At 72.8% G+C, this 111,242-nt stretch carries 113 protein-coding genes and 1 tRNA gene (1 of these 114 cut by a window edge); 65 read left to right on the top strand and 49 right to left on the bottom strand.

The features are described 5' to 3' along the window. Window positions 1-431 carry the start of a 2-oxoacid:ferredoxin oxidoreductase subunit beta gene (locus tag ACILRH_RS10850; RefSeq protein WP_395693169.1) on the bottom strand. Its footprint begins 661 nt before the window's first position, so only the first 431 of its 1,092 coding nucleotides appear in the window; the start codon lies at window positions 429-431; its stop codon lies beyond the left edge, outside the window. Then, window positions 428-2,344 carry a 2-oxoacid:acceptor oxidoreductase subunit alpha gene (locus ACILRH_RS10845; protein ID WP_395693168.1) on the bottom strand — a complete coding sequence of 639 codons (1,917 nt, stop codon included), beginning with the start codon at window positions 2,342-2,344 and terminating at the stop codon, window positions 428-430. The genes ACILRH_RS10850 and ACILRH_RS10845 overlap by 4 nt, the downstream gene beginning before the upstream one ends. 288 nt (window positions 2,345-2,632) lie before the next feature. Here ACILRH_RS10845 and ACILRH_RS10840 point away from each other — a divergent pair, with 288 nt between their 5' ends. From ACILRH_RS10840 to ACILRH_RS10825, 4 genes are read left to right on the top strand one after another with little or no spacing between them, the layout of a single operon-like run. Beyond that, the gene (locus ACILRH_RS10840) at window positions 2,633-3,658 is read left to right on the top strand and encodes a sulfate ABC transporter substrate-binding protein (protein ID WP_395693167.1); all 1,026 of its coding nucleotides are present in this window, start codon (window positions 2,633-2,635) and stop codon (window positions 3,656-3,658) included. A 3-nt stretch (window positions 3,659-3,661) separates the two neighbouring features. Further along, entirely contained in the window at window positions 3,662-4,525 is an 864-nt protein-coding gene (gene cysT, locus ACILRH_RS10835; protein WP_395693165.1) for a sulfate ABC transporter permease subunit CysT, read from the top strand. Continuing rightward, window positions 4,518-5,354: a sulfate ABC transporter permease gene (locus tag ACILRH_RS10830; protein WP_395693163.1), complete on the top strand. Its 837-nt coding sequence runs from the start codon at window positions 4,518-4,520 to the stop codon at window positions 5,352-5,354. The genes cysT and ACILRH_RS10830 overlap by 8 nt, the downstream gene beginning before the upstream one ends. Beyond that, window positions 5,351-6,331: a sulfate/molybdate ABC transporter ATP-binding protein gene (locus tag ACILRH_RS10825; protein ID WP_395693162.1), complete on the top strand. Its 981-nt coding sequence runs from the start codon at window positions 5,351-5,353 to the stop codon at window positions 6,329-6,331. Before ACILRH_RS10830 ends, ACILRH_RS10825 begins: the two co-directional genes overlap by 4 nt. Window positions 6,332-6,355: 24 nt before the next feature. On the opposite strand, the gene ACILRH_RS10820 is transcribed toward ACILRH_RS10825, so the two are convergent. Then, window positions 6,356-7,033 (bottom strand): NADPH-dependent F420 reductase, encoded by a 678-nt coding sequence (locus ACILRH_RS10820; RefSeq protein WP_395693160.1) that lies wholly within the window; start codon window positions 7,031-7,033, stop codon window positions 6,356-6,358. 85 nt (window positions 7,034-7,118) lie between these two features. Between ACILRH_RS10820 and ACILRH_RS10815 the strand changes: the two genes are divergently transcribed. Next, complete coding sequence (locus ACILRH_RS10815) at window positions 7,119-7,691, top strand: TetR/AcrR family transcriptional regulator (RefSeq protein WP_395693158.1); 573 nt, start codon at window positions 7,119-7,121, stop codon at window positions 7,689-7,691. A 466-nt stretch (window positions 7,692-8,157) separates the two neighbouring features. Beyond that, window positions 8,158-9,429 (top strand): DUF222 domain-containing protein, encoded by a 1,272-nt coding sequence (locus tag ACILRH_RS10810; protein ID WP_395693156.1) that lies wholly within the window; start codon window positions 8,158-8,160, stop codon window positions 9,427-9,429. 31 nt (window positions 9,430-9,460) lie between these two features. Here the strand turns inward: ACILRH_RS10810 and ACILRH_RS10805 are convergent, their stop codons facing one another. Further along, window positions 9,461-9,952, bottom strand: a complete 492-nt coding sequence (locus tag ACILRH_RS10805; protein WP_395693155.1) for a YajQ family cyclic di-GMP-binding protein — start codon at window positions 9,950-9,952, stop codon at window positions 9,461-9,463. Between the two features lie 117 nt (window positions 9,953-10,069). Between ACILRH_RS10805 and ACILRH_RS10800 the strand changes: the two genes are divergently transcribed. The 3 genes from ACILRH_RS10800 (at window position 10,070) to ACILRH_RS10790 (ending at window position 10,957) form a co-directional block, all read left to right on the top strand. Then, window positions 10,070-10,151, top strand: a tRNA-Tyr gene (locus tag ACILRH_RS10800). A 135-nt stretch (window positions 10,152-10,286) separates the two neighbouring features. Further along, window positions 10,287-10,571 (top strand): ArsR/SmtB family transcription factor, encoded by a 285-nt coding sequence (locus ACILRH_RS10795; protein ID WP_395693153.1) that lies wholly within the window; start codon window positions 10,287-10,289, stop codon window positions 10,569-10,571. After that, the gene (locus ACILRH_RS10790; protein ID WP_395693151.1) at window positions 10,568-10,957 is read left to right on the top strand and encodes a VOC family protein; all 390 of its coding nucleotides are present in this window, start codon (window positions 10,568-10,570) and stop codon (window positions 10,955-10,957) included. The genes ACILRH_RS10795 and ACILRH_RS10790 overlap by 4 nt, the downstream gene beginning before the upstream one ends. A gap of 54 nt (window positions 10,958-11,011) precedes the next feature. On the opposite strand, the gene ACILRH_RS10785 is transcribed toward ACILRH_RS10790, so the two are convergent. Then, window positions 11,012-11,701, bottom strand: a complete 690-nt coding sequence (locus ACILRH_RS10785; RefSeq protein WP_395693149.1) for a type 1 glutamine amidotransferase domain-containing protein — start codon at window positions 11,699-11,701, stop codon at window positions 11,012-11,014. A gap of 174 nt (window positions 11,702-11,875) precedes the next feature. Between ACILRH_RS10785 and ACILRH_RS10780 the strand changes: the two genes are divergently transcribed. Together ACILRH_RS10780 and ACILRH_RS10775 are read left to right on the top strand one after the other, a co-directional pair. After that, the gene (locus ACILRH_RS10780) at window positions 11,876-13,018 is read left to right on the top strand and encodes a hypothetical protein (RefSeq protein ID WP_395693147.1); all 1,143 of its coding nucleotides are present in this window, start codon (window positions 11,876-11,878) and stop codon (window positions 13,016-13,018) included. Between the two features lie 110 nt (window positions 13,019-13,128). Continuing rightward, window positions 13,129-13,680, top strand: a complete 552-nt coding sequence (locus ACILRH_RS10775; protein WP_395693145.1) for a DUF1269 domain-containing protein — start codon at window positions 13,129-13,131, stop codon at window positions 13,678-13,680. A gap of 30 nt (window positions 13,681-13,710) precedes the next feature. Here ACILRH_RS10775 and ACILRH_RS10770 read toward each other — a convergent pair whose 3' ends face one another. From ACILRH_RS10770 to ACILRH_RS10760, 3 genes are read right to left on the bottom strand one after another with little or no spacing between them, the layout of a single operon-like run. Beyond that, window positions 13,711-14,163, bottom strand: a complete 453-nt coding sequence (locus ACILRH_RS10770; protein ID WP_395693144.1) for a hypothetical protein — start codon at window positions 14,161-14,163, stop codon at window positions 13,711-13,713. 9 nt (window positions 14,164-14,172) lie between these two features. Next, on the bottom strand, window positions 14,173-15,198 hold the full coding sequence (gene cydB / locus ACILRH_RS10765; protein WP_395693143.1) for a cytochrome d ubiquinol oxidase subunit II: 1,026 nt from the start codon (window positions 15,196-15,198) through the stop codon (window positions 14,173-14,175). 18 nt (window positions 15,199-15,216) lie between these two features. After that, a complete protein-coding gene (locus tag ACILRH_RS10760; RefSeq protein WP_395693141.1) occupies window positions 15,217-16,638 on the bottom strand; it encodes a cytochrome ubiquinol oxidase subunit I in 1,422 nt (473 codons plus the stop codon). 126 nt (window positions 16,639-16,764) lie between these two features. Between ACILRH_RS10760 and ACILRH_RS10755 the strand changes: the two genes are divergently transcribed. Next, window positions 16,765-19,215, top strand: a complete 2,451-nt coding sequence (locus ACILRH_RS10755; RefSeq protein ID WP_395693139.1) for a TIM-barrel domain-containing protein — start codon at window positions 16,765-16,767, stop codon at window positions 19,213-19,215. A 25-nt stretch (window positions 19,216-19,240) separates the two neighbouring features. On the opposite strand, the gene ACILRH_RS10750 is transcribed toward ACILRH_RS10755, so the two are convergent. Then, the gene (locus ACILRH_RS10750) at window positions 19,241-20,545 is read right to left on the bottom strand and encodes a wax ester/triacylglycerol synthase family O-acyltransferase (RefSeq protein ID WP_395693137.1); all 1,305 of its coding nucleotides are present in this window, start codon (window positions 20,543-20,545) and stop codon (window positions 19,241-19,243) included. A gap of 121 nt (window positions 20,546-20,666) precedes the next feature. Between ACILRH_RS10750 and ACILRH_RS10745 the strand changes: the two genes are divergently transcribed. Both ACILRH_RS10745 and ACILRH_RS10740 read left to right on the top strand, forming a co-directional pair. Further along, window positions 20,667-21,986, top strand: coding sequence for a wax ester/triacylglycerol synthase family O-acyltransferase (locus ACILRH_RS10745; protein WP_395693135.1), 1,320 nt, complete (start codon window positions 20,667-20,669; stop codon window positions 21,984-21,986). Between the two features lie 72 nt (window positions 21,987-22,058). Then, complete coding sequence (locus ACILRH_RS10740) at window positions 22,059-22,754, top strand: acyltransferase (RefSeq protein WP_395693133.1); 696 nt, start codon at window positions 22,059-22,061, stop codon at window positions 22,752-22,754. Window positions 22,755-22,758: 4 nt separating this feature from the next. Here ACILRH_RS10740 and ACILRH_RS10735 read toward each other — a convergent pair whose 3' ends face one another. Genes ACILRH_RS10735 through ACILRH_RS10725 form a run of 3 tightly spaced genes read right to left on the bottom strand, consistent with a single transcriptional unit; the run spans window position 22,759 to window position 24,892 of the window. Further along, window positions 22,759-23,442, bottom strand: coding sequence for a ZIP family metal transporter (locus ACILRH_RS10735; protein ID WP_395693132.1), 684 nt, complete (start codon window positions 23,440-23,442; stop codon window positions 22,759-22,761). Further along, on the bottom strand, window positions 23,439-24,386 hold the full coding sequence (locus tag ACILRH_RS10730; RefSeq protein WP_395693130.1) for a phosphodiesterase: 948 nt from the start codon (window positions 24,384-24,386) through the stop codon (window positions 23,439-23,441). Before ACILRH_RS10730 ends, ACILRH_RS10735 begins: the two co-directional genes overlap by 4 nt. A gap of 20 nt (window positions 24,387-24,406) precedes the next feature. After that, the gene (locus ACILRH_RS10725) at window positions 24,407-24,892 is read right to left on the bottom strand and encodes a MarR family winged helix-turn-helix transcriptional regulator (RefSeq protein ID WP_395693128.1); all 486 of its coding nucleotides are present in this window, start codon (window positions 24,890-24,892) and stop codon (window positions 24,407-24,409) included. Window positions 24,893-24,932: 40 nt separating this feature from the next. Between ACILRH_RS10725 and ACILRH_RS10720 the strand changes: the two genes are divergently transcribed. Continuing rightward, window positions 24,933-26,627: a chloride channel protein gene (locus ACILRH_RS10720; protein WP_395693126.1), complete on the top strand. Its 1,695-nt coding sequence runs from the start codon at window positions 24,933-24,935 to the stop codon at window positions 26,625-26,627. On the opposite strand, the gene ACILRH_RS10715 is transcribed toward ACILRH_RS10720, so the two are convergent. Then, a complete protein-coding gene (locus ACILRH_RS10715) occupies window positions 26,611-27,081 on the bottom strand; it encodes a nitroreductase family deazaflavin-dependent oxidoreductase (protein ID WP_395693125.1) in 471 nt (156 codons plus the stop codon). The genes ACILRH_RS10720 and ACILRH_RS10715 overlap by 17 nt on opposite strands. Before the next feature lie 155 nt (window positions 27,082-27,236). On the opposite strand from ACILRH_RS10715, the gene ACILRH_RS10710 reads away from it, so the two are divergent. Continuing rightward, window positions 27,237-27,632 (top strand): PGPGW domain-containing protein, encoded by a 396-nt coding sequence (locus ACILRH_RS10710; protein WP_395693123.1) that lies wholly within the window; start codon window positions 27,237-27,239, stop codon window positions 27,630-27,632. A gap of 22 nt (window positions 27,633-27,654) precedes the next feature. Here ACILRH_RS10710 and fahA read toward each other — a convergent pair whose 3' ends face one another. Further along, window positions 27,655-28,854, bottom strand: coding sequence for a fumarylacetoacetase (gene fahA / locus ACILRH_RS10705; protein WP_395693122.1), 1,200 nt, complete (start codon window positions 28,852-28,854; stop codon window positions 27,655-27,657). Further along, on the bottom strand, window positions 28,851-29,714 hold the full coding sequence (locus ACILRH_RS10700; protein WP_395693120.1) for a hypothetical protein: 864 nt from the start codon (window positions 29,712-29,714) through the stop codon (window positions 28,851-28,853). The genes fahA and ACILRH_RS10700 overlap by 4 nt, the downstream gene beginning before the upstream one ends. A gap of 64 nt (window positions 29,715-29,778) precedes the next feature. Here ACILRH_RS10700 and ACILRH_RS10695 point away from each other — a divergent pair, with 64 nt between their 5' ends. Further along, window positions 29,779-30,960, top strand: a complete 1,182-nt coding sequence (locus ACILRH_RS10695; RefSeq protein WP_395693118.1) for a homogentisate 1,2-dioxygenase — start codon at window positions 29,779-29,781, stop codon at window positions 30,958-30,960. Between the two features lie 17 nt (window positions 30,961-30,977). Further along, on the top strand, window positions 30,978-31,274 hold the full coding sequence (locus ACILRH_RS10690; RefSeq protein WP_395693116.1) for a DUF1905 domain-containing protein: 297 nt from the start codon (window positions 30,978-30,980) through the stop codon (window positions 31,272-31,274). A gap of 4 nt (window positions 31,275-31,278) precedes the next feature. Here ACILRH_RS10690 and ACILRH_RS10685 read toward each other — a convergent pair whose 3' ends face one another. Beyond that, window positions 31,279-32,169, bottom strand: a complete 891-nt coding sequence (locus ACILRH_RS10685; protein ID WP_395693114.1) for a hypothetical protein — start codon at window positions 32,167-32,169, stop codon at window positions 31,279-31,281. Between the two features lie 145 nt (window positions 32,170-32,314). On the opposite strand from ACILRH_RS10685, the gene ACILRH_RS10680 reads away from it, so the two are divergent. After that, on the top strand, window positions 32,315-33,286 hold the full coding sequence (locus ACILRH_RS10680; protein WP_395693112.1) for a pirin family protein: 972 nt from the start codon (window positions 32,315-32,317) through the stop codon (window positions 33,284-33,286). Window positions 33,287-33,319: 33 nt separating this feature from the next. After that, entirely contained in the window at window positions 33,320-33,892 is a 573-nt protein-coding gene (locus ACILRH_RS10675) for a DNA-3-methyladenine glycosylase I (protein ID WP_395693110.1), read from the top strand. Here the strand turns inward: ACILRH_RS10675 and ACILRH_RS10670 are convergent. Genes ACILRH_RS10670 through zwf form a run of 4 tightly spaced genes read right to left on the bottom strand, consistent with a single transcriptional unit; the run spans window position 33,876 to window position 38,736 of the window. Next, on the bottom strand, window positions 33,876-34,706 hold the full coding sequence (locus ACILRH_RS10670; protein ID WP_395693108.1) for an alpha/beta fold hydrolase: 831 nt from the start codon (window positions 34,704-34,706) through the stop codon (window positions 33,876-33,878). The two genes, ACILRH_RS10675 and ACILRH_RS10670, sit on opposite strands and share 17 nt — an antisense overlap. 4 nt (window positions 34,707-34,710) lie before the next feature. Continuing rightward, window positions 34,711-35,337, bottom strand: a complete 627-nt coding sequence (eda, locus tag ACILRH_RS10665; protein WP_395693106.1) for a bifunctional 4-hydroxy-2-oxoglutarate aldolase/2-dehydro-3-deoxy-phosphogluconate aldolase — start codon at window positions 35,335-35,337, stop codon at window positions 34,711-34,713. After that, window positions 35,321-37,216 carry a phosphogluconate dehydratase gene (gene edd, locus ACILRH_RS10660; RefSeq protein WP_395693104.1) on the bottom strand — a complete coding sequence of 632 codons (1,896 nt, stop codon included), beginning with the start codon at window positions 37,214-37,216 and terminating at the stop codon, window positions 35,321-35,323. The genes eda and edd overlap by 17 nt, the downstream gene beginning before the upstream one ends. Further along, window positions 37,213-38,736, bottom strand: coding sequence for a glucose-6-phosphate dehydrogenase (gene zwf / locus ACILRH_RS10655; RefSeq protein WP_395693103.1), 1,524 nt, complete (start codon window positions 38,734-38,736; stop codon window positions 37,213-37,215). Before zwf ends, edd begins: the two co-directional genes overlap by 4 nt. A gap of 89 nt (window positions 38,737-38,825) precedes the next feature. Here zwf and ACILRH_RS10650 point away from each other — a divergent pair, with 89 nt between their 5' ends. Beyond that, window positions 38,826-40,049 (top strand): ROK family protein, encoded by a 1,224-nt coding sequence (locus ACILRH_RS10650; RefSeq protein ID WP_395693101.1) that lies wholly within the window; start codon window positions 38,826-38,828, stop codon window positions 40,047-40,049. Window positions 40,050-40,216: 167 nt separating this feature from the next. Here ACILRH_RS10650 and ACILRH_RS10645 read toward each other — a convergent pair whose 3' ends face one another. Continuing rightward, complete coding sequence (locus ACILRH_RS10645; RefSeq protein ID WP_395693099.1) at window positions 40,217-40,750, bottom strand: LURP-one-related/scramblase family protein; 534 nt, start codon at window positions 40,748-40,750, stop codon at window positions 40,217-40,219. A gap of 166 nt (window positions 40,751-40,916) precedes the next feature. Here ACILRH_RS10645 and ACILRH_RS10640 point away from each other — a divergent pair, with 166 nt between their 5' ends. Both ACILRH_RS10640 and ACILRH_RS10635 read left to right on the top strand, forming a co-directional pair. Beyond that, window positions 40,917-41,297: a DoxX family protein gene (locus ACILRH_RS10640; protein WP_395693097.1), complete on the top strand. Its 381-nt coding sequence runs from the start codon at window positions 40,917-40,919 to the stop codon at window positions 41,295-41,297. A 43-nt stretch (window positions 41,298-41,340) separates the two neighbouring features. Further along, a complete protein-coding gene (locus tag ACILRH_RS10635) occupies window positions 41,341-42,756 on the top strand; it encodes an amidase (protein WP_395693095.1) in 1,416 nt (471 codons plus the stop codon). 58 nt (window positions 42,757-42,814) lie between these two features. Here ACILRH_RS10635 and ACILRH_RS10630 read toward each other — a convergent pair whose 3' ends face one another. The 3 genes from ACILRH_RS10630 to ACILRH_RS10620 form a co-directional block, all read right to left on the bottom strand. Next, a complete protein-coding gene (locus ACILRH_RS10630) occupies window positions 42,815-44,704 on the bottom strand; it encodes a glycosyltransferase (RefSeq protein WP_395693093.1) in 1,890 nt (629 codons plus the stop codon). Beyond that, a complete protein-coding gene (locus ACILRH_RS10625; protein ID WP_395693091.1) occupies window positions 44,701-46,278 on the bottom strand; it encodes a hypothetical protein in 1,578 nt (525 codons plus the stop codon). Before ACILRH_RS10625 ends, ACILRH_RS10630 begins: the two co-directional genes overlap by 4 nt. A gap of 142 nt (window positions 46,279-46,420) precedes the next feature. Beyond that, window positions 46,421-48,940 carry a response regulator gene (locus ACILRH_RS10620; protein ID WP_395693090.1) on the bottom strand — a complete coding sequence of 840 codons (2,520 nt, stop codon included), beginning with the start codon at window positions 48,938-48,940 and terminating at the stop codon, window positions 46,421-46,423. 102 nt (window positions 48,941-49,042) lie between these two features. Between ACILRH_RS10620 and ACILRH_RS10615 the strand changes: the two genes are divergently transcribed. From ACILRH_RS10615 to ACILRH_RS10605, 3 genes are all read left to right on the top strand, one after another. Beyond that, a complete protein-coding gene (locus ACILRH_RS10615) occupies window positions 49,043-50,050 on the top strand; it encodes an alpha/beta hydrolase (RefSeq protein ID WP_395693088.1) in 1,008 nt (335 codons plus the stop codon). Window positions 50,051-50,169: 119 nt separating this feature from the next. Continuing rightward, window positions 50,170-50,631 (top strand): hypothetical protein, encoded by a 462-nt coding sequence (locus tag ACILRH_RS10610; RefSeq protein WP_395693087.1) that lies wholly within the window; start codon window positions 50,170-50,172, stop codon window positions 50,629-50,631. A 62-nt stretch (window positions 50,632-50,693) separates the two neighbouring features. Next, window positions 50,694-52,337 carry an FAD-binding dehydrogenase gene (locus ACILRH_RS10605; protein ID WP_395693085.1) on the top strand — a complete coding sequence of 548 codons (1,644 nt, stop codon included), beginning with the start codon at window positions 50,694-50,696 and terminating at the stop codon, window positions 52,335-52,337. Between the two features lie 15 nt (window positions 52,338-52,352). On the opposite strand, the gene ACILRH_RS10600 is transcribed toward ACILRH_RS10605, so the two are convergent. Next, on the bottom strand, window positions 52,353-52,679 hold the full coding sequence (locus ACILRH_RS10600) for a DMT family transporter (RefSeq protein ID WP_395693083.1): 327 nt from the start codon (window positions 52,677-52,679) through the stop codon (window positions 52,353-52,355). A 55-nt stretch (window positions 52,680-52,734) separates the two neighbouring features. Here ACILRH_RS10600 and ACILRH_RS10595 point away from each other — a divergent pair, with 55 nt between their 5' ends. Continuing rightward, window positions 52,735-53,292 carry a TetR/AcrR family transcriptional regulator gene (locus ACILRH_RS10595; protein WP_395693082.1) on the top strand — a complete coding sequence of 186 codons (558 nt, stop codon included), beginning with the start codon at window positions 52,735-52,737 and terminating at the stop codon, window positions 53,290-53,292. Window positions 53,293-53,332: 40 nt separating this feature from the next. On the opposite strand, the gene ACILRH_RS10590 is transcribed toward ACILRH_RS10595, so the two are convergent. After that, complete coding sequence (locus tag ACILRH_RS10590) at window positions 53,333-53,686, bottom strand: YidH family protein (protein WP_395693080.1); 354 nt, start codon at window positions 53,684-53,686, stop codon at window positions 53,333-53,335. A 23-nt stretch (window positions 53,687-53,709) separates the two neighbouring features. Here ACILRH_RS10590 and ACILRH_RS10585 point away from each other — a divergent pair, with 23 nt between their 5' ends. Further along, the gene (locus ACILRH_RS10585) at window positions 53,710-54,531 is read left to right on the top strand and encodes a thioesterase family protein (RefSeq protein ID WP_395693078.1); all 822 of its coding nucleotides are present in this window, start codon (window positions 53,710-53,712) and stop codon (window positions 54,529-54,531) included. 10 nt (window positions 54,532-54,541) lie between these two features. On the opposite strand, the gene ACILRH_RS10580 is transcribed toward ACILRH_RS10585, so the two are convergent. Continuing rightward, complete coding sequence (locus tag ACILRH_RS10580) at window positions 54,542-55,405, bottom strand: hypothetical protein (protein WP_395693077.1); 864 nt, start codon at window positions 55,403-55,405, stop codon at window positions 54,542-54,544. 63 nt (window positions 55,406-55,468) lie between these two features. Here ACILRH_RS10580 and ACILRH_RS10575 point away from each other — a divergent pair, with 63 nt between their 5' ends. The 6 genes from ACILRH_RS10575 to ACILRH_RS10550 all read left to right on the top strand — a co-directional run bounded on the left by ACILRH_RS10575 (window position 55,469) and on the right by ACILRH_RS10550 (window position 60,089). Further along, window positions 55,469-55,843, top strand: a complete 375-nt coding sequence (locus ACILRH_RS10575) for a (deoxy)nucleoside triphosphate pyrophosphohydrolase (RefSeq protein ID WP_395693076.1) — start codon at window positions 55,469-55,471, stop codon at window positions 55,841-55,843. Between the two features lie 20 nt (window positions 55,844-55,863). Next, a complete protein-coding gene (locus ACILRH_RS10570) occupies window positions 55,864-56,136 on the top strand; it encodes a hypothetical protein (RefSeq protein ID WP_395693075.1) in 273 nt (90 codons plus the stop codon). Between the two features lie 73 nt (window positions 56,137-56,209). After that, window positions 56,210-57,118 (top strand): N-acetyl-1-D-myo-inositol-2-amino-2-deoxy-alpha-D-glucopyranoside deacetylase, encoded by a 909-nt coding sequence (mshB, locus tag ACILRH_RS10565; RefSeq protein ID WP_395693073.1) that lies wholly within the window; start codon window positions 56,210-56,212, stop codon window positions 57,116-57,118. Between the two features lie 11 nt (window positions 57,119-57,129). Further along, window positions 57,130-57,468 carry a DUF6113 family protein gene (locus tag ACILRH_RS10560; RefSeq protein ID WP_395693072.1) on the top strand — a complete coding sequence of 113 codons (339 nt, stop codon included), beginning with the start codon at window positions 57,130-57,132 and terminating at the stop codon, window positions 57,466-57,468. Between the two features lie 19 nt (window positions 57,469-57,487). Further along, a complete protein-coding gene (locus ACILRH_RS10555) occupies window positions 57,488-59,188 on the top strand; it encodes a VanW family protein (protein ID WP_395693070.1) in 1,701 nt (566 codons plus the stop codon). A 55-nt stretch (window positions 59,189-59,243) separates the two neighbouring features. Then, on the top strand, window positions 59,244-60,089 hold the full coding sequence (locus ACILRH_RS10550) for an esterase/lipase family protein (protein WP_395693068.1): 846 nt from the start codon (window positions 59,244-59,246) through the stop codon (window positions 60,087-60,089). A 37-nt stretch (window positions 60,090-60,126) separates the two neighbouring features. Here the strand turns inward: ACILRH_RS10550 and ACILRH_RS10545 are convergent, their stop codons facing one another. Further along, window positions 60,127-61,311: an AGE family epimerase/isomerase gene (locus tag ACILRH_RS10545; protein ID WP_395693066.1), complete on the bottom strand. Its 1,185-nt coding sequence runs from the start codon at window positions 61,309-61,311 to the stop codon at window positions 60,127-60,129. Continuing rightward, window positions 61,308-62,615 carry an aspartate--tRNA(Asn) ligase gene (gene aspS, locus ACILRH_RS10540; RefSeq protein WP_395693064.1) on the bottom strand — a complete coding sequence of 436 codons (1,308 nt, stop codon included), beginning with the start codon at window positions 62,613-62,615 and terminating at the stop codon, window positions 61,308-61,310. The genes ACILRH_RS10545 and aspS overlap by 4 nt, the downstream gene beginning before the upstream one ends. Before the next feature lie 204 nt (window positions 62,616-62,819). Here aspS and ACILRH_RS10535 point away from each other — a divergent pair, with 204 nt between their 5' ends. Beyond that, window positions 62,820-63,809 (top strand): DUF389 domain-containing protein, encoded by a 990-nt coding sequence (locus ACILRH_RS10535; RefSeq protein WP_395693062.1) that lies wholly within the window; start codon window positions 62,820-62,822, stop codon window positions 63,807-63,809. Here the strand turns inward: ACILRH_RS10535 and ACILRH_RS10530 are convergent. Further along, a complete protein-coding gene (locus tag ACILRH_RS10530; RefSeq protein WP_395693060.1) occupies window positions 63,785-64,720 on the bottom strand; it encodes a GNAT family N-acetyltransferase in 936 nt (311 codons plus the stop codon). The two genes, ACILRH_RS10535 and ACILRH_RS10530, sit on opposite strands and share 25 nt — an antisense overlap. Before the next feature lie 56 nt (window positions 64,721-64,776). On the opposite strand from ACILRH_RS10530, the gene fdxA reads away from it, so the two are divergent. Together fdxA and dapC are read left to right on the top strand one after the other, a co-directional pair. Further along, complete coding sequence (gene fdxA, locus ACILRH_RS10525; RefSeq protein ID WP_296602013.1) at window positions 64,777-65,103, top strand: ferredoxin; 327 nt, start codon at window positions 64,777-64,779, stop codon at window positions 65,101-65,103. Beyond that, a complete protein-coding gene (gene dapC, locus ACILRH_RS10520; protein WP_395693579.1) occupies window positions 65,103-66,209 on the top strand; it encodes a succinyldiaminopimelate transaminase in 1,107 nt (368 codons plus the stop codon). Before fdxA ends, dapC begins: the two co-directional genes overlap by 1 nt. A gap of 3 nt (window positions 66,210-66,212) precedes the next feature. On the opposite strand, the gene ACILRH_RS10515 is transcribed toward dapC, so the two are convergent. The 8 genes from ACILRH_RS10515 to ACILRH_RS10480 form a co-directional block, all read right to left on the bottom strand. Continuing rightward, the gene (locus ACILRH_RS10515) at window positions 66,213-66,395 is read right to left on the bottom strand and encodes a DUF5999 family protein (protein ID WP_395693057.1); all 183 of its coding nucleotides are present in this window, start codon (window positions 66,393-66,395) and stop codon (window positions 66,213-66,215) included. Between the two features lie 99 nt (window positions 66,396-66,494). Further along, window positions 66,495-66,677: a DUF5999 family protein gene (locus ACILRH_RS10510; RefSeq protein ID WP_395693055.1), complete on the bottom strand. Its 183-nt coding sequence runs from the start codon at window positions 66,675-66,677 to the stop codon at window positions 66,495-66,497. 161 nt (window positions 66,678-66,838) lie between these two features. Beyond that, entirely contained in the window at window positions 66,839-67,810 is a 972-nt protein-coding gene (locus ACILRH_RS10505; RefSeq protein WP_395693054.1) for a hypothetical protein, read from the bottom strand. 11 nt (window positions 67,811-67,821) lie between these two features. Next, window positions 67,822-68,781 (bottom strand): 2,3,4,5-tetrahydropyridine-2,6-dicarboxylate N-succinyltransferase, encoded by a 960-nt coding sequence (gene dapD / locus ACILRH_RS10500; RefSeq protein ID WP_395693053.1) that lies wholly within the window; start codon window positions 68,779-68,781, stop codon window positions 67,822-67,824. 108 nt (window positions 68,782-68,889) lie between these two features. Beyond that, window positions 68,890-69,639, bottom strand: a complete 750-nt coding sequence (locus ACILRH_RS10495; RefSeq protein ID WP_395693052.1) for a hypothetical protein — start codon at window positions 69,637-69,639, stop codon at window positions 68,890-68,892. A gap of 102 nt (window positions 69,640-69,741) precedes the next feature. Next, window positions 69,742-70,455, bottom strand: a complete 714-nt coding sequence (locus tag ACILRH_RS10490) for a hypothetical protein (RefSeq protein WP_395693051.1) — start codon at window positions 70,453-70,455, stop codon at window positions 69,742-69,744. Window positions 70,456-70,593: 138 nt separating this feature from the next. Then, window positions 70,594-71,094 (bottom strand): DinB family protein, encoded by a 501-nt coding sequence (locus ACILRH_RS10485; RefSeq protein WP_395693049.1) that lies wholly within the window; start codon window positions 71,092-71,094, stop codon window positions 70,594-70,596. Then, window positions 71,091-71,624 carry a DinB family protein gene (locus tag ACILRH_RS10480; RefSeq protein WP_395693048.1) on the bottom strand — a complete coding sequence of 178 codons (534 nt, stop codon included), beginning with the start codon at window positions 71,622-71,624 and terminating at the stop codon, window positions 71,091-71,093. The genes ACILRH_RS10485 and ACILRH_RS10480 overlap by 4 nt, the downstream gene beginning before the upstream one ends. Window positions 71,625-71,920: 296 nt before the next feature. Here ACILRH_RS10480 and ileS point away from each other — a divergent pair, with 296 nt between their 5' ends. Continuing rightward, window positions 71,921-75,139: an isoleucine--tRNA ligase gene (ileS, locus tag ACILRH_RS10475; protein ID WP_395693577.1), complete on the top strand. Its 3,219-nt coding sequence runs from the start codon at window positions 71,921-71,923 to the stop codon at window positions 75,137-75,139. Between the two features lie 12 nt (window positions 75,140-75,151). Here ileS and ACILRH_RS10470 read toward each other — a convergent pair whose 3' ends face one another. Further along, the gene (locus tag ACILRH_RS10470) at window positions 75,152-75,997 is read right to left on the bottom strand and encodes an LLM class F420-dependent oxidoreductase (protein ID WP_395693047.1); all 846 of its coding nucleotides are present in this window, start codon (window positions 75,995-75,997) and stop codon (window positions 75,152-75,154) included. Between the two features lie 54 nt (window positions 75,998-76,051). Here ACILRH_RS10470 and ACILRH_RS10465 point away from each other — a divergent pair, with 54 nt between their 5' ends. From ACILRH_RS10465 to ACILRH_RS10435, 7 genes are read left to right on the top strand one after another with little or no spacing between them, the layout of a single operon-like run. Beyond that, on the top strand, window positions 76,052-76,504 hold the full coding sequence (locus ACILRH_RS10465) for an SRPBCC domain-containing protein (protein WP_395693045.1): 453 nt from the start codon (window positions 76,052-76,054) through the stop codon (window positions 76,502-76,504). A 4-nt stretch (window positions 76,505-76,508) separates the two neighbouring features. Next, window positions 76,509-77,588, top strand: coding sequence for a succinyl-diaminopimelate desuccinylase (dapE, locus tag ACILRH_RS10460; protein ID WP_395693042.1), 1,080 nt, complete (start codon window positions 76,509-76,511; stop codon window positions 77,586-77,588). Between the two features lie 10 nt (window positions 77,589-77,598). Next, window positions 77,599-78,330, top strand: a complete 732-nt coding sequence (locus ACILRH_RS10455) for a TIGR00730 family Rossman fold protein (protein ID WP_395693040.1) — start codon at window positions 77,599-77,601, stop codon at window positions 78,328-78,330. Next, window positions 78,330-78,605, top strand: a complete 276-nt coding sequence (locus ACILRH_RS10450; protein WP_395693575.1) for a DivIVA domain-containing protein — start codon at window positions 78,330-78,332, stop codon at window positions 78,603-78,605. Before ACILRH_RS10455 ends, ACILRH_RS10450 begins: the two co-directional genes overlap by 1 nt. Window positions 78,606-78,620: 15 nt before the next feature. Beyond that, a complete protein-coding gene (locus tag ACILRH_RS10445; protein ID WP_395693038.1) occupies window positions 78,621-79,040 on the top strand; it encodes a hypothetical protein in 420 nt (139 codons plus the stop codon). A gap of 17 nt (window positions 79,041-79,057) precedes the next feature. Further along, window positions 79,058-79,816: a M14 family zinc carboxypeptidase gene (locus ACILRH_RS10440; RefSeq protein WP_395693036.1), complete on the top strand. Its 759-nt coding sequence runs from the start codon at window positions 79,058-79,060 to the stop codon at window positions 79,814-79,816. Beyond that, window positions 79,813-80,262 (top strand): VOC family protein, encoded by a 450-nt coding sequence (locus ACILRH_RS10435; protein WP_395693034.1) that lies wholly within the window; start codon window positions 79,813-79,815, stop codon window positions 80,260-80,262. Before ACILRH_RS10440 ends, ACILRH_RS10435 begins: the two co-directional genes overlap by 4 nt. Window positions 80,263-80,359: 97 nt before the next feature. Here ACILRH_RS10435 and ACILRH_RS10430 read toward each other — a convergent pair whose 3' ends face one another. Together ACILRH_RS10430 and ACILRH_RS10425 are read right to left on the bottom strand one after the other, a co-directional pair. Continuing rightward, the gene (locus ACILRH_RS10430) at window positions 80,360-81,154 is read right to left on the bottom strand and encodes an enoyl-CoA hydratase/isomerase family protein (RefSeq protein WP_395693032.1); all 795 of its coding nucleotides are present in this window, start codon (window positions 81,152-81,154) and stop codon (window positions 80,360-80,362) included. Window positions 81,155-81,200: 46 nt separating this feature from the next. Beyond that, entirely contained in the window at window positions 81,201-81,977 is a 777-nt protein-coding gene (locus ACILRH_RS10425) for a PaaX family transcriptional regulator C-terminal domain-containing protein (RefSeq protein WP_395693031.1), read from the bottom strand. A gap of 162 nt (window positions 81,978-82,139) precedes the next feature. Between ACILRH_RS10425 and ACILRH_RS10420 the strand changes: the two genes are divergently transcribed. The 3 genes from ACILRH_RS10420 to ACILRH_RS10410 are packed head-to-tail and all read left to right on the top strand — an operon-like array spanning window position 82,140 to window position 84,206. Continuing rightward, window positions 82,140-82,307, top strand: coding sequence for a DUF3117 domain-containing protein (locus ACILRH_RS10420; protein ID WP_082574674.1), 168 nt, complete (start codon window positions 82,140-82,142; stop codon window positions 82,305-82,307). Between the two features lies 1 nt (window position 82,308). Continuing rightward, on the top strand, window positions 82,309-83,868 hold the full coding sequence (locus ACILRH_RS10415) for a leucyl aminopeptidase family protein (RefSeq protein WP_395693029.1): 1,560 nt from the start codon (window positions 82,309-82,311) through the stop codon (window positions 83,866-83,868). Further along, window positions 83,868-84,206 carry a hypothetical protein gene (locus ACILRH_RS10410; protein ID WP_395693027.1) on the top strand — a complete coding sequence of 113 codons (339 nt, stop codon included), beginning with the start codon at window positions 83,868-83,870 and terminating at the stop codon, window positions 84,204-84,206. The genes ACILRH_RS10415 and ACILRH_RS10410 overlap by 1 nt, the downstream gene beginning before the upstream one ends. A 125-nt stretch (window positions 84,207-84,331) precedes the next feature. Here the strand turns inward: ACILRH_RS10410 and ACILRH_RS10405 are convergent, their stop codons facing one another. Beyond that, complete coding sequence (locus ACILRH_RS10405; RefSeq protein ID WP_395693025.1) at window positions 84,332-84,973, bottom strand: O-methyltransferase; 642 nt, start codon at window positions 84,971-84,973, stop codon at window positions 84,332-84,334. Between the two features lie 205 nt (window positions 84,974-85,178). On the opposite strand from ACILRH_RS10405, the gene sigE reads away from it, so the two are divergent. From sigE to ACILRH_RS10390, 3 genes are read left to right on the top strand one after another with little or no spacing between them, the layout of a single operon-like run. After that, window positions 85,179-85,775 (top strand): RNA polymerase sigma factor SigE, encoded by a 597-nt coding sequence (sigE, locus tag ACILRH_RS10400; RefSeq protein ID WP_395693023.1) that lies wholly within the window; start codon window positions 85,179-85,181, stop codon window positions 85,773-85,775. Further along, a complete protein-coding gene (locus tag ACILRH_RS10395; RefSeq protein WP_395693021.1) occupies window positions 85,772-86,248 on the top strand; it encodes a zf-HC2 domain-containing protein in 477 nt (158 codons plus the stop codon). Before sigE ends, ACILRH_RS10395 begins: the two co-directional genes overlap by 4 nt. A gap of 4 nt (window positions 86,249-86,252) precedes the next feature. After that, window positions 86,253-87,572, top strand: coding sequence for a S1C family serine protease (locus ACILRH_RS10390; protein WP_395693019.1), 1,320 nt, complete (start codon window positions 86,253-86,255; stop codon window positions 87,570-87,572). A 325-nt stretch (window positions 87,573-87,897) separates the two neighbouring features. Here ACILRH_RS10390 and ACILRH_RS10385 read toward each other — a convergent pair whose 3' ends face one another. After that, window positions 87,898-88,140 carry a helix-turn-helix transcriptional regulator gene (locus ACILRH_RS10385; protein WP_395693017.1) on the bottom strand — a complete coding sequence of 81 codons (243 nt, stop codon included), beginning with the start codon at window positions 88,138-88,140 and terminating at the stop codon, window positions 87,898-87,900. A gap of 101 nt (window positions 88,141-88,241) precedes the next feature. Between ACILRH_RS10385 and ACILRH_RS10380 the strand changes: the two genes are divergently transcribed. The 3 genes from ACILRH_RS10380 to ACILRH_RS10370 are packed head-to-tail and all read left to right on the top strand — an operon-like array spanning window position 88,242 to window position 91,410. Continuing rightward, window positions 88,242-88,925 carry a hypothetical protein gene (locus ACILRH_RS10380; protein ID WP_395693015.1) on the top strand — a complete coding sequence of 228 codons (684 nt, stop codon included), beginning with the start codon at window positions 88,242-88,244 and terminating at the stop codon, window positions 88,923-88,925. Beyond that, complete coding sequence (locus ACILRH_RS10375; RefSeq protein ID WP_395693014.1) at window positions 88,918-90,129, top strand: CpaE family protein; 1,212 nt, start codon at window positions 88,918-88,920, stop codon at window positions 90,127-90,129. Before ACILRH_RS10380 ends, ACILRH_RS10375 begins: the two co-directional genes overlap by 8 nt. A 45-nt stretch (window positions 90,130-90,174) precedes the next feature. Continuing rightward, window positions 90,175-91,410, top strand: a complete 1,236-nt coding sequence (locus tag ACILRH_RS10370; RefSeq protein ID WP_395693012.1) for a YibE/F family protein — start codon at window positions 90,175-90,177, stop codon at window positions 91,408-91,410. Here ACILRH_RS10370 and ACILRH_RS10365 read toward each other — a convergent pair. Together ACILRH_RS10365 and ACILRH_RS10360 are read right to left on the bottom strand one after the other, a co-directional pair. Beyond that, on the bottom strand, window positions 91,389-92,717 hold the full coding sequence (locus tag ACILRH_RS10365) for a hypothetical protein (RefSeq protein WP_395693010.1): 1,329 nt from the start codon (window positions 92,715-92,717) through the stop codon (window positions 91,389-91,391). The genes ACILRH_RS10370 and ACILRH_RS10365 overlap by 22 nt on opposite strands. Before the next feature lie 11 nt (window positions 92,718-92,728). Then, on the bottom strand, window positions 92,729-93,100 hold the full coding sequence (locus ACILRH_RS10360) for a hypothetical protein (RefSeq protein ID WP_395693009.1): 372 nt from the start codon (window positions 93,098-93,100) through the stop codon (window positions 92,729-92,731). A 117-nt stretch (window positions 93,101-93,217) separates the two neighbouring features. Here ACILRH_RS10360 and ACILRH_RS10355 point away from each other — a divergent pair, with 117 nt between their 5' ends. Both ACILRH_RS10355 and ACILRH_RS10350 read left to right on the top strand, forming a co-directional pair. Then, entirely contained in the window at window positions 93,218-94,687 is a 1,470-nt protein-coding gene (locus ACILRH_RS10355; protein WP_395693007.1) for a wax ester/triacylglycerol synthase family O-acyltransferase, read from the top strand. Then, window positions 94,684-95,025 carry a DUF6912 family protein gene (locus ACILRH_RS10350; RefSeq protein WP_395693005.1) on the top strand — a complete coding sequence of 114 codons (342 nt, stop codon included), beginning with the start codon at window positions 94,684-94,686 and terminating at the stop codon, window positions 95,023-95,025. The genes ACILRH_RS10355 and ACILRH_RS10350 overlap by 4 nt, the downstream gene beginning before the upstream one ends. Window positions 95,026-95,042: 17 nt before the next feature. Here the strand turns inward: ACILRH_RS10350 and ACILRH_RS10345 are convergent, their stop codons facing one another. Next, the gene (locus tag ACILRH_RS10345) at window positions 95,043-96,125 is read right to left on the bottom strand and encodes a universal stress protein (protein ID WP_395693003.1); all 1,083 of its coding nucleotides are present in this window, start codon (window positions 96,123-96,125) and stop codon (window positions 95,043-95,045) included. 220 nt (window positions 96,126-96,345) lie between these two features. Here ACILRH_RS10345 and pruA point away from each other — a divergent pair, with 220 nt between their 5' ends. Continuing rightward, on the top strand, window positions 96,346-97,974 hold the full coding sequence (gene pruA / locus ACILRH_RS10340; protein WP_395693001.1) for an L-glutamate gamma-semialdehyde dehydrogenase: 1,629 nt from the start codon (window positions 96,346-96,348) through the stop codon (window positions 97,972-97,974). Beyond that, window positions 97,971-98,132, top strand: a complete 162-nt coding sequence (locus ACILRH_RS10335) for a hypothetical protein (RefSeq protein ID WP_395693000.1) — start codon at window positions 97,971-97,973, stop codon at window positions 98,130-98,132. The genes pruA and ACILRH_RS10335 overlap by 4 nt, the downstream gene beginning before the upstream one ends. Here the strand turns inward: ACILRH_RS10335 and ACILRH_RS10330 are convergent. After that, entirely contained in the window at window positions 98,117-98,599 is a 483-nt protein-coding gene (locus ACILRH_RS10330; RefSeq protein WP_395692999.1) for a DUF2505 domain-containing protein, read from the bottom strand. The two genes, ACILRH_RS10335 and ACILRH_RS10330, sit on opposite strands and share 16 nt — an antisense overlap. Beyond that, window positions 98,599-99,081 (bottom strand): DUF2505 domain-containing protein, encoded by a 483-nt coding sequence (locus tag ACILRH_RS10325; RefSeq protein WP_395692997.1) that lies wholly within the window; start codon window positions 99,079-99,081, stop codon window positions 98,599-98,601. The genes ACILRH_RS10330 and ACILRH_RS10325 overlap by 1 nt, the downstream gene beginning before the upstream one ends. Window positions 99,082-99,101: 20 nt before the next feature. On the opposite strand from ACILRH_RS10325, the gene ACILRH_RS10320 reads away from it, so the two are divergent. The 7 genes from ACILRH_RS10320 (at window position 99,102) to ACILRH_RS10290 (ending at window position 110,177) form a co-directional block, all read left to right on the top strand. Then, on the top strand, window positions 99,102-99,920 hold the full coding sequence (locus ACILRH_RS10320) for a tryptophan 2,3-dioxygenase family protein (RefSeq protein ID WP_395692995.1): 819 nt from the start codon (window positions 99,102-99,104) through the stop codon (window positions 99,918-99,920). A gap of 218 nt (window positions 99,921-100,138) precedes the next feature. After that, window positions 100,139-105,001 (top strand): NAD-glutamate dehydrogenase, encoded by a 4,863-nt coding sequence (locus ACILRH_RS10315; RefSeq protein ID WP_395692994.1) that lies wholly within the window; start codon window positions 100,139-100,141, stop codon window positions 104,999-105,001. 65 nt (window positions 105,002-105,066) lie between these two features. Continuing rightward, entirely contained in the window at window positions 105,067-105,597 is a 531-nt protein-coding gene (locus tag ACILRH_RS10310) for a SigE family RNA polymerase sigma factor (protein WP_395692992.1), read from the top strand. Next, on the top strand, window positions 105,594-106,640 hold the full coding sequence (locus ACILRH_RS10305) for a hypothetical protein (protein ID WP_395692991.1): 1,047 nt from the start codon (window positions 105,594-105,596) through the stop codon (window positions 106,638-106,640). The genes ACILRH_RS10310 and ACILRH_RS10305 overlap by 4 nt, the downstream gene beginning before the upstream one ends. Window positions 106,641-106,661: 21 nt before the next feature. Further along, entirely contained in the window at window positions 106,662-108,059 is a 1,398-nt protein-coding gene (locus ACILRH_RS10300) for an amidase (RefSeq protein ID WP_395692989.1), read from the top strand. Next, a complete protein-coding gene (locus tag ACILRH_RS10295; protein WP_395692988.1) occupies window positions 108,032-108,847 on the top strand; it encodes an SDR family NAD(P)-dependent oxidoreductase in 816 nt (271 codons plus the stop codon). The genes ACILRH_RS10300 and ACILRH_RS10295 overlap by 28 nt, the downstream gene beginning before the upstream one ends. A 253-nt stretch (window positions 108,848-109,100) precedes the next feature. Then, entirely contained in the window at window positions 109,101-110,177 is a 1,077-nt protein-coding gene (locus ACILRH_RS10290) for an IS30 family transposase (RefSeq protein WP_407077014.1), read from the top strand. A 110-nt stretch (window positions 110,178-110,287) separates the two neighbouring features. On the opposite strand, the gene ACILRH_RS10285 is transcribed toward ACILRH_RS10290, so the two are convergent. Next, window positions 110,288-111,226, bottom strand: coding sequence for a Ku protein (locus ACILRH_RS10285; RefSeq protein WP_395692986.1), 939 nt, complete (start codon window positions 111,224-111,226; stop codon window positions 110,288-110,290). Between the last annotated feature and the right edge of the window lie 16 nt (window positions 111,227-111,242).

Genomic DNA, 111,242 nt, shown 5'->3' with positions numbered 1-111,242 from the left:
ATCCGGTTGTTGAACAGCAGGATGGTCATGTTCACGTTGCGGCGCAGCGCGTGGATCAGGTGGTTGCCGCCGATCGAGAGCGCGTCCCCGTCGCCGGTGACGACCCAGACCGACAGGTCCTCACGCGCGGTGGCCAGGCCGGTCGCGATCGACGGCGCGCGGCCGTGGATCGAGTGCATGCCGTAGGTGTCGAGGTAGTAGGGGAACCGGCTCGAGCAGCCGATGCCGGACACGAAGACGATGTTCTCCCGGCGCAGTCCGAGGTCGGGCAGGAAGCCCTGCACGGCCTTGAGCACGGCGTAGTCGCCGCAGCCGGGGCACCAGCGCACCTCCTGGTCGGAGGTGAAGTCCTTGCCGGTCTGGGTCTCGTCGGTCGTCGGGACCAGCTCGACGCCCGACCGCAGCCCCGGGATCCCGAGGTCGGTGCTCATGACTGGATCGCCTCCTCGGCGGTGGTCAGGTTGACCTCGATGCCCTCGGCGTCCGCGACCAGGCCGCCGATCGCCTCGGCGAGGGCGGCGGCCTTCAGGGGCATGCCGTTGACCTGGTTGTAGCCGACGGCGTCGACCAGGTACTTCGCGCGCAGCAGCAGGGAGAGCTGGCCGAGGTTCATCTCGGGGACCAGCACCTTGTCGTAGCGGCGCAGGATGTCGCCGAGGTCGGTGGGGAAGGGGTTGAGGTGGCGCAGGTGGACCTGGGCGACCTGGTAGCCGGCCTTGCGGACCCGGCGCACACCGGCGCCGATGGGGCCGTACGTCGACCCCCAACCGAGCACGAGCACGCGGGCCTGTCCCGACGGGTCGTCGACCTCCAGCGGCGGCAGCGACTCCGCGATCCGGTCCACCTTGGCCTGGCGGGTGCGGACCATGAAGTCGTGGTTGGCCGGGTCGTAGGAGATGTTGCCGGTGATGTCGGCCTTCTCCAGCCCCCCGATGCGGTGCTCGAGCCCGGCCACGCCCGGCGGCGCCCACGGACGCGCGAGCGTCTCCGGGTCGCGCGCGTAGGGGTGGAACGTGTCCTCGTCGGTCAGGTCCTCGACCGTGGCGAAGTCCGGGTCGATCGCGGGCAGGTCGTCCACGTCCGGGATCCGCCAGGGCTCCGAGCCGTTGGCGAGGTAGCCGTCGGAGAGCAGCATGACCGGGGTGCGGTAGGTGACGGCGATGCGGGCGGCCTCGATGGCGGCATCGAAGCAGTCGCCGGGCGACTGTGGGGCGACGATCGGGACCGGAGCCTCGCCGTTGCGCCCGAACATCGCCTGCAGCAGGTCTGCCTGCTCGGTCTTGGTGGGCAGGCCGGTGGAGGGGCCGCCGCGCTGGACGTCGACGACGACCAGGGGGAGCTCGGTCATCACCGCGAGCCCGATCGCCTCGGACTTCAGCGCCACCCCCGGACCCGACGTCGTGGTGACGCCCAGGGAGCCGCCGAACGACGCGCCGATCGCCGCACCGATGCCGGCGATCTCGTCCTCGGCCTGGAACGTGGTGACCCCGAACGCCTTGTGCTTGGACAGCTCGTGGAGGATGTCCGAGGCCGGGGTGATCGGGTAGGACCCCAGGAAGAGCGGGAGACCGGAGCGGACGCCCGCGGCGACCAGCCCGTACGCCAGCGCCAGGTTGCCGGTGATGTTGCGGTAGGTGCCGGCCGCCATCGGGGCCGGCTTGATCTCGTAGGAGACCGCGAACGCCTCGGTGGTCTCACCGAAGTTCCAGCCCGCCTTGAACGCCGCCACGTTGGCGTCACGGATCGCCTCGACCTTGGCGAACCGCTTCTCCAGGAACGCCACCGTCGGCTCGGTCGGCCGGCCGTACATCCACGACAGCAGGCCGAGCGCGAACATGTTCTTGGCCCGCGCCGCGTCCTTGCGCGACAGCCCGAACTCCTTGACCGCCTCCACCGTCATCCCGGTCAGGTCCACCGGCTGCACCTGGAACGCCCCGAGCGGGTCGTTCGCATCGCCCAGCAGCTCCAACGGGTTGATCTCGTAGCCGGCCTTGGCCAGGTTCCGCGCGGTGAAGTCGTGGGTGTCGACGATGATCGTCGCGCCCTGCGGCAGGTCCCCGATGTTCGCCTTCAGCGCGGCCGGGTTCATCGCCACCAGCACGTCGGGCGCGTCACCGGGAGTGAGCACGTCGTGATCGGCCAGGTGCACCTGGAACGACGACACGCCCGGCAGGGTGCCCTGCGGCGCCCGGATCTCGGCGGGGAAGTTCGGCAGCGTCACCAGGTCGTTGCCGAAGACCGCGGACTGCTGGGTGAACCGGTCCCCGGTCAGCTGCATGCCGTCGCCGGAGTCGCCCGCGAACCGGATGATCACCCGGTCGAGCTGCTTGACCTGCTTGGACACTGCGCGTGCTCTCCCTCGTCGACTGCCCCCGCCCCGGATCGTACTCGCGGTACGACCAGAACTGGAACACGTTCCAGTTCTGCTGCGGTGCAGCCCGGCACAGCGTCCAACGATAGTCCGGCCGTCGCCGGGACCGGAGTCGTCTCTGCCTGCGGTCCTGTGAGTCACGACACGCGTCCACCGCCCCGGTTCAATTCGAACCAAGTGGGCTATGTCGAGTAGTCTGCTCGGCATAACGCGGAAACACGCCTTCCATCCGGGAGGGCGCGAAGACAGAAGAGGAAGACGATGAACAGGACGTTCAAGGTTGCGGCAGCCCTCTCGGCTGCCGGGGTGCTGGCCTTGACGGGGTGCTCCGGCGACTCGTCCGGCAGCAGCGAGGACACGATCAACGTCGTGGGCTACTCGGTGCTCGAGCAGGCAAACGAAGGCGTCATCAAGGCCTTCAACGACACCGACGCCGGCAAGGGCGTCACCATCAAGGGCTCCTACGGCGCCTCCGGCGACCAGAGCCGTGCGGTCGTCGCCGGCCAGAAGGCCGACGAGGTCCACCTCTCGCTCGAGCCCGACGTCACCCGGCTGGTCGACGAGGGCATCGTGGCGAAGGACTGGAAGGACAACGACACCGACGGCATCTGCACGCAGTCCGTCGTCGTGATGGTCGTCCCGAAGGGCAACCCCAAGGGCATCGACAGCTGGGACGACCTGGTGAAGCCGGGCGTCGGCATCGTCACCCCCAACCCCGCCTCCTCCGGCTCCGCGAAGTGGAACCTGCTGGCGGCGTACGGCTCGGTCATCGCCGACGGCGGCACCGACGCCGACGCGAAGGCCTACATGACGAAGTTCTTCGAGAACGTCGCCGCGCTGCCCGACAGCGGCCGCGACGCCACGACCGCCTTCACCAGCGGCACCGGCGACGTGCTGCTCTCCTACGAGAACGAGGCGATCCTCGCCCGTCAGAGCGGCCAGGACTTCGACTACGTCGTCCCGGACACCACCCTGCGCATCGACAACCCCTGCGCGCTGACCGAGGGCGCCTCGGACAAGGCGCAGGCGTTCATGGACTTCCAGAAGAGCGCGGAGGGCCAGAAGCTCTACGCCGAGACCGGCTACCGTCCGCTCGTCGACGAGGGCGACCTCACCGTCGACGGTGCGAACGACCCGAGCAACCCCTACCCGGCGCCGACGACGCTGCTCACCATCGACAAGGACTTCGGTGGGTGGGGCACCGCCAACGACAAGTACTTCGGTGACGGCAGCGACGGCGCGCCGATGGGCATCCTGACCCAGATCCAGGCCGACGCGGGGCAGTAACCCATGTCCACCGCATCCGTTGCGGTCGAGAGCCGGCCGGCGCGCAAGCGTCGGTCGGCTTCGTCCCGCCAGAAGTCTGGTGCTGCACTGACACGCGGGCCGGCCCTCGGGCTCGGCATCGCCATGATCTGGTTCAGCCTGCTGGTCCTGATCCCGCTGTCGGCGATCATCGTCAAGGCCGCCGGTGGCGGCCTCGGCACGTTCGTCGACGTCCTCAGCAACGAGCAGACCCGGTCGGCCCTGCAGCTGACCGTGCTCTCCTCGCTCGGCATCACGCTGCTCAACATGGTGATGGGCACGATCATCGCCTGGGTGCTGGTCCGTGACCGGTTCCCCGGCATGGCCATCCTCGACCTGCTGATCGACATCCCGTTCGCGCTGCCGACGATCGTCGCCGGCCTGGTGCTGCTCTCGCTCTACGGGCCCGACAGCCCGATCGGGATCCAGGTCCAGAACACTCGGTGGGCCGTCTTCCTCGCGATGGCGTTCGTGACGCTGCCCTTCGTCGTGCGCACGGTCCAGCCGGTGCTCGAGGAGCTCGACACCGACGTCGAGGACGCCGCCGCGTCGCTGGGCGCCAGCCGCTTCACCACGTTCCGTCGGGTGATCCTGCCGGCGCTCGTGCCCGCCATCTGCGCGGGGGCGGCCCTGTCGTTCGCCCGGGGCATCAGCGAGTACGGCGCGCTCGTGCTCATCAGCGGCAACCTGGCCAACCGCACCGAGGTCGTCTCGGTCCGCCTCTTCTCGTTCCTCGAGGGTGGCAACACCGAGGCGGCCGCAGCGGTGGCGACGTTGATGCTCCTGGTCGCGCTGCTCGCGATCATCGTGCTCGACGTCATCCAGCGACGGGTGGCGCGTCGTGGCTAGCGCGAGCAGGGCGGTCAGCAGCGGCTCGCCCGTCGTGAAGTGGCTGCTGCGGGTGCTCGTCGTCGGCTACCTGTTCATGCTGATCGTGTGGCCCACGGCGTACGTCGTGAAGCACACCTTCGCCGACGGGCTCACCGGGCTGAAGGACGCGCTGTCCGACCCCGACGTCGTCCACGCGCTTCGGTTGACCGCTGAGGTGGCGGTGACGTCCGTGGTGATCACCTCGGTGTTCGGCCTGGGCATCTCGATCCTGCTGGTCCGCTACACCTTCATCGGCAAGCGGGCGCTCTCGGTGCTCATCGACCTCCCGCTGTCGGTGTCGCCGGTCGTGGTGGGTCTCGCGCTGGTGCTCGTCTACAACGGCCGGTTCGGCTGGTTCGGCCCCTGGCTGGAGGCGCACGGCGTGCAGATCGTCTTCGCCCGGCCCGGCATGGTGATGGCGACCTGCTTCGTCATCCTGCCGCTGGTCGTGCGGGAGGTCGTGCCGGTGCTCGAGGAGCTCGGGGACGACATGGAGCAGGCCGCGCGCAGCCTCGGGGCGAACGCGTGGCAGACCTTCTGGCGGATCACCCTGCCGAGCATCAAGTGGGCGTTCGTGTACGGCGTGGTGCTGAGCCTCGCCCGCGCCCTCGGTGAGTTCGGCGCGATCAAGGTCGTCGCCGGCAACGTGGGCGGCGAGACCCAGGTCGCGACCGTCCTCGTCCAGCAGAAGTACCAGAACTTCGAGCAGCAGACGGCGTACTCCGTGTCGTTCCTGCTGGTCTTCGCGGCCGTGCTGTGCCTGGTCGTCGTCGCGCTGCTCCGCCCGAAGGAGGGCCAGGAAAGATGAGTATCGAGGTCAAGGGGCTCAACAAGTCGTTCGGCGACTTCGTCGCCCTCCAGGACGTCAACGTGTCGCTGCCGACTGGTCAGCTGACCGCGCTGCTGGGTCCGTCGGGTGGTGGCAAGTCCACGCTCCTGCGGATCATCGCGGGGCTGGACTCGGCCGACTCGGGGTCCGTCACCATCGAGGGCACCGAGGCCACCCACCTGCCGCCGCAGAAGCGCAACGTGGGGTTCGTGTTCCAGCACTACGCGGTCTTCAAGCACATGACCGTGGCCAAGAACGTCGCGTTCGGCCTGGAGATCCGCAAGCGCCCCAAGGACGAGGTCGCGGCGAAGGTCGACGAGCTGCTCCGGCTGGTGCACCTGTCGCAGTTCGCCCACCGGCTGCCCTCGCAGCTCTCCGGCGGCCAGCGGCAGCGCATGGCGCTGGCCCGGGCGCTCGCGGTCGAGCCGTCGGTGCTGCTGCTCGACGAGCCGTTCGGTGCGCTGGACGCCAAGGTCCGCAAGGAGCTGCGCGAGTGGCTGCGCCGGCTGCACGACGAGGTGCACGTGACGACGGTCTTCGTGACCCACGACCAGGAGGAGGCCATGGAGGTCGCCGACGAGATCGTGGTCATCAACGAGGGCCGGGTCGAGCAGGTCGGCACCCCCGACCAGCTCTACGACGAGCCGGCGAACCCCTTCGTCATGGGCTTCCTCGGGGAGACCACCACGCTCAACGGCGTCACGGTCCGCCCGCACGACGTACACATCTCCCGTGAGGCCCAGCTGGCGGGCGCCGCCGAGGGCACGGTCTCACGGGTGCTGCGCGTCGGCTTCGAGGTGCGGGTGGTCGTGCTGACCGACGACGGCGAGGAGGTGCACGTGACCCTCACCCGGACCCACGCGCGCCAGCTCCACCTCGAGGAGGGTGTGCGCGTCTTCGTCACGCCGGTCGCCGGGGCCACGGCGGTCCCGGTCATGACGGCCACCGCGGGCTGACCGCGACGGCGCTGGCCGGTCAGGTCAGCGGACGACCTTGACGTTGAACTGGGCGGTGCCCAGGGCGCACATCAGGCGCAGCCAGACGGGAAGCAGCATCTCGGTGCCGCGAGCGGTCTCGAGCGGCCCGAGGTCGATCACGTCGTCGTGGCCGAAGCTCTCCAACAGCGCCACCACGGTCGCCTTGGCGTCGGCGTCGTCACCGGAGACGAACACCGTGCTGCTCTCGCCGAGCGACCTCGGGTCGACCATCAGGTTCGCGGTCAGGGTGTTCAACGCCTTGACGACCTTCGCATCCGGGAAGGAGCGCTGGATCTGCTCACCCAGGGAGTCGGTGTCCTTGACGAACAGGGTGGGCGGGAAGCCCTCCGAGAAGTCGAGCGGGTTGGCGATGTCGAGCAGGGGTTTGCCGGCCAGGTTCTCCGCGCCGGCCGAGCGCAGCAGCTCCAGGGTGGCGCCGCCCGAGGCGGCGTTGACCACCAGCTCGGCGCCCGACGCGGCCTCGGCGAAGGACGCCAGGGCGACGTCGGGGTGGGCGGAGTGCCAGTCGGCGAACGGCGGGTTGCCCATCCCGTCCGGCTCGGTGCGCGCCAGGGTCGACTGCGGGTCACGGGTGCCGACGACGACGTCGTGGCCGAGCTCGTGCAGGCGGCCCGCGATCGCCTGGCCGACCACGCCGGTGCCGAGGACTGCGATGTTCATGGATCCTCCGAGAGCGGTAGGGGCAGACAGGTCTGTCTGTAGGGTGCGGTGGACGCTAGCAGACAGGTCTGTCTACTATCAAGGGGTGCCCTCACCCTCCGCACGTCAGCGCATCCTCGACACGGCGTTCCGGCTCTTCTACGCCCACGGGATCCGTGCCGTCGGGGTGGACCGGATCATCGCCGAGTCCGGCGTGGCCAAGGCCACCCTCTACAAGCACTTCCTGGCCAAGGACGATCTCGTCCTCGCCTACCTCGACCGCGTCGACGACGTGTGGAGTGGCCAGCTGCACGCCGCGGCCGAGGCTGCCGGGTCCGATCCGGCCGACCGTATGGTCGGGCTCTTCGACGCTCTGGGATCCGCCTGTCGGCGAGACGGCTACCGGGGGTGCGCCTTCATCAACGCCGCTGCTGAGGCGGCGCCGGGCACACCCGTGCACGACCGGACAGTCGCCCACAAGCGAGACGTGCTCGGCTGGGTGCGGGGCCTGGCCACGGAGGCCGGCGTCGACGACCCGGACGGGCTGGCGCGCTCGCTGACCCTGCTGCTCGACGGCGGCCTCGCCAGCGGCGCGCTCGACGCCGACCCGGACGCGGCGGTGCGAGCCAAGCAGTCGGCGGCAGCCCTGGTCGCACTGGCCGCAGGGCGCGCGAGCTGACATCTCGCGGAGGCCCTGAAGACATCGGCGCACCGGATGCGCTGTCGGCGCCGGAACTCGGGTGTCAGCGGCCTTGGCGGCGACCCGGAAGTCGGTCGACCGACCATCGCAGTGCCCGCTACGATCCGTCGTCTCGCCTCACCCCTGGGGCGGACGGGCTACGGCAGGTTCTGACCCTGTGTGGCGACCGTGATCCGTAAACAGTGGTACGACCACATCGGCAGGGGTTGCCGACGGACCCGACCCAGCGGAGTCGGGTCGGTCAGGTCGCGCACCGAGGAACATCGGCCGCGTCGGGTTGACAGGGATGCGAACATGTGTTCTAATAGTTACAGATGCAGTAGTCCTTCGGTTCGCCGCTCCGCGGTGGGTCCGTTGCTCGTCTGGTGACGCGCTGGCATCGACGTGGTGTGCAGTCCCGTGTGGTTGGAGTCCCCGGGCGTCCGTCGATCTTCAGGTGTCTGTCGTGTCTGCTGCTCCCGATGTCTCCTCGCACCCGGTGCTGGCCGCTGCCGCGGCGGTGTCGGCGGCGGTGTCGTCGGTCGGTGAGGTGGACCCGGTGTTCATGACTGTCGAGGACAAGGCGGTGGCGCTGCTGGAGCTCAGCCGCGGGATCGACCGGTTGGAGGAGCTGCGGATGCGGGTCCTGGCCGCGTCCGGCGACGTGGCGGACCGGGACGGGGCGCGGGACGCCGCGGCGTGGCTGGCCCACCGCGGCCGCCGGGACCGGGGCGAGTGCCGCCGCCGGCTCCGGCTGGCCCGGGCGCTGGCCGACCATCCCCAGGTGAGTGCTGGGCTGCGGTCCGGTGTGGTGAACCTGGCCCAGGCCGAGGTCGTGACCGCCGCGGTCGAGGCCCTGCCCGACCGGGTCGACGCCGACGTCCGGGCGGCCGCCGAGGACCGGCTGGTCGACGAGGCGGCCCGGTTCGGGCCCCGCCAGCTGCGGGTCCTGGGCCGCCGGGTGCTGGAGGTGGTCGCGCCCGAGGTCGCCGAGGACCACGAGGGCCGGCTGCTGGCCGACGAGGAGACCCGCGCCCGCCGCGGCACCTTCCTGCGCCGCCGCCGGGTCGGCCCCGGGATCAGCGAGCTGGTCTTCCGCGGCCCCGACCACGTCTGCGACCGGCTGATGACCTACCTCGAAGCCCTCACCAACCCCCGCCGCCCTGACCGCCAACCAGACCAACCGGACCAGCCCGCCGACCACCAGCAGCAGCCACCAGACCGGCGACCCTACGACCAGCGGATGGGCGCCGCGTTCGCGGCGTTCCTCGAGGCCGTCGACCCGGCCCGGCTGCCGCTGCACGGCGGCGACGCCACCACCGTGATCGTCACCGTCACCCTCGCCGAGCTCGGCCAGGTCCTGGGGGTCGCCCACACCGGTGACGAACCCCTCTCCGCAGGCGAGGCCCGGCGCCTGGCGTGCACCGCCGGGATCATCCCGGTGGTCCTCGGCGGTGCGGGTGTGGTGCTCGACGCCGGCCGCACCCGCCGCCTCTACTCACCCACCCAGCGCCGCGCCCTGGCCGTGACCCAACCCACCTGCCGCGCCGAGGGCTGCGACATCCCCGCCGCCTGGTGCGAGGCCCACCACGCCGGTGACCCCTGGGCCGCCGGCGGCCGCACCGACCTCACCGACGCCGCCCTGCTCTGCTCCCACCACCACCACCGCGCCCACGACCACCGCTACCGCACCCAACGCCACGCCGACGGACGCCTCACCTTCCACCGACGGACGTGAGGAGCCGGTCGGCCGGGACCCTCGGTGAGGGTCAGCGGTAGTTGGTGAACTGCACCGCGAAGTCGTAGTCCTGCGCCTTCACTAGGGCGATGACCGCCTGCAGGTCGTCGCGCTTCTTCGACGACACCCGCAGCTCGTCGCCCTGGATCTGCGCCTTGACGCCCTTGGGGCCCTCGTCGCGGATCAGCTTGGAGATCTTCTTCGCGTCCTCCGACGAGATGCCCTCCTTGAGGGCGACCGAGATCTTGCTCTGCTGGCCCGACTGGCGGGGCTCGGAGGCGTCGAGGACCTTCAGGCTGACGTCGCGCTTGACCAGCTTGGTCTTGAAGACATCGAGCACCGCCGTCGCCCGGTCGTCGGCCGACGCTGAGATCTCGATGGCGTGCTCGCCCTGCCACTCGATCGACGCCCCGGTGCCCTTGAAGTCGAACCGCGTCGCGATCTCGCGGGCGGTCTGCCCGAGCGCGTTGTCGACCTCCTGGCGGTCGATCTTGCTGACGATGTCGAACGACGAGTCGGCCATGGGGGAGCGCTCCTTCGGGTGTGCCGGCGGGCCGCCGGCGGTTTCTCGTTGCTGATGTGCCTGCGCTATTGTTTCGCCTTGCTGCCGGCGGACCAAACGGCCCACCGGAGAGCGCCCGGCAGGTTGCCCGAGCGGCCAATGGGAGCGGACTGTAAATCCGTCGGCTTTGCCTTCGAAGGTTCGAATCCTTCACCTGCCACACGGGAGAAGGGCCTCCGACCTGCGGGTCGGGGGCCCTTCGTGCGTCGTCCGGCGGTGACCTCCGCCCGGCGCCGACTCACGCAGTCGTGGCGCGCGGTGGAAATGCAAGGATTGACTTGCCTATGCTCGCGTCGTGAGTGACGTCTACCGGGCTCTCGACGACTCGACCCGACGGTTGATCCTCGACGAGCTCGCGGCCCGCGACGGCAGGACGCTGTTCGACCTGTGCTCGTTGCTCACGACCCGACACGGCCTCGGGCTCACCCGGCAAGCGATCTCCCAGCACCTGGCAGTGCTCGAGGAGGCCGGGCTCGTCGTCACCGAGAAGCGAGGCCGCTCGAAGTTCCACTACTTCGATCCCACCCCGCTGAGCGAGATCACTCGGCGATGGCCCACGACCGGAAGGACGACCCCATGAGGATCAACCTGACCAGCATCTATGTCGACGACCAGCGAGCAGCCCTCGACTTCTACGTCGACGTCCTCGGCTTCGTCAAGCACCGCGACGTGCCGCTCGGCGAGGACGCGTGGCTCACCGTCGTGTCACCCGACGCCCCCGACGGCCCCGAGCTCCTGCTCGAGCCGGCCGGTCACCCGGCCGTCAAGCCCTACCGCGACGCCCTGGCCGAGGACGGCATCCCGGCAGCGCAGTTCGCCGTCGACGACGTCGAGGCCGAGCACGCCCGTCTCGCCGCCCGGGGCGTGGAGTTCACCCAGCCTCCCACCGACATCGGTTCCCATGTCATCGCGGTCCTCGACGACACGTGTGGCAACCTCGTCCAGATCATCTCGGAGAAGGCCTGAGCGACCTGACGAGCGCAGAGCAGCCCAGGCGGTCGGCGCTCGTGCGGACCGCCGCTACCGGGTGGCCAGCAGCTCGAGCAGCCGGTCGGCGAGCTCGCCGGAGGAGCCGGGGTTCTGGCCGGTGACGAGGGTGCCGTCGACGACGACGTGCGGAGCCCACGGCTCGCCGACCGTCACGTCGGCGCCGAGCTCGCGGAGCCGGTCCTCGAGCAGCCAGCGGGCCCGGTCGGCGAGCCCGCCCTGGCGCTCCTCCTCGTTGGAGAAGCCGGTGACGCGACGCCCGGCGAACGCGGGGGAGCCGTCCTCCCGCACCGCGGCGAGCATGGCCGCCGGCGCGTGGCAGACGATCCCGAGCGGAGTCTGGGCGTCGAGTGCCTCGGTGAGCAGACGGCCGGAGCCCTCGTGGACCGCGAGGTCCTCCATCGGGCCGTGCCCGCCGGGGTAGAAGACCGCGTCGTAGTCGGCCAGCCGCACGTCCTCGAGCCTCCGGGGTGCCCGCAGGCCCTCGATGGCCTCGATCTCGGGGCGCACGTCGACCCCGTCGTTGACGTCCGGCGCGAGGCTCGCCTCGTCGGCGACCGGCCTGACGCCACCCGGGGTCGCGAACTCCACCTGGTGCCCGGCCCCGGTGATCGTGCGGTACGGCGTCAGGAGCTCCTCGGCCCAGTAGCCGGTCGGGTGCCGGCTGCCGTCCTGGAGGGTCCAGGCGGTCGCGCCGGTGACGACGAACAGGATCTTCGACATGGTGCTCCTTCGAAGGTGCGGGGGAGAGGGGACGGATCGCGTCCCTCGCCCGTCGTACCCGGGAGCGGGTGGCTCGACGCGTGAGAACGCGTCCTGGTCTGGACGTCGGACCACGACGCAGCCGCCGGCCCCGCCTACGCTGCGTCAGGTCCACGGTCGGCGAGAGGGGGCGAGGTGCGCGGACGGTACGGTGCGCCGCTGACGCTCGCGCTCGTGGCGGCGGCACTCCAGACGGCGACCGCGTGTGAAGGCGCCCGCACGCCGGATCCCGACCCGGTCCGGCCCGCCTGGACGGCCGTCGAGCTGCCCGAGGGGTTCCGGCCCGCGCTGCTGGCCGCCACGGACGACGGCTCGGTGGTCGTGGCGAGCAACGGTGCGGGCGACGGCCGGCCGGGGCCGCGGCTGGTCGAGCTCCGCGACGGTGGGGTGACGCCGGTGCCCGTGCGGCCGGCGAGCTACTACGGCCGGCGGGCAGTGTGGACCGCGATCGCGACCGACGGCCGACGGCTGTACGCGGTCGGCCGACGGTCGGGCGGGGCGCACGGCATCCCTCGGTGGACCGCGTGGGCCGGCACGCTCGGGTCCTCGGCCGGGCTGACCGAGGAGGTGCAGCCGTTCACCACCTTCGGGGGTGCGCAGGCCGGTGGCCTCTCCGGCGTGGTGGCCCCGGTGGACGGCCCGGCGCTCCTGGTCGGGTCCTGGGTGACCGCGGCCGGCACCGGCCTGGACGTCGCCCTCTGGGAGCACCACGGCCGGCGCTGGATGCGGCGCGCCCCCACCGATGTCGCGCTGGCCGCCACCGACCGGCAGCAGCCGGCGGCTCACGGGATCGTGCGCCGCGGGGCCGGGCTCCTCGTCGTCGGGGCGGTCACGGCCTTCCGCCCGGAGGTGCGCACGGGGCCGGCGATCTGGACGTCGCCCGGTGCGGCCGGGCCCTGGACCGAGGTGGCGCTGCCGGGCGCCGCCGAACTGGTGGGAGAGGCGCAGTCGGCTTCCTGCGCCGCCGACGGCGGGTGCGTGGTGGGCGGCCAGGAGGGTGGCCACCTGGCCGTGTGGACCGTCTCCCCGGCCGGCGCGGTCGCCGATGCCTCGGTCCCCGACATCGACGTGCCGGAGGGCGCGGCCGTGGTCGTGGCCGGGGACGGGAGCCTGCTCGTCACCGGGGCGCACCCCCGCCTGCTCCTGCGCCGGGGCGACTCGTGGACCGAGGCCGAGCTGCCGGCAGGTCCGGCCACCGGGCTGTCGGTCAGCGAGTCCACCCTGTGGGTGCTCGGCGGCGCCGGGGACGACCTCGGGCTGTGGCGCGCCCCGGCGTGACGCCCGAGGTGACGCCCGAGGTGACCAAGCGCCTGCGGGGGCAGGTCCGCTGCTGGTAGGAAGGGGGGCGGTCTCGAGACAGCGGGACCACACCTGGAGAGGGAGCGCCCATGACCGACCAGCCCGACGCCGTGATCGGTGCCGTCAGCGACGGCATCTACACCCTGATCATCGCCGACTTCGCCGACCCGGACTCGGCCAAGGAGGCCTACGACGCGCTGAAGTCCATCGAGGACGGCCGCACCGTCGACGTCGAGGGTGCCATCGTGGTGACCAAGTCGACCGAGGGTGAGCTGACGGTCCAGAAGGTGACCGACCACAGCACCGGCCGTGGGGCGACCTGGGGAGCGATCGGCGGTGTCGCGCTCGGCATCATCTTCCCGCCGTCGATCCTCGGCAGCGCCGTCGTCGCCGGCCTGGCCGGCGCGGCGATCGGCAAGGGGCGCAACGTCCGCCACAAGCACCAGCTCGCGGAGGACCTGCAGGAGGCGATCGACCCCGGCCACTCCGGCCTGGTCGCCCTGGTCTCCGACCCTGGCGCGGTGAAGATCGCGAAGGCCATCGAGAAGGCCGACCACGTCGTGCAGAAGGCGGTCGACGAGGTCGCCGTCGCCGACATCAAGGCCGCGGCCAAGGAGGCCGAGCGGGAGGTCACCGGCTGACGCCGGTCCCGCCCGGACCGTCGAGCGCCGTCAGGCTCCGCAGTAGCCGACCGGCGCCGACGGTCCGCAGTAGTACGTCGGCGCGAGCCGCGCGACGTCGTTGCGCACCCGGAGCCGGTAGTGCTGGCCGCGGTGCGGCGGACGGCCGTAGTCCCGGTCGAAGTGCGCCACCCGCGTGACGGTCGCCCGGGCGACCCAGGCGCCGCCGTCGCGGTGCAGGTGGGACAGCCGGTAGCGGACGTCGCTGACCTCGGTGCAGCAGCCGTCGTAGATGACGGCCCTCGCCCGGCCCTGGGTGGTGATCCGCAGCGACCGGGTGTGCCCGTAGTAGGTGCCGGCGATCGCACCGTACGACGCGTCGGCCCGCTCGTGCTGCGGGGCCGCCGGTGCCGCCCCCGCCGGGGGGCCGAGCGCCATCAGGACGCCGGCGACGAGCAGGACCGTGCTGACCAGCGCGCCGCGACGCGCCACCGAGATCGACATGCCGTCAGACTAGGACGAGGCTGATGTCTCCGCCACGGTCGCGGCCGCGGGCGGGAGCGCCACCCGGCGCCGGAAGACCCAGTAGGTCCAGCCCTGGTAGATCAGCACCACCGGGAACATCACCACCGCGACGACGGTCATCACCGTGAGCGCGTAGTGACCGGAGGCCGCGCCCGACACGGTCAGGTCGTTCGCGGAGCTCGTCGACGAGACCAGCACGGCCGGGAACAGGTTGGCGAAGAGCGCCGCGACGACGCCGCCGATGGTGACGGCGGTGGCCGCGAACGAGCGGCCGTCGCGTCGCTCGCGCAGCAGCACCGCCGCGGCGAGGGCGGCCACGACCGGCACCGCGGCTGCGGCGACCCGCCACGGCCCACCCTCGGAGATCGCGATCGTCCAGACCGCGAAGGCCACGACGAGCAGGAGCGCCGGCCAGGCCAGGCGACCGGCGAGGGCGTGGGCGCGCTCCCCGACGGGGCCCTCGGTGCGCAGCGCGAGGTAGGTGGCCCCGTGCAGCAGGCACAGCACCAGCAGGCTGACCCCTACGAGCAGGCCGTACGGCGTCAGCAGGTCGACGAAGTCGCCGGTGAACTCCGCCGAGGAGTCGACGGGCAGACCGGCCAGCAGGTCGCCGAGCGCCACCCCCAGCAGGAGCGGCACCAGCACCGAGCCGGTCACCAGCATCCAGCTGAACGTCGAGCGCCACCGTCCGGAGTCGTGCTTGGTGCGCCACTCGAAGGCGACGCCGCGGATGATCAGGGCCACGATGACGAGCATCAGCGCCAGGTAGCCGGCCGAGAACCAGGTCGCGTACCAGTCCGGGAACGCGGCGAAGATCGCGGCGCCACCGACGATCAGCCAGACCTCGTTGCCGTCCCAGAGCGGGCCGACCGTCTCGATCGCCTGCCGGCGCTCCTCCTCGGTGCGCCCCAGGAACCGGTGCAGCACGCCGACCCCGAAGTCGAAGCCCTCGAGCACGAAGAAGCCGACCCAGAAGACGGCCACCACGACGAACCAGACCGTTGCCAGACTCATGACGTCTCCCCTCCGGCCTCAGTAGGTCAGGACGACGGGTCGGGAGTCGGTCGGGTCGCCACCGTCGCCGGCGCCCGGGCCGTCACCGACCTCGCCGAGGTCGCGACGGGCGTAGCGGCGCATCAGGTGGACCCAGACGACCCCGAGGACGGCGTACATCGCCCAGAACACGACCAGGGTGAGCAGCACCTCCTCGGTGCTGACCGATGGTGAGTTGCCGTCCTCGGTCAGCAGCAGGCCCTGCACGATCCACGGCTGTCGCCCGTTCTCGGTGAGCATCCACCCGGCCGTGTTCATGATGAACGGTGTGAGCACCGACCACGTCGCGACCACCTGGAAGGCACGCGAGGTGGCGAGCCGACCGCGGCGCCACAGCCACAGGCCCCAGAGCACCAGCAGGGGGATCACCGACGCGATGTAGGCCATCGTCCGCATCGACCAGTACTGGACGGGCAGGTTGGGGATGTAGTCGCCGGGACCGTACTTCTGCTCGTACTGCGCCTGCAGCTCGTTGAGGCCGGTGACCTGGCCGTCGAAGGACCCGGTCGCGAGGATCGAGAGCAGGTGGGGGATCTCGATGACCTTGGTGGCGTCCTGGTCGTCGCTCGTCCACCCGCCCGTCTGGGCCACCGAGAACGAGCAGGGAGAGCAGGTCTCCCACTGTGCCTCCATGGCGGCGACCTTCATCGGCTGGTAGGTCGTCTCGACCACGCCGAGGTGGCTGCCGACCATCAGCACCAGCACGGACGTCGGGAGGAGGACCACCAGCGACAGCTTGGCGGTGCGCAGGAACGCGTCCGGGCTGCTGCCGTGCCGCAGGTGCCAGGCCGAGACGGCGAGCATCAGCACGGCACCGGTGAGCAGGGAGGCGAGCAGCACGTGGGCGTAGCCCCAGATGAAGACCGGGTTGGTGAACAGCGCTCCGATGTCGGTGAGCACCGGCCGTCCGGTCGTCTGGTCGATGTCGATCCCGACCGGGTGCTGCATCCACGAGTTGGCCGCCATGATGAACGCGGCCGAGAGTGCCGTGCCGACGGCGAGCGCCCAGATGCAGGCCAGGTGCACGCCGCGGGGGAGGATGTTCCAGCCGAAGAGCCACAGCCCGAGGAAGGTCGACTCGAGGAAGAAGGCGACCAGGCCCTCCATCGCCAGGGGCGCGCCGAAGACGTCGCCGACGAACCGCGAGTACTGCGACCAGTTCATCCCGAACTCGAACTCCTGGACGATGCCGGTGACCACGCCGATGGCGATGTTGATGACCAGCAGCGTCCCGAAGAAGCGGGTGAGGCGGCGCAGCTCGTCGTCGCCGGAGCGGTGCCACCAGGTCTGCAGGACCGCCACGAGGAACGACAGGCCGATGGTGACCGGCACGAAGACGAAGTGGTAGATCGTGGTCGTGGCGAACTGCAACCGGGAGAGGTCGAGCTGACTCAGGTCCACCCGACCGACGCTAGGTCAGGCAGCTCCGGCCCGGACTCACCCGTGGCGGGTGAATGGGGTCCGAACCGGTCACGACCGGTCGGGAAACCGGTACGGCGGGCGGCGTCGCGTGCCAGCATGCGCGCCATGCGCCGCCTGATCGTGCCCGCCACCGGTCTCGCCCTGGTCGGGGCCGCCCTCGCCTCCGTCCCCGGCTCCTCCGTGGCCGCTCCCCAGCAGGTCCCGGCAGGCCGGCAGCCAGCCACTGCTCGGCACGACCTCGCCCCGAGCGGCCTGCGCGCCGAGGTGACCGCACCGGTCGGCGGGGACTGGTCGGTGCGGTTCGTCCGGGGTGACCGCACGGTCGTCGCCACCGTCGCGCGGGATGCGGTGGCGGTGCGGACCGCGGACGGGCGCGTGCCGGCCGACCACGTCGTGTCCGTCGACGGTGACACCATCGAGCTCGGCACCGCCGACCCCGGCCTGTCGGTCACCGCGGTGGTCGAGCCCACCGACGGGGCGTACGCCGTCCGGCTGACCGGTCACGGTGAGGGGATCGAGGCGGTGTCGCTGGACCTGCGGGCGCCCCGCGGCGAGCGGTACCTCGGCCTCGGCGAGCGCTCCGACCGCCTCGACCACCGGGGGCGCTCGGTGCTGAACCGGGTCATGGACGGCCCCTACCGCAAGAACCAGTCGGCGGCGCTGGTCCACCTCGTGCCGCCGCCCGGCCTCGGCGGTCGGGCCGACTCGACGTACTTCCCGGTGCCGTGGATCCTCTCGACCGGCGGCTACGGCGTGCTGGTCGACGACGACGAGGACAGCACCTTCGAGCTGGCCACCGCGGCGCACCCGCAGGTGAACCGGCTCTCGGTCGAGGCCGACCACCTCGACCTGCGGGTCTTCGGCGGACCGACGCCTGCCCAGGTGCTCTCCCGGATGTCGACCGCGGTGGGCCGTCAGCCGGCCCCGACGACGCCGGCGCTCTACGGGGTGTGGTTCCAGCCGCCGGACGACTCGGTCACCGACGTGACCGGCCAGCGGCACCGGGGCGTCCCCCTGTCGGTCGCCCAGACCTACACGCACTACCTCCCCTGCGGCTCGCAGGACACCGAGCGCGAGCGGGCACAGACGTCGGCGCTGCACGCGCTGGGCGTCTCGGTCACCACCTACTTCAACCCGATGGTCTGCACGAAGTACCAGCCGGCGTACGGCGAGGGTCTCGAGGCCGGGGCGTACACCCGCAACCTCGACGACTCGGCCCTGGTCTACCCCTACTGGACCGCCACCCACTTCGAGGTGTCGCAGATCGACTTCTCCGGCGAGGCCGGGGTGGACTTCTTCCACGGCCTGCTCGGGGAGGCCGTCGACGACGGCTACGACGGCTGGATGGAGGACTTCGGCGAGTACACGCCGCGCGACGTCGTGAGCGACGACGGGACGCCGGGGCCGGCGATGCACAACCGGTACGTCGAGCAGTACCACGCGGCCGCCCGGTCCTTCGAGGAGACCGCGCCGCGTCCGCTGCTGCGCTTCAACCGCTCCGGCTGGACCGACGCGATCAAGGAGTCGTCGATCGTCTGGGGTGGCGACCCGACCCGCACCTGGGGGTTCGACGGGCTGTCGTCCTCGGTGCGCCAGGGCCTGTCGATGGGGCTGTCCGGGGTGTCCGTCTGGGGCCCGGACATCGGCGGGTTCTTCTCGCTGCCCGGCGACGGCGAGCCGACCTCGGAGTTGCTGAACCGCTGGATCGAGTACGGCGCGTTCACCGGCGTCATGCGCACCGAGGCCGACGGCATCCACCCGTTCACCGACATCCCGCAGGTGACCGACGCGGACGTCGCGCCGACGTGGAAGCGGTACGCGCGGCTGCGCACGATGCTCTACCCCTACGTCGCGGGCAGCCAGGACGCGTACCAGGCCGACGGGATGCCGCTGATGCGGCACCTGGCGCTGGTCGCCCCGCACGACCCGCAGGCGGTGCGGACCGACAGCGAATACCTGTTCGGCTCCGACCTGCTGGTGGCCCCGGTCGTCAGGCCCGGCCAGGTCGCCCGGAAGGTCTACCTGCCCGCCGGCGACTGGATCGAGCTCGCCCGCGCCTGGACGGTGACCGGTGACGGGAGGATCACGCTCCACCGCGCGGAGGTGCTGCCGGGCCGGCGTACCGTCACCGCCGCGGCGCCGCTGTCGACGATCCCGCTGTTCCTGCGGGCCGGAGCGGTCCTGCCGCTGCTGCCGCGGTCGGTGGACACGCTCAGCGACTACGGCGACGAGGTCGTGCACGTCGGGGACCGCGAGGGCCAGCGGGGCCTCGTCGCGGCGCCGGCGCCCGGGGTGCACCAGGGGACGCTCGGCACCGGCGAGTCCCTGACGTCGCAGGTGACGTCGCGCGCGTGGACCGTGTCGCTGGACGCCGTGCAGGCCCGCCGGTACGCCGTGCAGGCGACCCTCGCGGGACTCCCGGAGTCCTGGGCGCCGTGCGCCGTCGAGGCGGACGGGCACCGGACGGACTTCCGCTACGACCGGGCCCGCCGGGTGCTGAGGTTCACGGCCGACGTGGGGGCCCAGGGCGCGGTCCGCGTGCTCGCCTGCCGGTAGCCGCGACCGTCGACCCGGCCGGGGATCAGCCGTCCACCGGGACGGCGTCGAGCAGCGCCTGCCAGCTCGCGCCCACGGCGTCGGCCAGCACCTCGACGTCGGGAGAGCTCCCGGCGTCCGCCGTGATCCCGAAGGTGAGGGTGTCGACGTAGCTGAGCACCGCGAAGCCGAGCTGCACCCGCTCGGCGATCGGGACGACGGGCAGCAGCTGGCGCACCGGGCGGCCCAGGCACGTCAGCGGCGCACGCGGGCCCGGCACGTTCGTCGTCACCGTCGAGACCTGCTGCTGGGGGAACCGGAAGATCGCGTGCAGGCCCCAGTGGACCACCGGGAACGGCAGCAGCCCGGCGAGCTGCTGCATGGCCACCCCGGCCTCGGGCTCGTGGGCGGCGCGCAGCGCGGCGACGCGCTCGTGCACGGCCCGGACCCGGTCGACGGGGTCGGCCACCTCGACCGGGAGCACCGACAGCATCAGCGTGACCTGGTTGTCCGGCGACCCCGACGTCCCGGGTGTCCGGGAGGAGACCGGCAGCAGCGATCGCAGCGCGTGCGGGTCGGGCTGCCGGCCGCGCGCCAGGAGCAGCTCGCGCAGGCCACCGGCGACGGCGGCCAGCACGAGGTCGTTCAGGCTGACGCCGAGGTGGTGCCGGAGCGCGGCCGTCGACGGGATGTCGACCTCGACCCACGCGTATCGGCGCTCGCCGTCCAGCGGGCCGAGCAGGCCGGCGTCCGCCGTGGGCCACATCGCGGCACCGAGGGCGATCGCGCCGCGGGCCGCGGAGACCGCCGTGTGGATCAGCCCGTGCCGGGCGACGCCCGGGGCCGCCCGGGGGGCCGGCGGCGGTGGCTCGTCGCGCGCGCCGTCGGAGTCAAAGACGACGTGGTAGAGACCGGTGCCGGAGATGCCGTCGGCGAGCGCGTGGTGGACCCGCATGACCAGGCCCCACCGGTCCTCGGGGAGGCCGTGGCACACGGTCACGTCCCACAGCGGCCGGGAGCGGTCCATCCGCTGGGAGAGGAGACCGGCGGTCACGGCGGCGACCTCGGCGCGACCGCCCGGCGCGGGCACGGCGAGCTCGGTCACGTGCTCGGTGAGGTCGACCTCGGCGACGTCGACCCAGGCCGGTGCCTGCAGGCCCAGGCGGCTCGACTCGATCCGCTGGGTGTAGCGGGGCACGGACGGCAGCCGCTCGGCCACGAGCGCCCGCACCTCGTCCAGGGGCGGGGCCGGACCGTCGATCACGGCCATCGAGCCGATGACCAGGCACGCGGCGGGATCGACGTCCTCGGCGGCGAGGAACGCGTAGGACAGCGGGGTCAGGCGGTCCATGGGGGTCACCTCCGGCTGTCAGTCTCGCGTCCTGGTGCGGTCCGGTCCGGAGGCGCACGACCCCTGCCTGCATGACTTCCGACCCTGGGTGGACCGGTCGGTCCCGGAGCACCGTGAGGGCATGCCCGGCATCAGGCGTGCCGTACGCCCCGTCGACGACGTATGGCTCGAGATGGACCAGCCCGACAACCTGATGGTCGTCGAGGGGCTGATGGTCGTGGACGGCGAGCTCGACCGCGAGACGTACGTCCAGCTGCTCGAGGAGCGGGTCGCCGAGCGATTCCCCCGCTTCAAGCAGCGCGCCACCTGGTCGTGGTTCCCGTGGCCGTCGCGGTGGTGGCAGGAGGACCCGGACTTCGACATCGAGCGGCACGTCGTGGAGGCGACCCTGCCCGAGCCGGGCGACGACGCCGCGCTGCAGGACCACGTGTCGGGGTTCATGTCCCGTGCGCTCGACCAGCAGCACCCGCTGTGGGAGGCGCACCTCATCCACGGCTACCGGGGCGGCACGGCGGTCTACACCCGCCTGCACCACGCCCTCGCCGACGGCACCGCGCTGTTCCGCGTGATCATGTCGCTGGCCGACGAGGACCTCGGGACCTCCGTCGACGAGCCCGGGGCGGGTGGCGGCGGGTGGTCCTTCCCGCTGCTGCGCTCGGCAGCGGCCACCGTGAAGGGGCTCCCGGGCGTCGGCCGGCTGGTCGCCGCACCGGCCGTGGCCGAGCACCTGGTGCTGGCCAGGCGACCGGACTCGCCGCTCGCGGTGGCGCCGCACCACGACAAGCACGCCGTCTGGGCGCCGGGGATCGACGTCGACGCCCTGCGTCCGCTGCGCCGGGCGACCGGCGCCACCGTCACCGACGTCGTCATGTCGGCCCTGGCCGGCGCGCTGCGCTGGTGGCTGGCCCTCCACGGCGTCGACGACCCCGCCGACGTCCCCACGATGGTGCCGGTCGACGTGCGCGGGTCGCAGGCGTTGCGAGCCGACGACCTCGGCAACTCCTTCGCGCTGGTCCTGCTGGACCTGCCGACCTCGGTCGAGAGCCCGTTGGGTCGCCTGGTCGAGACCGCGACCCGGATGCGGGCGATCAAGGAGTCCCCGGAGGCGTGGGTGTCCTACTCGATGCTGCAGGGCATGGGCTTCCTGCACCCGCGGGTGCGCGTCCTCGCCACCGACTTCTTCGCCCGCAAGGCGACGGGGGTGACGACCAGCGTGCGCGGTCCCGACGAGCCGCTGCACCTCGCCGGGCTGCCGATCACCCGGCTGTGGGGCTGGGCGCCGATGTCGGCCGACCAGAGCTTCTCCACCTCGATCATCGGGTACGGCGGCCAGGTGCACGTCGGCTTCAAGGTCGACGCGGTCGCGGTGCCGGACCCCGAGGTGCTGGTGCAGGGCATCACCGACGAGATCGCCGAGCTCACCGCGCTCGCGCCGGCCTGACGCCCAGCAGCCGCAGGGACCCGCGCGGGATACGCCGGACGCCCGGGCCGGCGGCCCGCTACGCTCCCGGCCGTGGGGCTCACGCGACCGGTCAACGCCGCGGTGCTGGCCGGCTGGCGGTGGCTGGACCGGGTCGGCAAGATCGTGCCGGGCACCCGGGCGGCCGACGGGTTCGGCAGCTTCGGGGCGGACTCGTGCATCGGCTTCCCCGCCGTCACCTTGATGGGGACCCGCTCGATCCACCTGGGCTCCGGCGTGCTCGTCGGCCGGCACGCGACGCTCGCCGTCGGCTACGGACCCGACGACCCGAACCTCCCCGAGCGCGGTCTGGTCGTCGGGGACCGCTGCGTGCTCGGCGGACGGATCACGATCGTGGCGCACTCCTCGATCGAGATCGGCGACGACGTCTGGTTCGGCCAGGACGTCTTCGTCTCCGACTCCGGCCACGGCTACCAGAACCCGCACGTCCCGATCGGCGACCAGTTCGGGGCCCACCAGCCGGTGCGGATCGGGTCCGGCTCGTGGCTCGGGCACGGCGCGATCGTGCTGCCGGGGTCCGACATCGGCCGCAACGTCGTGGTGGCCGCCGGTGCCGTGGTGCGCGGGTCGGTGCCCGACCACACCGTCGTCGGCGGTGCGCCGGCCCGGGTGATCCGCCGCTACGAGCCCGGGGTCGGCTGGATCGGCACGGGTGGCGACGTCCGGCCGGTCGTCGTCGCCACCTTGGAGGAGATCCTCGCGGAGATGGTCGGCGAGGACAGCGCCTGACGGCCTACTGCAGCGCCGAGAGGACGCCGGCGACGAGGAACCCGAGCACCGTCAGCAGACCGGCGACCCGTCCGGCGCGCTCGTAGGACTCCGGCACCATCGAGTCGGCCAGCATCGTGAGCACGGCGCCGCCGGCGAAGGCGCTGGCGATCTCGCCGGCCCGCGCCACCTGGTCGGCGACCAGGTAGCCGCCGAGCGAGACGAACCCGCACACCACGGCGAGCGTCGACCACATCAGCGTGACGCGCCGCTCGGAGAAGCCGGCCTCGCGCAGGTCGGTGGTGCCGGCCAGGCCCTCGGGGACGTTGGAGAGCAGGACGGCGGCGAAGAAGGCGACGCTGACCGACCCGCCCAGGGCCAGCCCGAGGCCGAGGATGAACGACTCGGGGATCCCGTCCAGCAGCGCGCCGAGGAAGAGCGCGGCCCCTGAGCTGCCGCCGCGGTCCACGAGTCGCGCGCCGGCGTAGTAGACGAGGGCGCCGACCAGGAACGCCGCGCCGACCTCCCAGCCGAGCTGCAGGTTCTCCTCGGGGATCAGCTCGTAGCCGACCGCGCTGATCAGCGTGCCGGCACCGAAGGCCATCATCAGCCCGACGGTCCGCGTCGAGCGGCCCAACGGTCGCGCGAGCAGCTGGCCGACCAGGAGCGACCCCGCGGCGACCAGTCCCCACAGGAGTGCCTGGCTCATACGGTCCCCGGTACCTCCATCTCACCGGTGTACACGGGCGAGTCCTTGCGCGACAGGAGCTCGCGCCGCTCGTCCGGCGTCAGCGCCTCGACCTGGGCGCGCACGTCGGACGGGAAGCCGCTCACCTCGGGCGCCTCGGCGACCGGCACGACGGTGTGCACGATGCGGTCGTCGTACACGTGGACCATCGTGAACGCCTGGTGCCCGTCGACCCCGGAGACGAACCGCTCCAGCGGCGCCGGGTCGGAGGTGTAGCAGGTCGCCGACGCGACGGAGACGGGGATGCCCGCGAAGGTGGAGTAGGTCGAGTAGTGGAAGTGGCCACCGAGGATGCAGCGGACGTCGGTGCCGGTCAGCACCTCGGCGAGCCGGTGCTGGTCGTAGAGCTCGATGACGTCGGCGGCCCGCATCATCGGGATCGGGATCGGCGGGTGGTGCAGGGCCAGGAGGGTGCCGTGGGGCGCCGGGGTGCCGAGCACGTCGCCGAGCCAGGCGAGCTGGGCGTCGGTGATCTCGCCGTGGTGGTAGCCCGGCACGCTGGTGTCCAGCGACACGACCCGCAGCCCCGCCACGTCGTGGACGCGGTCCTGGCACGCGTCCGCTCCGTCATCGGCCAGGGGCTCGCCGAAGAGGCCCTCGGAGTACGCCGCGCGCTCGTCGTGGTTGCCCATCACCCAGACGACCTGGGCGCCGATCGCCGCGGCCGCCGGCTCGACGATCTCGCGGAGCCGCGCGTACGCCGCCGGCTCGGCCTTGTCGGCGAGGTCGCCGGTGAAGAGCAGGACCTGCGGCAGCGGGTCGAGCCGGGTCAGCCGGGCGAGGGCGAGCTCGAGGCCGGCCTCGGTGTCGATGACGCCGTACTGGCGGGCGCCGCCGGCGAGCAGGTGCGGGTCGCTGAGGTGGGCGACGACATGTCCGGGGTCGGGGTACTGGCCGAGCTGCACCCGCTCAGGCTAGCGACGACTCACTCACCGACGAGGGACCAACCCCAGAGCGTCCCCGCGACCGGCTCCGGCTCGCCGGCTGCCGCAGCGAAGTCGCGCAGCGCCTCGACGACGGCGGCACGCCGCTGCGGAGCGAGGCGGCGCACGATCGTCTGCAGCTCGCGGCGCCGTCGATCGGTCACCCGGTCGACGACCAGACGGCCGGCGTCGCTCAGGGAGACCAGGAGCTCGCGCCGGCTCCGGGGGTTCGGTCGCCGCTCCACGAGGCCGGCGTGCTCGAGCCGGTCGATCATCCGCAGCGCGGTCGACGCGTTGACCCCGAGGTGGGCGGCCACCGCGCCCTGCTTGACCGGGCCGTGCGCCGCGAGGACGACGAGGGTGCGGAACTGGGTGACCGTCACGTCGCTCTCGACCTCGGCGAGGGAGCGGGCGGCCACGCCCACCAGCACGCGCGAGGCGGTCAGGAGCGAGGTGACCACCTCCTCGGAGGTCGCTTTGGCTTGCATGAGACAACTTTTGCATACTGCACGAATGAGGATGCCGCGTATGACCCGTGACTCGGAGATGGGACTGCTCGTCCTCGCGCTCGCCGTCGGCGCTGGCGCGGGCCTGGGTGCCGTGGCCTTCCGGTGGCTGGTCGTCTCCTTCACCCGGGTCTTCTCGGGCCACGAGGACTATGCGGACGCCGGGCGCGCCGCGCACCCGTGGTTCCCGGGCTTGGGCATGTGGTTCGTGTTGCTGGCGCCGGTGGTCGCCGGGCTCGTCTACGGGCCGCTGGTGCACGCCTTCGCTCGGGAGGCGCGTGGCCACGGGGTGCCCGAGGTGATGGATGCGGTGGCCCGCCGTGGTGGCCGGATCCGACCGCAGGTCGCCGTCGTCAAGGCGCTCGCCTCGGCGCTGTGCATCGGCGGCGGCGGCTCGGTCGGTCGCGAAGGGCCCATCGTGCAGATCGGTTCCGCCCTCGGCTCGTCGATCGGTCGCGTGGTGCGAGCGGAGGAGGACCGGACCAGGATCCTGGTGGCGTGCGGCGCCGCTGGTGGCATCGCGGCCACGTTCAACGCCCCGCTGGCCGGGGTGTTCTTCGCGATGGAGCTGATCCTCGCCGACTTCGCAGCCCGGAGCTTCGGGATGGTCGTCCTCTCGTCGGTGACCGCCAGCGTCATCGGCCGCGCGGCGCTCGGGGACGAGCCGTTCCTGCGACTCCCGGCGTTCACCGTCACCCATCCGGCGGAGTACCTGCTGTTCGCGCTGCTCGGCCTCCTCGCCGGTCTGGTCGGGGTGACCTTCACCCGCTTCCTCTACCTGGTCGAGGACGGCTGCGACCGGGCGTGGCGCGGACCGGAGTGGCTGCGGCCGGCTGTCGGAGGACTCCTGCTCGGGGCGGTCCTCCTGGTGCTGCCGCAGATGTACGGCGTGGGGTACCCCGTGCTCGGCAACGGGGTGGCCGGCGCCTACACGGTGGGGTTCTTGATCGTCCTGCTCCTGGGCAAGATGGTCGCCACGAGCCTGACGATCGGCATCGGCGGCTCGGGGGGTGTGTTCGCTCCGAGCCTGTTTATCGGCGCGATGCTCGGTGCGGCCTACGGGCAGACCGCGGGGGCCCTCCTGCCGGGGGTGGTCGGCGCGGTCGGCGCCTACGGCCTGATCGGGATGGGTGCCGTCTTCGCCGGCGCCGCCCGGGCGCCGATCACCGCGGTCGTCATCATGTTCGAGCTCACCGGGGAGTACACCATCATCCTCCCGTTGATGGCCGCGATCGTGCTGGCGACCGGTGTCAGCCACCTGATCTCGCAGGACTCGGTCTACACCCTCAAGCTGCGTCGTCGCGGGGTGGACCTGGGCGGTCATCCGAACGCGCGGCGGCTGGCGGCGGTCACGGTCGCCGACGCCATGACGCCCGCACGTCGGCGGGTGCGCGCGGGTGATCCACTCGTCGACGTGCTGCCGGACCTGGCCGTGTTCGAGCGGCTGGCGGTGGTCGACGAGCAGAACCGCTACCTCGGCGTGGGGACCGCCCGGGCGGTCACCGAGGCACTCGCCGACCGCAACCACGACACGATCCTCGTCCGCGACCTCGTCGAGCGCGTGCCGCCCGTCGGCGCGACCCAGAGCATCGCCGAGGCGCTGGACGTCCTCGACCGTACCGAGGCCTCCGAGGTGCCCGCGCTCGACGTCGACGGCCGGGTGGTCGGGTGGCTCACCCACCGGCAGGTCGTCGGCAGGCTCAGGCTGGTCGCGTGAGTCGGAAGACGGGGATCAGTCGGTCGGTGCGCTCCTCGTACTTCGCGAAGTTCGGCCAGGTCCGCAGCATCACCTGCCACTTCTGCGCGCGTTCCTCGTCCGGCAGCTCGCGCGCGGTGACCGGCACCTGCTCGCGCCGCCAGGTGATCGTCGCCTCTCCGGCCGCCCGCAGGTTGTGCACCCACACCGGCATGTCGGGTCCGCCGAAGTAGGAGCCGGCGATCAGCCACCCGTCGCCGTCCGGCACGCACAGCAGCGGCGTCGACCGCGGGAGGCCGCTCCTGCGGCCCACGACCGTGAGGGTCAGGTTGGGCAGGCCGGCGAGGTCCAGCACGCTCACCCGGCCGCCGGTCACCCGTTGCAGCCGGCGGTCGGTCCACACGATCTGCGGCAGCAGCCTCGGCATCCACGAGATGGCCCCGATCCGGATCGCGAGCGGTGTCAGCAGGCCCATGCGCACAGTCTCCTCGGCTTCCTCGGTCTCCACGCCCAGATGAACGACGTGATGCGCCGACGGGTACGGGCCGCGTGCCTGCTGCCGCGGGCTGCGGGTCGGCCCGCGACCGGCCTGCTCAGAAACCTCTCAGCCCGCCTCGGGAGGATGGCCTCATGACCCAGCTGTCCCCGCGCTCCCAGGCCCTGCTCGACCGCATCGACGCCTGGGCCGAGCGGAGCCGGGTGCGGGCGGTGGCCGTCAAGGTCGGCGTGACGATCGGCGGGCCGCTGGTGATCCTGGCCGGCGTCGCGATGCTGGTGCTGCCGGGCCCGGGTCTGGTGGTCATCGCGCTGGGGATGGCGCTGATGGCGCTGGAGTACGACTGGGCGCGTTCGCTGCTGGCGCTGCTCGGCCGTGGCGTCCACTGGGTGCGCATGACGACGCTCCCGAAGGACGGCTCGGCGGGCCGCAAGCTGCTCGGGGTGGGCGGTGCCGCGGCGTTCGTCGTCGTCACGACCCTCATCACCGGTGCGGTGACGACCTTCGTGGGCGCGCAGACGCTGCTCTGAGCCTGCTTCGACGGGCCGGGCGTCAGCGGGCGGGTCGGACCACGCCCGTGACGTCGCCGAGGGCGATCCGGCCGCCCGAGGTCCCGGGCGCGGTGTAGCGGAGCACGACCTCGTCGCCGTCGGCGAGGAACGCCGACTCCTCACCCCACCCGATCTCGAGCAGCGACCCGCGCTGGTCGGGCTCCGGGCCGCTGATGGTGCCCGAGCCGTAGAGGTCGCCGGTGCGCAGCGACGCGCCGTTGACCGTCAGGTGCGCGAGCATCTGGGCGGGCGACCAGTACATGGTGCGGTATGGCGGGCGGCTGACGACGTCGCCGTTGACGACGACCTCGACCGCGATGTCGAGGCCCTGCACGGCGCCGGGCCCGAGGTAGGGCAGCGGCTCGGGGTCCTGGCCGGGGAGGTCGGTCCACGCCGCGTCGAGGGCCGCGAGCGGGGTCACCCAGTGCGAGACCGAGGTCGCGAACGACTTGCCGAGGAACGGCCCGAGCGGCACGTACTCCCACGCCTGGATGTCGCGCGCGGACCAGTCGTTGAGGCCGACCACGCCGAATACGTGGTCGGCGAACGCGTCGTGCGGCACCCGGGTCCCGAGCTCGGAGCCGACCCCGACGACGAAGCCCAGCTCGGCCTCGATGTCGAGCCGGGTCGAGGGGCCGTACGTCGGCGGTGCGGTGGTCGAGCCTGTCGAGACTCCTCGGCGCTGTCCGCTGGGTCGCACGACCGGTGTGCCGGAGGCGACCACGGTGCCGGACCGGCCGTGGTAGCCGACCGGGAGGTGCCGCCAGCTCGGCAGCAGCGGCTCGGCGTCGGGTCGGAAGATGCGGCCGACGTTCGAGGCATGGTGCTCGGAGGCGTAGAAGTCGACGTAGTCGGCGACCTCGACCGGCAGGTGCAAGGTGACGTCGGCCAGTGGCACCAGGTGCGGCTCCACGAGGTCGCGCTCGGGCTCCTCGGTGAGCAGGCCGGTGACCCAGGTCCGCACCGACGACCACACGGCCGGGCCCTCGGCCATCAGCGCGTTGAGCGAGCGCTCCTCGAAGACGTGGTGCACGTCGAGCATCTCGGCCGCGGCGACCGGGGCCAGGTCGAGGACCTGGTCACCGATGCGCACCCCGACCCGCGGGTCCTCGCCGGGGAGCGAGAAGACGCCGTACGGCAGGTTGTCGACGTCGAAGGGCGAGCCCGTGGCTCCGGGGACCCACGTCGGAGCGGTCGTCATCGTGCCTCCAGCAGTCCGAGGGCGAGCAGGTCGTCGAGGGGCTCGCTGACCGAGCAGGACCCGAAGGAGGTGAACCAGCGTCGCGCGCGGGCCAGGTCGGCGCCGCCGGCCGCGTCCGCCAGCGTGGGGCCGTCACGCTCCTCGAGCACCGCCACCACCTCGTCCGGCCCGGCGCCGTCGAAGGCCCGGCGGGTGGCGACCAGCAGGTTGAGGAAGCCGTGGTGCTCGAAGCCGTCGGTGCCGGTGTGGCGCACCGCCCGGTGCAGCCCGGCCGTGCACTTGAACGGCGTCTCGCGGTCCAGGGCCGCGTCGATCCAGGCCGCCACCGTGGGCGCCGGCGGGAACGCGCCGGCCTCCAGGCCGCCGGTGCGCAGCTTGAGGCGGAGCTCGGCGGCCGCGACGACGTCGGCGGCCGCCAGCCAGCTCGCGGAGACCGGCACCGCGGGGAGCTCGACGAAGACAGGCACGTGGTCGTCGAGCTGCCCGTCGGCCCGGGCCGCGTCGACGGCGGCCACGACCCGGCGGGCGTTGCCGGCCGGGTCGTCGAGGTCGCGCAGGGCCACCTCGATCCCCTCGATCGCGACGTGCAGCTTGCGCCCGAGGGACGCGAGCCCGGCGATGTTGCCCGCGCCACCGGTGACGACGACCGAGAGCGCGAGCGGGGTCCCGCGCAGGAGCGGCACGTCGGTGTCGCGGACCACGAACGTCCCGACCAGGTCGGCGTACGGGGCGTGACGACGCTCGGCGTGCGCGCTCGACGCCTCGTGCAGCGGCGCGTCGCCGGGCGGGAAGATCGCGGCGTCGTCGACCAGGCCTCGCCAGGCGTCGGGGACCGAGGACGGGTCGGGCAGCGTTGACACCTCGCCTACTCTAGACGTGCGCCAGATAGCGGACGACGGCGTTCGATAGTCGAACGGAGTGACGATGGCCCACTACCGACGGATCGGTGCGGTCCCCCCGAAGCGGCACACCCAGCACCGGGACCCCGAGGGCAACCTCTACCGCGAGGAGCTGATGGGGGAGGAGGGCTTCTCCTCGGACTCCTCGCTGCTCTACCACCGGGGCGTGCCGTCGGCGATCGTCGCCAGCGAGGTCTGGGACCTGCCGGACCAGAGCCGCACCCCCAACCACCCGCTGAAGCCCCGGCACCTGCGGCTGCACGACCTCGCGACCGGCCCCGACGCGGTCACCGACCGGCGCCTGGTGCTCGGCAACAACGACGTCCGGCTGGCGTACGTCGTCACCGGCACCGACCCCTCGCCGCTCTACCGCAACGCCATCGGCGACGAGTGCGTCTACGTCGAGGCCGGCTCAGGACGGGTGGAGACGGTGTTCGGCTCGCTCGACTACCGCGCCGGCGACTACGTGGTGGTCCCGCGCGCGACGACGCACCGCTGGGTGCCGGCCGAGCCGAGCCGGCTCTACCCGATCGAGGCCAACAGCCATGTCGCTCCACCGAAGCGGTACCTCTCGCGCTACGGCCAGCTGCTCGAGCACGCGCCGTACTGCGAGCGCGACCTGCACGGCCCGGCCGAGGTGCTGCTCGCCGACGCCGGCGACCAGCAGGGCGAGGTGGAGGTGCTGGTCAAGCACCGCACCAGCGCCGGGATCGTCGGCAGCCGGATGGTCTACGCCACCCACCCCTTCGACGTGGTCGGCTGGGACGGCTGCCTCTACCCCTACACGTTCAACGTCGACGACTACATGCCGATCACGGGCAAGATCCACCAGCCGCCGCCGGTGCACCAGGTCTTCGAGGGTCACAACTTCGTGGTCTGCAACTTCCTGCCCCGCAAGGTCGACTACCACCCGCTGGCGATCCCGGTGCCGTACTACCACTCGAACGTCGACAGCGACGAGGTGATGTTCTACGTCGGCGGCGACTACGAGGCGCGGAAGGGATCCGGGATCGGGCTCGGGTCGGTCTCGCTGCACCCCGGCGGCTACGCCCACGGCCCGCAGCCGTCGGCCATCGAGGCGTCGCTGGGTGCCGAGTCCTTCGACGAGACCGCGGTCATGGTCGACACCTTCGCCCCGCTCGACCTCGGCGAGGGCGGCCTCGCGGTCGAGGACCCGGCGTACGCCTGGACGTGGGCGCGGGACTGACCTGCCAGGATGCCCGCATGTCCTGGTCGTGCACGTTCGACGCCGAGCTGTGGGAGTGGGACGCCGCGCCCGAGGGCTCGTCGTGGGTGTTCGTCACGGTGCCGCCCGAGGAGACCGAGGAGATCAGGTTGCGGTCGGGGCCACCCACCGGGTTCGGCTCGGTGCGGGTCGAGGCGACCATCGGCGCCACGACCTGGCGCACGTCGGTCTTCCCGGACCGGCGCGGCTACGCGCTGCCGCTGAAGAAGGCCGTGCGCCGCGCCGAGTCCCTCGAGGTCGGGGACCCGGCGCGGGTCACGGTCGAGCTGCTCTGACCGGTCAGGCGGCGACCGGCTGGTTGCTCAGCTTCTTGTAGGTGTAGGCGGTGCCGATGATGACCAGCGGCACCGTGACGACCAGGCCCACGATGCACGCGATCGCACCCGCGGCGGCCACCAGGCCCCCCACGATGTACCAGAGGATCGTGTTGCCGAGGTTGTTCTTGATGAACTCGAAGCTGGCCTTGATGGCGTCCACCGGCGCCAGCTTCTGGTCCAGCACGAAGAACAGCGTGTACGACGTCACGAACGCGACCACGATGCCGGGCAGGTAGCACAGCATGTAGCCGATGCCGGTGGCGATGCCGACCAGCAGGCTGGCCACGACGACCGCGCCGAGCTGGTCGGTCTTGAAGAACTCCGACATCTGGAAGGGGCGACCCTCGGTGATGCCGAGCGCGCCGCGGATGATGCCCGCGGCGACGATCTGGCCGACGACGAAGAGGAAGCCGTAGGCGACGCCGCTGACGATCATCCGCCAGAAGAAGCTGGAGCCGTTGTCGCACTCCAGCGACCCGGTGGAGTTGTTGAAGTCGCACGAGGCGCCCGACGTCATGAGCGCGATGAACCCGAACGCGAGCGCCGACGCGGCGGCGTAGACGAGCACGAGCACGAGCACGGCCAGCAGGATCTGCCCGGCGTTCGCGGTGAACTTGTTCCAGCCGTAGCTGAGCGCCTCACCGAGGCTCCACTGGGTGCCGGGAGTCGGCGGGGGCGGTGGGTAGCCACCCGCGCCGCCGGGCGGCGCCGGCGGGGGCGGCGGCGCCTCACCGCCGCCGTACCCGCCCTCGGTCGGGGCCGCGGGCTGGCCGTACGACGGGGGCGGAGGTGGGGGCGGTGGCGGGGTGCCGCCGGCCGTGGGCTCTTCGGGAGGTGGCTCGTTCGTGGACATCGCTGCTCCTGTTCGTCCCTGGGAAGGCGTTCGCAACCTAGCGGAATCGCCGCCTCGGGGGCAGGGCCCAACGGGGCTATTGAGCCGGGCACCTCGGCGATCGGCTCCCGGGCGCTCCGAGCGGGTCTCGGGGACAATGTCCTTCGTGAGCAACCTCGAGGAGCGCCCGGACGAGCTGAGGGCCGCCGCAGCGGTGGCTGCGTCGGTCGAGATCATGACCCCCCGCGAGGTGCCGCTGGGCGGGCCGCGGGCGATGCGGGTGCGCCGTACCCTCCCGCAACGGCAGCGATCGCTGATCGGTGCCTGGTGCTTCGTCGACCACTACGGACCGGACGACGTCGCCGAGACCGGCGGGATGGTCGTGCCGCCGCACCCACACACCGGCCTGCAGACGGTGAGCTGGCTCTTCACCGGTGAGGTCGAGCACCGCGACAGCGCCGGCCACCACGCGATGGTGCGGCCCGGGGAGGTCAACCTGATGACGGCCGGCCGCGGGATCAGCCACTCGGAGGTGTCGACCGCGGCGACCACCACGCTGCACGGTGCCCAGCTCTGGGTCGCGCTGCCGGACGTGGCCCGGCAGACCGACCCGGGCTTCGCCCACCACGCGCCGTCGCCGGTGGCAGGGGCGGGCTTCGAGGCTCGGGTCTTCCTCGGGTCGCTCCTCGGCGACACCTCGCCGGTCGAGACGTTCACGCCCCTGCTGGGGGCCGAGCTCCTGCTCGCGCCCGGCACCTCCCTCGACCTCGACGTCGACGGCGGGTTCGAGCACGGGGTCCTCGTCGACGCCGGGATGCTCACGGTCGACGGCACCGAGGCGAAGCCTGGTGACCTCGCGTACGTCCCGCCGGGGCGTACGAAGCTGCCGCTGGTCGCCCACGACGAGCCGGTCCGGCTGCTCCTGCTCGGCGGTCCGCCGTTCGGTGAGGCCATCGTCATGTGGTGGAACATCGTCGCCCGCACCCACGAGGAGGTCGTCGAGTGGCGGGCCCGGTGGCAGGAGCAGGTCACCGACGAGGGCCTGCTCGACGGGTGGTTCGGCGTACCGGTCGGCGACGAGCGGCCCCCGATCCCGCCGCCGCCGCTGCCGAACGCGCGGCTGCGCTCGCGCACCTGAGCCGCTGTCGGCGGGTCGCGGCAGGATGACCGCATGGGACCGGTGACCGGCGAGGACGGAGTCGCCCGCTGCCCGTGGGCGGGCGGCCCCGGGACGATGCGCGACTACCACGACACCGAGTGGGGCGAGCGGGTGCACGGCGAGCCGGCGTACCTCGAGCGGCTGACTCTCGAGGCGTTCCAGTCCGGGCTCTCGTGGTCGACGATCCTCGCCAAGCGCCCGGCGTTCCGCGAGGTGTTCCACGGGTTCGACGCCGACGCGGTCGCCGCGTTCGGTCCCGACGACGTCGAGCGGCTGATGCAGGAGCCCCGGATCGTGCGCAACCGGCTCAAGATCGAGGCTGCGGTCACCAACGCCCGCGCCACGGTGGCCCTGCGCGACGCCGAGGGCCTGGAGGCCTTCGTGCTGTCGTTCGCCCCCGACGACCCGCCGGCCTGGGCGGACACGGCCGAGATGGCGACCACCTCGCCGGAGTCGGCCGCGCTCAGCAAGGGGCTGAAGAAGCGCGGGTTCGCCTTCGTCGGCCCGACCACGATGTTCGCGCTGATGGAGGCGATCGGCGTCTTCGACCCGCACCTGGTGGGGTGCTTCAGGCGGGGCCGGTGAACCCGAGCACCGCCTCGGCGACGGCGGCCGGCTGCTCGAGCTGGAGGAAGTGCCCGGCGCCGGGGACCACCGTGGCGCCCGCGAGGCGCGCGAGGCCGGGCTCCAGGCAGCGGTCGTCGCCACCGTGCAGCACCAGCAGCGGCCGCACCGGGTCGGCGAGGGCCGGCCTGACACCGGCGCCGAGCAGCGCGCGGTAGTAGGAGACGACCGCCTTCGCGTGCGCTCGGTCGGGCACCGAGGAGCGCAGGTGGGCGATGTCCTCGCTGGCGTCGTACGCCGGCGACCACGACCGCCACAGCCGCTCGGAGAGCCACCCGAAGTGCCGCTCGGCCAACCCGGGCACCTGGTTGTAGGCGATGTACCAGGAGTGCAGCGGCTGCCGCAGCAGCCCCGGGTCCCAACCCCGCATCGCGGTCAGCGGCGGCACCGCCAGCGAGACGTGTCGGGCGAACGGGGACGCCGGGTCGGCGGCGACGGCGTTGGTCGTGATCGCGCCCCAGTCGTGGCCGAGCAGGACCGCGCGCGCGTCACCCCCGAGCACCCGGTGCAGCGCCACCGCGTCGCCCGCCAGCGCCCGGACGGAGTAGTCACCGTCGGCCGGGATGCCCGACGGGGCGTAGCCGCGTAGGTACGGCGCCGAGACCCGCCAGCCCGCCTCGCCGAGCAGCGGGGCGACGCGGCGCCAGGTCAGCGCGGTGTCCGGGAACCCGTGCAGGGCCAGCAGCATCGGGCCGTCGGGCGGGCCCCACTCGAGCACGCGGACGGTGTGGCTCGGCAGGCGAACGTCGTGCTGGCGGTCCGGGGAGGTGGCCACGCGCTCAGCGAAGCAGAGCGGCGGCCTCCGCGGCGAGGGTCGCGATCCGGTCCCAGTCCCCGGACGCGACCGCGTCGGCGGGGGTCAGCCACGAGCCGCCGACGCAACCGACGTTGGGCAGGGCGAGGTACGCCGGCGCGGTGGCCGCCGTGACGCCCCCGGTCGGGCAGAACCGGGCCTGCGGCACGGGGCCCGCGACCGACCTCAGGAACGCGGTGCCGCCGGAGGCCTCGGCCGGGAAGAGCTTGAGGTCGGTGCAGCCGGCCTCGAGCGCGGCCAGCACCTCGGACACCGTCGCCACGCCGGGCAGGAACGGCAGGCCGGTGTCCTGCATGGCGTGCAGCAACGCCCCGGTCGTGCCGGGGGAGACGAGGAACCGGGCGCCGGCGTCCGCGGCGAGCTTGGCGTGACCCGGCCGGGTGACCGTGCCGGCGCCGACCAGGATCTCCGGCACCTCCTCGGAGACCGCGCGGATCGCGTCCAGCGCGGCCGGCGTCCGCAGCGTGAGCTCGATCGCGGGCAGGCCGCCGGCGACGAGGGCGCGGGCGATGCCGACCCCCTCCTCGGGCGTGCGGGCGACCACGACCGGCAGCACCGGCACGACGCCGAGCAGGTCAGGCGGGCTGGACAAGGGGCACCTCCTGGGCGGGCGGGCTCGCCAGGGCGGGGAAGACGCTCGCGCCGGTCTCGGCCGAGCCGACGGTGGCGCGGAACGCGGCGAACAGCTCGCGTCCGGTGCCGGTCCACTCGCTGCCCTGCGGCGCCCGGCCGGTCATCGGCCTGCGGACCAGCTCGTCGTGGTCGACGTGGAGGTCCAGGCGGCCGGCGTCAGCGTCGACGGTGACCAGGTCACCGTCCTGCACGCGGGCGAGCGGGCCGCCGAGCGCCGCCTCCGGGGTCACGTGGATGGCGGCCGGCACCTTGCCCGACGCGCCGGACATCCGGCCGTCGGTGACGATCGCGACCCGCTGGCCGCGGTCCTGCAGGACGCCCAGCGCCGGGGTGAGCTTGTGCAGCTCCGGCATCCCGTTGGCGGCGGGGCCCTGGTAGCGGACCACCGCGACGAAGTCGCGGCCGTCGAGAGCGCCGGACCCGAACGCCTCGAGCAGCTCGTGCTGGTCGTCGAAGACGATCGCGGGTGCGGTCACCGACCGGTGCTCGGGCTTGACGGCCGAGGTCTTGAGGACCGAGCGGCCCAGCGGGCCGCGCAGGACGCGCACCCCGCCGTCGGCCTGGAACGGGTCGGACGCCGGACGCAGCACCCTGCGGTCCAGCGACGACTTCGGGCCCTCCTCCCACGTCAGGTCGCCGGTCGCGGAGTCGCCTCGCAGCACCGGCTCGCGCGTGTAGTGCGACAGTCCGCGGCCGGCGACCGTGCGCACGTCCTCGTGCAGGAGCCCCGCGTCGAGGAGCGTGTGCACCAGGAACGCGATCCCGCCGGCGGCGTGGAAGTGGTTCACGTCCGCCTCGCCGTTGGGGTAGATCCGGCACAGCAGCGGCACGACCTCCGACAGCTCGGCGAGGTCGTCCCACGTCAGCGTGATGCCCGCCGCGCGGGCGATCGCGACCAGGTGGATGGTGTGGTTGGTCGAGCCGCCGCTGGCCAGCAGGGCCACGCAGGCGTTGACGACCGCCTTCTCGTCGACGACCTCCGCGATCGGCGTGGACTCCATCGTCGACCCGTGGCCGCCCTGCCGGGTGATCTCGGTCGCCCGGCGCGCAGCTGCTGCCGTGAGCGCGTCGCGCAGCGGCGTACCCGGATTGACGAAGGACGACCCGGGCAGGTGCAGGCCCAGCACCTCCATCAGCAGCTGGTTGGAGTTCGCGGTGCCGTAGAAGGTGCAGGTGCCCGCGGAGTGGTACGACGCCGCCTCGGCCTCCAGCAGCTCCTCCCGGCCGACCTTGCCCTCGGCGTGCAGCTGGCGCACGCGCGCCTTCTCGCTGTTGGGCAGGCCCGAGGCCATCGGTCCGGCGGGCACGAAGACCGTCGGCAGGTGCCCGAAGGACAGGGCGCCGATCAGCAGGCCGGGCACGATCTTGTCGCAGACGCCGAGCATCAGGGCGCCGTCGAACATGTCGTGGGAGAGCGCGATCGCCGTCGACATCGCGATCACGTCACGGCTGTAGAGGGACAGCTGCATCCCGTCGCGGCCCTGCGTGATGCCGTCGCACATGGCCGGGACCCCGCCGGCGACCTGGGCGATCCCGCCGGCGCGCACGACCGCCTTCTTCAGCGTCTCCGGGTAGTCCCGGTAGGGCTGGTGGGCCGAGAGCATGTCGTTGTAGGACGTGACGATCGCCAGGTTCGGCTTGGTGCGTCCGCGCAGCGCCCGCTTGCCATCGCCGTCCGAGGCGGCGAACCCGTGCGCCAGGTTGGCGCAGGCGAGCCGTCCGCGGGCGGGGCCGGCGTCCGCCGCCGCGCGCACGCGGTCGAGGTAGGCGGTGCGGCCCTCGGCGCTGCGGGCGACGATCCGGGAGGTCACCGCGGCGACCGTGGGGTGGAGGCTCATTCGTCCGGCTCCTGCCAGGATCGGCCGTCACGCTCCAGCAGGATCGTGGCGGCGGTGGGTCCGTCGGTGCCGGCGGCGTAGCGCCGGGGTCGGTCGGGCGAGGCGGCCCAGCGCCGCAGGATCGGCTCGGCCCAGGTCCAGGCCGCCTCGACCTCGTCGCGCCGCATGAACAGCGTCGCGTTGCCCTTGATCACGTCCATCAGCAGCCGCTCGTAGGCGTCGGGCAGCCGCTGCTCGAACGCGGTCGCGTAGCTGAGGTCCAGCGACACCGGGCGCAGCCGGATGCCGCCGGGGCCGGGCTCCTTGGCGGTCAGGTGCAGGCGCATGCCCTCGTCGGGCTGCACCTGGATGTGCAGGCGGTTGGCCGTCGTCGGGCCCTCGGCGTGCGGGAACATCGGGTGCGGCGGCGCCTTGAAGACCACGACGATCTCCGAGGCCCGCCGGTCCATCCGCTTGCCCGTGCGCAGGTAGAACGGGACGCCGGCCCAGCGCCAGTTCTGGACCTCGGTCTTGAGCGCGACGAACGTCTCCGTCGTCGACGCGGTGCCGGGACCGCCCGAGCGGCCCAGGTCGTCGGCGTACGACGGCACCGGTGCGCCGTCGACCAGCCCGGCGCCGTACCGCCCCCGGACGGTGTCGCGGTCGACGTCCTCGGGTGTCATCGGCTTGAGGGCCTGGAGCACCTTGAGCTTCTCGTCGCGCACGGTCTCGCGGCCGACGTACGTCGGCGGCTCCATCGCGACCAGGCACAGCAGCTGCAGCAGGTGGTTCTGCACCATGTCGCGCAGCGCCCCCGCCTGGTCGTAGTACTCGCCGCGCCCGCCGACCCCGACGGTCTCCGCGACGGTGATCTGCACGTGGTCGACCCACTGGGAGTTCCACAGCGGCTCGAGGAAGGTGTTCGCGAAGCGGGTGACCAGCAGGTTCTGGACGCTCTCCTTGCCCAGGTAGTGGTCGATCCGGAAGATCTGGGACTCGTCGAAGACCCGGCCGACCGACGCGTTGACCTCCTGCGCGGACGCCAGGTCGTGGCCGATCGGCTTCTCCAGGACGACGCGGGCGCGCTCGTCGACCACGCCGATCTCGTCCAGGCGCCGGCACAGCGCTCCGAACAGCCGGGGGGCGACCGCGAGGTAGAAGACCCGCACCGCCTCCGCCGCGTCCGGGCGGTCCTTGAGCAGCGCGTGGAAGCGGTCCCAGTCCTCCGGGTCCTCCGCGTCGAGCATCAGGTGGCGCAGCCGACCGAGGAACCGCTCGACCGCCCCGTCGTAGAGGTCGGCCGGGTCCAGGTGGTCGGCCAGCGCCGCGCGCACCTCACGCCGCCAGCCCTCGTCGTCCAGCTCGGAGCGGGAGACCCCGAGGATGCGGTAGTCGTCGGGCAGCTGGCCCTCGAGGTCGCGGTGGTAGAGCGCGGGCAGCAGCTTGCGCAGCGCGAGGTCGCCGGTGCCGCCGAAGACGACGAAGTCGCACCTGGCGGGCAGCGCCGACGGCGTCACGTCAGGAGCGGAGGTGTGGTCCATGCCGACCACGGTAAGAAGGACTTAGGGACGACGCAAGCCCTACTTAGGCATTTCACAGATCAAAGTGACGGGCGGTTATGCTCCCGGGCATGACGCAGGTGGTCGAGCCCCGCGAGTCCGCGGTCCCGGCGACGGCGGGGGAGCTGCTGGAGCTGGTGCGCACCGGGCAGGCGGCGACCCGCTCGCAGCTGCGGATGCTCACCGGGCTGTCCCGCACCGCCGTCACCGCGCGGGTCAGCTCGCTGACCGCGGCGGGTCTTCTGCTCATCGGCGAGGAGCTGGCCTCGACCGGGGGCCGGCCGCCCGGTGCCCTGGTGTTCAACAAGGACGCCGGTGTGGTGCTCGCCGTCGCCGTCGGACGCTCCCGCAGCCAGCTCGCGGTCCTCGACCTCGACGGGCAGGAGCTCGCCGCCGACTCCCGCGACCACGAGGTCGGCACCGGTCCCGACGTCCTCCTGCCCGCCGTGGCGCGGCGCCTGGTGACCCTGCTCGACCAAGCCCTGCCGGTGCCGTCGGAGAGGGAGGGCCGTCCGGTGCTCGGCATCGGGCTCAGCCTGCCCGGGACGCTCGACCCCGAGCGGGGGCTCAGCATCGGCTCCCCGGTGATGTCCGGGTGGGACGGCGTCGAGCTGGCGCCGTACTTCACCGAGGTCGCCGACGCCTCGCTGTTCGTCGCGAACGACGCCGACGTCCTCGCGCGGTCCGAGCTGCTCGGCGGGGCCGGTGCCGCGCTGGACGACGTCCTGGTCGTCAAGGCGTCCACGGGCCTGGGGCTCGGGATCGTGGCCGGCGGGCGGGTGCTCAGCGGCCACCTCGGCGCGGCCGGCGAGATCGGGCACACCATCGTCGACGCGGCCGGCGACCTGCCCTGCCGGTGCGGTGCGACCGGCTGCCTGGAGACGATCGCCGGTGGCTGGGCCCTGGTCGGGCGGATGAACGCCGAGGCCGAGCCCGCCGGACAGCCGGTCGGGCACGTGCGCGACCTGGTGGCGCTGGCGCTGCAGGGTGACTCGGTCGCCCGGGGCCTGCTGCGCGACAGCGGGCGCGAGCTCGGCGAGGTGCTCGCCGTCGCCATCAACCTGCTCAACCCGGCCGCCGTGGTGATCGGTGGCGACATGGCGGCGGCGTTCGACTTCTACCTCGCCGGGGTGCGCGAGAGCGTCTACCGCAGGGCAGCCCCCCTGGCGACGCGGGACCTGCAGTTCCTGCCCGCGACCCACGGCGACCGCGCGGGCGTCGTCGGCTGCGGCGCGCTCGCGCTCGACCACGTGCTGGCTCCCGCCGCCGTCGACGCGCGGCTGCTCGCCGGCTGACCGGGCGGCCGTCTCGTCCGACCGCCCGCGGGGCCGGTCAGGGAGTTCATGACGTTGTCAGGCGTTGCAACCCCTGACAACGTCAGGCAACCCCTGACAACCCCGGATGAATCCCCGGCTGACCGGGGATTCATCCACCCCCCCAGCGCCGACCCCGCACGGCTGGCTCAGACGTCGCGCGACATCTGGTCGACGACGACGGTGATGGCGAGCGGGAGGACCGGGTCCTGCCCGTCGGCGACCTCGACGCCGTACGTGTCGGCGACGCGGAACCAGCGCTTGGAGACCTCGGCGACCTTGCTGCCGCCGCGCTCCATCTCGTACTCGTGGTCGACGACGTTGCCGTGCACCTCGATCTCGCCGCCGCCGGCGAGCTCGACCTTGAAGCGCTCCCGCAGCGGCGTGATCATCGCCTTCTTCACGGTCGCGACGGTGTGGCCGTTCGCGTCCTCGATCTCCATCGTGTCGCGGACCCGCAGCTTGCGCTCCTGGATCTTGTAGAGCTCGCGCCCCGACGGGTCCTCGATGATCAGCGTGTCCCGGACCCGCAGCGCCTTGCCGTTGACCTTGAGCACCCGTTGACCACCGTTGTCCTCGATCCAGTAGTCGTCACCGATCGCGAAGAGCTTCTCCCGCATCCGGTACGTCGTCACCCCGCGCCGTGCGTCGCGGCGCTCCTCCCGCCTGTCCCTCAGTCCCATGGCCCGATCCTGGGACCGTCGGGCTCCAACCGGATCACCCGCTCCGGGGGAGTGCTGGACCACCTCTGTGGACCGGGGGCGTCGGTCGGGTGAGACCGTGATCGGGTGGTGCTGTTCCGGGGCCGTCCCGCGAACCTCGCAGGCACCACTCAGTAGGGTCTGCCGCGTGAGCGCGAACGTGTGGCTGTGGATCCTCGCCGGCTTCCTGGCCGCGATCTACCTCGGGACCGGCGTGCTCAAGCTGACCCGCAGCCGGGAGGAGATCGTGGCGGCGGGCCTGACCTGGGCCGAGGACTTCTCCGAGCCCCAGCTGCGTGCGCTCGGGTGGGCCGAGCTGCTCGGTGCGGTCGGCCTGGTGCTGCCACCCCTGGTCGGGCTGGGCGTGCTGACGCCGGTGACCGCGGTGTGCCTCGCCGTCCTGATGGTGGGCGCGGTGGTCGTGCACGTGCGTCGGCGCGAGTTCCTGCCCGACGTCGTGCGTGACCTGTTCCTGGTCGGGATGTGCGTCGTGCTCGCCTACTACCGGTTCGGCCCGGACGCCTTCTGAACCTCCCTGCGTGAGCGTCCTCGCACGGGTTAACCTCCACCTCGTGCCTCCTGCAGAGACCCGGGTCCACGCCTTCGGCGACGACGCCCTCGGCCGCCGCGACGCCGTCGCGCTGGTCGACGCCATCCAGTCCGGCGAGGTGTCGATCCCCGAGGTGGTCGACGCCGCGATCGCCCGCACCGAGCGGCTCCAGCCGGAGCTCAACGCGGTGGCGTACGTCGCCTACGACCGCGCCCGCGACGAGGCCCGCGCGCCCCGCGGTGGCTACTTCGCGGGGGTGCCGACGTTCCTCAAGGACAACGTCGAGGTCGCCGGGATGCCGACCCAGCAGGGGTGCGACGCCTACCGGGGCCGGCCGGCGGACGCCGACGGCGACTTCGCCCGGATGTTCCTGGCCACCGGGCTGCTCCCGATCGGCAAGACCCAGCTCTCGGAGTTCGGCTTCAGCCCCTCCGCGGAGCACCCGCGGCTCGGCCCGGTCCGCTCCCCGTGGAACCCGGCCCACACGGCGGGCGCCTCCTCGGCCGGCACGGCGGCCCTGGTCGCCGCCGGGGCGGTGCCGCTGGCGCACGGGAACGACGGCGGCGGCTCGATCCGGATCCCGGCCGCCGTCAACGGGCTGGTCGGGCTCAAGCCGACGCGCGGCCGGCTGGCGCAGGACAAGCTCAGCCGCCAGATGCCCGTCAAGATCGTCTCCGACGGCGTGCTCACCCGTTCTGTCCGTGACACCGCCGCGTTCCTGCGCGAGTCCGAGCGGGTCTACCGCGCCCTGTCGCTGCCGCCGATCGGGGACGTGACCCGGCCTGGCCGGACCCGGCTGCGGGTCGCCGTGCACACCGGTGGGATCGGCCGGAGCGCCGCGCCCGAGGTCGTCGACCTCACGCTGAAGACCGCCGGCCTGCTGGAGGAGCTCGGCCACCGCGTCGAGCAGGTCGAGCACCCCGCACCCGCCACGGTGCCCGACGACTTCCTCCTCTACTGGTCGATGCTCGCCATGGCGATCGTGCGCACCGGCCGACGCCAGCTGAGCCCGACCTTCGACCGCACCGGCCTGGACAACCTGACCCTCGGGCTCGAGCGGCACTGCCGCACCCGGCTGCGGCGGCTCCCTGGGGCGATCGCCCGGCTCCGTCGGCTGCCCAAGGTCTCCGCCCGCTTCCACCAGCGGTACGACGTGGTGCTCACCCCGACGCTCGCGCAGCCCACCCCGCTGGTCGGTCACCTCGACCCGATGAACGACTTCGAGACCGTCATGGAGCGGATCCTGGAGTGGGTGGCCTTCACCCCGTGGCAGAACGCGACCGGGGACCCCGCGGTGTCCCTCCCGCTCGCGACGACCTCGCAGGGTCTTCCCCAGGGGATGATGCTCTCGGCCGGAGCCGGCCGCGAGACCACACTCCTCGAGCTCGCCTACGAGCTCGAGGAGGCGGCACCCTGGCCGCTGCTGCCCGAGGCCTGACCCGGGTCGTCGCGCGGGCCGTTGCGGGGGTCTCGGCAGGCTCGACCACCGGGAGGGGTCAGCTGGCGGCGCCGACGAGGTCGTGGCGCACGCCCGACCCGAAGTCGGAGGGGCCGCGGGACTGCGGCGCGGCCCGCGCGACCTCGCGACGCACCCGATAGGCCTCCCGCGCGGCCGCGCGGCGCTCCAGGACGGTGGAGCGGCCCGGGTGCGCGGCGCGGCGTCGCTCGGCTGCTGCTCGTCGGGACGCCTCCGCGCGGGCCCGGGCCTCGATCCGCCAGTCGTCCTCGGGGACGGCCGGGCCGGTGACGGTCGCGAGCGCGGGCGGAGCGACCGGGGTGGCCTGGGCCGCCCGGCGGTCGCGCTCGCCGAGCCACCGCTGGAAGGCGAGCCAGGCCCGGCGGCGGCGGGTCGCGTAGCGAACGCCGTGCGCCGTCTTGTTCCACGTCGGTCGCCAGCGGGGGAACACCAGCTCCAGGGTGGCCGTCCAGCTCGCCGCCGAGAGCAGGAAGCCCCAGGGGATGAACAGCACCATCAGGTACCGGATCGTGCCGAACTCCCGTCTGCGCAGGGCGGCGGCGATCCCGATCGAGAGCAGCAGGAGGTTGCCGCCCACGAACATCAGCACCGCGGCGTACAGGAGCGGGCCGGGGAAGATGTCGCGGATGTACTGCGACCGGGTGAGGACGTAGGCGATGGTCAGCGCCCAGGTCAGCGGCGCCAGGAAGAGGGACAGGTAGGTGCCGCCGACCTGCATCAGGTAGCCGGTGAACCGCAGCGGGCCCATCGCCCACGCGTTGCGCAGCGGGTGACGCAGCAGCACCAGCGAGGTCTGGGCGAATCCCTTGAGCCAACGGCTGCGCTGGTTGAGGGCCGCACGCGGGGTCACGGCAGCCTCCTCGTCGGTCCAGCTGTCGATCAGCGCGGTCGTCCACCCGTTGGCGGCGATCGCGCCACCGAGCTCTGCGTCCTCGGTCACGTTCCACGGGTCCCACGCGCCGGCGCGCATCCGCTGCCCGTCGAGCTCGGGCATCAGCTCGGGGTCGAACGCCACGTCGAGCAGCACGCTGGTCGGGAAGTGGTTCGACGTGCCGCCGAGCGGCACCGGCAGTCCGAGGTGGGAGAGGCCGGCCAGCACGAGCTCGAAGTGCACGGTGTACTCGTTGCCGAGGAAGCGCGAGCACCAGGTGCTGGGTCGCACGTCGTAGCCGTCGGTGTCGCGGATGACCTCCCCGAGCGGTCCCGTGAGCGGTGACTGGTTGGCGAACACCAGCCGCGCCTGGACGCAGCCGAGCGGGTCGTTGCGCTCCTCGGCGGCGCGGAACGTCTCGACGGCCTTGCGCAGCTGTCGCGGCTCGGGGTGGTCCTCGGCGTCGTAGATCACGACGAACTCACCGGTGGCCCGCTCGAGCGCGTGGTCGCAGGCCTTCGGCTTGCCGTACGGGCGGCCGGTCGGCACCTCGACGATCTCGAAGTAGTCGGGCAGCGGGTAGGCCCGTGCCGCCGACACCGTCGCCTCGTCACGCTCCTCGAGGACGAGCAGGCACTGCAGCCGGTCCTTGGGGTAGTCGAGCCGCTCCATCGCCTCGACGACGAGGGGGATCATGTTGGCCTCGTCGTACATGGGGTGCAGCGTCGTGTACCGCGGCAGCTCCTCGTCGGGGACCGGCAGCCGTGCGGGGTAGCGGTAGCGGCCGGCGACGACCACCAGCACGGTCCGGAAGGCGAGGTACGCCGCGCTGAACAGCAGGCCCAGCGCGACGAGCGTCCGGAGCGCGACCAGGGCGTCGACCACGAGGCCGACCGCCAGCAGCACCAGGAGCACGACGGCGGCGATCTTCTGCGCGCGGGTCAGCGTCTCCTCGGCGGTCTCGCGGACGTAGACCGCGTGCCGGGGCTGCCGGCTGACGTGCCGGAGGGTGGTGATCGGGTTGCGGAGCAACGTCACGGCGTGCCCTCCTTGCGCTGCCAGACCTCGAAGTCGGTCGTCCGGAGGACCCGCTGGTAGTTGTGCCGCAGGACCGCTCGGTGGTTGAGGTTCTGCTCGACGGCGTCGGTGTTGCCCGGCGTCGTGCGCATCACCACCACGTCGATGTCGGCCCGTGGGTCGACGGGGTCGACCAGGGCGACCTTCCAGGTCTTGTCACTGCCCTCGTAGATCACCCGCTCCTGGTTGGGGAAGACCACCCACTCGTTGGCGAACGACTCGATGAGCACCCGGCCGGTGGTGTGCTGGGCGACGAAGTCGCCGACCCGTCGCTCCTGGTCGTACGCCGCGTAGGCCTGGGACGCCTCGAGGCTCGTGACGACGCTGCGGCCGTCCGTCGTCGACGCCTCCGCCAGCCCGGCGCCCGCCAGCACGAGGACGGCCACCGCACCCGCCACCTGGAGGACCCGGCTCAGCGCCTTGCCGAGGCCGCCCTCGGGGCGCGGCACCACGGAGACGGCGTACCCGGTGAACAGCGCGATCGGCAGCAGCATGACCACGGCCATGCGCAGGTTGTAGAGGTCGCCGTCGATCTCGCTCACCCGCATCGGCTGGGTGCCCGAGTAGAGGCCGTAGGTGATGAAGGCACCGGCCGCGGCCGTGGCCAGGAACGTCGTGAAGACCGGGGATACCCGTTCCCGCCACGCCATCAGCCCCATCCCCACCACCCCGCACGCGACCAGCGGCAGACCGATCGTGTCGCGCACCGCGTAGCCGTAGGTCAGCAGCGAGACCCGCAGGTCGTCGACCTGGCTCAGCTGGAGGTCGCGGGTCTGGTCGATGCTCGTGTACTGCCCCGTCAGCCAGGCCAGCGGGTTGCCGAAGATGACCCAGTCCCACACCAGCCAGAGGATCACGCCGAGCGCGGCGTAGCCCGTGAACACGAGCACGTACGCCTGTCCCGAGAAGTCGCCGCTGAAGAACGGGTGCCGCTTCACCAGGCAGACGTGGACCACGACCACGAGCAGGGCGAGCGAGAACACCCAGGCCTCGTAGCGCACCAGCACCAGCAGCATGCAGGTGACCGCCGCGAGCATCAGGTAGCGGTGCCGGCCGGTCCGGTACCACAGCAGCGTCGTGAGCACGGCGACCGCGATCCCGGCGTACATCAGCGTCTCGCCCATCGGTGTCGACTGGAGGTAGAGGGCGTTCGCGTTGAGGCCGTAGACAGCTGCCGCCGCCCAGCCGGCCAGCCGGTCGCGGGTCGCGACCCGGACCGCGGCGTAGAGCGCCAGGACGGTCGAGACGTAGGCGACCATCGAGAACACCGAGCCGGCCAGCCCGGACAGGTAGAGCGTGTTGTCCCAGGCGAGCGCGGCGATCAGGACGTGCTGCAGGGGCAGCCAGATGCCGCCCAGCTGCCCGAAGCCGGGGTGCTGGCCGACGACCATGCGGCGACCGATCAACAGGTGCGAGAGGGCGTCCTTGTAGCCGAGGATCGTGCCGAGGTCACGGAACCACAGGTAGGCCGCGACCGAGGCCGCCGCTGCCAGGGCCAGCAGCAGCACGAGGTCGACCCGCCATGTTCGCGACACCTCGCCCCCCAGCGCAGCACCACTACTTCGGGACACTTCCGGACATCAGGCGTCCCTCCTGTCCCCATGGTGCCTCGATCGGGGGTGTGTGATGGCGGTTTCGGCCCAACCGGTCCGGGTGGACCGGACCGGACGCCGAGGTCTACGGTGCCGCCACCCAGCGCCCGAGCACCTCGTCGACGGTGGTGCGGTCGATCGGCTTGGAGATGTAGTCGTCCATCCCGGCGGCCAGGCACTGCTCCCGGTCGCCCTCGATCGCGCTCGCGGTCATCGCGATGATCGGCGTGCGGCGGCCGGTGCCCTCCCGTCGGCGGATCTCGGCCGTCGCCCCGTAGCCGTCGAGGTTGGGCATCCGCACGTCCATCAGCACGGCGTCGTACGGCGTGCGGCTGAGCTCGTCCAGCGCGGCGTAGCCGTCGTCGGCGGTCGAGACCTCGAAGCCCAGGCTCTCCAGGATCCCGGTCGCGACCAGCTGGTTGATCTCGCCGTCCTCGACCACCAGGACCCTCCCGCGCTGCTCCGGGCGGGAGGCGACCCCGTTGGGGCCGGCCGGTGCCGCCGTGGCGACCATCTCCTGCAGCACGGCGCGGAGCCGGGTGAGGAGGACCGGCTTCGTCATGGCTGCGGAGATCCCGGCCGCCCTTGCCTGCGCCGACGTCACGTCTGGCCCCGAGGTCAGCAGCACCAGCGGAGTTCCCCGGAGGGCGGCGTCACCGGCGATCCGGCGGCCCAGCTCGAGACCGTCCATGCCGGGCATACAGAGGTCGAGGACGCCGAGGTCGTAGCGACGGCCGTCCCGCACCGCGATGCGCATCAGCTCGAGCGCGCTCGCCGCGGACTTCGCGGTGTCGGCCTGCAGGCCCCACGCGGTGAGCTGGTCCTGCAGGATCATCCGGTTGGTCGTGTTGTCGTCGACCACGAGCACCCGCAGCCCGTGGAGGCCCTCGGCCGTCACCGGTGCGGCGGTCTCGGTCGTCTCCGCCAGGCCCAGCGGCACGGTGGCCCAGAACGTGCTGCCGCGGCCCGGAGCGCCGGTCGCGCCCAGCTCGCCCCCCATCGCCAACACCAGCTGGCGGCAGATCGCGAGGCCGAGGCCGGTGCCGCCGTACTCCCGCGTGGTCGAGGTGTCGGCCTGGGAGAAGGCCTCGAAGAGCTCGGCGATCCGGTCCTCGTCCACGCCGATGCCGGTGTCGGTGACCTCGAAGCGGACCAGGACGCCGTCGGGCGTTGTGCCCTCCAGGCCGGCCCGGACGACGACCTCGCCCTCGTGGGTGAACTTGACCGCGTTGCCGGCCAGGTTGAGCAGCACCTGGCGCAGCCGGACGGGATCGCCGCGCAGCGCCGTCGGGAGCTCGGGGGAGCAGTACGCGAGCAGCTCGAGGTCCTTCTCGCGGGCCGGCTCGGCGACCAGCTCGGCCACCTCCTCCACCAGCTGCACCACGTCGAAGTCGATCTCCTCCAGGTCGAGGTAGCCCGCCTCGACCTTCGAGAAGTCCAGGATGTCGTTGATGATCGAGAGCAGGGAGCGACCCGCGCTGCGCACCCCGTCGGCGTACTGCCGTTGCCGGTCGTCGAGCTCCGTGGTCAGCAGCAGGTCGGTGAGGCCGATGACGCCGTTCATCGGCGTCCGGATCTCGTGGCTCATGGTCGCGAGGAACGCGGACTTCGCACGGGACGCCTCGAGAGCGGCGTCGCGGGCCGCGGCCAGCTCCTCCCGGGCCCGGGCCTCCGAGCGCAGCATCCGGGCGGTCCGCGCGAACGTCAGCCCGACCAGCGCGAACATGCCGACGAGCACGGCGACCGCCTTGGGGTCGCGGCTGAGGACCGCGTTCGCCAGCAGCAGGACCGGTGGCACCAGCAGGGGGCCGATCGCGATGCCGAGCTTGCGCATCGGGTGGGCGAGGGAGCGCTCGGTCTCGTCCTCGGCGGGCGGCAGCTGGGGCCGCAGCGTGGACGTCGCGATGAGCATCCCGCCGACCATCCACCCCAGGTCGAGCACCATCGAGACCGTGCCGGCGACCTCGAACACGAGGTAGCCGATGTCCGACACCAGCCAGCAGGCGACGCCCGCGGCGAACGGGGCGCCGATGGCGTCCCGTTCGCTGCGCACCGTGATCGCACGGAGCACCAGCGCGAGCAGCACGGCGTCCAGGATCGGGTAGGTCGCCCAGACGACCCGGGTGGCCATCGACACCGACTGGTCGGCCACGATGTCCTGGATCGAGAACGTCCAGAAGAGCAGCAGGCTGACGACGATGACGGTCAGCGCGTCGATGACGGCGTCGGGGTCGACGTAGGTCGTCCGCCCGCGTCGGAGCGTCGACACGATGACGACCGCCGCGCCCAGTGCGAGGTAGCTGAGCAGGTAGGGGACGTCGGCCGCGGAGACCGCGGGCTCTGCGCCGCCCCAGGAGTAGGCCAGCCAGATCAGGTCACCGAGGGCGCTGCTGGTCAGGCCGGTGGCGATCAGCATCGGCACCAGCCGCCGGTGCGCCGGCGCCGTCGCCGCCCCGTACCACGCCAGCGCAGGCGCTGCGAGGACGCCGACCAGGTAGGTCGCGTCGCCGAAGGTGCCGAACGGCTCAACGACGTGGAGCAGCACCATCAGGATCTCGAGGCCCCACAGGCTCGAGACCACGACGGACCGCTGGCTGGGCTCCACGGCGACCCCTTAGGCGTCAGGTATCCGAAGGATAGTGCCCGGGCGCCGCGGCGGGGCCTTCTAGACTTCGCCGGCATGGTGGCGGACACGATGAGGGGCCCGGTGATCCCGGTGACGGAGCCGGGGACGGTGGTGGACGGCGCTCGCCGGCGGCTGCGACCGGGCGTGCGGCTGCTCGACCTCCTGATGCGGTCGAACGCCGGGTTCTCGGTCGCCCGGATGACGCCCGAGCAGCTCGAGCGGGCACAGACGACCGTCATCCCCGACGGTGCCCCCGCGAGCCTCTTCCTCGGCCGGCGGGCGCCCGGCGTGGACGTGCGGACCTCGTCGTTCCCCGCCCGCCACGGGGACCTGCCGCTCCGGGTCTACACGCCGGAGTCATGGTCCCGGACGCCGCGTCCGGTCGTCGTGAACTACCACGGGGGCGGGTTCGTGCTCGGCAGCGCACGGCAGCAGGACTGGACCTGCAGCCTCGTCGCGAAGGAGCTCGACGCCGTCGTGGTCTCTGTCGACTACCGGCTCGCACCCACGCACCGGTTCCCCGCGGGCGTCGAGGACTGCTACGACGCACTGGTCTGGACCTCCGCCCACGCCGTGGACCTCGGGGGCGACCCGACCCGGGTCGGCGTGATGGGCGACAGTGCGGGCGGCAACCTCGCGGCCGTGGTGTCGATCCTGGCGCGGGACAGCGGCCCGCGGGTCGCTCACCAGGCGCTCGTCTACCCCGTGACCGACATGACCGAGGAGATGGACCGCGACCCGTCGTACGTCGGGAACGTCCGGCCGATCGTGCTGTCCAACGAGGACATGGCCGTCTTCCACGGCCACTACGTCCCGGAGGGGGCCGACCCCACCGACCTCCGCCTCTCGCCGCTGCACGCCCCGGACCTGTCCGGCCTGCCGCCCGCGGTCGTCGTGCTCGCCGGGATGGACCCGCTGCACGACAGCGGGGTGCGCTACGCCCAGGCGCTCGCCGACGCCGGCAACCACGTCCGGGTCGAGGACTTCCACCAGATGCCCCACGGGTTCTTGAGCTTCCCGTACTTCTGCCACGGTGCCCGGCCGGCGCTCGACGCGATCGTGAGGTCCCAGCGCGCGGCCCTGCGCTGAGTCGCAGGTCCGGCCCGAGGACGAGGGGACGTTCGGCACTGTGCGTCCGCTGCCGCGGGCAGTAGCACGGGAGATGGGGCGGTGCCCGCCCGCGGCGCCACCCGTGGAGGTGGCCGATCATGGTGCGAACCTCTCGAGCCGCAGGTGCCGGTCTGGCGGTCCTCGCGCTCTCGACCCTGTCGCTGGTGCCGGCAGCCGCCGTCGCGCCGGCCGGCCCGGTCGCCGGAGCCGTCTACCACGGTCGCGTGGCGGGGGCCCCGACCACGGAGGGCGCGGTGAGCTTCCGCGTCACCAAGAGCGGAGCCCGGGTCGCCGCGGTCCGGGTCGGGCCCTACCCCCTGACGCTGAGCTGCGGGAGCGGTGGCGACCCTCCGCACCAGACCTCCCAGCCCGTGCCCATCCGCCACGGCGCCTTCACCGCGCGCATCGCCTACAGCGGTGACGACGGCGTGGTCGGCGCCCGGGCGACGGTCACCGGGGTGTTCCTCCGCAACGGTCGGGCGAAGGGAACGGTGTCCTCGCACGTCGTCGGCCGCACCGACTGCGACTTCTCGCTTCCCTACACCGCGCGGGTCGACTGACGGCGGTCCCGGTGACCGGTCGGGCGGGTACCGGCCGGTAGCCGCGTGCGAGGATCCGGTCCGTGGACGCTGATGTGATCGTCGTCGGAGCAGGTCTCGCCGGGCTCGCAGCGGCGGCGGAGGTCGCCGACGCCGGCAGGCGGGTGGTGCTGCTCGACCAGGAGCCGGAGCAGTCGCTCGGCGGGCAGGCCTTCTGGAGCCTCGGTGGGCTGTTCCTCGTCGACAGCCCCGAGCAGCGCCGGATGGGCGTCAAGGACTCCCACGAGCTGGCGATGCAGGACTGGCTGGGCAGCGCCCAGTTCGACCGGGAGGAGGACCGGTGGCCACGCCGCTGGGCCGAGGCGTACGTCGACTTCGCGGCCGGTGAGAAGCGGTCCTGGCTGCGCCAGATGGGTCACCGGCTGTTCCCCGTCGTCGGGTGGGCCGAGCGTGGCGACGGCCGCGCCGACGGGCACGGCAACTCGGTGCCGCGCTTCCACATCACCTGGGGCACCGGCCCCGGCGTGGTCGCGCCGTTCGAGCGCCGGGTGCGTGAGCACGCGGCCTCCGGCCGACTGCGGCTGGCGTTCCGGCACCGGGTCGACGGGCTCCTCGTCGAGGGCGGCGCCGTGGTCGGGGTCCGCGGTGCCGTGCTCGAGCCCAGCGCGGTGGAGCGGGGCAAGGCGAGCAGCCGGGTCGAGGTCGGCGAGTTCGAGCTGCGCGCGCAGGCGGTGGTCGTCACCAGCGGCGGCATCGGCGGCAACCACGACCTGGTCCGCAGGACCTGGCCGAAGCGGCTCGGCACGCCGCCGCGCACCATGGTCGCGGGCGTGCCGGCGCACGTCGACGGCCGGATGCTCGGCATCACCGAGGCCGCGGGTGCCCGGGTCATCAACCCCGACCGGATGTGGCACTACGTCGAGGGGCTGCGCAACTGGGATCCGATCTGGGACAACCACGGGATCCGCATCCTGCCGGGCCCGTCCTCGCTCTGGCTGGACGCGACCGGGGCCCGACTGCCCGCGCCGTACTTCCCGGGGTTCGACACGCTCGGCACCCTCCAGCACCTGCGCCGGACCGGCTACGACTACTCGTGGTTCGTGCTCACCCAGAAGATCATCGAGAAGGAGTTCGCGCTCTCCGGCTCCGAGCAGAACCCCGACCTCACGGGCAAGGACGTCCGGCTGCTCCTCTCGCGGATCAAGCCGGGGGCGCCCGGTCCGATCGAGGCGTTCAAGCAGCACGGCGAGGACTTCGTCGTCGCGGACACGCTGGCCGAGCTGGTGCGGGGCATGAACGAGATCGGTGACGGTCTCATCGTCGAGGCCGAGCTGCGCGACCTCGTCGAGCAGCGGGACCGGGAGATCGACAACCCCTACAGCAAGGACGCCCAGGTCACCGCGATCCGGGGCGCCCGCGCCTACCGGGGGGACCGGCTGATCCGGGTCGCCACCCCCCACAAGCTGCTCGATCCCAAGGCCGGCCCCCTGATCGCGGTGAAGCTCCACGTCCTCACGCGCAAGACCCTCGGTGGCCTCGAGACCGACCTGCAGGGCAGGTGTCTGACGTCCGCCGGGGAGCCGTTCCCCGGGCTCTACGCCGCCGGCGAGGTCAACGGCTTCGGGGGTGGCGGGATGATGGGCTACAACGCCCTCGAGGGGACCTTCCTCGGCGGTTGCCTCTTCTCGGGGCGCACCGCGGGCCGGGCGGCCGCCGCGGCCGTCTGACCTCGTCCGGGGCCGTCAGTGGGCGGTCCCGACCAGGTTCAGGCCCACGACGCCGGCGACGATCATGCTCAACGACACGATCTTGACCCAGCCGAGCTGCTCACCGAGGAACAGGTAGCCGACCACCGCGACGAGGGCGGTGCCCACGCCCGACCAGATCGCGTAGGCCACGGACACGGGCATCGTGCGCACCACGACGGTGAGCAGCCAGATGGCGACGGCGTACCCGCTCAGCACCACGGCGCTCCAGAGCGCGTTCGTGAAGCCGTCGGCCTTCGGCAGCAGTGCCGTCGCCACCACCTCCACGGCGATCGCGACCATCAGCAACACTCCGGCGAGCACGTCCTTCTCCTCCTGTAGCAGTTGCTACAACTGTAGCAGTCGCTACGCTGAGGGAGTGAGTCGTCGCGATGTGCTGCTGGACCAGGTGACCGACCACGTCCTCGAGCAGGGCCTGATCGGGCTGACCCTGCGACCCCTCGCGGCCGCCGTCGGCACGAGCGACCGGATGCTGATCTACCACTTCGGCAGCCGCGACGGGCTCGTCTCGGCCGTCGTGGCCCACGCCACCGACCGCGCGGTCGCGTGCATCGACGCGCTGCCCGCCGCACCCACGGTGCGCTCGGCCGTCAACCGGCTGTGGGTCGCGTACGGCGAGCAGCCCCTCGACAGCTGCCTGGACGTCTACGTGCAGGCGGCGGCCACGGGACTGCTCGGCAGCGAGCCCTACCTGAGCGAGGCCCGGGCCAGCAACGAGCGCTGGTCGGTGGCCCTGCGTGACTTCCTGGTGCGCAGCGGTGCTCCGGCCCGGCGGGCTGCGCGGGTCGTCACCCTGGTCGACTCCGCGCTCTACGGCTTCCACCTCGACCTGGCCACCGACCGCCCCGACGAGCTCGCGCGCGGGGTGGACGACCTGGCCCGGGCCGCGCAGGCGCTCGCGGTCGGACGGGGCTGACGGCGGGCCGAAGACGGGCCGAAGACAGGCCGAAGACAGGTCAGGCGAAGGCCAGGGCGAGCACCGCGGCCCCGATGACGACGGCGATCGTGAGCAGGTAGCCGAGACGGAAGTGGGGCAGCGGCTGGTGCGTCCGCATCGCGCGCTCGACGCGCGCCCACCGGATCAGCGCCATCACGGTGATCACGCCGCCGAAGACGACCAGCATGACCGCCAGCGTGCTGCGCACCCACGCCGTGTCCGGCAGCCCGAGCGCGTGGAGTGCGACCCCGCCCGCCAGCATCGCCATGGCGGTGCGCACCCAGGCGAGGAAGGTGCGCTCGTTCGCGAGGGAGAACCTCGGGTCGGGCTCCTCGCCGGCGTCGTAGACCCACCGCGGGTGGCGTTCCGTCATGGCGGCCACTCTAGGGTCGGATCGTGGCGTACGAGTTCGATGGGCAGATCGCGGTCACCCGCGCACCGGACGGCGAGGGCGGTTCGCAGTGGAGCGCGGACCTCTCGGAGGGCTGGCTGGTCGGCGGAGGTGTCAACGGCGGCTACCTCCTAGCCGTCATCGGCAACGCGCTGCGCCACACGTTCGCGGACAAGCCGGACCCGATCGCCGTGTCCGCCTACTACCTCTCCGCGTCGGCGCCCGGTCCCGCCACGGTCGACGTCCGCGTGCGTCGCGAGGGCGGCAGCGTGGCGACGGCGGCCGCCGACCTGCGGCAGGGCCAGGACACCCGGATCACCGCGCTCGCGACGTACGGCGACCTGGACCGGCTCGGCGACGACGTGCGCACCACGGCGCAGGAGCCCGACATGCCGCCGCCCGACGACTGCGTCCCCAACTCGATGGCGCCACCGGAGGTGCGTGCGATCGCGCCCCTGATGGACCGCTTCGACATGCGGTTCCACCCCGACCACGTCGGCTGGGCGGTCGGGCAGCCCAGCGGCGCCGGTGAGCTCAGCGCCTGGTTCCGGCTCGTCGACGGCCGCGAGCCCGACCCGGTGGCCCTGCTCATGGTCGTGGACGCCCTGCCCCCGGTGACCTTCGACCTCGGCATGATGGGCTGGGCGCCCACGCTGGAGCTGACCGCGCACGTGCGCGCGAAGCCCGCCCCGGGCTGGCTCAAGGTTCGGCACGCGACCCGCAACATGGCGGGTGGCATGTTCGAGGAGGACTGCGAGGTCTGGGACTCCGCGGGCCGGCTGGTCGCGCAGAGCCGCCAGCTCGCACGCCAGCCCCGACCGGTGTAGGCGGGCCGCGTCAGCCGAGCCGCGACCGGCGGACGGCGACCACCCAGCGTCGGCGGGGGTGCTCGGTCACGGTCCACAGCAGGTCGCGCTCGGCGTCGTACGCCAGGTCCTCCGGGCCCATCGGCACCGCCCACCGATGCTCGCGCAGCCGGCCGGCGGGCCCGCTCCACACCGAGCCCGGCCGGCGGGGTCCGTGGGAGGCGGTCACGTACCACCGCTCGCCCACGCGGACGGCGCCCTGGGCTCGCCGCACACCGCCGTCCAGGACGTCGACCGGGCCTCCCTCGGCGGCGACCCGACCGAGCCGCCGGGTGCCACCGGCGTTGTCGTACTCGCCGACGACCAGCTCCTCGCCGACGTGGGCGACGAACGAGAACCGGAACGGCTCGGAGGGCTCGAGCAGCAGCCGCACGGGCAGCACGTAGCCGTCCGGGCCACGGACGACGTCCCGGGTGTCGCACACCCAGACGCCGGCCCGGGTGGCCGCCACGAAGAGCCGGTGGCCGTGCCAGCCGAGGCCGCCGGCGTGCACCCGCAGCGGTTCGTGGCCGTCCGCGGTCGGTCGCACGAGCTCCACGTGCTGGTAGCGCCGCGCCGGGAGGTCCAGCAGCGAGACGCGGGAGCCCGTGTCGCTGTACCAGGACACCACGGCGTGCCTGCCCTCGACCGACACTCCCTGCGGCCACCAGCGCCGGTCGCGCCGGTCGGCGCGGTCCCAGGTCCAGGCCCGGTGCGGCGTGCGGCAGGGGGCGACGGTGCGCCGCAGCCGGCGGTCGAGGTCGCCCGCGACCGCGTCCAGCCCGACCCTGCCGCCGTACCGCGTCGCCAGCGCGTCGACCTCGGCGGCGAGCTCCGGCGTCGGGGTCAGGTGCACCCCGCGAACGGTAGCGCCGAACGGTAGCGCCGAACGGGAGCGCTGACCGGTAGCGTCGCGGCCGTGGTGGCCGTCGTGGGAGCAGCGATCGTCCGGGACGGGCGGGTGCTCGCCGCGCGGCGCACCTCGCCGGCCGACGCCGCCGGCCGGTGGGAGCTGCCCGGTGGCAAGGTCGAGCCCGGTGAGACACCGGAGGAGGCCCTGGTCCGGGAGGTCGCCGAGGAGCTCGGGTGCACCGTCGTGGTGGTCGGCTGGCTCCCCGGGGAGGTCGCCATCGGTGACCGGCACGTCCTCACCGTCGCGCTGGTGGAGCTGGTCGACGGCGAGCCGCGGCCGCACGAGCACGACCTGGTCCGCTGGCTGGGTGTCGACGAGCTCGGGACGGTCGACTGGCTCGAGCCGGACCGGCCGTTCCTTTCCCACCTGCCGCTGGCGTGACCGCCTGCGACGATGGCCGGGTGCGCGGCATCTTCTTCGACGAGGACGACGCCCGGGCGGTCGTCGCCCGGCTGGTCGCCGACGGCTACGACGCCCGGGTCGAGCGGGAGCGGCTCGCCGGCGAGGACGACGACGAGGACCACCCCTGGGCGGTCGTGACCGATGCCCCGGCCGTCGTCCTGGAGCTGCTCGTGGACGAGCGCGACGGCTGGCTGGACGCCGACGACGACGCGCCCCCGCCCCGGGCTCCCCTGGACCTGCCCGCCGCGCCGCGGCGGACCCGCGACAGGTAGCTCGGCGAGGAAGAAGCTGGCCGTGGCGGTTGTTGCCGCTGCGACGTCCCACCTCCTCCCTAGGATCGACACCATGACGGCTGACCAGCGCCTCCTCCTCGTGCACGCCCACCCCGACGACGAGACGATCGGGCAGGGCGCGACGATGGCGAAGTACGTCGCCGAGGGCCGCTCGGTTACGCTGGTCACCTGCACCGGTGGCGAGATGGGCGAGATCCTGGTGCCCGAGCTCGAGCACCTGGCCGCCGACAAGGAGGACGGCCTCGGCGAGCACCGGCGCACCGAGCTGGCGGCCGCGATGAAGGAGCTCGGGGTCTCCGACCACCGCTACCTCGGCGGCTTCGGCACCTACCGCGACAGCGGGATGCAGTGGCACGAGGACGGCCATGCGGTGGCCGCGGACGACATCCACGAGAACGCCTTCTGGCACGCCGACCTCACCGAGGCGGCGAACCACCTGGTCGCGATCATCCGGGAGGTCCGGCCGCAGGTGCTGGTGACCTACGACCAGTTCGGCGGCTACGGCCACCCCGACCACATCCAGGCACACCGGGTAGCGACGTACGCCGCCTCGCTGGCCGCCGTGCCGTCGTACCGCAAGGACCTGGGGGAGGCCTGGGACGTCGCGAAGATCTACTGGGGCGCGATGTCGGAGAGCCGGATGCGTGCCGGGCTGCGGGCGCTGCGCGAGGCGGGGGACACCACGTCCTTCGAGGGCATGGACCCCGACGGCCCGCTGCCGCACTTCGTGACGCCGGACTCCGACCTGGCGGCCGTGGTCGACGCGACCGACTACGTCGACCGCAAGATGGCCGCGATGCGGGCCCACGCGACCCAGATCTCGCTGGACGGCCCGTTCTTCGCGCTGTCGAACAACCAGGGCGACGTGGCGTGGGGCATGGAGTTCTTCCGGATCGCCAAGGGCGAGCGCGGCGAGCTGAACGAGGACGGCCTCGAGACCGACCTGTTCGCCGGCCTCTGACCGGACCGGTCGTGCGCGTGCTCGCGGCAGCCGGGCTGCTGCTCGTCGGTGCGGTCACGGCCGTCGCGACCGTCGCGCTCCACGACCTGTGGTGGGGCCTGGCGCTGGCCGCGGCGGCGACCGTGCTGACGACCTTCGCCCTGCCCCCGGGCTGGTGGAGCCGGCTGGCGTTCGTCGCGGGGTGGGTGCTCGTCGTCGGCTGGCTGACGTTCCCTCGAGCCGAGGGCGACTACGTGATCAGCCAGGACGCGCAGGGGTACGCCGTGCTGGTGCTCGGCCTGGTCCTGCTCGTCGTCGCGATCGCCACCCTGCCGCGACCTACGATCTCCGCAGGAGGGGACGGATCGTGACAGCCGTGAGGGGCGGGGCATGACGGACGACAGCAGCGAGGGCGGCAAGGTCGTCCTGCTCATGCTCGCGGGGCTGGTGCTGCTGGGCGCGGCCGCCTACGGGACGCTCTACCTGCTCGCCGGCGACCGGGTCCCGCGCGGCACCACCGTGGCGGGGGTCTCGATCGGGGGCATGGCGCCCGAGGAGGCCGACCGGGCCCTGCGGTCGGGTCTCGCCGCCCGGCTGGACCGACCGGTGCTGGTCACCCTCGACGGCGACGAGGTCGAGGTCTCGCCGGTCGAGGCCGGGCTCTCCGTCGACCGCGCCGCCACGGTCGCGGCCGCCGGCGGCGAGCGCAGCTGGCGCCCGGGCCGGCTGTGGGACTACTGGACCGGTGGCGAGGAGGTGGCCCCGGTGGTCGAGGTCGACGAGCCGGCGTTCGACGCCGTGCTCGACTCCCTCGCCGACCGGACCGGCACCCCGGCGGTCGACGGCGGCGTCGCGTTCGAGGACGGCCGGGTCGTGGTGACCGACCCGCGACCGGGCCAGGGCTTCGACCCCGAGGCGGCGCGGACGGCGCTGCTGGCGGCGTACCTGGCCGACGGCGCGACCCACGTCGAGCTCACGACCACGACGGTGGAGCCCGAGATCGACGAGGACGACGTCCAGGAGGCCGTCGACGACTTCGCGAACCCGGCGATGACCGGCCCGGTGACGCTGGTCTTCGGTGACTCGCCCGTGCAGCTGCGGCCGGCCCAGTTCGGCCGGGCGCTGTCGATGGTGGCGCGGGACGGCGAACTGGTGCCCGCGCTCGACGCGCGGATGCTCCAGCGGCTGGTGGCCGGCGGCGTGAGCGAGGGTGAGCCCGTCGACGCGACCGTGCGGCTGGTGGACGGGAAGCCGAGGGTCGTGCCGGCCAAACCGGGGGTCAGCTACGAGCCCGACGACGTCAGCGACGCCTTCCTCGAGCTGGTCACGCGCGACGACGACCGGAGGATGGCGGTCGACGCCACCGTGGCGGAGCCGGCGTTCAGCACCCAGGACGCGCGCGACCTCCGGATCCGAGAGCGGGTCTCGTCGTTCACCACCTACTACCCGTACGCGGAGTACCGCAACATCAACATCGGCCGCGCAGCGGAGCTGGTCGACGGCACGGTGCTCGAGCCGGGGGAGACCTTCTCGCTCAACGACACGGTCGGCGAGCGCACCCGTGAGAACGGCTTCACCACCGGCTTCATCATCAGCGACGGGATCTTCAAGGAGGACCTCGGCGGCGGCGTCTCCCAGATGGCGACGACGCTCTTCAACGCCATGTTCTTCGCCGGGCTGGAGGACGTCGAGCACAAGCCCCACTCGTTCTACATCGACCGCTACCCGGTCGGCCGCGAGGCGACGGTCGCCTGGGGCTCGGTCGACCTGCGGTTCCGCAACGACACGCCGTACGGCGTCCTGGTGCACGCGACCGTGCAGCCGAGCACGACCACCAGCCAGGGCGTCGTGACGGTGTCGATGTGGTCGACGAAGTACTGGGACATCTCCACGACGACCTCGGACCGCTACAACTTCCGGCCGCCCGCGACCCGCCGGCTCTCCACCCCGGACTGCTATCCCAACACCGGCTACGCCGGGTTCGACGTCGACGTCACGCGCACCTTCCGCAGGCACGGCTCCGACGAGGTCGCCCGCACCGAGAAGATGCACACCTCCTACATCCCGTCGGACACGGTGATCTGCACCTAGGGCCCGTCCCCCTGGCCGAGCGTGACCGTCGTCACGACGGATCGTTGGGCCGGACATGCGCCGAGTCCTGGGAGCCCTGTCCGTCCTGCTGTCGTCGTTGTTGCTGCTCACCGTGCTCGGTGCCGCCGCCCCGGCGGACGCCGACGGCGTGCCCCTGCCGACGAACCCGTTCGGTGACCCGACCGGCGCCAACGACTGGTCCTGCCGGCCCAGCGCGGACCGCCCGGAGCCGGTGGTGATCGTGCACGGCACCTTCGGCGACCGCAAGAGCCTCCTCGACGACCTGTCGGCCGCGATGGTCGGGGAGGGCTTCTGCGTGTTCTCCGTCGACTACGGCAACCGCGGCACCGGTGACGTCCGGAGCTCGGCGCGCCAGCTGAAGCGCTTCGTCACCCGGGTGCTCGGCGCCACCGGCGCGGCGAAGGTCTCGATGGTCGGCCACTCGCAGGGCGGGATGATGCCGCGCTACTACATCAAGTTCCTCGGCGGTGCGCGGTACGTCGACGACCTGGTCGGTCTCTCGCCGTCCAACCACGGCACCACCGTGGTCGGCGACCCGGCCAAACCGCTGACCGGCGCGCTCCTCGACGGCCTCTGCCCGGCGTGCCGCCAGCAGGCCGCGGGCTCGCCGTTCCTCACCCGGCTCAACCGTGGCGACGAGACGCCGGGCCGGGTCAGCTACACCCAGGTCACCACGCGCTACGACGAGGTCGTGGTGCCCTACACCTCGGCCTACCTCGCCCCCGGCCCGCGCACCACGAACGTGACGATCCAGGACTCCTGCCCCGCCGACCCCGCCGAGCACGTGCTCATCCCGATGAGTCGCACGGCGATCCAGTGGACGCTGAACGCCCTCGAGCGCCCCGGTCCCGCCGACCCGTCGTTCCGCCCCGCCTGCTGACCGTGGGAAGTGGATGAATCCCCGGTCAGCCGGGGATTCATCCAGGTTTCCCGGCGGAGTCCGCCAACGCCCGGGCGAACGGCGGCCAGGCGGGCAGCCGGGGGGCGAGCGTGGCCTGGAAGGCGTGGTAGACGTCCGGCTTGCCGGACCAGGTCCCGGCGGCCGGGCGGTTGGCCGGGTCCAGCTCGTGGTACCAGGAGCCGCCGTCGCGGTCGACGAGGCAGCGGTCGGCGTACGACCACCACTGGGCCTCGCAGATCGCGTACATCTGGTCACCGGTCACGGCACGCAGCGTGGCGGCCGCGGCCAGCGCCTCGCAGACGACCCAGTGCATGCGTTGCCGCACCACGGGGGCACCGTCCCAGTCGACGGTGTAGACGAAGCCCTCGGCCCCGTCGACGGCCCAGCCCTCGCGCACGCCCGTGTCGAAGAGCGCGACGGCGTCGTCGAGCATCCACCCCGGTGCCGCGTCGCCGAGCGCGGCCCGCAGCGACAGGGTCAGTCGCGCCCACTCGAACCAGTGGCCGACCGTCGCGCCGTACGGGCGGAACGGGTGGGCCGGCTCGTCGCGGTGGTAGTCGGGCAGCGGCGTCCAGGAGTCGTCGAAGTGCTCGGGGATCCGCCAGCCGTTCGACCGCGCGAAGCCGTGCACGACCCGGGTGACGACCCGCTCGGCGCGACCGGAGTCCCCGGCCGCGAGCAGCGCCTCGACCATGTGCATGCTGGCGTTGACCCCGCGGTAGCCGTCGAGCACGGTCCACGACTCGTCCCACTCCTCGACGACCATCCCGGCGCCGTCGTCCCAGAAGTGCTCGTCGACGACGGCGAGCGCCTCGGCGAGCAGCGCGTCGGCGCCCGGTCGGCCCGCAGCCGCGGCCGAGGAGGCGGCGAGCAGCACGAAGGCGTGCTCGTACGCCGTCTTGCCCCGGGTCACCGGGCCGTCCGGGCCGACCGCGGCGTACCAGCCGCCGTGCACCGGGTCGCGGAACCGGCCGGCGAGGGCGGCGACGCCGTGGTCGACCAGCTCCGCCGCCCACGGCCGCCCCAGCAGGTGCGCCAGGGCGAAGACGTGGGTCATCCGGCAGGTGATCCACAGCTCGACCGGCCGACCCGCGTCCAGCGTCCCGTCCTCGGAGAGCCACCCGAAGCCGCCGTCGGGGTGCACGGAGGCGCGTGCGAACGCCAGCAGGCGGTCGCCCTCCTCCTCGAGGTCCAGGCTCACGGCGTGAGCCTGTGGAGGTCGCGCGGGAAGAGCGTCACCTCGCGGATGTTGGCGACCCCTGCGAGCCGGGCCGTCCACCGCTCGAGGCCGATGGCGAACCCGCCGTGCGGCGGCATGCCGTGCCGGAACGCCTGCAGGTAGGCCGCGTACGCCGCCGGGTCCTCGCCCCGCGCGCGGATCGCGGCGTCGTACGACGACGGCGTGTGCAGCCGCTGCCCGCCGGTCACCAGCTCCAGCCCGCGGAACAGCAGGTCGAAGCTGTTGGACCAGCGGGGGTCCTCGGCACCCTCGCGCGACCACGGGTGGGTGTAGAACGGCCGCTTGGCCATCGGGTAGCCCTCCACCGCGACGAAGTCGCTGCCGTGCTCCGCCAGCGCCCAGGCGCCGAGCGCGCGCTCGTGCTCGGGGGCGAGGTCGGGCTCGTCGTCGGGCGCACCCACCATGGCGAGCGCGTCGCGGAAGTGCACGACGGGGATCTCGTCGGGGACCCGGGGGACCTCGGCGCCGGACCGCTCGACGGCGTCGGCGGCGTGCTCGTGGATCCCGGCGACCATCCCGGCGACGACGTCGCGCAGCACTCTGAGCACGTCGCGGTGGTCGCGGACGAAGCCGAGCTCGACGTCGAGGGAGACGTACTCCGCCAGGTGCCGCACCGTGTCGTGCGGCTCGGCGCGGAAGACCGGGCCGACCTCGTAGACGCGCTCGAAGACGCCGACCAGCTGCTGCTTGTAGAACTGCGGGCTCTGGGCGAGGTACGCCGGCCGCCCGAAGTAGTCGACCGCGAAGACGTTCGCGCCCGACTCCGTGGCCGACTCGACGAACTTGGGCGTCTGCACCTCGGTGAATCCGGCGGCGTCCAGGGTGGCGCGGAAGCCGCGCACGGACGCGGCCGCGAGCTCCCAGCGGGCGCGTTGCGCCGGGTGTCGCCAGGTCACCGGCGCGTGGTCGAGCAAGGTGGGCAGGGCGGCGGTGACCGTCGGTCGCCACAGCTCCACCGGCGGCGTCGCGGCGGGCTCCGTGAGCGGCGTGATCACCGGGTCGGTGACCTCGAGGCCGCCGGGTGCCTGGGCGTTCGCGGTCGCCGTGCCGACGACCTCGACGGTCGTCTCCTCGGGCGGGACGCCACCGCTGCGGACGACGACCTGGGCGAGGCCGCTGCGGTCGCGCAGCACCAGGAACGTCACGGTCGAGAGCTGCCGGCGTCGGTGCACCCAGCCCTGGAGCCGGACGGTCGATCCCGGTGTCGCGGCCGCCAGGTCGGCGCAGAGCGTGCGGGGCAGGTCGAGGGGTGGTGCGGATGTCATGGCTACCTCCAGTCGGCGGAAAGCCCTGGAGGTGTGGGCGGGGGCCAGATCGCGGTGCCACCACACCTTCGCCGAGTGCTCAACCGATTGCTCGGGCTTCGGCCTCTCGTCGGTCCGCCGGACGCGCGGACACTCGCTGCTCCACCGGCGTGTGGGAGGTTCGTCAGGCCTCGCGGGCGTCGGGTCCAGAGTACGGTGCGCGTCGTGCTGGTGCACTTCCGACTGACGACGCCCGCCGAGCTGACCGACGAGGTGGTCGAGCTGCTGCTCGGCTGCGAGTGGGCCACCAACCTGACCCTCGAGCGTGGCGCGAGCCTGCGCCCCGAGGGTGACCTGGTCGGCTGCGACGTGGCCCGGGAGAAGGTCGGCTCGGTGATCGACGACCTGCGTGAGCTCGGACTCCACCGCGAGGGCGGCATCGTCTTGATGACGCCGACCGGGACCCCGTTCGAGGCCGCCGACCGGATCGAGGCGGCCGCGCCGGGGCATCCCGACGACGCGGTGATCTGGGACGCCGTCGAGGCGCAGGCGGAGGCCGGTGCGGTGCCGACGGTGTCCTACGTCGTGTTCATGGTGATCGCGGTCGCCCTCGCCTCGATCGCGGTGATCACCGACTCCGCCGTGCTCGTCGTGGGCGCGATGGTGGTCGGGCCGGAGTTCAGCGCGGTGGCGGCCGCGAGCGCCGGGGTGGCGCTGTGGCGGATGGACCTCTTCGCCCGGGGCATGCGGCTGCTGGTCTTCTCCTTCGCGTTCGCGATCGCCGTGGTCGCCGTCGCCGCCCTCGGCGCGTACGCCCTCGGCTTCATCGAGCCGGACGACGTGGTCCGCGCCCGGCCCAACACCGGCTTCATCTGGCACCCCGACGTCTGGTCGGTCGTCGTCGCCCTCCTCGCCGGCGCGGCCGGCGCCCTCGCGCTCGCGCTGTCCAAGACGGCGACCATGGTGGGTGTCTTCATCAGCGTCACGACGGTTCCGGCCGCCGGGAACCTCGCCCTGGGCATCGCGCTGTGGCAGCGCAGCGAGATCTGGGGGTCGTTGGGGCAGCTCGGTCTCAACATCGGCTGCATGGTGGTCGCCGGCGCCGTGGTGCTCGTCTTGATGCGGGTCGGCTGGGTGCGGCTGACGACGTGGTCCGAGCGCTTCTTCGGCCGCCAGTCCGACCTGAGCGGTCACCCGGGGGCGGGCGCCAGGTAGCGGTAGGCGTGGTGGGTGGTGAACCCCAGCTGCTCGTAGAGCGCGATCGCCGCGGTGTTGTCCCCGAGGACCTGGAGGTACGCGGTGGTGGCGCCGCGCTCGGCGCCCCACTCCAGGAGTGCGTCCATGACCACCAGCGCCAGGCCCTGCCGCCGGTGGGCCGGCTCGACCTGGATCGTGCGGAAGCCGACCCAGTCGTCGGCGTACGCCGCCACGCCGCTCGCCCGGTCGCCGACCCGCACCGTGACCAGGTCGCCGGCCTCGTCGTAGGACACGTCCACCGGTGGTCGAGCTTGTCGAGACCCCCGCAGCCGACGTCGCGCCAGCGCCACCGACCCGATCTGGAACAGCGTGTCGGCGTCGCCGCTCTCCGGCCCCCAGCCGTGTCCGCGGAACAGCTCGTCCTCGGCGGAGCCCGGCAGCACCGCCGCGATCGGGCGCCCGGTGCGGGGCCGGTAGAACCCGACGACCTGCTCGTAGTCCGCCTCGGGGTCGTCCGAGCCCGACGGGCCGATCGCGAGCACCGAGTTGGCGCGCCGCGCGGTCGAGGTCGGGGAGTGGCGCAGCAGCCAGTCACCCAGCGGCTCGGTCCGCAGGTCCGGCCACAGGGCCAGGGCGCGGCGCTGGGCCTCCTGCGGGTCGACCCGGTGCCGGGCCGACGGTCGCGGTGGGACCGGCTTGCCGGAGACGACGTCCCCGAGCGGGATCACCACCGGGGGCCCATCGGCGGGCTGGACCACGCAGGTGTCGGCGTCCCAGCGCAGGCAGGTGCCCAGCAGGTCGGTGAACGCCGGGCCGCCGCTGGGGCCGGTCTCCCCGGGCACCAGGCGGCGCACGACCACGCGCTGCCCGACGACGTGCGGACCAAGCAGGTGCTTGGCCACATCGTGGGGGGCATGACCATCGGGCACTTTCGGATACTAGGCTGTGCGCGAGCACCTGCTCCCGCCAGTCTCAGGAGGATTCGGTGACCTACGTCATCTCCCAGCCGTGCGTCGACGTGAAGGACCGGGCGTGTGTCGACGAGTGCCCCGTCGACTGCATCTACGAGGGCAAGCGGATGCTCTACATCCACCCCGACGAGTGCGTCGACTGCGGTGCCTGCGAGCCGGTCTGCCCGGTCGAGGCGATCTTCTACGAGGACGACACGCCGGAGCAGTGGAAGGGCTACTACGACGCCAACGTCCACTTCTTCGACGACCTCGGCTCGCCCGGTGGCGCGGCGAAGATGGGTGAGATCGACCACGACCACCCGATGATCGCCGAGCTGCCGCCGCAGAACCAGGACCACTGATCCGCCGGCGCGAGCCGGTCTCCGGGCGGCTTCCCGACTTCCCCTGGGACCACCTCCTCGAGCACGCCGCGCGGGCTCGTGCCCACCCCGACGGCATCGTCGACCTGTCGGTCGGCACGCCGGTGGACCCGACGCCCGCGGTCGCGCAGGACGCGCTGCGCGCGGCTGCGGACTCGCCCGGGTACCCACTGACGGTCGGCCGTCCGGAGACCCGGCAGGCGTGCGTCGACTGGCTCGGGCGGCGCCACGGGGTGACCGGGCTCGACCTGGACGCGGTGCTGCCGGTCATCGGCTCCAAGGAGCTGATCGCCTCGCTGCCCGGCCACCTCGGCATCGGCCCGGGTGACCTGGTGGCCTACCCGGAGCTGGCCTACCCGACGTACGAGGTGGGCGCGGTGCTCGCGGGGGCGACACCGGTCGCGCGCGACTCGCTGACGTCGTTCGGGCCCGAGGTCCCGGCGCTGCTGTGGCTGAACTCGCCGTCCAACCCGACCGGGCGGGTGCTGCCGGTGGAGCACCTGCGCAAGGTCGTGGACTGGTGCCGCGACCGCGGCACGCTCCTGGTCTCCGACGAGTGCTACGTCGAGTGCGCGTGGGAGGCCGAGCCGGTCTCGGTGCTCCACCCCGACGTCTCGGGCGGGTCGCACGAGGGGATCCTCGCGGTGCACTCGCTGTCGAAGCGCTCCAACCTCGCGGGCTACCGGTGCGCCTTCGTCGCGGGCGACCCGGCGGTGGTGGCCGAGCTGCTGGCGGTCCGCAAGAACCTCGGCCTGCAGATGCCCGGCCCGCAGCAGGTCGCCATGGAGGCGGTCCTCGGGGACGACGCCCACGCCGACGAGCAGCACGAGCGCTACGCCCTGCGCCGCCGGTCCCTGCGCGGGGCGCTGGAGCGAGCGGGCTTCCGCATCGACCACTCGGAGGCGTCGCTCTACCTGTGGAGCACGCGGGACGAGGACTGCTGGGACACCGTCTCCTGGTTCGCCGGCCGCGGCATCCTGGTCGCCCCGGGCTCGTTCTACGGCGCCGCCGGCTCCCGCCACGTCCGGATCGCGTTCACCGCCACCGACGAGCGGGTCGACGCCGCGGTCGAGCGGCTGGCGGGCTGAGCGTCAGGCGGACAGCGCGATGACGGCGTCGTGCCCGTCGGGGGTCAGGTAGTGGCCGTCGTCGAAGAGCACGATGCCGTTGCAGAGGCGGCACCAGCCCTGGTCGGACAGGTGGTCGGACACCACGTGCGCGGTGCAGCAGTCGTTGGTGTCAGCCCCCGGACAGTCGGGTGTGTGGTCGCACATCGTCATACCTCCCGCCCAGCAGGGTTCCGCGCCGCCGGGGTCGGAAAACCTGGTCTGGTCCGGGGTGTGGAGGACCCACTCCGACCGGACGGGTCGGCGTCAGGCGCTCAGGACGATCGGGTGGTCGTGCCCGTCGGGGGTGAGGTAGTGCCCGTCGTCGAACCGGATCACGCCGTTGCACAACCGGCACCAGCCCTGGTCGTGCCGGTGGTCGGCGATCACCCGGGCGCCGCAGCAGTCGGCGGCGTCGAGGTCAGGACAGCGCGGGGTGTGGGTGCACATGTGGTCCTCCGTGGAGCGGCCGGCCACCGGGGGTGGAGGTGGCCGGGGCGGCTGGGTCCGCCTGCTGCCAGTGTCACCCCGAGCCCGCGGAGGGCGCGGCGTGTTGCGCAGAACACACCCCCCGGATTAGGCAGGGCTCCGGACGAACCTCCGGTGCGGCATCAGGGGTAGACGTCGACGTGCACGTGGTCGCGGTGCTCGAGGATCGCCCGGTCGCCGGCGCTCTCGGGCGGGTCGTACTCGCGCCAGCCGTCCCCGGACCGGCTGCCGGCGGTCCAGATCCGGTCGTCGAAGATGACCGTCTGGACGTCGAGGCGGTCCGCCATGGCGACCAGGTACTGCGCGATCGCCCAGCCGCGGACCTTGTTGGCCGGGCTCACCGGCCGCACGAAGACATCGACGGCTCGCCCGTCGTAATGGGCCGAGCCGGACATGTGTCCCGTGCTGACCCCGCCCGGCGCGAAGCCGCCCATCGGCGGGTCGCCGAACACCTCGTCCACCTCCCGGCGTACGACGTCGGCGCGGTGCGTGAGCCCGGACGAGGTCAGCCGCGTGCTGGCCGCGTCGGGAGCGCCGCCCAGCCGGCAGCTGAAGGCGTGCCGGGAGTTGCCGGAGAGGGCCGAGGCGAGCACCCGTGCGTCGGCCTCGTGGTCGGCGTACGCGTCGGGGAAACCCGACCGCTGCACGGCCTGGGCGGCCTCGGTGACCGGCATGGTCTCGTAGCCGTCGACCTTCACCAGCGCGTCGTAGAAGGCGTTCGTGGCGTAGTAGGGGTCCGTCACCTGGGCCTTGGTGCCCCAGCCCTGCGACGGTCGCTGCTGGAACAGGCCCGCGGAGTCCCGGTCGCCGGCGCCGACGTTGTAGAGCTTGGACTCCTGGAACGCCGTCGCCAGCGCGATCGTCGCCGCGTGGGCCGGCAGGCCGCGGCCGACGGCGACCGCGGTGATGAGGGCGGCGTTCTCCGCCTGCTCGACCGACAGCGTCACCTCGTGACCGTTGACCTCGGCGGTGCACTGGTCGGGCTGGAAGAACGGTGTGACCCCGCCCAGCAGCGACGACACCCCCCACACGCCGGCGGCCACCACCCCGACGCCGGCGAGCGCGACGACGGCGACACCGGTGCGGAACCTCATGGCTCCAGTGTTCAGTTGGCGTGCAAGGCGGCGTTCAGCGCCACGCCGTCGCTGCGCCACGGCACCGCCTCGACGGCGCCGGTGACCGAGTTGCGCCGGAAGAGCACGTTGCTCGCACCGGAGAGCTCGGCAGCCTTGACGACCCGCGGCTTCCCGTCCAGGTCCGCGACGGTCACCTTGGTGCCGGCGGTGACGTAGCACCCGGCCTCCACCACGCAGTCGTCGCCCAGCGAGATCCCGAGGCCGGCGTTGGCGCCGAGCAGGCACCGCTCGCCGATGGAGACGACCTCCTTGCCGCCACCGGACAGCGTGCCCATGATCGAGGCGCCGCCGCCGACGTCCGAGCCGTCACCGACCACCACACCGGCCGAGATGCGGCCCTCGACCATCGACGCGCCCAGCGTGCCGGCGTTGTAGTTGACGAAGCCCTCGTGCATGACGGTGGTGCCCGGGGCGAGGTGGGCGCCCAGGCGGACCCGGTCGGCGTCTGCGACCCGCACGCCGGTCGGGAGGACGTAGTCGACCATCCGGGGGAACTTGTCGACGCCGAAGACCGTGAGGTGCCGGCCGTTGGCCCGCAGCCGGGCCCGGGTCGTCTCGAAGCCCTCGACCGCGCACGGCCCGGCGCTGGTCCACACGACGTTGGTGAGCAGGCCGAAGACGCCGTCCAGGTTCACCGCGTGCGGGCGCACCAGGCGGCTCGAGAGCAGGTGCAGCCGCAGCCACACGTCCTCGGTGGTGGCGGGCGCGGCCTGCAGGTCGGCCACCTCCACCAGCAGCACCTCACGGGTGACGCCGCGGTCCTTGTCGGCGCCCTGCAGGGCGCTCAGCTCCGGGGGGCAGACGGCGTCGGCCGGCCTCTCACCCAGGGCCGGCGCCGGGAACCAGGTGTCGAGCACGGCGCCCGCCGCGTCGAGGGTGGCGAGGCCGAAGCCCCAGGCGTTCACAGGGGCCGTCGTGGGTGTGCTCACGACCGTCCACTCTACGAAAGCCGTCGGCCAGCGGCGGACGTGGGCCCGGCCGTCGGACCGGCGCGGGTCCGGTGCGGGCCCGACGGCGCCCAGTACCGCCGGTCGTGCTCAGTGCCGCCGGCCGGTGGACCCGCCGAGGAGCCGGAGGAGGGCCTTCCCGCCCGGTGCGGGCTCGGTGGAGACTCCGCCCCTGGCCGCGGTGTGGGACGACGCCGGGTAGTACGAGATCCCATCCAGGACGGTCCCGAGGTCGGCGTTGTAGACGGCCCCCGCCGGCAGCACGAAGTCTCCGAAGACGATGGGTCGGACTCCGGCGATGTAGGTGACCGCACCGTCGGCGGAGACCGCCGAGGGCAGGATCAGCGAGTGGGCGGGCCGCAACGACGGCGGCAGGATCATCATGATCCCGTCCTCGAGCTCGGTCGGATCGCTGGAGTCGCACCGGCCGTCACCGCTGGAGCCCTCGGAGGACTCGGCCGCTCCGGCCAGGTGCACGACGCCGAACCGGTCGGTCATGATGCTGGCCGGTCCCGAGCCCGGGAAGAGCCCGGCGCGGCCGGTCCAGACGCAGTCACCCTCGCCACCGTTGTAGAAGGCGGGTCCGCCCGGCGAGCCGATCGCGACGAACCGGTGCTCCCGGACGAGGTCGGCGTTGCTGACCTGGCCGTTCCTGATCTTGGCGCCGGTCACGGCGTCGTTCCCGATCTTCGGGGTGGTGACTGCGCCGTTCCTGAGGTCCTGGGTGCCGATCCGGCCGCCGGCGTAGCCGGCACCGGCCGCGGCCAGCACGAGGGCGAGGATCGCGACGACCATCGCCGCCGGGGACATCGAGCGGGTGAGTCGGGTGGGTGCGGACACGTGGCCTCCTGGGTGTGGTGTGGGCCCGAGACGCCTGCTCGGACAGTACGCCGGCCGGGCGGACGGGCCCGGCCGGCGTACTGACTCGCGGTCACGGGGCCGTCAGCGGAGACCCGCCTGGCGCAGGAGCTGTCGACCGAGTGGCCCGACGTGCTTGGTGGCGGTGGACCGCGACGATGCCCGAAGCGGCGAGGTCGACGGGACGTAGGAGATGTTGTCGAGGATCGCGGCCCCTTCGCTGGCGTAGACCGCGCCAGGCGGCAGCTCGCCGGCGAACCCGTGCGGGCCGGCGATCACCAGGATGTAGGAGCCGGTGAAGAGGTACTGGTTCTGCGCCGGACGCAGGCTCGGCGGCAGGATCGTCATGATCCCGTCCTCGGTCTCACCGCTGGAGTCGCAGTTCGCGTCTCCACCGGCTGCGTCCTTGCTGATCCCGATCCCGGAGAGGTGCACGATCCCCGAGCGGTCGACCCGGTAGGCGGGGGCACCGACACCCGGCACCTCGGTGGCGCCGGAGACCCAGGCGCAGTCGCCCTGCCCGCCGTTGGAGAAGTTCGGCGCGCCCGCGGCCGAGATCTTGACCGTCCGCCTCTCCTTGACCAGGTCGGCGTTGGTCACCTGACCGTTCTTGATCTTCGCGCTGGTGACCGCGTTGGTCGCGAGCTTCGGGTTGGTGATCGCGCCGTTCTTGATGCCGCTGGTGCCGATCTGGCCACCGGCGTAGCCCGCCCCCGCGGCGGCCAGCACGATGGCGAGGATGGCGACCAGCATCGCTGCCGGTGACATCGAACGGTTGAGTCGGGTGAGTCTGGACATATGTCCTCCTGGGTTGGGTGTGGGACCCCGAGACCCCCGCGACGATGCCAGCGGCCACCCCAGGTCGCCATGGTCCGAACGGGCTACTCGACAAGGGTTCCTCTGCCCCAGGGGGTCGGTGCCGCACTCCCCGATCGGCTACTCCCCGGTGCGCCCGTCCACCGCCTCCCGCAGCAGGTCGGCATGGCCGAGGTGGCGGGCGTACTCCTTGAGCACCTGCTGGAGCACGTCGCGGATGGTGGCGATCCGGTCGCCAGGGTCGATCACGACGTCGAGCGCCTCGTCCGGCAGGTGGTCGAGCCAGGCGTCGGCGTGCGCCGCGGTGGAGCGCCACACGTCGAACGCCTCGGCGACCGCCTGCGGTGTTCCGACGGCACCGGTGAACTGGGACTCCCAGTCGCCGTCGACGACGAAGAGCTGAGGCTCTTCCGGGTGCCGCTGCAGGACACGGCGGAACCAGTGGTGCTCCATCTGCGCGAGGTGGCGCACCAGGCCGAGCAGGCTGAGCGCGCTCGGCGGGATCGCGCGCCGGGCCAGCTGCTCGGGCCCGAGGTCGGCGGTCTTGCGCTCGACCGAGGCCCGGAAGTCCGCCAGCCAGCGCCGCAGCGTCGCGAGCTCGGCGGGCGCCGGCTCGCTCACTGGCCCGTCCGGCCGTCGATGCACTCGCGCAGCAGGTCGGCGTGGCCCACGTGCCGGGCGTACTCCTCGACCAGGTGCACCATCACGTCGCGCACCTCGATCTCGTCGTCGTGGACCGCGACCATCCGGTCCCAGTCGGTGTCCTGGTCGATCCAGGCGTCGGCGGCCGCGACCTCGCGGCGCCAGCTCTCCCAGGCGTCCGCGACCACGGCCGGGTCGGCGACGGCGCCGTTGAAGTCGAGGTCGCGGTCCTCCTCGGTGCGGTAGAGCAGCGGCAGGTCACCCTGCCCCTGCAGGACGCGCCGGTTCCAGCTGTGCTCGACCTTCGCGAGGTGGCGCACCAGGCCGAGCAGCGACATCGTCGACGGTGGGACCGACCGCCGCGCCATCTGCTCGGCGTCGAGCCCCTCGCACTTCATCTCCAGGACCACGCGGTAGTTGCGCAGGTAGGCCAGCACGGTCTGCTGCTCCCCCCGCGTCGGCGAGTAGTCACGTCGGTCCTCGCCCTGGGGCTCCCACACTCCGCTCATGGCCCCACCCGATCACGGGCCGCCGACAGCGGGCAATCCGATTGGCAGGCGGCCGCGGGCACGCCGTACGCTTGCGGGCACAGGCGTCCGAGCCGTCATCAGCGGCGAGCCTCCGGAAGAACGGTCTCGACAAGCTGGACCCGAGACCCAGTAGAACCGGACGGGTAGGCCCGTCACAGCCGTGAACGAGTGGCTCCCAGCACCCGGGGAGCAAGCAGGGTGGTACCGCGGTCTCTGTGTTCGCGCAGAGCATCGTCCCTGTGGTGACCAGACCGACACCGCAGGAGATGCCCACGATGACCTACCCGAAGAACGACTCCGGCAGCGTGCCCTCGAGCCCTCGCTTCCCGGAGATCGAGGAGCGGATCCTCGCGTTCTGGGAGGCCGACGGCACCTTCCAGGCCAGCGTCGACCAGCGTGATCCGGGTGAGAACGGCGACAACGAGTTCGTCTTCTACGACGGCCCGCCGTTCGCCAACGGCCTGCCGCACTACGGTCACCTGCTCACCGGCTACGTCAAGGACCTGATCCCGCGCTACCAGACGATGCGGGGCCGCCGCGTCGAGCGCCGCTTCGGCTGGGACACCCACGGCCTGCCGGCCGAGCTCGAGGCGATGCGGCTCAACGGCATCAAGACGACCGACGAGATCCTCGAGCTCGGCATCGAGAAGTTCAACGAGGCCTGCCGGGCGTCGGTGATGAAGTACACCGGCGAGTGGCGCGAGTACGTCACCCGCCAGGCCCGCTGGGTCGACTTCGACAACGACTACCGCACGATGAACCCCGACTACATGGAGTCGGTCATCTGGGCGTTCAAGCAGCTCCACGACAAAGGCCTGGTCTACGAGGGCTTCCGGGTGCTGCCCTACTGCTGGAACGACGAGACGCCGCTGTCCAACCACGAGCTGCGGATGGACGACGACGTCTACCAGAACCGGCAGGACCCCGCGGTCACGGTCGGCTACGACGTCGAGACCGAGGGTCCGTTCCGGGGCGTCAAGCTGCTTATCTGGACGACGACGCCGTGGACCCTGCCCAGCAACCTCGCCGTCATGGTCGGCGAGGACATCGACTACGTCGTCGTCGAGTCCGACATCACCGGCCGCACCGAGCGGTACCTGCTCGCCGAGGCGCGGCTGCCGGCGTACGCCCGCGAGCTCGGGGTCTCGACCGGCTCGACCACCGACTTCCGGGTCACCTGGCGGGGCCCCGGCTCGGAGCTGGTCGGGCTCACCTACACCCCGCCGTTCTCCTACTACGTCGGCCACCCCCGGGCCTTCCGCGTCGTCGCCGCCGAGTTCGTCACGACCACCGACGGCACCGGCCTGGTCCACACGGCCGGCGCCTTCGGTGAGGACGACAAGGTCGTCACCGACCGCGAGGGCATCGAGGCGGTGATGCCGGTCGGCAAGGACGGGCGGTTCACCTTCCCGGTGACCGACTACGAGGGCATGCAGGTCTTCGACGCCAACCTGCACGTCATCGACCACCTCAAGGCGGTGACGAACGGCGAGCCGGGCGGCTCGGTCACGCCCGGGACCGTGCTGCTGCGCCGCGAGACCTACGACCACAGCTACCCGCACTGCTGGCGCTGCCGCGAGCCCCTGATCTACAAGGGCGTCTCGTCGTGGTTCGTCGAGGTCACGGCGTTCAAGCAGCGGATGCTGGAGCTCAACCAGCAGATCAACTGGGTGCCCGAGCACATCCGCGACGGCCAGTTCGGCAAGTGGCTGGAGAACGCGCGCGACTGGTCGATCACCCGCAACCGCTTCTGGGGCTCGCCGGTGCCGGTGTGGAAGAGCGACGACCCGACGTACCCGCGCCTGGACGTCTACGGCTCCTTCGAGGAGCTCGAGCGCGACTTCGGCAGCCTGCCGCGCAACAAGGACGGCGAGCCCGACCTGCACCGGCCGTACGTCGACGACCTGGTCCGCCCCAACCCCGACGACCCGACCGGCCGGTCGATGATGCGGCGCGTCCCCGACGTGCTCGACGTGTGGTTCGACTCGGGCTCGATGTCGTTCGCCCAGGTCCACGTGCCGTTCGAGAACGAGGACTGGTTCACGCACCACTTCCCGGCCGACTTCATCGTCGAGTACATCGGCCAGACCCGCGGCTGGTTCTACACGCTGCACATCCTGGCCAGCGGCATCTTCGACAAGCCGGCGTTCGAGAACTGCATCAGCCACGGCATCGTGCTGGGCTCCGACGGCAACAAGATGTCGAAGTCGCTGCGCAACTACCCCGACGTGCGCGAGGTCTTCGACCGTGACGGCGCCGACGCGATGCGCTGGTTCCTCATGTCCTCGCCCATCCTGCGCGGCGGCAACCTGATGGTCACCGAGCAGGGCATCCGCGACTCGGTGCGGCAGGTGATGATCCCGCTGTGGAACAGCTGGTACTTCTTCCAGCTCTACGCCAACGCCCACGAGGGCGGCGCCGGCTACGACGCGTCGCGGCGGACGGACTCCGCCGACCCGCTCGACCGCTACCTGCTTGCCAAGTGCCGCGACTTCGTCGAGGAGATGACGACGGCGCTGGACGGGTACGCCGTCGCGGACGCGTGCGACGCCACGCGGTCGTTCCTCGACGTGCTGACGAACTGGTACATCCGCCGCTCGCGCGACCGCTTCTGGGAGGGCGACGCCGACGCGTTCGACACCCTCTACACGGTCCTCGAGGTGGTCTGCCGCGCGACCGCGCCGCTGATGCCGCTGACGACCGAGGAGGTCTGGCGCGGGCTGACCGGTGGCCGCTCGGTGCACCTGACCGACTGGCCCCTGGTCGAGGAGCTCCCTGCAGACGAGCCGCTGGTCGCGGCCATGGACAAGGTCCGCGAGGTCTGCTCGGCGACCTCCGCGCTGCGCAAGGCCGGCAACCTGCGCAACCGGCTGCCGCTGTCGACCCTGACGGTCGTCGTACCCGACCCCGGCGCGCTCGCGGGCTTCGAGGCGATCGTGCGCGACGAGGTCAACGTGAAGACGGTCCGGCTCCTGCCGGTCGACTCGGACGAGGCCGCGTCGTACGGCGTCGAGCAGCGCCTGACCGTCAACGCCCGCGCCGCCGGCCCCCGCCTGGGCCGCGACGTGCAGACCGCCATCAAGGCGTCGAAGTCGGGTGACTGGTCGGTGGCCGAGGACGGCACCGTCACTGCCGGCGGGCTCGCGCTGGTCGAGGGGGAGTACACCCTCGAGACGGTGGCCGGCTCCGCCGACGCGGGCACCGCGACCGGCGTGCTGCGCAGCGGCGGCTTCGTCGTCCTCGACACCGAGGTGACGCCGGAGCTCGCCGCCGAGGGTCTCGCGCGCGACCTCGTGCGCGCGGTCCAGCAGGCCCGCCGCGACGCCGGCCTCGAGGTCTCCGACCGCATCGCGCTGACGATCGGCGGCTCGCCGGACGTGGTGGCCGCGGCCACCACGCACCGGGACCTGATCACCGGCGAGACCCTGGCGACGTCGTACGACGTCGTGGCGGCCGACGGCGACGAGCCCACGGTCACGGTCGCGAAGGCCTGAGGCCCCTCGCGCCTAGCCGAGCCCGAGGCGGCCGGCGAGGCGGTCGAGGGACGCGAGGACCTCGTCGGGCGAGCGGTCCGGGACGCCCCAGATGAGCTCCGTGGCGCCCGCCGCGGCCCAGGCCATCAGCTCGTCGGGGTCGGGCTTGAACGCGATGAGGATGCGGATCTCCGGGGAGCCGTCGCGGCCGGCGTCGGACCAGGCCTGCTTCAGCGACTCGATGTGGCCGGAGATGTCCTGCTGGGTCGGCGTGGTCATCCAGCCGTCGGCGTGGGCGGCGATCCAGGCGAACGTCTTGGGGCCGCCGCCGGCGCCGATGATCAGCGGGATCTGTCCCGCGGGCTTGGGGTAGGCCCAGGACGGCCCGAACGACACGAACTCCCCGTCGTACGACGCCTCCTCCTGCGTCCACAGCGCCCGCATCGCCTCGACGTACTCACGCAGCACGGTGCGCCGCCTGCCGGCCGGGACGTGGTGGTCGGCGAGCTCGTCGGTGTTCCAGCCGAAGCCGGCGCCGATCTCCACCCGGCCGCCGGAGAGGTGGTCGAGGGTCGCGACCTGCTTGGCCAGGGTGATCGGGTCGGACTCGACCGGCAGCGCGACCGCGGTCGACAGCCGGATGCGCGACGTCACCGCGGCCACCGTGGCGAGCGAGACCCACGGGTCCAGCGTGCGCAGGTAGCGGTCGTCGGGGAGGGTCTCGTCCCCGGTGCCGGGGTGCGCCGCGGTCCGCCGGACCGGGATGTGCGTGTGCTCGGGCACGTAGAAGGTGTCGAAGCCACGCTCCTCCGCGGCCGCGCCGAGGGCGGCAGGGGTGATCCCGCGGTCGGAGGTGAAGAGGACGAGCCCGTTGCGCATGGGCAGCACAGTAGAACAGGTTCTAGTTCGGGCGGAAGCCGTAGGGTCGGCCCCGTGTACAGCACCGAGGTCAGCACCGTCGTGCCGGCCGAGCCGTCGGTGGTCTTCTGGGCGCTCCTCGACCGGGCCGCCGTGGCGGCGTGGCGCGTGCCGGACGGGATGAGCGGCGTGGTCCACGAGCTCGACGCCCGGGTGGGCGGCCGGATCCGCATCTCGCTGACCTACGACGACCCGGCGCGGGCGGGCAAGAGCGACGGTGCCACCGACACCTACGCCGGGCGCTTCCTCGAGCTGGTCGAGGACCAGCGGGTCGTGGAGCTCGTCGGGTTCGAGGCCGACGACCCGGACCTGGCCGGCGTCATCACGATGACGACGACGCTGCGACCCGTCGACGGCGGCACCGAGGTGACGATCCGCCTGGACGGGATGCCCGACGCGGTCCCGGCCGACCAGAACGAGACCGGGACCAGGATGGCGCTGGACAAGCTGGCCCGGCTGGTTGGATAGGCGCGTGGACCCCGTGCAGGCACCCGTTCGGCTCGACCTCACGACCGACGTGGTCACCCTCACCGAGCAGCTGGTGAACATCGAGTCCGTCAGCCGCGACGAGCAGGAGATCGCCGACGCGGTCGAGGCGGCGCTGGCGGCGTACCCTCACCTCACCCTGACCCGGCGCGGCCACACGATCGTCGCCCGCACCGACCTCGGCCGCGACGAGCGGGTGGTCATCGCCGGACACCTGGACACGGTGCCGGTCAACGACAACCTGCCCGCGCGCCGCGAGGGAGGCGTCCTCCACGGGCTCGGCACCTGCGACATGAAGGGCGGCGACGCGGTCATCCTGCGCCTCGCCGCGACCGTCCCGGAGCCCAACCGCGACGTCACGTTCATCCTCTACGAGGCGGAGGAGATCGAGGCGGTGCACAACGGGCTGCGCCTGCTCGCCGAGTCCGACCCCGACCTGATGGCCGCCGACTTCGCGATCCTCATGGAGCCCTCCGACGCCCTCGTCGAGGCCGGCTGCCAGGGCACGCTGCGCGTCGACGTCCGCACGACGGGCGAGCGCGCCCACTCCGCCCGCAGCTGGCGCGGCGTCAACGCGATCCACCGGGCCGGCGAGGTGCTGCGCCGCCTCGAGGGGTACGACGCCCGCCGGCCCGTGATCGACGGGCTGGAGTACCACGAGGGGCTCAACGCGGTGGCCGTCCGCGGGGGCGTGGCCGGCAACGTGGTGCCCGACGAGTGCGTCGTGGAGGTCAACTTCCGGTTCGCCCCCGACCGCTCCGAGGCGGAGGCCGAGGCGTTCGTGCGCGAGTTCTTCGACGGCTTCGACGTCGCGCTCACCGACTCCGCACCAGGCGCCCTGCCCGGCCTGGACCGGCCGGCCGCGCGCGCCTTCGCCGAGGCGGTCGGTGGCCCCGTGAAGCCCAAGTTCGGGTGGACCGACGTCGCCCGGTTCAGTGCCCTCGGCGTGCCGGCGGTCAACTTCGGTCCGGGTGACCCGATGCTCGCCCACAAGCAGGAGGAGCACGTCGCGATGGAGCAGATCGAGCGCTGCGAGCAGACGCTGCGCCGCTGGTTGACCACATGAGAGGGCGCGGATGAGGGCCAAGTTCAAGGGGCCGGTGATCCAGCGCCGGTCCCAGGTCGACAGCGAGACCACCGACCAGCGGCTGCTGGACTCCCGCGGCCCGACCGACTGGGTGCACCAGGACCCGTGGCGGGTGCTGCGCATGCAGGCCGAGTTCGTCGAGGGCTTCGGGGCGCTCGCCGAGCTCGGCCCGGCCATCTCCGTCTTCGGGTCCGCGCGGATCAAGGCCGACGACCCGACGTACGCCCTGGCCGAGCAGGTCGGGCGGCGCCTGGTCGAGGCGGGCTTCGCCGTCATCACCGGCGGCGGGCCCGGCACCATGGAGGCCGCCAACAAGGGCGCCTGCGAGGCCGGCGGGCTGAGCGTCGGCCTCGGCATCGAGCTGCCCTACGAGCAGGACCTCAACGAGTGGGTCGACGTGGGGGTCAACTTCCGCTACTTCTTCGCCCGCAAGACGATGTTCGTGAAGTACTCCCAGGGCTTCGTCGTGCTCCCCGGTGGCGTCGGCACGCTCGACGAGATGTTCGAGGCCGCCACGCTCGTCCAGACCGGCAAGATCACCAGCTTCCCGATCGTCCTGCTCGGGACCGCCTACTGGAGCGGCCTGCTCGGGTGGCTGCGCGAGACGGCGCTCGCGCACGGCACCATCCGCGAGGAGGACCTCGACCGGCTGGTGCTGACCGACGACGTCGAGGACGCGGTGGCCCGGATGGTCGCGGCGCGGGACGGTGGTGCGCCGTGATGTGGTTCCTCGCGATCCTCGTGGTGCTGGCGCTCGGCGGGGTCGCGGTGGTCGCCGCCGGGCGGGGAGCGCCGCTGTCGGAGGTGTACGACGACCGCCCGGACGCCACCGCGCCGGCGGCGGGTCCGCTGCGGCCCGAGGACCTGCGAGGGGTGCGGTTCTCCCTCGGGCTGCGGGGCTACCGGATGTCGGAGGTCGACGCGCTCCTGGACCGGCTGGCCGGCGAGATGGAGGAGCGCGAGCGGTCGCAGCGTGGCGAGGACGCCGCCGGGTAGGGCACACTCCGCTCCATGTCGCGTGAGGTCGTCACCGAGGTCGCCGTCTACGTCCTGACGGGCCTCGCGGCCGTCGTGGTCGTCCTGACCCGGCTGCGGCTGGGCCGCGGTGAGGGTGGTGCCGGCCGGCTCCAGACCGGGCGGCGCCTGGTCGACGTGCACACGGTGGCGGGGGTGCTCGCGCTCGTGCTGTGGGTGGTGTTCCTGGTCGGCGGCAACGACACCGTCGGCATCATCGCCCTGGCCTGCTGGTGGGTCGTCGTCGTGGCGGGGCTGCTGATCCTGGTGCGCTGGCTGCCGACGCGCGGCAAGCACGCCTCCGAGGGCAAGCGGGACAGCTGGTCGGAGGGTCCGGCGCTCTCGATCCTCGCCCACGTCGGCATGCTCGTCGGCGTCGTGGTCTTCAGCTGGGCCTACCTGACTGCAGCGGTCTGAGCGGGCAGACTGGCCCGATGCGCCTCGGGACCCTGCTCACGACCGCCGCCCTCGCCCTCGGCGGGCTCGCCGCCGTACCCGCGGCCGGACCCGCCCGGGCGACGACCGCCCAGCCCGACCGGCCCGCTGTCCTCGAGGCGCGGGTGATCGGCCACTCGGTGCGCGGGCGCCCGATCCGGGCCTGGCGCCTCGGCGAGCCCGGCAAGCCGCGGGTCCTGCTGGTGGCCACCATGCATGGCGACGAGGGCGCGCCCCGGCAGATCCTCACCACTCTGCGCGACGGTCGTCCGGTGCGGGGCCTGGACCTGTGGGTGCTGCCGGTCTACAACCCCGACGGGCTGGCGGCGCACACCCGCAAGAACGCCCACGGCGTCGACCTCAACCGCAACTTCCCCTACCACTGGGCCGACCTCGACGGGTCCTACGAGTCGGGCCCCCGGGCCGGGTCGGAGCCCGAGACGCGGGCGATGATGCGGTTCCTGCGCGACATCCACCCGCGCTGGATCGTGAGCTTCCACCAGCCGCTGGACGGCGTCGACACCGACACCAAGGACAGGCGGTTCTCCCGGCGGCTCGCCCGGGCCCTGCGGCTGCCGCGCAAGTCGTTCACGTGCGGCGGCGTCTGCCACGGCACGATGACCGGCTGGTTCAACAGTCGCTCGCGCGGCGCGGCCGTCACGGTCGAGTACGGCGCCCGCCCCGGCCGGCACCGGATGACCGTCGACGCCCCCCGCCAGATCCTCTCCCTGTGGGGCGCCCGACGGGGCCAGCCGTGAGCGCCGAGATGCGGACCAACCGCTCGGCGCCCCCGGCGACCGTGACCCCGGTCCTGGTCTATCCCGACGTGCCCGCCGCCGTCGCGTTCCTGCGTGACGCGTTCGGCTTCGAGGAGCGGGTCCGCATCGGCGACGGCCACCGGGCGCAGCTGCGCGTCGGCGCGGACGGCGCCGTCGTGGTGGCCGCGGCCGACGGGGGCGGCCGGGCCGTGCCTCCGGGCGGGACGTGGTCCCACGAGCTGAAGGTCCGGGTCGCCGACGTCGACGCCGCGTTCACCCGCGCTCGCGACGCCGGCGCCACGGTCCTGAGCGAGCCGACCAGCTACGAGTACGGCGAGCGCTCGTGCGTCGTCGCCGACCCCGCCGGCCACCGCTGGGAGCTGACCCAGACCGAGCGCGACGTCGATCCGCAGGAGTGGGGCGGGGTCGCCGTCGGGCCCTGGTGACCAGCCGTCGGCTCTGGCGTGCGGGCGGTGGGTGAGCCACCGTCTGGTGGGCGGGATCGGTGGCCTGCTCACCGCCGGTCCGGCGGCCGGCCGCGGATCAGCGGCCCTCGAAGACCGGCTTCTCCTTGGCCACGAACGCGGCGACGGCGGCCTGGTGGTCCGCGGTGGCGCCGGTCTTGGTCATCATCGCGCTCTCGAGCTCGACGGCCTCCTCGAAGGAGTGACCGGCGGCGTACGCCACGGACTGGCGGATCGCGCCGAGCGCGATGGTCGGCCCGGCGGCCAGCCGGGCGGCCAGGGCGCCGACCTCGGCGGATAGCTGGTCCTCGGGCACCACCGAGGTCGCGAGGCCCAGCTCGAGGGCCTCGGCGGCGAGGACGGTGCGCGGGAAGTACAGCAGCTCGATCGCCTTGGCGCGGCCGACGAGTCGCTGGAGGGTGTAGCTCGCGCCGGTGTCGCAGGACAGCGCGACGTTGGCGAAGGCGAGGTTGAAGCCGGCGGTGTCGGCGACGACCCGCAGGTCGCACGCGAACGCCAGGCTCGCGCCCGCACCGGCGGCGACGCCGTTCACCGCGGCGATCACCGGCTTCGGCATGTTCGCGAGCGCGAGCACGGTCGGGTTGTAGTGCTTGTCGACGGTCGTGAAGAGGATGTCGCTCCCGCCGTTGTGGAGCAGGTGGATGTGCTCCTTGAGGTCCTGGCCGGTGCAGAACGCCTTGCCGGTCCCGGTCAGCACGACGCACCGCACCGCCGGGTCCTCGGCGACCTGCTGCACGGTCTGCAGCAGCAGCTCCTTGGTCGCGACGTCGAGGCTGTTGTAGGCCTCGGGGCGGTTGAGCGTGATGGTGCCGACGCCCTCAGCGACGTCGAGCAGGACGGGGGAGTCGGTCATGCCCGCAGTCTGGCAGACCCCCGCGCCGTCGCTCAGGTGGCGGCGATCACGCTCCCAGGCAGCGCGCGAGGTAGCGGTCGCTGCCCGGCTTGAGCTTGGCGGCCTCGGCGGTGAACAGGTCCGCGGCGTCGCGCCCCGGCCAGTCGTCCGGCAGCATCTCCTCGGGCAGCCCGGGGTCGGCGAAGAGGAACTTGCGCCACTCGTGCACGAGGTGGAAGCGCGCGGCGAACGCCGCCTCGTCCTCGTCGGCGTGCCCGGCCAGGTGCTGGCGGACCAGCTGGCGCGCGGACGCCAGCCACTCGTCGTACGACGCGCGCAGCCGGTCGAGGTCCCAGGCGCTGGTGGGCTCGGGGTCGAACCCGTCGGCGCGGGCCGTGCGCGCCGACGCCCCGGCCCGCTCGAGGATCTCGTGGACCGCCGTGCGCGGGAAGGGGCTGATCCACACGTCGGCCAGCAGCTCGGCGTACCCGAGGAACACGAGGTCGGCGCGCGGCCGGCTGCGCGCGGCCCGGGAGGACGGCGGGTCGACGAGGACCAGGTGCCAGCGGCCGTCCCAGGCCGGCGCGGACCGCCGGTAGACCCGGTTGGCGGTCTCGTCCAGGCGTCGGTTGGCGCGCTCGGTCGTGCGGTAGCCGCGACCGGCGTCGAGGTGCACCGGCTCCAGCCAGCCCTGCATCACCATCCGGGAGATCGCCGTGCGGACGGCCGGGGCCGCGATGCCGACGGTGTCGAGCAGGCGCACCACCGCCGCGACCGGCGCCTGGCTGCCGCGCGAGCGCAGGTGGTCGCCGTACAGGTCGAACAGCGCGGAGCGGGCCTGCATGGGGGCGAGTCTGCCAGCCGGCGCCGACGCGGGTTCGTCCTCGTCCTTTCCTCCCTGTGCTCCGCGTCACCAGGCGATGGGGGATAATGGTCCGCGCGTACAGCGCAGGCGGGGCCGCTGGGTGTCCCCGTAGCACTCGACAGAACGAAGGAAGGTGCGCGGATGGCGGCGATGAAGCCGCGGACGGGCGACGGTCCGCTGGAGGTCACCAAGGAAGGGCGCGGCATCGTCATGCGCGTGCCGCTCGAAGGCGGTGGCCGCCTGGTTGTCGAGCTCAACGCCGAGGAGGCCGGCGCTCTCGGGGATGCCCTCAAGGACGTCGTCGGCTGACGTGCCCTCGGACCAGCCCCACCGACCACCGTCGCTCCCGCCTCAGGTCTCACCGCCCGAGTTCGCGCTGAGCCAGGCCCTGCCGCACGCCGTCCGCGGCGTCGAGGTGGTGGCCCTGCCCGTCCTCCCCGGTGACGACGGCGACGCGTCGCTGGCCCTCGGCCCCGGGTCGGCCGAGCTCGGGGACGAGCTCGGGCTCGACCTCCTGGGCCTGCTGGAGTCGTCCCGGGCCACCGGCCGGGCCGGTGAGGTCGTCCCGATCCCGGTCCCGCTCGGCGGGCCCGCGAACGCGGACCTGCGCTGCGTCCTGCTGGTGGGCGTGGGCGACCAGCGGCCCGCTGACCTGCGCCGGGCCGGAGCGGAGCTCGCCCGCGCCGTCCGCGGCCGGTCGTCGGTCGCCACGACCCTGGGGTCGGTGAGCGACGACGCCGGGCTGACGGCGTTCGTGGTGGGCACCATGCTCGGCTCCTTCCGCTTCCTGTGGCGCTCCACGCCGGTCGACGACCCGCCGGTGCGCCAGGTCGTCCTCGCCGACCTGCCCGGCTCGCTGTCGCCGGTGCTGTCCCGCGCGGTGGCCCTGGGTGGCGCCGGCTGGCGCAGCCGGCAGCTGGCGACGGTGCCCTCGAACCTGAAGAACCCGCCGTGGCTCGCCGACCAGGCGGAGCGGCTGGCCGCCGAGGCCGGGCTCGGCGTGACCGTCCACGACGAGGCGTGGCTCGCCGAGAAGGGCTTCGGCGGCATCGTCGGGGTCGGGCAGGCCTCGGCCACCCCGCCCCGCCTGGTCCGCCTGGAGTACCGGCCGCGCCGGGCCGGTCGCCGCACCCCGACGGTCGCGCTGGTCGGCAAGGGCATCACCTTCGACACCGGCGGGCTGTCGATCAAGCCCGGCGAGGCGATGGTCAACATGAAGCGGGACATGACCGGTGGCGCGGTCGTGATGGCGACGATGGCCGCCCTGCGCGACGTCGGCTGCCCCGTCCGCGTGGTCGGCCTGGTGGCCGCCGCGGAGAACGCGATCGGGAGCGACGCGCTGCGCCCCGGCGACGTGCTGCGCCACTACGGCGGCCGGACGAGCGAGGTCACCAACACCGACGCCGAGGGCCGGCTCGTGCTGGCCGACGCCCTGGCGTACGCCGTCGCCGACCTCGGTGCTGACGTGGTCGTCGACGTCGCGACGCTCACCGGCGCGGTCAAGGTCGCGCTCGGCCAGCAGGTCGGCGGGCTCTTCGCCAACCGCGACGCCCTCGCGGACGCCCTCTCCGCCGCCGGCGAGGCAGCCGGTGAGCCGCTGTGGCGGTTCCCGCTCGCCGAGGCCTACGAGCAGAAGCTCTCCTCGTCGGTCGCCGACGCCGACAACGCACCCGGTGGGCCGGGTGCCATCACGGCGGCGCTGTTCCTGCAGCACTTCGTGGCCGGCACGCCGTGGGCCCACCTCGACATCGCCTCGGTCGGCGACGCCCCGGAGGACCGCGGCGAGTGGACCGCCGGCCCCACCGGCTTCGGTGCCCGGCTCCTGCTGGAGTGGCTCGGCTCCGAGGCACCCCTGGAAGGAATCGCGTGATGCACGGTCTCACCGTCCGCTGGTCGCTCGCCGACGCCCCTGACGGGGTCGAGGACGCGCTGGCGTCGTACGTCGCCGACACCTCGTTCGAGCGCTTCTCGGACGCCGACGGGCTGCGGTTCAAGACCTGGCGGATGCGTCCGGGCGAGTGGTTCGAGGGCTGCTACGTCTTCGAGTCCGCGGACGCGCGGGCGCGCTTCCAGGAGGCATTCACCCAGACCGCGGACGAGTCACCGGGCTCGCAGCTGGTGGGTGCGGGGCCGGTGCTGATCGAGGAGTGCCAGGTCGTCGCCGTCGCCGAGGGGGCTGCGGGCTTCCTCGCCGCCCCACGCTACTGACGGCGCGTCCGGGGCCCAGGCCTCCGCGGGGCGCTGGTCCCAGCAATTGCTGGGAGATGTACGCCGGCGCGGTCGCATGGCGGTACATCTGCCAGCAATTGCGCGGAAACCGCCGCTCCCAGGGGTCAGTCCGACCCGGGCGCCCACTCCTTCTTCGCCACGAGCAGGCCGTCGCCGACGGGCAGGAGCACCGGCACCAGGTCCTCCCGGTCGGCCACCTCCCGCACCAGGTCGCGGATGGCGACCGTCTCCTCGTCGCGCTGGGCCGGATCGGCGACCCGGTCGTGCCACAGGGCGTTGTCGAAGGCGACCACGCCACCGGGGCGCAGCAGCCGCAGCGCCTCGGCGAGGTAGGCGGAGTACTCGGCCTTGTCGCCGTCGCAGAACACCAGGTCGTAGTGCCCGTCGGTGAGCCGCGGGAGCACGTCGAGGGCGGCGCCGGCGATCGTGCGGACCCGCTGGTTGGGCAACCCCGCCTCGGAGAACGTCTGCCGCGCCAGGCGCTGGTGCTCGGCCTCGATGTCGACGCTGGTCAGCACGCCGTCGGCGCGCATGCCGCGCAGCAGCCAGAGACCCGAGACGCCGGTGCCGGTGCCGATCTCGACCACCGCGCGGGCGTCGAGGACCGAGGCGAGGAAGCGGAGGGCGGCCCCGCCGCCGGCGCCGATCGGCACGACGCCGACCTCGGCGGCCCGGGAGCGGGCCGCGGCGAGCGGCTCGTCCTCGACGACGTACTCCTCGGCGTAGGTCCAGCTCGCGGGCTTCACGGTGCTCAACCTATCCCGAGCCGACCGCCCGGCCCGGGAACACCGCCGCACGCCCGCTCGTTCTCCCCACGAGACGGTCGGGCCGGCACGGCTCAGGAGAGGGACACCGGACTCACAGGCTCCTTTCAGCAGACGTCCCTACGGTTCAGGAGAGGACGAGACCCTGTTCGGCGGATCCGCGCCACGGCGCGACAAGGAGGCCCCGGTGGACACCACGCGGGAGGACACGGCGCCGGACCAGCACGTGCCGACGTGGGAGGAGATCGTCGAGCGGCACTCCGACCGGGTCTACCGGCTCGCCTACCGGCTGACGGGCAACCGCCACGACGCCGAGGACCTCACCCAGGAGGTGTTCGTCCGCGTCTTCCGGTCGCTGTCGACCTACACGCCGGGCACCTTCGAGGGCTGGCTGCACCGCATCACCACCAACCTCTTCCTCGACCAGGCCCGTCGCAAGCAGCGGATCCGCTTCGACGCGCTCTCCGACGAGCGCGCGGACCGGTTGACCAGCAGCGCGCCGACGCCCGACGTCGCCTACACCGACCAGACCTTCGACGACGACATCGAGCGGGCCCTCGCCACGCTGCCGCCGGACTTCCGCGCCGCCGTCGTCCTCTGCGACGTCGAGGGCCTGTCCTACGAGGAGATCGCCGAGATCCTCGGGGCCAAGCTGGGCACCGTGCGCTCCCGCATCCACCGCGGCCGCGCGATGCTGCGCTCCGCCCTGGCCCACCGCGCTCCCGGCGCGGGGCGCGCGCGGTACGCCGGCCCGCTGCTGTCGCCGCGGGGGGCCACCTCGTGATGGGTCACCTGGGTTCCCGCACCAGCGCCCTGCTCGACGGGCAGCTGTCCGCGGAGGAGACCGAGCGGGCCTGGGAGCACGTGCACGGCTGCCACACCTGCCGCGACCTGGTCGAGCGCGAGGGCTGGATCAAGTCGCGGCTCACCGGCCTGTCGTTCGACGTCGCCGCGCCGGCGACGCCGGTCGGCCTCAAGGGCACGCTCATCGGGGCCGCGGCGATGGCGCCCGGCGACCTCTACCTCACCGACACCGCGGACCGGCGGCGCAGTGTCGGGCTCGCCGCGATCGGCGGCGGCGCCGTGGGCGCCGCGTTCATGGGTGTCCTGGTGCTCGGGGTCGGGCCGGCGTCCGCGCCCTCGCCGACCGTCGACCGGCGGGTGCCGGTGACCTCGATCAGCCAGCCGGAGTCGGCCCGCGGGGTCGGTCCGGTGTCGACCCGGAAGGCCTGGGTCACCCCCGACCGGTCAAGATAGAGGCGTGACCCAGGACGACGAGCCCACCCAGCCGATCGGGCAGCCGCTCGTGCCGCCGGGTGCGCCGCCGCCCGGACCGCCGACCACGCCACTCCCACCCGCAGCCCCGCCGCCGCCGCCGGGACCGCCGCCGACCTGGGTGCCTCCGGTCGTGCAGTCGCCGCCGCACCGCTGGGCGGCTCCGCCACCGCCGCCACCCCCCGCGCGCCACGCCGTGCCCCGGGGCCGGGTCCCGGGCTGGATGTGGCCGCTGGTCTGCGCGGTGGCGCTCGTCGTCGGGCTGGTCGGGGGAGCCATCGGCGGGCTCGCCTACGAGGAGGTCCGCCACGACGGCGGCCCCGTCGCCGGTGGCCTGAGCGGCGTCGACACGGTCAGGACCGCCCCGCTGCCGGCCGACAACGGCTCGGTCGAGGCGGTCGCTGCGCGCCTGCTGCCCAGCACGGTGCAGATCTCCGCGGAGTACCAGGGCCAGAAGGGCGGCGCCACCGGGTCCGGCTTCGTGCTGGACCGGCAGGGCCACGTCATCACCAACAACCACGTCGTCGAGGAGGCCGACGCCGACGACGGCCCGATCGAGGTCGTCGACCAGGACGGCAACCGGTACGACGCCGAGGTGGTCGGTCGCAGCGCGGTCTACGACATCGCGGTGCTCTCGGTCCCCGACGCGGCCGGGCTGACGCCGGCGGCGCTTGGGTCGTCCCAGGCGCTGCGAGTCGGTGAGAGTGTGGTGGCGATCGGCTCGCCGCTCGGGCTCAGCTCGACCGTGACCGCGGGCATCGTGAGCGCCCTGCACCGGCCGGTGACGACGGGCAGCGCCGGCGACGACTCGTCGTACATCAACGCGGTCCAGACCGACGCCGCGATCAACCCGGGCAACTCCGGCGGACCGCTGGTCAACCTGCGCGGCCAGGTGGTCGGCGTGAACTCCGCGATCGCCACCACCGGGGGGTCGGTCGGCGGCGAGTCGGGCAACATCGGCGTCGGGTTCGCCATCCCGATCGAGCAGGTGCGGATCACCGCGGACCAGATCCTGCGCACCGGCAAGGCGGAGTACCCCGTCATCGGCGCCAAGGTGAAGACCGGGGGACAGGTGGACGGCGCCGGCGCGGAGGTCGACTCGGTCATGCCGGGCACTCCCGCCGAGCGCGGCGGCCTGGAGGAGGGCGACGTCATCACCGCCGTCGACGGTGAGCGGGTCACCGACGGCATCGCCCTGATCGTCGCGATCCGCGCCCACCAGCCCGGCGACACCGTCGAGTTCACCGTCCGCCGCGACGGCCGGGACCGCACCCTCACGCTCACCCTCGGCGCCGAGACCGGCTGACGAGGGGTGGATGAATCCCCGGCTGACCGGGGAACCTGACGTTGTCAGGGGTTGCAACACCCGACAACGTCAGGAAGAGCCTGACCGCTGGAACTGGTGGGGCTGGTGGGACCGGCGCTCCGATCGGTACGACGACGCGCGCCCGATCGAGCACAGCTCACCCGCTCGCCGGCCCGGGGGTGGATGAATCCCCGGTCAGCCGGGGAAACCTGGCGTTGTCAGGGGTTGCAACCCCCGACAACGTCAGGGACTGCCCGTCCGCTGGGGCTGTTGTGGCGCGTGGGTCGCGAGCCGGTCCGGCGTCGGTCGACCGCGGACCGGCGGGTCAGACCTGGTCGGAGGCGTCGGACTCGACGTAGGGGTGCTGGTCGACGAAGGTGCGGGTCTCGGCGTACATCCGGGCGATGTAGTCCTCGAGCTGGCTGGCCTCGACGCGCCACTGACCGCGGCCGCCGATCTTGATGGCCGGCAGCTCGCCGCGCCGGACCAGCGCGTAGACCTGAGCGCTGGAGGTGTTGAGCACCTCCGCCACGTCGGCGAGCGTGAGGAAGCGCGGCGTTGCGGCCATGGCCCCATCGTCGCACCCGGTGCCCGCCGCCGGGCGGGGCGCCCCGCCGGCCCTGTGGAGAGAGACGTTTCGAGGTCGGGGACGAGGGCCATGATGTCCGCGTGAGTCTCGGCACGACCTCGGGGACGCCGCCGCGCGCGGCGCCGGACCCCGCGGCGCCCGGGGCGCCCGTCCCGGCGGCCACCCGGGCGCACCGCTCCGGCTGGCGGGACCCGAGGCTGTGGGTCGGCCTGCTGATCGTCGCGGTGTCGGTCGTCGCGGGCGCCCGGCTGCTCGCGTCCGCCGACGACACCGTCGCCGTCTGGGCGGTCGCCGCCGACGCCGGGCCGGGTGCCCGGCTCGACCCCGATGACCTGGTGCCCCACCGGGTGCGGTTCGCCCACGACGCCGACCTCGGCGGCTACTTCACGGTCGACGACCCGCTGCCGTCCGAGCTGCGCCTTGTCCGCGCGGTCGGCGCGGGTGAGCTGCTGCCGCGCGCCGCGGTCGGTGAGAGCGGCACGGCGACCGACTCGGTGGAGCTGCCGGTCGCGGTCGACGCCGAGCTGGTGCCGCCCTCGGTGCACGCGGGCTCCGTGGTCGACGTCTACCTGGCCGGGGCGAGGGGCGGCGCCCTGCTGACCCGCGCGACGGTCGTGGACGCGCCCGGGATGGAGACCACCTTCGGCTCGGCCACCGGTCGCCGCCAGCTCGTGCTCGCCGTGCCCGCCGCGGACGCGTCGGCCTTCCTCGAGCAGGTCGGCCGGGCGCGCGAACCGGTCCTGACCGTCGTACGCCGTGGCTGAGCGCGCCCTCGTCATCGTCGTCGCCAGCGGCGCGGCCTGGGAGCCCGCCGCCCTCGAGCGACTCACCGCCCACCCCGGCGTCGTCGTGCTCAAGCGCTGCGTCGACGTCGACGACCTGCTCGCCGCCGCGACGGCGGGCCAGGCCGACGCGGCGGTGCTCGGGCTCGACTCACCCGGCCTCGACCGGCCCGCGGTCGACCTGCTGCGCAAGCACGGCGTGCGGCCGGTCGCGATCGCGCCGGGCGGTGCCACCCTCGACGGTGGGCGGCTGCGCGCCGCGCGCATCGGGATCGCCCGGGTGGTGCCCGACGACGACCTCGCCGCGCTGGCGGCGGCCGTCCTCGACGAGGAGACGTCGCCGACGCAGGTCCGGGTGCCACGACCCGGCGTCCCGCCCGCGCCGCCGACCGGGCCGTCCGCAGCCGGCCGGGTCCTCGTCGTGTGGGGACCGGCCGGTGCTCCCGGGCGCACGACGGTCGCCGCGGCGCTGGCCGCCGAGCTGGGCCGACGCCGCCGGCGTACCGTCCTGGTCGACGCCGACCCGTACGGCGGTGCGGTGGCTCAGCAGCTGGGCGTCCTCGACGAGGTCTCGGGCCTGCTGTCCGCCGCCCGGCTGGCGGCGGCCGGGCAGCTGGCGGACCGGTTCGGGTCGGTGCAGCGCGGCCTCGACGACCGGGTCAGCGTCGTCACCGGCCTGCCCCGCGCCGACCGCTACGTCGAGGTCCGCGCCGGCACGATCGAGCACCTGCTCGAGGTCGCGCGCGGCCAGGCCGAGGTGGTCGTCGACACCGGGTTCAGCCTCGAGGACGAGCCCGGCTCCGACTACGGCACCCGGCCGGGTCGCAACCAGCTCACCCTGGGTGCGCTCGAGACGGCCGACGAGGTCGTCGCGGTCGGCGCCGCCGACCCCGTGGGTCTGTCCCGCCTGGCCCGCGGTCTGGTGGAGCTCCGTGAGGTCGTCGGGGCCCGGCCGGTGCACGTGGTGGTCAACCGGATGCGGCCGACCCTGGGGTGGTCGGAGCGGGACATCGCCGGCATGGTCGGCGGCTTCGCCCGTCCGGTCGGCCTGCACTTCCTGCCCGAGGACCAGGCGACGGTCGACCGGGCGCTGGTGGCCGGCCGCACCCTGGTCGAGCTGGGCGACTCGCCGCTGGCCCGCGCGGTCGCCCGGGTCGTCGACGGGCTCGGCGCCCAGCACCGGTGAGCACCGGGTGCCGATCCCGCGTCGCCGGGCGGGGATGATGGCCCCATGGGCGCAGGGCACTCGCACGGCAGCCATCGGGCGCACCGCTCCGACGAGCCGGAGTTCCAGGTCGACCGGACGCCCCGCGTGGTCCTCCTCGCCGCGCTCGCCGTCGCCGGGCTGCTGACCGTGCTGGGCGTCGTGATGCTCTGGCCCTCCCACGACGAGGTCGACCGGATCCAGTCGCAGGTCAGCTTCGCCGCCCCCGGCGTCACCTTCCCGACGGCGGTGGTGCAACGGGTCCGTCCGGCGTGCGTCGGTGACCAGGAGCGCGACGGCACCTGCAACACGATCGAGGTGGCGCTCGACGAGGGCCCGGACGACGGCACGCTCGTCACGGTGCAGGTGCCCCCGCAGGTCGCCTCGTCCGGGCTCCAGGAGGGCGATCGGGTCAAGCTCCAACGCTCGCCGGGGCACGACGGTGGTGACGCCACGTACGGCTACTTCGGGACCGTGCGCACCACCCCGCTCGCCGTCCTGGTGCTGGTGTTCGTCGTCCTGGTGCTGGTGGTGGCGCGCTGGCGAGGTCTGTTCGCGCTCCTCGGGCTGGCGTTCAGCGGTGTCGTGATCTGGTCCTTCATGCTGCCGGCCCTGCTGAGCGGGCAGCCGGGACTGGCCGTCGGGCTGTGCGGGTCGGCACTGATCATGTTCGTCGTCCTCTACGCGACCCACGGGGTCTCCCTGCGCACGTCGGCCGCGCTCGCCGGGACCCTCGTGGGGGTGCTGGTCACGGCGCTGCTCGGCGTGGTCGCCGCGGGCGCGGCACGGGCCACCGGCGTCACCGACGAGTCCGCCGGCGTCCTGCAGTCACTGGTGGGCGACCTGAGCTTCCGCGGCCTGTTCGCCTGCGCCGCGGTCGTCGTCGGCCTGGGCGTGCTGAACGACGTCACCATCACCCAGTCGTCCTCGGTCTGGGAGCTCCGCGCGGCCGCACCGACGATGAGCCGGGTGCAGGTGTTCGCCAGCAGCATGCGGATCGGCCGCGACCACATCGCCTCGACGATCTACACGATCGTCTTCGCGTACGCCGGCACCGCGCTCGCCGTGCTCCTCGTGCTGCAGATCTACGGCCTGCCGGTCGCCGAGCTGCTCACGACCGAGGACATCACCGAGGAGGTCATCCGCACCCTGGCGAGCAGCATCGGCCTGGTGCTGGCGGTCCCGCTCACCACCGGGATCGCGACCATGGTGATCCCGCGTGGGGCGGACGAGCCGGCGGCTCAGGCGGCGAACAGCAGGTAGAGGCCGCCCACGGTGAACGCGATCATCGCGAACAGCAGCGGGAGCTGTCCGGTCAGCTGGTGCCGCCTCGGCAGGATCTTGATGGCCCGGTCGTGGGCGGCCACGACCCCGAGCACATGGCCCGCGACGACGGCGAGCACCTTGATGTCGGCCAGCAGGGTGGGGTGCAGGCTCAGCCAGTAGCTGACCGTCAGGTCGGCGGTGCCGAACCAGTTGGCGCCGGTGCTGAACGGGTCGCTGGCCTGGATCAGCGTGAGCTGCCCGACCTCGACGAAGTAGCTGAGGTAGTGGGCGATGATGTAGCCCGCGATGATCGGCACGACCGAGTGCGCGAAGAGGTTCGGCAGGTCCCGCCGGCGCAGGTCGTCGCCCAGCCCGGTGAGCATGCAGCCGACGGCGAACACCAGACCGACCGTGACGCAGAAGGCGAGCAGGGCCAGGTTGTTCAGGACGTACGCCGACACCGAGCTGCCCTGGACGAACTGCACCCACCGGGTCGAGTCCTTGAACGAGTCGAACGCCGTGCTGCCGAAGAGCACGGCGGTGACCGCGAGGAGGCCGGGGCGGACCGGCGTGGTGTCCAGGTTCGCGAGCGGGCTGCGGACCACGAGCAGGTCGCCGCGCCGGCCCCACACGGACATCCGCGACACCAGGGTCGAGTAGACCTCGAACGGGTCGGCCCGCTCGAAGAAGGTGTTGCCGAAGACGGCACCGCCCACCAGCATCGCGGCGACGTACACCGCACACCACAGCCGGACCGGCCCCAGCTCGGTGGAGTAGGGGTAGACGAGCTCCATCCAGACGAACGCGAACAGCCCGAGCGCCGCCGGCCAGTGCCCCAGCCGCTCGGGGTAGGTCAGCAGTCCCCGCTCGGGGTCGCCGCCCGAGATCCTCGCCAGCGCCAGGTTGATCGTCCGGCCCGGGCTGATCGCCTTCCACACCGGCCCGGCGACCAGCGAGAGCGGGACCAGGCCGACCCACCACCAGACGTAGAAGATGCCGAGGGCCGGGTTGATCACCAGGTCCTTGCCGAAGATCGCCGCCATCGCCATGAAGAGGGCGACGAGCATGCCGACGCTGCGCCACAGGGCGCGCCACCAGACGGAGTCGACCACCGTCGCGAGCCAGGCCGGTGCGGGCCGGCCGCTGGTCGCGGCGTCGTACCGCGGGGTGCGCCAGGCGACGGCGAGGACGGTGAACGACACCACCAGCGCGGCCGTCGCCCCCGCGATCGCGAGCTCGGGGGAGATCGGCAGGTCCTTGGCGCCGCCGATCCCGTGCGCCAGCGTGATGCCGTCGGTGCCCATGTCGGCGGGGCTCAGCTGACCTCGAGCTGCACGATCACCTTGTCGAGGGAGTGCGACTCGACGTCCACCGTGCCCGGGGTGCTGATCGGCGTGAGCTCCAGCATGGTCATCCCCTTGTCGTACTCCAGCTCCTGCTCCGGGCTGGAGTGGACGTGGATCTCACCGGGCGCGTCCGCCTCGACGTGCAGGGTGATCGGCTGACCCACGGCGACCTCGACCCGCTCGCCGTTCGGGGTGACCGTGTCGCCGGAGATGGTCACGCTGATGACCTTCGGCTCGGTGCTCGTCCCGCCGTCGGACCCGCCGCCGGACTCCGAGCTGCCGCAGGCGACCAGCGCGCCGGCGGTGAGGACGAGGGTGAGGGCGGCCAGGGCTCGACGCATGCTCGGGGGGTCCTTCGGTGTCCGGGGTGACCTGAATCGGTCGGTGGCGTCTGCCAGAATCCCATGGACGGGCAAACCGACGGTACGTGGCCCCGGCGGACGACGAGAGGCGGCAACATGAGTGAGCGGCTCCGGCCGCGGGACGTGGCGTTGCTGGCCGAGGAGTCCGCGTCGACGCCGATGCACAACGCCACCGTGGAGATCTTCGAGCCCGGCCAGTCCGGCTTCGACTACCCCGGGCTCGTCCGCCTGGTGCAGGAGCGCCTGTCCTTCGTGCCCCGCTACCGCCAGCGGGTGCAGACGGTGCCGGGCCGGCTCGCCAACCCGGTGTGGGTCGACGACGAGCACTTCGACCTCGGCTACCACGTCCGCCGCTCCGCCCTCCCGCGACCGGGGAGCCTGGACCAGCTCCGCGAGCTCGTGGCGCGGATCGTCTCCAGACCGCTGGACCGCAACCGGCCGCTGTGGGAGATGTACTTCGTCGAGGGGCTCGCGGACGGCCGGGTGGCGCTGCTGTCGAAGTCCCACCAGGTGCTCGTCGACGGCATGCACACCGTCGACCTCGGCCAGGTGCTGCTCGACACCTCGCCCGAGCCCAAGGAGCTCGGCGCCGACGAGTGGCGGGCGCGCAGCCGGCCGTCGCCGTTCGCCCTGATGGCCGGGGCGGTCCGCGACTCCGTGACCGACCCCCACGTCGTGCCCGCGACGGCCCGCAGCACCACCGGCGCCGTCCTGCGCGGGGTGGCGGACGCCGCCCGGTCCGCCGGCCGGGTCGTCGACGCGCTCGCCAACCGCACCCCGACGTCCGGGTCCCCGATCATCGGGCCGCTGTCCCAGCAGCGGCGGGTCGTCGCCGTGCGGACCGACCTGGCCGACCACCGGAAGGTCCGTGACGCCCACGGCGGCACCGTCAACGACGTCGTCCTCGCCACGGTCACCGGTGCGCTGCGCGCCTGGCTGCTCACCCGCAGCGACACGATGCGCGGGATCCGCGAGGTCCGCGCCGTCGTGCCGATCTCGGTGATCGACGACGAGATGGAGGCGACCTCGCTGGGCAGCCAGATCGCCGCCCACTTCGTCGACCTGCCGGTCGGCGAGGCCAGCCCGGTGGTGCGTCTGCACCAGGTGTCCTACTCGTTCCAGGCCGACAAGGAGTCCGGTCGCGCGGTCGCTGCCAGCCGGCTGACGAGCATCTCGGGCTTCGCGCCGGCCACCTTCCACGCCATCGGCTCGCGGGTGGCGGCCCGCGAGCGCCGGGGCTACGAGCTCAACGTGACCAACGTGCCCGGCCCGCAGGCCCCGCTCTACGCCGCGGGGGCGCGGATGACCGAGACCTACCCGGTCCCGCCGCTGCTGGAGGGTCACCCGCTGGCGATCGGCGTGACGTCGTACGACGGACACGTCTTCTACGGGCTGACCGCCGACCGCGACCTGCTCCCCGACGCCGACCTGCTCGGTCCTTGCATCCAGGAGGCCCTCGACGAGCTGGTCGACAGCGCGACCGGCGGCCGCGCCCGGGCCCCGCGGGGCCGCCGGCGGCGCAAGGCGACCAGGTCGACGGAGCCGGCGACGGGGAAGCGGTCGTGAGGATCTACCTCCCGACCACCCTCGGCCGGCTGGCCGAGGACCACGCGGCCGGCGCGGTGCCGGTCGGGGGTGACGTCGTGGTCGCGGAGGACGAGAGCGAGGAGGCGGAGTACGCCGCCCTGATGACCGCCGCCGACGCCTCGACCGTGCTGCTCGGCGGTGCCGGGCGCCGCGTCGTGGTCGTCGCGGACGTGCGAACGGCACCCGGTGGGGGTGACCGGGTGCCGTTCGCCGACGTGGTCGCGGTCCACGCCGACCTGGAGGACCGTCCGGAGGGGGCTGACCCGGACGAGGACCTGGCGTGGTTCGCGACCCAGGAGGTGCCGGACCTCCTCTGAGCTCCGGCACTCCCGAGTCAGGCCTCGGTCCCGAAGCGGCGCAGGTGCCGCCGCCGGACCCGGACCAGGGCCGGCTTCGGTGCCGGCTCGGCGGCCGGCAGCTGCCACCAGGACTCGAGCTCGGCGGCGAGGTCGCCGGCCCGGACGACGGGCCGCGGCTCGGGCTGGTCGTCGGGAGGGGTGACCGGCAGGTCGAGGCCCAGCTCCGCGGCGAACGACGCGTCGAACTCGTTGTCGTAGCAGCCGTCGTCCGGCGTGGTCGCGGGCGCCTGCTCGGCAGGACGGGGCTCGGTCGGGACGAGGATCCGGACCGAGGTCCGGGGGAGCTCGTCGAGGTGCTCGGTGTCCGCGACGACGTACGCCATCGTGGTCGCTGCGCCGGCCAGCACGTCGCGCACGTCGGCAGGCTCGGTGACGAGCTCGACGTCGGCGGTGGGGTAGCAGTCCAGCAGCTCGTGCACCTGGTCGCCGAGCACGGTGCGCAGGAAGCTGCGCAGCGTCGGGTCGGCCGACTCCTCGGGCACGTGCACGACGGTGAGCGGCAGGCCGCGGAGCGCTGCGACCTCGAAGGCCGCGTCGAGCACGGGCATGGCCCAGACGGTCCCGTCGCTGATCGCCAGCACGCGGCCGGCCGACGAGGCGCCGGTGACCTCGACCAGCTGGCACCCGAGGGCGCCGACCTGCTCCTCGAGGCCGTCGAGCGTCGACCGGCCGTCGCGGTCCGAGCGGCTGCCGACGACCACGATCGACCCGTTCGGCACGACGGTGCCGGTGACCAGGTTGCGCAGGGCGGTGGTGGCGGTGCTCAGGCTGAGCGACTCCTCGACCACGACGTTCGGGGCGAGTGCGCGGATCTCGGCGCGGGCCCGGTCGACCAGCCGCTGGCCGTCGAACGACGCCTGGGAGATGACGGCGCCGATGTCCTCCCCGACGTGCCCGGTGGCACCGTCGAGGTGTCCGGCGACCTCGTCACCGACCGCGTGGACCAGGACGATGGTGGCCCGCCGGAGGGTGGCCTCCTTGGTCGCCCAGGCGACGACCTGAGCGGTCTGCGGGCGTCCGTCGACCCCGACCACGATCTGGGTCTGGTTCGTGTTCATCGTCTGCTCCGTCCGGAGGGTGCGGGTGTGGTGGTTCGATGCCTCGAGCGTCCTCCTCCCTCGCCGTGCCGGGCACAGGCGGAGGGCGCTGGTCCGCAGAGGCGTCCGCCCCGGGTGGGGACCAGTACATCTGCACCAGACCCGCGCCAGGACGTACCGGGCGCACGGGCAGGACGTACCGGACCGGACCGGGCCGTCGTCGCTCGCTACCCTCGCTGGCATGGACGCAGTCACCACCCCGCCGGCTCCCACCAACGAGCCGAACCTGACCTACGCGCCCGGCACCCCCGAACGGGAGGCCCTGCACGTGGAGATCGAGAAGCTGGAGAAGAAGCAGAAGAACCTGCGCGCCTACGTGGGCGGTCGCTGGAAGGCGGGAGGTGGCCGCGAGATCTCGGTCGTGCAGCCGCACGACCACCAGCACGTGCTCGGCACGCTGAAGAGCTCGACCCAGGCCGACACCCGCGCCGCGATCAAGGCCGCCGCCGACGCGGCGCCGGAGTGGCGCGACCTGGCCTTCGACGACCGCGCGGCGATCATCCTCAAGGCCGCCGACCTGCTCGCCGGCCCCTGGCGCCAGCGCCTCAACGCCGCCACCGTGCTCGGGCAGTCCAAGACGCCGTTCCAGGCCGAGATCGACGCTGCCTGCGAGCTGATCGACTTCTGGCGCTACAACGTCCACTACGCGCGCGAGATCCTGGCCGACCAGCCGATCGCGAACAGCCCCGGCGTGTGGAACCGCACCGACCACCGCCCGCTGGAGGGCTTCGTCTACGCGATCACCCCGTTCAACTTCACCGCGATCGCCGGCAACCTGCCCACCGCCCCGGCGCTGATGGGCAACACCGTCATCTGGAAGCCGTCGCCGACCCAGCAGCTGGCCGCGTCCCTGACGATGGAGCTGCTCGAGGAGGCCGGGTTGCCGCCGGGCGTCATCAACATGCTCCCCGGCGACGGGCTCGACGTCTCCGCGGTCGCGCTCAAGCACCCCGACCTCGCCGGCATCCACTTCACCGGCTCGACCGCGACGTTCCAGCACCTGTGGCGCGAGGTCGGCGCCAACATCGAGGGGTATCGCGCCTACCCCCGGATCGTCGGCGAGACCGGCGGCAAGGACTTCATCGTCGCCCACCCCTCGGCCGACCCGGGCGTGGTGCGGACCGCGATGATCCGCGGCGCGTTCGAGTTCCAGGGCCAGAAGTGCTCGGCCGCCTCGCGGGCGTACGTCGCCCGCTCGGTGTGGAAGAAGATGAGGGACTCGTTCCTCGCCGAGATCGAGTCGATCACGATCGGCGACCCGACCGACTTCTCGAACTTCATGGGTGCGGTCATCGACGACCGGGCGTTCGCCAAGCACAAGGCCGCGATCACCCGAGCCAAGCGCCAGAAGAAGCTCGACGTGGTCGTGGGCGGGAAGACCGACGACTCCGTCGGCTGGTTCGTGCACCCGACCGTCGTGGAGTCCACCGACCCCACCGACCAGATGTTCACCACGGAGTACTTCGGCCCGATCCTCGCGGTGCACGTCTACGAGGACGGCGACTTCGAGAAGGTCGTGCGCGGCATGGAGTCGATCGCGCCGTACGCGCTGACCGGCTCGATCATCGCCCAGGACCGACGCGCGATCGCGTGGGCGCAGCACGAGCTGCGGTTCGCGGCCGGCAACTTCTACATCAACGACAAGCCGACCGGCGCGGTCGTGGGCCAGCAGCCCTTCGGCGGCGGCCGGGCGTCGGGCACCAACGACAAGGCCGGCGCCGCGGTCAACCTGCTGCGCTGGACCTCGCCGCGCTCGATCAAGGAGACCTTCGTGCCGCCGACCGACTACCGGTACCCCTACCTCGGATGACGGGTCTGCTCGTCGCCTGGCACCTCGGCGCCCTGCACCCTGCCGAGAAGGTCCTCACGCTGGCGCTGGCCTTCGGGCCGTTCCTGCTCCTGGCGGCGGTGATCTGGGTGCGCCGCCGCCAGGACGCGCGCGAGGAGCCCGATCAGCCGGAGAGGTAGTCGCGTCCGACCGAGTTCTCGGCGTCGAGCGCCTTGCGGAGCAGGTCGGCGATCAGGCCCTCGATCCTGCCGCCGACCAGCGGCAGGTGGACCTTGATCGTCACGTCGACGGTCTCGGTCGTGCGGCCGCCGTCCTCCACGAGCCCGATGGTGCCGAGCATCTCGCCGGGCTTGCCGGGGATCGTGACGTGCAGCTCCGCGGTGTCCGGCGCCGACCACTCCTCGCGCTGGACGATGTCGATCTCGTTGCCGACGAACTTCTTGGCGAAGGACGGGATCCCCTTGGCGGGCTGCACCTGCTCGACGACCACGGTCTTGGTGTCACCGCGGTCGTCGATGCGCACCGAGGAGCGCAGCACGCGCTGGTAGGCGCACACGTCCTCACGGAACGCAGGGTCGCCGAGCATGGCGGCGACCTCGGCCACCGGGGCGTCGTAGACGATGTCGTGGATCAGGCGGGTCGCCATCAGCGGTCGCCGGCCAGCCAGGCGACCCCGGCCCCGTGCTCGGCGTCCATCCCGGCGGCGACCTTCTCGCCCAGGAGCTTCTCGATCTTGCCGCCGATCAGCGGCAGCTTGACCTTGACCTCGAGCTCGACCACCTCCCGCGTGCCGGCCCCGTCGGGGAGCAGCGTGATCGTGCCGACGATGTCGGCAGGCTTGCCCGGGGTATCGATGCGCAGCGAGCCGCCGCTGTCGTCGGCCCACTCCTCGCGCTGGACCGCCCGGGTGGTGTGGCCGGCGAAGGTGCGGGCGAACGACGGCAGGTCGTCGGTCTTCTGCACCTGGTCGGCCACCAGGGTGAACGCGTCCCCGTCGCGCTCGAGCTCGACCTCCACCGAGACCACGTCCTGGGCGGCGCAGGACGCCTCACGGAACGCCGGGTCGGCCAGCATCTCGAACACCTCGCGGGGCGAGGCGTCGTACAACAGCTCGTGTCGGAACTTCATGCGGCCATAGTGTCAGTCCCATGACGGACCAGACGCAGGACGAGAACTTCGTCTCCTTCGGCGAGCAGGGGGCGCAGCTGACCTACGGCAGCTACCTCGGCCTGGAGACCCTGCTGGACTCCCAGCACCTGGAGTCCGACCCGCCGGCCCACGACGAGCTGCTCTTCATCACCGTGCACCAGGTCTACGAGCTGTGGTTCCAGCAGCTGCTGCACGAGCTGACGGCGGCCCGCGACGCGATGCTGCTCGGGGCGGACGGTGGCCGGCTGTGGTGGGCCCAGCACCTGATGGCCCGCGCCCACGTCATCGAGCGGGTGCTGGTGCAGCAGATCGACGTGCTGGAGACGATGACGCCGCAGGACTTCCTCCAGTTCCGGCAGCGGCTGGCCCCGGCGAGCGGGTTCCAGTCGGTCCAGTTCCGCGAGCTGGAGTTCCTGTCCGGCGCGAAGGACCCGGCGTACCTGCGGCGGTTCAAGGGCATCACCACCGCCGAGCAGGAGCGGCTGGACGCCCGCCTCGCGGAGCCGACGCTCTGGGACGCCTTCGTCACCGTGCTGGCGACGGGCGGCCTGCCCGCCGGCGACGACGCCGAGGTCTCGGCGTCGATGCGGACCGTCGCGCACGACCGGGACCGGTACGCCGTCGTCTGGGCGCTCGGCGAGGCGCTCCTCCAGCACGACGAGCTCGCCGCCAGCTGGCGGGCCCGCCACGTCGTGATGGTCGAGCGGATGATCGGGAGCAAGTCCGGGACCGGCGGGTCCAGCGGGTCGGCGTACCTCCGCTCCCGCCTCCCGGTCCGCTACTACCCCCTCCTCTGGGACCTCCGCAGCGAGCTGTGAGCTGCCCTCGCCTGAGCTCGCGAAGGCGAGGGTCCAGCAGCCAGGTCGAGTAGCCGAGCGAGCGAGGCACGAGCTCGCGACCGGCGTATCGAGATCGCGGACGGCACGGGTCTCGATACGCCCGTCACTCGTCCCTCGCAACGGTCTACTCGACCAACGAACGAAGCTCGGCGAGCCCGACTGGTGAGTAGGTGGGGCGGCGGCCTAGTGTCGGAGGCGTGTCAACGTCGACGCGTGAGCAGGACCTGTCCGCACTCCTCTCCGGTGCCATCGAGCTGGCCCGCTCACGGAAGGCGACGGCGGGTCCCCCGCGGGACGCCGTGGGCACCCTGATCGGGGCCTACTACCGGCACGTGGCCGTCGAGGACCTGGCCGGCCGCAGCGCCATGGACCTCTACGGTGCGTTCGCGTCGCACCACCAGCTGGCCGCCGAGCGGCCCCAGGGCACCGCCCGGGTCCGGGTGTTCACGCCGACGACCGCTGAGCACGGCTGGTCGGCTGACGGACACTCGGTCGTGGAGGTCGTCGTCGACGACATGCCCTTCCTCGTCGACTCGCTCACGATGGAGCTCTCCCGGCGGCTGCACGACGTCCACCTCGTGGTGCACCCGCTGCTCGACGTCACCCGCGACATCACCGGCGCGCTCGAGGAGGTCCGCCCGGTCACCGACCCCGGCGAGCCCGACCGGGGCGCCGGGCTGCTCCGCGAGTCGTGGATGCACGTCGAGATCGACCGGCTGGCCGAGGACGAGGACGTCGCCGACCTCGAGGCCGGCATCCTGCAGGTGCTGCGCGACGTGCGCGAGGCGGTCGAGGACTGGCCCAAGATGCACGTCCAGATCGCCGACATCGTCCACGAGCTCACCACGGAGCCGCCGGCCGGGGTCGACCCCGACGAGGTGCACCGCGCGCGCGACCTGCTGCAGTGGCTCGCCGAGGAGCACTTCACCTTCCTCGGCTACCGCGAGTACGACCTGGTGCGACGCGACGGCGCCGAGTGCCTGAACGCCGTCCCGGGCACCGGCCTCGGGATCCTGCGCGCCGACCCCGACCTCTCGCACGGTGGCCGCCTGCCCGAGCCGGCCGCCTCGAAGGCGCGGGAGAAGACCATCCTGGTGCTGACCAAGGCCAACTCGCGGTCGACCGTCCACCGTCCGGCGTACCTCGACTACGTCGGCGTGAAGAAGTTCGAGAACGGCGAGGTGGTCGGTGAGCGACGGTTCCTCGGCCTCTACTCCAGCGCCGCCTACACCGAGTCGCTGACCCGCATCCCCCTGCTGCGCGAGCGCGCGGAGTCGGTGCTCAAGCGGATCGGCTTCGCGCCGGACAGCCACGACGGCAAGGCCCTGATGGACACGCTGGAGACCTATCCGCGTGACGAGCTCTTCCACACCACCGTCGACGAGCTCGCCCCGATGGCCGAGCAGGCCATGCACGCGCGCGAGCGCCGCCAGCTGCGGCTCTTCATCCGCCGCGACACCTACGGACGCTACGTCTCGGTCCTGGTCTACCTGCCCCGCGACCGCTACAACACCGCGGTGCGCGAGCGGTTCTCGCAGATCCTCAAGGAGCAGCTCGGCGGCGACACCGTCGAGTTCACCGTGCGGCTGACCGAGTCCACCACGGCCCGGGTGCACTTCGTGGTGCACCCGCCCAAGGGTGCGCCGATCCTCGAGGTCGACACCGCCGACCTCGAGCGGCGGATGGCCGATGCGTCCCGGTCCTGGCGCGACGACTTCACCAGCGCGGTGATCGCCGAGCACGGCGAGCAGGCGGGCGCGCGGCTCGCCCGGCGCTACGGCGCCTCATTCCCCGAGGCCTACAAGGAGGACTTCGCGCCCCCGATCGGCGCGGTCGACCTCGGCCGCCTCGAGGCGCTCCTGGACGGCGAGCGTGGCGGCATCGACCTCGCTCTCTACCAGGACCTCGACGCCGGGCGCGGCGAGGCGCGCCTGAAGGTCTACCGGGTCGGGGCGCCGCTCTCGCTCTCCGAGGTGCTTCCGATGCTGTCGTCGATGGGCGTCGAGGTCGTCGACGAGCGGCCCTACGGGCTCGACGGCCTCGAGCAGCCCGAGTACATCTACGAGTTCGGGCTGCGCTACGGCCGCGCCCTGCCCCACGACTCCGGCGAGCTCTTCTCGGACGCCGTGCGCTCGATCTGGGACGGGCACAACGAGATCGACGGCTTCAACGCGCTGGTGCTCGGCGCGGGGCTGACCTGGCGGCAGGCGACGGTGCTGCGCGCGTACGCGAAGTACATGCGCCAGGGCAACGCGCCGTTCGCGCTGGACTACATCCAGGACGCGCTGCGCAACAACATCGACATCACCCGGCTGCTCGTGCTGCTCTTCGAGATCCGGTTCGACCCGAAGGCCGACCGGGACCGCGAGGCGAAGATCGAGGAGCGCATCGGCCGGGCGCTCGACGACGTGGCGAGCCTCGACCACGACCGGATCCTGCGGTCCTACCTGGCGCACATCAAGTCGACGCTGCGGACCAACTACTTCCAGCCCGCGGCGGACGGCAGCACCCGGTCGTACATGTCGTTCAAGCTCGACCCCTCCGGCATCCCGGACCTGCCCGAGCCGCGGCCGAAGTACGAGATCTTCGTCTACTCCCCGCGCGTGGAGGGCGTGCACCTGCGCTTCGGCGCCGTCGCCCGGGGTGGCCTGCGCTGGTCGGACCGGCGCGACGACTTCCGCACCGAGGTCCTCGGGCTGGTCAAGGCACAGATGGTGAAGAACACCGTCATCGTGCCGGTGGGCGCGAAGGGGGGCTTCTTCTGCAAGCAGCTGCCCGACTCCTCCGACCGCGACGCGTGGCTCGCCGAGGGTGTCGCCTGCTACCGCACCTTCATCTCCGGGCTGCTCGACATCACCGACAACCTCCTGGACGGCGAGACGGTGCCGCCGCGCGACGTGGTGCGCCACGACGGCGACGACACCTACCTGGTCGTCGCGGCCGACAAGGGCACCGCGACCTTCTCCGACATCGCCAACGAGGTGGCCAAGTCCTACGGGTTCTGGCTCGGCGACGCGTTCGCCAGCGGTGGGTCGGTCGGCTACGACCACAAGGCGATGGGCATCACCGCCCGCGGCGCCTGGGTGTCGGTGCAGCGGCACTTCCGCGAGCGCGGCATCGACTGCCAGACCGAGGACTTCACCTGCGTCGGGATCGGCGACATGTCCGGCGACGTCTTCGGCAACGGCCTGCTCTGCTCCGAGCACACGCGCCTGGTGGCGGCGTTCGACCACCGCGACATCTTCTTGGACCCCGACCCCGACCCCGCGACGTCGTACGCCGAGCGCAGGCGGCTCTTCGAGCTGCCCCGCTCCAGCTGGCAGGACTACGACCACGCGCTGATCTCCGAGGGCGGCGGGGTCTACCCGCGCTCGAAGAAGAAGATCGCCCTCAACGACGCGGTGCGCCGCTCGCTCGGCATCGACCCCGGCGTGGAGTCGATGACGCCGGCCGAGCTGATGCGCGCCATCCTCCTCGCGCCGGTCGACCTGCTGTGGAACGGCGGCATCGGCACCTACGTGAAGGCGTCCACCGAGACCCACGCGGACGCCGGGGACAAGGCGAACGACGCCATCCGAGTCGACGGGCGCGACCTGCGGGTGCACGCGGTCGGCGAGGGCGGCAACCTCGGGCTCACCCAGCTCGGCCGGGTCGAGTACGCGCTACACGGCCGGGAGGGCAAGGGCGGCCGGATCAACACCGACTTCATCGACAACTCCGCCGGCGTCGACACCTCCGACCACGAGGTGAACCTGAAGATCCTGCTCGACCGGGTGGTCAAGGACGGTGACCTCACCGAGAAGCAGCGCAACCACCTCCTCGCCGACATGACCGACGAGGTCGCGGAGCTGGTGCTGCGCGACAACTACGAGCAGAACCTGGCGCTCGCGAACGCCGTCGCCCACTCCTCGTCGCTGCTGCACGTCCACGAGGACTGGATCCGCACGCTGGAGAACGACGGCGTGCTCGACCGCGAGCTGGAGGGCCTGCCGAGCCGCAAGGAGGTGCGCCGCCGCCTCGACAACGGCGAGGGGCTGAGCGCACCCGAGCTCGCGGTGCTGATGTCCTGGACCAAGATCGTGCTGGCCGAGGAGCTGCTGGACTCGGAGGTGGCCGACGACCACTACTTCGACCAGGACCTGCGCTCCTACTTCCCCCAGCAGGTCCGCGAGGGCTTCGAGCGTCCGGTGCACGAGCACCCGTTGCGCCGCGAGATCATCGTGACCCAGGTCGTCAACGACCTCGTGAACGGGGCGGGGGCGACGTTCGTGCCGCGGCTGTCGGGGGAGACCGGTGCCACGGCCGCCGAGCTCGCCCGCGCCAACTTCGTGGCTCGCGAGATCTTCGGCTCGCTGCCGCTGCGCACGGAGCTGATGTCCTGGGACAACAAGCTGCGTGCTCCCGTGCAGACCCGGATGCGGCTGGAGATGCGCACCCTGGTCGAGCGGGCGTCGCGGTGGCTGGTCAACAACCGCCGGCCACCGTTGGACAGCCAGGGGACCGTCGACCTCTTCGCCGGCCCGGTGCAGCAGGTGATGGCCGAGCTGCCGGACCTGATGACCGGCCGCGAGCTGGCGGCGTACGGCTCCCGGCGCGACCGCCTCGTCGAGGACGGCGTGCCCGAGGACCTCGCGTCGCGGGTCGCGGTGCTGCCGCCGGCCTACGTGCTGCTCAACGTCGTCGAGATCGCGCTGCGCGAGGACCTGGACCCGGCCGACGTCGCGCGGGTCCACTTCGCCCTCGGTGAGCGGCTCGGGCTCACCGCGCTGGTGCAGCGGATCCTGGCCCTGCCGCGGGCGGACCGGTGGCAGACGATGGCGCGCGCCGCGCTGCGCGACGACCTGCACGCGGTGCACGCGCAGCTCACCGCCCAGGTGCTCGAGGCGAGCGCGGCCGGCCAGCCGGCGCCCCGACGGATCGCGGAGTGGGAGGACGAGAACGCGATCGTCGTCCCGCGCGCGGCCGACACGCTCAGCGAGATCTGCGCGGACGACCACGCCGACCTGGCGCGGCTCTCCGTCGGGCTGCGGGTGGTGCGCGGGCTGCTCTCCACCGGGTGAGCGGTGCGTCCGAGGAAGTTCCGCGAGCGGACAACCCCCGGGTGCCTCGGCGGCATCTAGGAGACGTGGACGCACCCCCAGAGACCTCGCCCGGCGGGCCCGGCGAATTCGACGAGTTCTTCCGGGCCACGTGGCCGCGGCTCTACCGCACGGCGTACGCCGTCGCCGGGGACGCCGCGGCCGCGGAGGACGCCCTGCAGGCGGCGTACGCCCGCGTGTACGCGTCCTGGCGCCGGGTGGCCGCCGCCGACCACCCCGAGGCGTACGTCCGTCGCATGGTGGTCAACCAGATCATCGGGGACCGCCGGCGCGGGTGGTTCCGCCGGGAGCGGCCGGTGGCCGAGCCCGATGCCGGGGCCCGGGTGGAGTCGCCGGAGGTCGCCGTGGCCGACCGTCAGGTCGTGTGGGCGGCGGTGCAGGCGCTGCCGGTGCGTCAGCGCGCGGTCATCGTGCTGCGCTACTACGAGGACCTCTCCGAGCGCGACATCGCCGCGGTCCTCGGCTGCTCGCCCGGGACGGTGAAGTCCCAGGCCTCCGCAGCGCTCGCCAACCTCCGCCGCAGCGCGGTGGTGCTACCGAACGGGGATCTCGCATGACGACGACGATGCTGCGCGACGTGCTTCACGACGAGCTCGACACCCTGCCGGTCCCGGCCGGCGACCTGGCCGGAGTACGCCGGCGGGGCCGGCGGATCCGCGGCGCCCGCTGGGCGGCGGCGGGTGCGGCCACGGTGCTCGTGGTCGGGTCCGTGGTGGCCGTGAGCCGCCTCGGTGGTGGCGGCGGGGACGACCGCGGGATCGAGCCGGTCGGTCCGCTCGACTACAGCCACGGGCTGCGCGCCTACGCCGACTTCGCGATCGAGGTCGACCTCGGGGGACGCACCTTCCCCTGGAAGGACTTCGAGGCCCTCGACACGGACGCGGCGGCCACCCCGGCTGGGATCGTCTACTACGACCACGGCGTCCCCCTGATGCTCGACTCGTCGGGCACGTCGCGCGAGCTCGAGCCCGGCGCCGAGGAGGGGAAGTTCTCGCCGACGGCGAAGGCGGACTCCGTGCAGCCCTGGGTCGCCTTCGGCGCGCTGCTGGACGGGACGCCGACGGTGGTGGTGACCGACACCGACACCGGCGAGGAGGTAGCGCGCCGCGTGGTCGGCAAGGACACGGTGATCGACGCGCTCGACGACGGCGTCGTGATGCTCCGCACCGACGCGGGCACGGTCGCGTGGGACGTCACCGACGGGTCGGTCGCCCAGGTGGGTGGTGGGCCGGACACGCGCGTCGCCGACCTGCGCGGCGGCACCCTGCTCTACGACGGCACGCGACCGGACGGACCGGCGGCGGCGCCGTACGACCTGGTGAAGGGCGCCATCGACGCCCAGCTCACCCTCGACGGCCGGCACGTCCTCTACTGGTCCCCGATCCTGAAGTCGGCGACCGGGGGCGACCCGATCCGGCTCGGCCTGCCCCGCAAGGCCGGCTGGTTCACCGTCGACACCGACGGGTCGATCCTCGCGGCCGCGTCGACGCGTCAGGGCGCGACGATCTACGACTGCCCGGTGTCGGGGGCGCCGTGCGACGAGCTGGGCGACATCAAGGCCCTCCACGGGGATCCGATGTTCATCGGCAACGACATGTGACCCGTCGGTAGGGTGCCGGGCATGAGTGATCTCGCCCGGGCCGGTGTGGCCGAGACCGCGCGCCTGGTCGCGACCGGCGAGATCTCGGCGCGTGGAGTCGTCGAGCAGGCGCTCGCCCGCATCGAGCAGCGCGACCGGCCGCTCAACGCCCTGTCCCGGCTCCTGGTCGACGAGGCGATCGCCGAGGCCGAGGCCCGCGACGAGGCGCTGGCCGCGGGCGAGTCGGCCGGACCGCTGCACGGCGTGCCGATCGTGATCAAGGAGGAGATCGACGTCGCGGGCAGCGTGACGACGTTCGGCGGCGAGGCGAACTCGACCCCGGCCGCGGAGGGCGCCGAGGTGGTCCGCCGGCTGCGTGCGGCGGGAGCGGTCGTGGTGGGCAAGACGACGATGCCCGAGTTCGGGGCCTTCCCCTTCACCGAGTCCGCCTCGCGCGGGATCACCCGGAACCCCTGGGACCGCAGCCGCACCCCCGGCGGCTCCAGCGGTGGTACGGCGGTCGCCGTCTCCGCTGGGATGGTGCCCGTGGGCATGGGTGGTGACGGCGGGGGATCGATCCGGATCCCCAGCGCCAGCTGCGGGCTCTTCGGGCTCAAGCCGCAGCGCGGCCGGGTCACGACCGCCCCGCACCCCCACCTGTGGTGGGCGCTCGGTACCGCCGGGCCGCTGACCCGAGGCGTGCTCGACAGCGCCCTGGTCTACGACGTGGTCCGCGGCAACGTCCCCGGTGACCTCTACACCGCCGGGGGCGACGAGCCGTTCGTCGACGCGGTCGGCCGCGACCCCGGCCGGCTGCGCATCGGCTGGACGACCAGGCCGGTGTCGGTCGGCGTCCGTCCCGACCCGCTCCACGTCGAGGTGGTGCGCGACACCGCTGCCCTGCTCGCGGAGCTCGGTCACGACGTGCGCGAGGTCGACCCGCGCTACCCCGACCCGACCGCCGCGTTCGTGCCTCAGTTCTTCGGCGGCATCCGCGCCGAGGCGGCGCTCGTCGAGCACCCCGACCGGCTCGAGCGGCGTACCCGGCAGACCTGCCGCCTCGGCTCCTGGGTGACGCCGAAGGTGGTCGAATGGGCACTCGGCGAGTCGGAGAAGGTGTCGCTGAAGGCCAACCGGGTCTTCGACGAGGTCGACGTGCTGCTCACCCCCACGACCGCCCACCGGCCCGCGCGGGTCGGCCGCCTGGACGGCGTCGGCACGGTGACCGCCGCGCTGCGGTCGATGCCGTCGATCGCCTACGCCGCGCTCTGGAACGTCGCCGGCAACCCCGCTGCCTCCGTCCCGTGCGGGACCGGGCGCGACGGCCTCCCGCTCGCGGTCCAGCTGGTCGGCCGCACCGACGACGAGGCGACCCTGTTCTCCGTCGCCGCCCAGCTCGAGCAGGCCCGGCCGTGGCCGCTCCTCGCCGGCGACGCCTGAGCCTGGAGGGGCGCACCGTCCTGGTCACGGGCGCCTCCTCCGGCATCGGCGAGGCGACCGCACGGGCGGTCGCGGGGCGCGGCGCCACGGTGCTGCTCGTGGCGCGACGTGCCGACGAGCTGGAGCGGGTGCGGTCCGAGGTCGTGGCCGCCGGTGGCCACGCGGCGGCGTACCCGTGCGACCTCACGGACCTCGACGCGATCGACGCCCTCGTCACGCAGGTGCTCGCCGAGCACGGCGCCGTCGACGTGCTCGTGAACAACGCCGGGCGGTCGATCCGGCGGTCGCTGGCGCTCAGCTACGACCGGTTCCACGACGTCGAGCGGTCGATGGCGATCAACTTCTTCGCACCCGTGCGCCTGACCCTCGGGCTGCTGCCCGCGATGCGGGCGCAGCGGCTGGGCCACGTGGTCAACGTGGTGACCTGGGGAGTGCAGATGAAGGCGCCCAAGTTCAGCGCCTACATCGCCTCCAAGACCGCGCTCGACGCGTGGAGCCGCGTCGCCGCCCGGGAGACCTGGGCCGACGACGTCACCTTCACCAACATGCGGTTCTCGCTGGTCCGGACCGCGATGTCGGCGCCGACCGAGGCGTACGCCGGCCGCGGCGCCACCCCCGAGGCCGCGGCCGAGCGCGTGGTCCGCGCCATCGAGCGCCGCCCGCCGCACGTCAACACCGTCGCCGGCACGGTCGGTGAGCTGCTCAACCTGCTGGCCCCGCGGTTCGCCGACTGGCTCTTCCACCGCTTCGACCGGATGTTCCCCGACTCGAAGGCCGCCGGCGGCTGAGGGTTCCGCCGGCGGTCGAGGCGGTCGCTGGGCGGCCTCGGTGGTCGAGGAAGGCGCTCCTTGAGCTCAGGCGGGAGTGCAACGCCTTGATCTGATCGAGGTGTTCTTGATGGGTCGTCCTCCTTGGCCGCGTGAGAAGCAGAGGGAGTTCTGGAAGCAGATCGCTGCCGGGTTGTCGACCGAGAACGCGGCGCTTGCTGTCGGCGTGTCACGACCTGTGGGCTACCGGTGGTTCGCAGCATCGGGAGGCGTGATGCCCCCTCGAACGGACCGCGAGCAGCTATCGTCCTCGAAGACCGGGCACGGTCGTCGGTTGACTCAGGCCGACCGCGAGGAGATCGCTCACCTCAAGCGCCTGGGTAAATCGATGACCGTGATCGCCACGGCGATCGGTTTCGACAAGTCGACGATCAGCCGCGAGCTGGCACGCAACACCACCGGTGGCCAGTACCGGGCCACCACCGCCCAGGCAGAGTCCGACAAGCGGACCCGTGCCGCGCAGGCCAAGCCCGCGAAGCTGGCGGTGAACAGCCGCCTGCGCGCTGAGGTAGAAAGGCGGCTGGAGCTGAAGCAGAGTCCCGAGCAGATCGCGAACCGGTTGCCGCTGGACTTCCCCGACGACCCGGAGATGCGCGTGTCCCACGAGACGATCTACACCTCCCTCTACGTCCAGGGCCGCGGGGCGCTGCGCAAGGACCTGGCCGGGCATCTGCGCACCGGGCGCGCGGTCCGCAAGCCGCGCGCGCAGGCCCGGACACGTGGCGATGGCAGGACCCACCCGTTGCGCAACGTGGTCTCGATCAGCGAGCGGCCTCCCTGCGTGGAGGATCGTGCCGTGCCCGGTCACTGGGAGGGCGACCTGATCATGGGTGCCGGCAATGCCTCGGCGATCGGGACCCTCGTCGAACGCGCCACCGGGTTCTTGTGTCTGCTCCACCTACCCGGCGACCACACCGCCCCCACGGTCGCCGCGGCGATGTGCGAGCAGATGGCCAAGCTGCCCGAGACACTGCGCCTGACCCTGACCTGGGACCGTGGCAGCGAGATGACCAACCACGCCCAGATCGCCTCCGCGACCGGCCTGGACATCTACTTCGCCGACCCCGGCTCACCCTGGCAGCGGGGCTCCAACGAGAACACCAACGGCCTCCTGCGCCAGTACTTCCCCAAGAGCACGGACCTGTCCTTCTGGGGGCCGGGCTACCTCGAGCAAGTCGCCATCGAGATGAACAACCGCCCCCGCAAACGCCTCGGATGGCGCACCCCCGCCGAAGCCCTCGACCAGCTACTGTCCGAACACGACAAGCCCGGCGCTGCACTCACCGGTTGAATCCACCCTCTGCGCCTGTCTCGATACCCCGCACCAGGGCGGCTGCCCTCCACCTGCCTGGGCGCCGTGGAGGCCGCGTGCCTCCCGGCCGAGCAGGCGCGCGACAGGAGTCAGCTGGCCTTGCGGGCCGCGGTCTTCTTGGTCCCCGTCTTCTTCGCGGCCGCCTTCTTGGTCGCGGACTTCTTCGCCGGGGCCTTCGTAGCGCCCTTCTTCGACGCTGACTTCGACGCGGCCTTCTTCGCCGGCTTCTCCTCGTCGGCAGCGGACGAGGACTCGCCGCGGGCCGACTTGGCGGCGTCGACCGAGCGCTGGAGGGCGGCGAGCAGGTCGACGACCTCGCCCGAGGACTTGGTGGAGGTGGGCGTGCGCTTGACCTCGCCACCCTCGACCTTCGCCTTCACCAACGCCTCGACGGCCTCGGCGTAGTCGTCCTCGAACTCCGAGGCGTCGAAGTCGCCCGCGAGGGTCTCGACGAGCATGGTGGCCATCTTCACCTCGGCCGGCTTCACCTCGCCGGTCTCGACGGAGAAGTCGGGGGTGCGGATCTCGTCGGGCCACATCATCGTCTGCAGCACGATCACGTCGTCGCGCACGCGCAGCACCGCCACCGTGGTGCGCTGGCGCAGCGCGACCGTGACCACCGCCATCCGGTCGGCGTCGAGCAGCGCCTGGCGCAGGAGCGCGTACGGCTTGGCGCCGGACTTCTCGGGCTCGAGGTAGTAGGACTTCTCGAACAGCATCGGGTCGATCTGCTCGGACGGCACGAACTTCTCGACCGCGATCTCGCGCGACGACGTCGACGGCAGCTCGGCCATGTCGTCGTCGGTGAGGATGACCATCTCGCCGTCCTCGGTCTCGTAGCCCTTGGCGATGTCGGCGTACGCGACCTCCTCGCCGTCGAGCGAGCAGATCCGCTGGTACTTGATCCGGCCGCCGTCCTTGGCGTGCACCTGCCGGAAGGAGACGTCGTGCGACTCGGTCGCCGCGTACAGCTTCACGGGCACGCTGACCAGGCCGAACGACACGGCGCCCTTCCAGATCGCACGCATGCGGGCCTCCTCCAGG

It is taken from the genome of Nocardioides sp. (assembly GCF_044226765.1).
Classification (GTDB): domain Bacteria; phylum Actinomycetota; class Actinomycetes; order Propionibacteriales; family Nocardioidaceae; genus Nocardioides.
Note: the sequence above shows the minus strand (reverse complement) of the source record. Positions and strands in the feature narration are given on the sequence as shown.

Excerpts from the sequence above, each read along its gene's own strand:
- ACILRH_RS10755 (WP_395693139.1), top strand. The coding sequence starts at position 16,765 with ATGCGCCGCCTGATCGTGCCCGCCACCGGTCTCGCCCTGGTCGGGGCC.
- ACILRH_RS10690 (WP_395693116.1), top strand. The coding sequence starts at position 30,978 with ATGTCCTGGTCGTGCACGTTCGACGCCGAGCTGTGGGAGTGGGACGCC.
- ACILRH_RS10610 (WP_395693087.1), top strand. The coding sequence starts at position 50,170 with ATGGTGCGAACCTCTCGAGCCGCAGGTGCCGGTCTGGCGGTCCTCGCG.
- edd (WP_395693104.1), bottom strand. The coding sequence starts at position 37,216 with ATGAGCCTCCACCCCACGGTCGCCGCGGTGACCTCCCGGATCGTCGCC.
- ACILRH_RS10425 (WP_395693031.1), bottom strand. The coding sequence starts at position 81,977 with ATGCAGGCCCGCTCCGCGCTGTTCGACCTGTACGGCGACCACCTGCGC.
- ACILRH_RS10455 (WP_395693040.1), top strand. The coding sequence starts at position 77,599 with ATGAGGGCCAAGTTCAAGGGGCCGGTGATCCAGCGCCGGTCCCAGGTC.
- ACILRH_RS10325 (WP_395692997.1), bottom strand. The coding sequence starts at position 99,081 with ATGAAGTTCCGACACGAGCTGTTGTACGACGCCTCGCCCCGCGAGGTG.
- ACILRH_RS10345 (WP_395693003.1), bottom strand. The coding sequence starts at position 96,125 with ATGAACACGAACCAGACCCAGATCGTGGTCGGGGTCGACGGACGCCCG.
- ACILRH_RS10360 (WP_395693009.1), bottom strand. The coding sequence starts at position 93,100 with ATGCGTCGAGCCCTGGCCGCCCTCACCCTCGTCCTCACCGCCGGCGCG.
- ACILRH_RS10505 (WP_395693054.1), bottom strand. The coding sequence starts at position 67,810 with ATGAGGTTCCGCACCGGTGTCGCCGTCGTCGCGCTCGCCGGCGTCGGG.
- ACILRH_RS10720 (WP_395693126.1), top strand. The coding sequence starts at position 24,933 with ATGACCCGTGACTCGGAGATGGGACTGCTCGTCCTCGCGCTCGCCGTC.
- ACILRH_RS10820 (WP_395693160.1), bottom strand. The coding sequence starts at position 7,033 with ATGAACATCGCAGTCCTCGGCACCGGCGTGGTCGGCCAGGCGATCGCG.
- ACILRH_RS10590 (WP_395693080.1), bottom strand. The coding sequence starts at position 53,686 with ATGACGGAACGCCACCCGCGGTGGGTCTACGACGCCGGCGAGGAGCCC.
- ACILRH_RS10445 (WP_395693038.1), top strand. The coding sequence starts at position 78,621 with ATGTCGCGTGAGGTCGTCACCGAGGTCGCCGTCTACGTCCTGACGGGC.
- ACILRH_RS10775 (WP_395693145.1), top strand. The coding sequence starts at position 13,129 with ATGACCGACCAGCCCGACGCCGTGATCGGTGCCGTCAGCGACGGCATC.
- ACILRH_RS10675 (WP_395693110.1), top strand. The coding sequence starts at position 33,320 with ATGGGACCGGTGACCGGCGAGGACGGAGTCGCCCGCTGCCCGTGGGCG.
- ACILRH_RS10300 (WP_395692989.1), top strand. The coding sequence starts at position 106,662 with ATGAGTGATCTCGCCCGGGCCGGTGTGGCCGAGACCGCGCGCCTGGTC.
- ACILRH_RS10710 (WP_395693123.1), top strand. The coding sequence starts at position 27,237 with ATGACCCAGCTGTCCCCGCGCTCCCAGGCCCTGCTCGACCGCATCGAC.
- ACILRH_RS10285 (WP_395692986.1), bottom strand. The coding sequence starts at position 111,226 with ATGCGTGCGATCTGGAAGGGCGCCGTGTCGTTCGGCCTGGTCAGCGTG.
- ACILRH_RS10785 (WP_395693149.1), bottom strand. The coding sequence starts at position 11,701 with ATGTCGAAGATCCTGTTCGTCGTCACCGGCGCGACCGCCTGGACCCTC.
- pruA (WP_395693001.1), top strand. The coding sequence starts at position 96,346 with ATGGACGCAGTCACCACCCCGCCGGCTCCCACCAACGAGCCGAACCTG.
- ACILRH_RS10555 (WP_395693070.1), top strand. The coding sequence starts at position 57,488 with ATGACGGACGACAGCAGCGAGGGCGGCAAGGTCGTCCTGCTCATGCTC.
- fahA (WP_395693122.1), bottom strand. The coding sequence starts at position 28,854 with ATGACGACCGCTCCGACGTGGGTCCCCGGAGCCACGGGCTCGCCCTTC.
- ACILRH_RS10440 (WP_395693036.1), top strand. The coding sequence starts at position 79,058 with ATGCGCCTCGGGACCCTGCTCACGACCGCCGCCCTCGCCCTCGGCGGG.
- ACILRH_RS10335 (WP_395693000.1), top strand. The coding sequence starts at position 97,971 with ATGACGGGTCTGCTCGTCGCCTGGCACCTCGGCGCCCTGCACCCTGCC.
- ACILRH_RS10645 (WP_395693099.1), bottom strand. The coding sequence starts at position 40,750 with ATGGGACTGAGGGACAGGCGGGAGGAGCGCCGCGACGCACGGCGCGGG.
- ACILRH_RS10470 (WP_395693047.1), bottom strand. The coding sequence starts at position 75,997 with ATGCGCAACGGGCTCGTCCTCTTCACCTCCGACCGCGGGATCACCCCT.
- ACILRH_RS10790 (WP_395693151.1), top strand. The coding sequence starts at position 10,568 with ATGAGGATCAACCTGACCAGCATCTATGTCGACGACCAGCGAGCAGCC.
- ACILRH_RS10365 (WP_395693010.1), bottom strand. The coding sequence starts at position 92,717 with ATGGGCACCGACGGCATCACGCTGGCGCACGGGATCGGCGGCGCCAAG.
- ileS (WP_395693577.1), top strand. The coding sequence starts at position 71,921 with ATGACCTACCCGAAGAACGACTCCGGCAGCGTGCCCTCGAGCCCTCGC.
- ACILRH_RS10825 (WP_395693162.1), top strand. The coding sequence starts at position 5,351 with ATGAGTATCGAGGTCAAGGGGCTCAACAAGTCGTTCGGCGACTTCGTC.
- ACILRH_RS10510 (WP_395693055.1), bottom strand. The coding sequence starts at position 66,677 with ATGTGCACCCACACCCCGCGCTGTCCTGACCTCGACGCCGCCGACTGC.
- ACILRH_RS10320 (WP_395692995.1), top strand. The coding sequence starts at position 99,102 with ATGACGGACCAGACGCAGGACGAGAACTTCGTCTCCTTCGGCGAGCAG.
- ACILRH_RS10515 (WP_395693057.1), bottom strand. The coding sequence starts at position 66,395 with ATGTGCGACCACACACCCGACTGTCCGGGGGCTGACACCAACGACTGC.
- ACILRH_RS10805 (WP_395693155.1), bottom strand. The coding sequence starts at position 9,952 with ATGGCCGACTCGTCGTTCGACATCGTCAGCAAGATCGACCGCCAGGAG.
- ACILRH_RS10650 (WP_395693101.1), top strand. The coding sequence starts at position 38,826 with ATGACGCAGGTGGTCGAGCCCCGCGAGTCCGCGGTCCCGGCGACGGCG.
- ACILRH_RS10735 (WP_395693132.1), bottom strand. The coding sequence starts at position 23,442 with ATGAGCCAGGCACTCCTGTGGGGACTGGTCGCCGCGGGGTCGCTCCTG.
- aspS (WP_395693064.1), bottom strand. The coding sequence starts at position 62,615 with ATGACATCCGCACCACCCCTCGACCTGCCCCGCACGCTCTGCGCCGAC.
- ACILRH_RS10685 (WP_395693114.1), bottom strand. The coding sequence starts at position 32,169 with ATGTCCACGAACGAGCCACCTCCCGAAGAGCCCACGGCCGGCGGCACC.
- ACILRH_RS10750 (WP_395693137.1), bottom strand. The coding sequence starts at position 20,545 with ATGGACCGCCTGACCCCGCTGTCCTACGCGTTCCTCGCCGCCGAGGAC.
- ACILRH_RS10450 (WP_395693575.1), top strand. The coding sequence starts at position 78,330 with ATGTGGTTCCTCGCGATCCTCGTGGTGCTGGCGCTCGGCGGGGTCGCG.
- ACILRH_RS10305 (WP_395692991.1), top strand. The coding sequence starts at position 105,594 with ATGACGACGACGATGCTGCGCGACGTGCTTCACGACGAGCTCGACACC.
- ACILRH_RS10410 (WP_395693027.1), top strand. The coding sequence starts at position 83,868 with ATGCACGGTCTCACCGTCCGCTGGTCGCTCGCCGACGCCCCTGACGGG.
- ACILRH_RS10330 (WP_395692999.1), bottom strand. The coding sequence starts at position 98,599 with ATGGCGACCCGCCTGATCCACGACATCGTCTACGACGCCCCGGTGGCC.
- ACILRH_RS10480 (WP_395693048.1), bottom strand. The coding sequence starts at position 71,624 with ATGAGCGGAGTGTGGGAGCCCCAGGGCGAGGACCGACGTGACTACTCG.
- ACILRH_RS10420 (WP_082574674.1), top strand. The coding sequence starts at position 82,140 with ATGGCGGCGATGAAGCCGCGGACGGGCGACGGTCCGCTGGAGGTCACC.
- ACILRH_RS10770 (WP_395693144.1), bottom strand. The coding sequence starts at position 14,163 with ATGTCGATCTCGGTGGCGCGTCGCGGCGCGCTGGTCAGCACGGTCCTG.
- ACILRH_RS10430 (WP_395693032.1), bottom strand. The coding sequence starts at position 81,154 with ATGACCGACTCCCCCGTCCTGCTCGACGTCGCTGAGGGCGTCGGCACC.
- zwf (WP_395693103.1), bottom strand. The coding sequence starts at position 38,736 with ATGGACCACACCTCCGCTCCTGACGTGACGCCGTCGGCGCTGCCCGCC.
- ACILRH_RS10695 (WP_395693118.1), top strand. The coding sequence starts at position 29,779 with ATGGCCCACTACCGACGGATCGGTGCGGTCCCCCCGAAGCGGCACACC.
- ACILRH_RS10355 (WP_395693007.1), top strand. The coding sequence starts at position 93,218 with ATGAGTGAGCGGCTCCGGCCGCGGGACGTGGCGTTGCTGGCCGAGGAG.
- ACILRH_RS10745 (WP_395693135.1), top strand. The coding sequence starts at position 20,667 with ATGCCCGGCATCAGGCGTGCCGTACGCCCCGTCGACGACGTATGGCTC.
- cysT (WP_395693165.1), top strand. The coding sequence starts at position 3,662 with ATGTCCACCGCATCCGTTGCGGTCGAGAGCCGGCCGGCGCGCAAGCGT.
- mshB (WP_395693073.1), top strand. The coding sequence starts at position 56,210 with ATGACGGCTGACCAGCGCCTCCTCCTCGTGCACGCCCACCCCGACGAC.
- ACILRH_RS10490 (WP_395693051.1), bottom strand. The coding sequence starts at position 70,455 with ATGTCCAGACTCACCCGACTCAACCGTTCGATGTCACCGGCAGCGATG.
- cydB (WP_395693143.1), bottom strand. The coding sequence starts at position 15,198 with ATGAGTCTGGCAACGGTCTGGTTCGTCGTGGTGGCCGTCTTCTGGGTC.
- ACILRH_RS10725 (WP_395693128.1), bottom strand. The coding sequence starts at position 24,892 with ATGCAAGCCAAAGCGACCTCCGAGGAGGTGGTCACCTCGCTCCTGACC.
- ACILRH_RS10715 (WP_395693125.1), bottom strand. The coding sequence starts at position 27,081 with ATGGGCCTGCTGACACCGCTCGCGATCCGGATCGGGGCCATCTCGTGG.
- ACILRH_RS10550 (WP_395693068.1), top strand. The coding sequence starts at position 59,244 with ATGCGCCGAGTCCTGGGAGCCCTGTCCGTCCTGCTGTCGTCGTTGTTG.
- ACILRH_RS10370 (WP_395693012.1), top strand. The coding sequence starts at position 90,175 with ATGGGCGCAGGGCACTCGCACGGCAGCCATCGGGCGCACCGCTCCGAC.
- ACILRH_RS10385 (WP_395693017.1), bottom strand. The coding sequence starts at position 88,140 with ATGGCCGCAACGCCGCGCTTCCTCACGCTCGCCGACGTGGCGGAGGTG.
- ACILRH_RS10840 (WP_395693167.1), top strand. The coding sequence starts at position 2,633 with ATGAACAGGACGTTCAAGGTTGCGGCAGCCCTCTCGGCTGCCGGGGTG.
- ACILRH_RS10290 (WP_407077014.1), top strand. The coding sequence starts at position 109,101 with ATGCCCCCTCGAACGGACCGCGAGCAGCTATCGTCCTCGAAGACCGGG.